We start from the raw sequence: 85643 nt of genomic DNA on the forward strand, positions 1-85643 counted from the left end.
CGCCTTCCACGCCGACGTGCTCGCCGCCAGACCGGCCGAGCCGCTCGCGACCCGGCCGCCGGCCGACTTCGACGGGCCCGACCGCGAGCTCACCCAGGGCGCGGCGCTCCAGCACGTCTACGAGGAGCTGGCCCAGCACCACGGCCAGATGGAGGTGCTGCGCGACCTGATCGTGGCCGAGAGCGCGGGCGAAGGCGTGGCCGAAAGCGCGGTCGGGAGCGCGGCCGCCGGCGCGGCCGGGAGCATTGTGGGAATCGCGGCCGAGGGAGCCGGCTGGGTCCGGCCGGAGCGGCTGCGGGACGGCGTCGGGGCGAAGTGGCGGATGGTCGAGCCGGACGTCCTGCCCGCGTGGGTGGCGGACATGGACCTCGGGGTGGCGCCGCCGATCATCGACCGGGTGCGGGCCATCCTCGACCGGCAGGATCTCGGTTACCCGTACCGGCAGGAGGCGGTGGCCGAGGTGTTCGAGGAGCGGATGCGCGAGCGGTTCGGCTGGGCGCCGCGCTCCGGGCGTACCCGGGTGATGAGCGATCTTATCCAGATCCTGCAGGTCGTCATCGAGATGACCACGGAGCCCGGTGACGGCGTCGCCCTGCACATGCCGGCCTATCCGCCGTTCCCGGCGGCGATCCGGCGCGCGGGCCGGGCGCTGGTGCCGATCCCGATGATCCGCACCCCGACCGGCTGGACCTTCGATCTCGGCGCGATCGCGGAGCGCCGGCCGAAGCTGCTCGTCGTGGTGAACCCGCAGAACCCGACCGGCCGCGTCTTCACCGCCGATGAGCTGAGGTCGCTGCGGGACGTGGCCGAGGAGTACGACCTGACGGTGCTGGCCGACGAGATCCACGCCGACCTTGTCTACGAGCCGCACCGCCATGTCCCGTTCGCGAGCCTGCCGGGGATGGCCGGGCGGACGGTGACCGCCACGTCGGCCACCAAGGCGTTCAACATCGCGGGGCTGCGCTGCGCCCTGGCCCACATCGGGCCGGACGCGCTGGCCGGGAAGCTGGACCGGATGCCGCTGGACTACTTCGGGACGCCGGACGTGCTGGGCCGGGCCGCGACCATGGCGGCGTGGACCGAGTCGGGGGAGTGGCACCGCGACCTGATGACGCTGCTGCGCGCCAACCGGGACCGGGTCACGACCTGGGCGGCCGAGCGCGGGCTGGCCCATCACACGCCCGAGGCGACCTATCTGAGCTGGGTCGACTTCGAGGAGGACGACCCGGCCGGCCGCATCCTGCGGGACGGCCGGGTGCAGCTCACCCCGGGCGCGGACTTCGGCGACCCATGGCGTACCCACGCCCGGATCAACTTCGCCACCACGCCGGACGTGCTCGACGCGATCCTGGGCCGGATCAGCTCTCCTCGGCGGAGCGCTTCCGCAGCTCTTCCTCGCGGCGCTTGAGGTCGGCCTCCCACTTCTTCATCATCGCCTCGTCGTCCTTGAGCGAGCCGGCCAGGTTGCGCAGGAACTCGGGGTCGTCGTCGGGGGCGGTCGGCTGGTTCTTCCGGGGCCGCTCGGCCTCGGGGAAGCCCGAGCCGGGCCGCCAGCTCTCGCCGTTGCTCATCCGGATGGCCCGGGCCGGGCGGCCGGCCACGAACCAGGCGATCGCGCCGACCGGCGAGAACAGCAGGATGATGAAGACCCAGGCGATCCGGGGCAGGGCGCGGATCGCGTGCTCGTCGGCCGACAGGCAGTCGATCAGGGCGATGACCAGCAGCGCCAGGTCGAGGAGCACGAACAATGAATAGAGCCGGAACATGGCCAGAATGCTCCCAGAAAACGTCCAGGTTCGTGGTCCCTATCGCGTGGGCGGGATGGCTGGTTACGTACCGGAATCTCAAGGGTTCCTTAAGTCCCGGCCGGCGCCTGAACTACGCACCGTGAGGGCCGTCGCTGACCACGACAGAGCAGCATCGGCCATCCAAGGAGTTCCTCGTCATGTCGAAACGCCGCAACATCCGCGCCGTCAGCATCATCGGCGCCGCCGCCGTCGCGGTCGCCGGATCGGCCGTCACCCTGTCGGCCTCGGCCGCCACGCCGATCGACCCGCCGGCGGGCTCGACCAAGGTCGGCGAGTGGGCGGTCGCCACCGGGATCCAGACCTACACCTGCGCGAACGGCACGTTCGTCGGCACCGCCTCGGTGCCGGAGGCGCTCCTGGTGGACGCGGCCCAGCAGAGCCCGCTGCACCACTTCGCCGGCCCGAGCTGGCAGTCGAACGTCGACGGGTCGACCGTCACCGCGACCAAGACGGCCGAGTCGCCCAAGGCGGGCACGATCCCCGAGCTGCTGCTGACGGTCAACAGCCACAGCGGCCCGGACGGCATCCTCACCCCGGTCAAGTACATCCAGCGGCTGAACACCTCGGGCGGCGCGGCGCCGACCCGGCCCTGCACCACCGGCGACCGCGAGTCGGTGCCCTACGGCGCGACCTACGTGATGTTCAAGTAGGGCGTAGACAGAGAGCCGCCGCCCGGTGTGGGAAGCCCGGGCGGCGGCCGTTCCTCGCGGGGGTCAGATCGAGATCTTCCCGGCGCCCGCGTTGGCGGTGACGAGCGACTTCACGTTGCCCGCCGCGTCGGCCGTGTACGAGTAGGGGATCGAGGCGACGCCGCCGCCGGTCTGGCCGCTGCCCGAGTTGACCAGCAGGTTGTTGCGGGCCACCAGGGTGCCGGGGCCGGAGTCGCCCTCGCCGAGGTGGAACGGGTCGGAGACGCCCTCGAAGGAGTTGGCCTCGACCAGGACGCCGGCGCCTTCGGTGGAGGCGACGCCGTAGCCGCTGTTGCTGCGGTAGTAGTTGTTGTAGACGTGCACCGGGTTGCCGAAGCGCACGCGCGGGTGGCGCTGGGTGGAGCCGTCGAAGTAGTTGTGGTGGTAGGTCACCCGAAGGTGGCCGCGATCCTGGCCGCCGTTGTCGTCGCTGTGCCCGAGCAACATCGACTTGTCGTGGCTGAACACCCGGTTCCACGACACCGTGATGAAGTCGGAACCGCGCTTGATGTCGACCGCGCCGTCATAACCGTTGCTGAACGAGTTGTGGTCGATCCAGATGTTGGTCGCCGACTCCTGCACATTGATCGCGTCGTCATTCCAATTGCGGAAGTTCAGATTGCGGATGATGACGTTGCGGTCGCCGTTGACGTTCAGCCCGCAGCCGGCGATGGTGGCGCCCGCGTTGCCGATGATCGTCTTGTTCGAGCGCACCCGCAGCATGCCCGAGCAGGAGATGGTGCCGGACACCCGGATCACCGCCGCGCTCGACGAGCCGAGGGCGGTGGTCAGGGCCGAAGCGCTGGTCACGGTCGTGCTGCCGGCGCTGCCGCCGCCCGTGGTGCCGCCGTTCTGGGTGCTCCAGCCGACCTGGTCGAGCACGCCGAGCGTCTGGGCGGGGGCTTGTCCGTGTGCGGCACCGGCCACGCCGGCGGCGATGAGGACGGGCACCGCGGCCACGGAGGCGTACTTGGCGAGCCGTTGAATACGGCCAGACATCACTAACCACTCCTTCGCATTGGGGAAATGTGCGGGAATTCGCGCGCCGCACGGTGGAATGCGGCTGGCGCTGTGCGTGGGAACGCTCCCACGCACAGAAAAGCACAGCCTTTCCGAATTGGGAAGGCATTGACGTTTGCAGATTATTTGCAGGGACTTGCCATCCCCGGATGGTCCCGGCCGCCCGGGTGGGCAAGGATGGGGGCAATGGATGCGCCGATGGAGGCCGTGAGGCGGCTCCTTGATCTGCGGCACCGCGGCCGGGCCGAAGACCTCCCCGCGGTGCTGGCGCAGGCTGCCCCGATGCTGGGGGCGGAGACCGCGGCGGTGCTGCTGATCGACTACGGCCAGCTCGACCTGTGCCCGCTGCGGGGCACCGACGCGGGCGTGGAGTCGTGGCCGGTCGAGGGCACCCCGGCCGGGCGGGCGTTCACCACCGCGAGCGACGCGTGGCTGGCCACCGACGACGGCGGGCGGCTGTGGCTGCCCCTGCTGCACGGCGCCGAGCGGCTGGGCGTGCTCGAGCTGGGCGTCAAGGCGTACCCCTCGGACGAGGCCCGGCACGACATGAACGTGATCGCCGCGCTGGTGGCCGAGCTGATCGCCAGCCGGCGGTTCTACGGCGACGCGGTCGAGCACACCCGGCGGCGGCTGCCCATGCAGCTGGCCGCCGAGATCATCTGGAACCAGCTGCCGCCGCTGACCTTCGCGGTCGACGGGACGCTGGTCACCGCGGTGCTCGAGCCCTGCTACGACGTCGGCGGGGACGCCTTCGACTACGCCGCCAACGGCGACGTGCTGCATGTCGGGCTCTTCGACACGGTGGGCCACGGAATCAGCGCCAGCGCGCTGACCACGCTGACCCTCAACACGTACCGCAACGCCCGTCGCTCCGGGCTCTCCCTGGTCGACACCTGCCGCTCGATCGACAAGTGGATCCGCGCTCAATACCCGGGCAGTTTCGTCACCGCGCTGCTGGCCGAGCTCGACACCGCGACCGGCCGCTACCGCCGGATCAGCGCCGGGCACCCGGCCGAGCTGCTGCTGCGCGGCGGCCGGCGGATCCCCTCGCTGCCCTCGCCCAACACGCTGCCGCTCGGCCTCGAGCACATGGTCACCCGGCCCCCGGCGGTCGTCGAGGAACAGCTCCAGCCCGGCGACACGCTGGTCCTCTACACCGACGGCGTCACCGAGGCCCGCGACGCGAGCGGCACCCTCTTCGGCCCCGACCGGCTCGCCGCCTTCATGCTGGACGCCCAGGCCCGGGGGGTGTCGGCCGCCGAGATGATGCGCCGGCTGATCCACGCGATCATCTCGTACGAGGAAGGCGAGCTGCGCGACGACGCCACCGCCGCGATGCTCCAGTGGCGCCACTGACGGTCGCACCGATTGGCGTCAGGCGCCGTTTTGGGAGCGCTCCCATTGACACGTGTATATGCGATGCCTACGGTATGCAGGCCAGGTAAGCGCTTTCCTGCTGCCGGCTCGCGCCGTTCCACCGCGGTGCGGGCGCGGCCCGAGCCCCCTTGGGACGGTCTCGATGAAACCTGTGAAAGTCCTCGCGGCGGCGAGCGTCCTCCTCGCCACGGCCGGTGGCGTCGTCGTCGCGGCGCAAGCGGACGCGGCCGAGCCGCCCCCGGCGCCGGTCGCCCGGGGCGCGACGGAGAAGCTCGACCGCGGCCTGATCGCGATGCGCACCACGACGGGCACCTTCCTGTCCTGGCGGCAGCTCGGCGACGACCCGGCCGGCGCGACCTACACCGTCTACCGCGACGGCAAGGCGGTCGCCACCAGCACCGTCACCAACTTCACCGACGCGGGCGCCCCGGCCGGCGCCACCTACCGGGTCGGCGCCGGCGTGGAGACGCTGACCGCCGGTGACCCCGTCCGGACCCTCGCCGCCAGCCAGGACGTGCCGATCCAGATCCCGGCCGGCGGCACCACGCCGGACGGGGTGGCGTACACCTACTCGGCCAACGACGCGAGCGTGGGCGACCTGGACGGCGACGGCCAGTGGGAGATCGTCCTCAAGTGGGACCCGTCCAACGCCAAGGACAACTCGCAGTCCGGCTACACCGGCAACGTGTTCATCGACGCGTACAAGCTGAACGGCACCCGGCTGTGGCGGATCGACCTGGGGCGCAACATCCGGGCCGGCGCGCACTACACGCAGTTCCAGGTGTTCGACTACGACGGCGACGGCAAGGCCGAGGTGGCGATGAAGACCGCCGACGGTACGAAGGACGGCGGCGGCACCGTGATCGGCTCGTCGGCCGACTATCGCAACTCGTCCGGCTACATCCTCACCGGGCCCGAGTTCCTGACCGTCTTCAACGGGCCGACCGGCCGGGCGGCGGCCACCACGAACTACGTGCCGGCCCGCGGCACCGTGTCGTCGTGGGGTGACAGCTACGGCAACCGGGTCGACCGGTTCCTGGCCGGCACCGCGTACGTCACCGGGTCGTACCCGAGCATCATCATGGCCCGCGGCTACTACACCCGCAGCGTCGTCGCCGCCTGGGACTTCCGCAACGGGACGCTGACCCGGCGCTGGACCTTCGACAGCAACTCGTCCACCAACGGCTCGGCCTGGGCCGGACAGGGCAACCACCAGCTGTCGATCGCGGACGTGGACGGCGACGGGCGCGACGAGATCATGTACGGCGCGATGGCGATCGACGACAACGGCAACGGGCTGTGGACCAACGGCATGGGCCACGGCGACGCCTACCACGTCGGTGACCTGATCCCGAGCCGCGCCGGGCTGGAGGTCTTCAAGGTCAACGAGTCCACGTCCAAGCCGGCGGCGTGGATGGGCGACGCGCGTACCGGTCAGATCATCTGGCAGAACGCCTCCTGCGGCTGTGACAACGGGCGCGGCGTGTCGGCCGACATCTACGCGGGCAGCCCCGGCGCCGAATCGTGGTCGTCGGCGGTGAACGGTCTGCTCAACACCGGTGGCGGCACCGTCGGCCGCAAGCCCGGCTCGGCCAACTTCGTGATCTGGTGGGACGGCGACGCCCAGCGGGAGCTGCTCGACGCCACCCACATCGACAAGTACGGCACCGGCGGCGACACCCGGCTGCTGACCGCGAGCGGCGTGCACTCGAACAACGGCACCAAGGCCACGCCGTCGCTCCAGGCCGACATCCTCGGCGACTGGCGCGAGGAGGTCATCTGGCCGACCGGCGACAACCGGGCGCTGCGGATCTATTCGACGACCGACCCGACCAGCATCTCGCGGCCGTCGCTGATGCAGGACCGGCAGTACCGCGAGGCCGTGGCCTGGCAGAACACCGCCTACAACCAGCCGCCGCACCCGAGTTTCGCTCTTTCCTAGAGCGGTGACGGCCGCCCGGGTCTTCTGAATCGGCGCAGTGGCCCGGGCGCGCTTCGTCGCAGTGGTAGCCCCTGGCGGTATCCGCCGCCCGGATACCGCCAGGGGCTACCACTAGCCGGTGATGGCGCGGGCCCAGGGGAGGGCGAGGCGCTCGAGCGCGACCACCCCGTAGAACAGGGCGACGCTGAGCAGGGCCAGGAGCAGGACGGCGGCGAAGGCCAGGGGAGTGTCGGCGTTCACGCTGGACAGGGCGATCACCGCGCCCAGGCCGGTCTGCGGGTTGCTGATCTCGGCCACCACGGCGCCGATCACGGCCAGGGTGGCGCCCACCTTGAGGCCGACGAAGATCTGCGGCAGCGCCCACGGAAGGCGGAACCGGGCGTACGCCTGCCAGCGCGACGCCGCCATCGACCGGGACAGCTCGGTCAGCTCGATCGGCAGCGAGGTCAGACCGGCCGACGCGGAGAGCACGATCGGGAAGAACGAGATGAGCACGACCAGCACGATCTTGGGTTGCAGGCCGAAGCCGAGCCAGACCACCAGCAGCGGGGCGATGGCGACCTTGGGTACGGCGTTGACCGCGACCAGGAGCGGCAACGTCGCCCGCCGGACCAGGTCGGACGCGGTCAGCCCGATCGCGATCAGCACCCCGGCCGCGGTGGCCAGGCCGTAGCCGAGCAGCGTCGACGTGACCGTGTGGCCCAGCTCGGCCAGCAGGTAGGCCGGCTGGGCCCGGAACGCGGTCACGATGTCCGGTGGCGACGGCAGGAAGAACGGGCGGACGTCGAACGCGTCGGTCAGCCACCACCACAGCGCGACCGCGCCGGCGGCGGTCACCACGGGCGCCAGGAAGCCGGTGCGGGTCATGCCCGACCGGCCGTCGAATACAGCAGATGCCCGCGTACGACCATGCCGGGGTCGTTCAGCAGCTCCAGGATCCGGTCGAGGTCGGCGTCGGCGAGACCGGCGTCCCGGAGAGCGGCCCGTTGCTGCACGATGTTGGACGCCTGGAGCAGGGCGCCGGCCGAGCCGCCGGGCCACGACCGGGCGTGCACCTCGGTGGTGACGTCGGTCAGCCCGGCGTCGAGCATCGCCGCGTGCACCCGCCCGGCCCAGGTCGGGTCGTTGCCGAAACTCGGCATCACCCGCTCGGCCAGGGCCTCGTGGTACGCGTCGTAGATCGCCGCGTCGGCCGGGGTGGGCGCCCGCAGCACGCCCTTGCGGAACGTCGTCTCGAAGTCTTCGATGAGCAGCACGCCACCCGGGGCCAGCGCCGCGGCCAGTCTGGTCAGGATCTCGGCGCGGGAACCCAGGTGGAGCAGCAGCAGCCGGGCGTGGATCAGGTCCCACGGCCCGGCCGGGACCGGGTCGCGCCGCAGGTCGTGCTGGAGGATGTCGTAGCGGCCGTCGGGCGGCAGGTGGCGGACGTTCAGGTCGGTGGCCAGCACCTTCGCGCCCAGGCCGGCCAGGCGCGCGGCCACGCTGCCGCCGCCCGCGCCGAGTTCCAGGCAACGCCGGCCGGCGGCCAGGCCCAGTTCGGTGATCCGGCGCAGGGTGAAGTCGTCGTACATGGCGGCCAGGTGGCGGTGCCGGTTGGCTGATTCGTTGTGGTCGTTGTCGAAGGCGTACCGGGAACCGGTCATCGCGGGGTCAGCGGGAACTCGACCACCTTGTCGGCGGTCAGCCCCGGCGGAATCAGGCCGGTCTCGACCAGCACGCCGATCGCGGTGGTCACCCGGGCCTGGTCGATCGAGCCGAGCGGTTGGCCGGCGGCCGGTTTCGTGTACGGGGTCATCAGCGCGATCTCGCCCTTCGCGGACTCGGCGGCGCTCGCCGGATTCTTCTGATGCAGCAGCGCGGCCGCCTCGTCGGGATGCTCCAGGGTGTACTGCAGGCCCTTGAGCGCGGCGTCCCGGAAGCGCCGGACCAGATCGGGGTCGTCGGCGATGAGCTTGGTACTGGTGATGATGGCGTTGCCGAACAGCTCGGGCAGGAACTCGCTGTACGGCAGCACGGTCATCGGCTTGCCGGCCGCCTTCTCGACGCCCGGTCGCCCGATCAGGAAGGTGCTGAGCGCGTCGACCCGGCCCGACGCCATCAGCGCCGGGACCTGCTGGGGCGAGGCGTTCACCCACTTCACCGTGCCGGCATCGAGGCCGGCCTTCTTGGCGTACGCGGGAAAGAGCAGTTGATTGACCGACCCGGTGGCCGCGCCGAGCGTCTTCCCGGAGAGATCGGCGGGCTTCCGCACCGGCCCGTCCTTGGGGGCGACGATCGAGACCAGGGTCTCCTGGTGGATCGCGGCGATCGCGCGGAAGTCGGGGTAGGTCCCCTTGCCGGCCAGGATGATGCCGCCGATCAGGTCGTTGTTGGCGAACTGGACCCGACCGGCGGCGAGCGTCTTCAGGTTCTCGCCGGTGGCCGCGCCGAGCTGGATCTCGACGTCGAGGCCGGCCTCGCGGAAGTAGCCCTTCTGCTGGGCGATCCAGGCGAAGGCGTCCCGGCCGGCGGCGCCGAACGCGGTCAGATAGACGATCTTGCGGAGTTCGGGGGCTGTGTCGTCGGGCTCACTCGAACAGCTTCCGACCAGGAGAAGAACGATGACGATCGAGAGAAACGCTCGTAACCGGCCCATCGGGGCCTCCCCGTGAGGCGTCGTTTGACCCATTGAAGGGTATTGATCTGGCGACGTTCCCGCAGTGTCCGGAACTTGACTGTCCACATGAGCCGGAGGCCGTGATGAAGGCCCTGACCTGTCCGTTAGCGGCCAGGCAGCGCCTCCACCGTGGACGGGCCGCCTAACGTCCCGTTCATGGCCCTTTGCTCCGAGCACCCCTATGCATCGCCCTCGGCGTCACGCCGGGGTGCGGTGGTCACCGCGTTCCTGCTGGTCCTGGCGTTGGCGGGCTGTGGCGGGGAGCCGGCGCGGCCGCCCGCTCCGGCGTCGTCGGCCCCGGTCCCGGCGCCGTCGTCGGCCACCCCCTCGGCGTCGATCGCGGCCACGCCGACGAGGGATTACCTTCAGGACGAGATGCGGAAAGCCTTCCGTACCGCCATGAAAGCGCACCCCGGCGCGAACCTGGACCGATGCACCCGCACCACGCCCCTCGGTGACAAGAAGTGCGGTAAGGCCCTCGCCGCCGCCGAGCAGGTCGCCGAGACCACCGGGATCGTGCTCCGGGCGAGCGACCCGAAGAACGCCGACCTGCTCTACGGCGGCGCCTTCGGGTTGATCAACCAGTTCCTCGGCACGTACGGCCAGCTGCGCGACCCGGTCCCGTGCTACGGGCTGAGCAAGAAGCCGCAACCGCCGGCCCAGCTGCGGGCCGAGGCCGAGGCCATCTGCACGGAGGCGGCGGCCATCACCAAGGTCAGCTGGGACATCTTGGTGGGTCAGTTCCAGTGAATCAATGTCTAGGATGGCGCGATGCAGACCGAGAACCCGGGCGGCGAGGCTCCGAAGATCGACACCTCGGTGCCGCACCCGGCCCGGCGCTACGACTACTGGCTCGGCGGCAAGGACAACTTCGCGGCCGACCGGGAGTCCGGTGACGCGATCGCGGCCAAGTTCCCGGGCATCCGCACGGCCGTGGTGGAGAACCGCCGGCTGCTGCGCCGCACGGTCACCCACCTGGCCGGCGAGGCGGGCATCCGGCAGTTCCTCGACATCGGCACCGGGCTGCCCACGGCCAACAACACGCACGAGGTCGCGCAGCTCATCGCCCCCGAGTCCCGAATCGTCTACGTGGACAACGACCCGCTGGTGCTCGCCCACGCGCGGGCGCTGCTGACCAGCTCGGCCGAGGGCCGGACGGCCTACCTGGACGCCGACGTCCGCCGACCCGAGGCCATCCTGAAGAGCCGCGAGGTGGCCGACACGCTCGACCTGAGCCGGCCCGTCGCGCTCCTGCTGCTCGCCGTGCTCCACTTCGTGACCGACGACGAAGACCCCTACGGCGTGGTGAAACGCCTGGTCGCGGCCCTGCCGCCGGGCAGCTGGCTGGTCATGTCGCACGCCACCGCCGACTGGCTGCCGCCGGAGGCCGCGGCCATGATCCAGTCCGGGAAGCACGGCGCCGGGCGGTTGCGCGACCGCGACGAGTTCGCCCGGTTCTTCGACGGCCTCGACCTGGCCGAACCGGGCGTGGTCCCGCTGGCCGAGTGGCGCGCCGAGGGCGAGCCGCCGCCGGCCGCCGAGGTGTCCATGTACGCCGCCGCCGGTCGGATCCGCTAGGCCACATTCGCTTCCGGGGCGCCATCATGCGCGGCAAAGGTGAAACAAGGCTAGACCCGGACGGTGGTGTACTGCTCGATCTCGGCCAGGGGCTTCCAGTCGCCGTCCTTCAGACGCACCTGGAAGCCCTCGCTGCCGCGCCGCACCCCGATCGCCTCGACCCAGGCGTGCTCGCCCCTGACCCGCACGTGGACGCTGTCGAACGCGCCGAACGCCGCGATCAGCTCGAGCCTCAGGTCGGCGGCGGGCTCGCCGGCTCTTTCACCGGCCGCTGTCCCGGTCAGATAGGCGCTGGCCACGTCGGCCCGGGCCGCGGTGCGGGCGGCCGTCGCGTAGGACCGGGCCCGCAGGTCACCGGTCACGAAGTGGGCCAGCGCCAGCACCGTGGCCGCGATGATCAGCGAGCCCGCGCCGACCAGGGCCACCGCGATCGGCTCGCCGAGCGTGTCCCGGAACGGCGTGACCGAGCTGATGATCACCCCGCCGACCGCCGCGAGCAGGCCCGCCGCGCCACCGGCCGCGCCCGCGCGCTTGAGCCACCACCTGGTCACGCTGGTCACGCCGGACTTCAGCACCTGGAGTGAGCCGGGTGTGTCGGCGTCCCATCGGGTCTGCTTCACGCCCTTGTCGCGGTCCTCGTCGGTGGCGAGGAACTGCAGCGCGGTGACCAGCTCGATCAGTGACACACCGTCCGGCTTCGACGGCGGCCAGGTCAATTTATCCAATGTGTCCTTCGATGCCACGCCGGGCATGATGGCGGCTGCCGCGGCCCGCTGTCCACCCTTTCGCCCCCGTGGACGTAACCATGTGTCCATGTCGATGGCCGATTCTGTGGATCATGATCCGTACGCGGCGGTGACGCCCTGATTTTCCGAAACCGTTAAGGAGATCCGTTGTCAGGCAAACTGCCCCTACTCGCGATTCTCTTGCTGCCGGTCGTGCCCGCCGGCCCGGCGGCCGTTGACTACCGGCTTCATCGGCCTGCGCGATCCGGACCGGAAGATCCCGTTCCCGATCGTCAACCAGGACACCGCCGACCGGCTGCTGACCGGCGCCGACTTCGACCTCGAGTCGCTCCAGCGGGACGCGCGCGGCGACCTGTGGTTCGGCGAGGAGTTCGGGCCGTTCCTGCTCCGCACGGACGAGACCGGCAAGGTGCTGCAGGCGCCGATCCCGCTGCCGGACGGCACCAGGTCGCCGCAGTCGCCGTACCTGGCGCCGGGGGAGACCCCGAACCTGTCGGCCAGCAAGGGCTTCGAGGCGATGGCGGTCAGCCGCGACGGCTGGACGCTCTACCCGATCCTCGAGGGCGCCCGGGTCAACGATCCGGACCAGCGCCGCCGCGTGGTCTACGAGTTCGACGTGCGCCGCGCGGCGTACACCGGCCGCACCTGGTCCTTCGCCAACGAGGACGCCTCCCTGGCGGTGGGCGACGCCGCGGTGCTCGACGGCCGGCGCATCCTGCTGATCGAGCGGGACGGCGGCATGGGCCCGGCCTCGAAGATCAAGCGGCTGATCGAGACCGACCTCGACCAGGTCGGCTCGGACGGCTACCTGCCGCGGCGGCCGGTCGTCGACCTGATGCGCATCGCCGACCCTCGTTCGGTGTCGCTCCCCGCGCGTCCCGGCGAGTATGGCGTGGGCCCGCTGTTCTCGTTCCCGCTCCAGTCGGTCGAGACCGTGCTGCCGCTGACCGGCAACCGCGTGCTGGTCGCCAACGACAACAACTTCCCCGGCAACGACGGCCGCATCGCGGGCCGGCCGGACGACACCGAGATCATCACGATCGAGGTGCCCGGCCTGCGAAACTAGTCCAGCGCCGACGGCGATTCGGCGCCCCGCACCAGCAGGCGCGGGGCGCCGTTCCCGTCGGCGGGCACCTGATGGATGTCGGGCCGCCCGTCGTCCTGCCGCAGGGTGTAGGCCAGCGTCCGGTCGTCGAGCCAGGCCGCCTGGTCGTCCACGCCGGCCGTCTCGGCGGTCGCGGTCACCCGCATCGAGGCCAGGTCGAGCACCGACAGCCGCCACCCGCGCGCCGGATCACCGCCGACCGCCTCCTTGAACGCGATCCGCGTCTCGTCCGGCGACAGCGACGGACACTCGACGTTCTCCTTCAGCGTCGTGACCTCGCGTGCTCGCCAGTCCCCGCGGACCAGATACCGTTTCCCGCCCGTCCCCAGCGTCGCGTAGAACGTGTTGTCGTCCCGCGCGAACGTGACACCCCAGTAGTTCACGTCCACGTTGCGGTAGGCCTTGCCGCCTTTGCCTCCCTTGGTTACCGCGAAGTCCTCCAGGGACATGACCTTGTCGCCGGTGCGCGTGTCGAGAATGCCGGTGCGCGTGGAGAAACCACCGGTCGCGTACGAGTCCCCGCCCACGAACGTCGTCCACGCGACCATCCGGCCGGTCGGCGACACCCGGGCCCGGTTCGGCTGGCCCGGGATCGCGAAGGCGCGCTTCGGCTTCAGGTCCGCGTCCAGCACCACGAGCTCGTTCGACCACGGGTCGGTGGGGCGGAGGCAGACCCCGGTCCCGGCCGCCGCGTAGGCCCGCAGGCACTCGACGGGGGAGACGCTCCGCGGCCCGTCCGGGTCGTCCAGCTCGACCGCGGCCAGGTGCCGGTCGGTCACGGTGAGCAGGCGCGGGCCCGGTCTCAGATCCACTTCGCCGGTGTACGCCGGGACGACCGCGTTCTCGCGTGTGCTTGCCGCATATCCCGCCGCCACTGTCGCCAGCACCGCCGCCGCGCCGGCCGCGATCCCGAGCCGTGCCCTGGTCCTCATCCCGCCCCCTTTGCTCTGAGCGCATATAGGCACCACTGGTCGCGTGCTCACTGGTCGGCCTTACCGCTCTGCGCACCCATACGCGTCAGCGCGACCGTCCCGGCCACCGCCACCAGGGCCAGCACCGCCGCGGCGCGGATCGCGACATCGGGCCCCCAAAGCTGCCACGCCGCCCCGAACAGCACCGACGACACCAGGTAGGCCAGCGCCTGCCCGGTCTGCACCAGCGCCAGCCCCGTGGTCCGCACCCGCTCGGGCATGATCGCCCCCGCGAGCGCCATCAACACCCCATCGGTGGCCGCGTAGAACAGCCCGTACCCGGCCAGCACCACCCCGAGCCGCACCCAGCCGCCGCCGGACCCCGCCAGCAGCAGATAAATCACGGCCAGCGCGAGATACCCACCGACCACCACGCGGAGCCGTCCGACCCGGTCCGCGAGCCGGCCCAGCGGCGCCGCCAGCAGCAGATAGGCGAGGCTGGTCCCGACGGCCAGCAGCGGGAACCAGCGCACCGACAGGTCGCTGCCGCGCTGGAGCAGCAGGTAGACGAACCCGTCCCCGATCGTGGCCAGCCCGAGCAGGCCGGCGGCCACCAGCAACCGGCGTACCCGCGGCTCCCGCAGCAACCGCGCGGCCTCGGCGAGCTTGACCGACCGGGCGGGCACGACGGCCTGGTGCTCGCGGACGAACAGCACGAGCACGACCACGCCGAACACCGCCACGCAGAAGCTCGTGACGAACACCGCGTCGTACGACGTTCCGCCCGCCGCGAACAGCACCCCGAGCGCCACCAGCGGTCCGAGGAACGCCCCGGCACTGTCCATCATCCGGTGCACGCCGAAGGCCCGCCCGAGCTGCGAGGGCGGCACCGACAGGCTGATCAACGCGTCGCGGGGCGCCGTACGCAATCCTTTGCCCAGCCGATCGGCCGCGATCACCACGCCCAGCGCGCCCACCGACCGGCCCGCCACCAGCAGACCGAGCTTCATGACGGCCGACAGCCCGTAGCCGAACCCGGCGACCAGTTTGCGCGCCCGCACCCGGTCGGCGACGAACCCGCCGGCCAGCCGCAGCACCGCGGTCGCGCCGGTGTGGACGCCGTCCAGCACCCCGAACGCCAGCGGGCTCAGATGCAGGCCGACCACGAGGTAGACGGGCAGGATCGCGGTGATCATCTCGCTGGAGACGTCGGTGATCAGGCTGACCGTTCCCAGCGCGAGAACGTTGCCGCCGACGACCGCCCCCTTGCCGACGGGCGACCGGGACACGGTGGACAGGTACACAACTGCCATCGTCGGTGGTGGATCCGTTGCCGCACAACGGAACTCACGAATTGTTCACTCAGTGGCCGTGCGACCGTCCATCGACTTGCGTAAATTGCTGAGACATGCGAGCCCGCCGCGCCGTTCTTGCCCTCCTGCTGGCCGCGACCGCGTTCACGGTCACGGCCGCGTCGCCCGCCTCCGCCGCCACCTCGACCTTCAGTGCTGTCGCCGACACGTACGTGCAGAACGACACGGCCGGCGCCAACTACGGCACCTCGGCCCAGGTGGTCGTGGACAACTCGCCGGTCCGGCGCACGTTCCTGCGGTTCACCGTGAGCGGAGTCAGCGGCACGATCACCTCGGCCCGGCTGCGGCTGCACACGATCAGCGGCAACAGCGGCAGCCCGAGCGGCGGCACCTGGTCGGCGACGTCGAACACCGCCTGGTCGGAGACCGGCACCACGTGGGCCAACCAGCCGGCCATCGACGGCGGCGCGCTCGGCTCGATCGGTTCGGTCGGCGCGAGCGGCTGGTACGAGGTCGACGTCACCCCGGCGATCACCGGCAACGGCACGTTCGGCTTCGCCGGTACGTCGTCGAACTCGGACGGCGCCTACTTCGACACCCGGGAGAGCGGCGCCACCGGCCCCCAGCTGGTCGTCACCACCGGCGCCACCGAACCGTCGGCCGACCCGGTCCTGGTCGGCGCGGGCGACATCGCCGACTCGGGCTCCGGCGACAGCGCGACCGCCACCCTCCTCGACGGCATCGACGGCACGGTCTTCACCACCGGCGACAACGTGTACGAGAACGGCACGGCGTCCGAGTTCTCGAGCTACTACGCGCCGACCTGGGGACGGCACCTGTCCCGCACCTACCCGTCGCCGGGCAACCACGACTACAACACCTCCGGCGCGACCGGCTACTACACGTACTTCGGCGCCCGGGCCGGCCCGAGCGGTCGCGGCTACTACTCGTACGACCTGGGCAACTGGCACATCGTCGCGCTGAACTCCAACATCAGCATGACCGCCACCTCGGCACAGACCCAGTGGCTGCGCTCCGACCTGGCCGCCAGCACCAAACCGTGCACCCTGGCGTACTGGCACCACCCGCTCTTCACCAGCGGCGCCAACCACGCCCCATCCACCTCGACGCGCCCGCTCTACCAGGCCCTCTACGACAACAACGCCGACGTCGCCATCTGGGGCCACAACCACCAGTACGAACGCTTCGCCCCCACGAACCCGTCCGGCGCCGTCGACACCACCCGTGGCCTCCGCACCTGGGTAGCCGGCATGGGCGGCGCCGGCCACTACTCCTTCGGCACGATCCAACCCCACAGCGAGGCCCGCAACAGCTCCACCTACGGCGTCCTCCAACTCACCCTGCACAGCACGTCCTACGACTGGCAGTTCATCCCGGTGGCCGGCCAGACCTATACCGACTCCGGCACCGGCGCCTGCCACTGACCTTCAAGATCAAGATCGTGAGGTCGTAGCCGGGTGGGTGGTGCGGACCGCAGCTCCCGCCGAGGGTCGGCTCGCTCCGCTACGCCTCCACGCCCGTGCCCACTCACCCTCCCGCGCGATCCCACCGACTCCCGCCCCACCTAAGCCTCGTGAGGCACCGCGCTTCATCAGCTGTCGCTGACCCGGGTCTCCGCCCGCCCGGTCGCGTCCGGCCCGGTCGACCGTCTCCGCCGCCGGGCTCCCACCAGGTCCGCGAGATCGTGCACATGCGGGGCAACAACGCCCCGGAACGGTCCAGATCGGTGGTCGGTCCGGCCTGCCCGCCTTGACCCCCTGCACGCGGCGCCGGCTGCAGGGCACCCGCCCTTCCGCGCCCCGACCAAAGCTGATCTTGCGAAATCGCACGCGCGCGCCACCGCCACCCCCACCCCTATGGGTGGGCGGAGAATGTAGCGCGCGAATGTGACGTTCTCTGGCGTTGTCCACAGGCGGCCGCCCCGCCGGGCCGGAAGGCGACGGCGCTCCGCCGCTCAGAACGAGCTCGGTCAGACCGCCGGCAGCGGTGTCCCGCCGGGCGCAGTTCGATCGCGAAAGCGCCCCGAACGGCAGTTATGCCGGTCCCAGGCCGCGGATGATGGGTGCTTGCTCACGCTGAGGCGCCGAGGGAACCGGCGTAGGTTGGGTGGTGAGCTGAGCTGACGATGTGAGGGAGTTCGGGGTGAGCACACAGCAGGCCGGTGCCGCGGGCACGACCGATGTCGGCGGTGACCTCACGGTCAACCGTCTCGGTTTCGGGGCGATGCGGATCACCGGTGACGGCATCTGGGGTGAGCCGAAGAACCGGGACGACGCCAAGGCGGTGCTTCGCCGGGTGGTCGAGCTCGGGGTCAACTTCATCGACACCGCCGACTCGTACGGGCCGGATGTGAGCGAAGAGCTGATCGCGGAGGCGCTTTACCCGTACCCGGAAGATCTGGTCATTGCGACCAAGGGCGGGCTGACGCGCACCGGGCCGGGGCAGTGGCCGGTCAACGGGCGGCCGGAGCACCTGCGCCAGGCGGCCGAGGGCAGCCTGCGGAAGCTGCGGCTGGAGCAGATTCCGCTGTACCAGTTCCACCGGCCCGACCCGAGCGTGCCGATCGAGGACTCGCTGGGCGCGATCATCGAGCTGAAGAACGAGGGCAAGATCCGGCACATCGGTGTCTCGAACTTCGACGAGCAGCAGTTGCGGCTCGCGCAGTCGCTGACCCCGATCGTGTCGATCCAGAACCGTTACAACATCGACGACCGGCATTCGGAGTCCTTGGTCGATCTGTGTGAGCAGGAGCGGATCACGTTCCTGCCGTGGGCCCCGATCCAGGACCACCAGGGCAATGCGACCGTGCAGCGGCTGGCGCAGGAACACGGCGCGACCCCGCACCAGATCGTGCTGGCCTGGCTGCTGGCCCGGTCCCCGGCGATCCTGCCGATCCCGGGCACCGGCTCGGTGGGCCACCTGGAGGAGAACGTGGCGGCGGCGAGCATCAAGCTGGCTCAGGCCGACGTCGCGGAGATCACGGGCGCGCTCTGACCTTCCGGTACGGCGCCGACCATCCGTACGGCGCGGGGGCGGTCGGGTACGCGTACTCATCCGAGGGGATGTGGCGTGACCTGACCGGCCTCACGTACGGGCCGAACTACTACTCCGACTATCTGACCCCGGGCTGGAGCGTCCTGCGTTCGGCCGGCCCGCACAAGCCGAACAAGCCGTCGCTGGTCCGGCTGGCCGCCGCCCCGGACGCCCGCTACACGGCCCGGGACAAGAACGGACATCTGCTGGCCGGCGGGAAGTTCGCGTTCCACGAGCACGACGGGCGTGGGGCCGGGGGCGAGCAGACGCAGCGGCCGTTCCACCAGTTCTGGTTCGACGACAACTGGCTGGCCCGGCACATGGCGCGGGCATACGGCTGCCCCGAACCCGATGGCCTGGACGATGACGGCGGCCACGTCCGGTGGCGGGTGTTGTCCGGCGACCTGAACTGGACGCCGCACGACCGGGTCCGCCCGCCGATCCGCTCCGACCAGCCCGACCGGCTGATGCTGGACGGCCTCTACTACCTGGCCGCCGGCCACCACGAGCGGGCGCTCAAGAAGCTCGGCAAGATCCGCGCGACCGTCAATCCGGCCACCCGGCTCTACGACTATCCGGCGCTGCGCGAGAACTACCACGTCGGGCTGGTCAAGATCCTGGTCGAGCAGCTGCTGACCGTGGTGGACCGGCCGGAGCTGATCCTGCACTCGGTGTCCTTGCGCGACCTGATCATCCGCCGGCAGCAGCGCGAGACCGGCACCGGGCGGCTGCTCGGCTGGACGTCGTCGGTGGAGCCGGGCGGGACGCTGATGAACATCGAGTCGCTCGCTGTGAACGCGCTCGCGCTGGGTGCGGGCAGCCTGGCCACGTTCGAACCGGACCAGACCCCCACGCTGCCGCCCGGCGCGTACACGGTCGAGTTCGTGATGCGCTCCGAGGGTGAGGCCGCCGCCCGGGTGGACATCGTCGACCCGCGGTCGGGCGCGGCGCTGGGGGAGCGGGGGGTGTCACTCGACGACCGTTTCCAGCGGGTGGCGGTGCCGATCAGCACGGCCGGCGGGACTGTCGCGTTCCGCTGGAACGCGGGCCGCCGGCCGGTCGAGGTGGCCGAGATCAGGGTCCGCTGATCTTCCGTTCCACCACGGTGTCCGGCGTGACCGACGTCGCGGCCTGGGTGGTCGCCGAGGCCCCGTCCTTGGTGGCCAGCGGCGGGCGTGCCCCCGAACTGCGCAGCGCCACCAGCTTGGACAGCGTGTCGAACCAGAACGGCGCCCCCAGCATCAGCAGCAGCGCGGTGATCAGCCAGCCGCCGATGTGCGGCCACAGCCAGGCGGCGCTGCTCCAGTCGGTGACGTTTGTCCACCCGATCGGCAGCCCGAGCGCCCCCAGCTCCTGAACCGAGCGCACGTTCTCCTCGAGAGAAGTGCCCGTGGACCCGGCGGCGGCCTGCTGCGCCGCGTTCAGGGTCGCCTCGCGCAGCACCGGCGCCTGCCACAGCGCCTGCGTCACGTGGATGGTGGACACGTTGCCCAGCACGGCGATCCCGAGTCCGACCACCAGCAGCACCCCGGTGCTCCACCGCTTGTACGCCTCACCCAGCCGGCTCATCGTCTCGTCGAACCAGCTCTCCAGCCCGGCCTTGACCTCGACCACCCGGGCGCCCGACTCGGCGACGAGCGCCTCGACGCGTTTGTCCAGCCCACGCAGCCCGGTCGGCGCCGACAACGCGCCCAGCTCGGTGATCGCGTCGGCGAACGAGCGCGCCGACAGGTAGGCCGGCCGGGCCCGCTCGGTCAGGAACCAGGCCCCGTGCCCGGCCGCCGCCCGCGCCGAGCTGTAGATCGCCGTGTCCTTGAACAGCTCCAGCGCCCGCTGCTGGTCGGCGATCGCGTTGCGCGGGTCGCCGAGCATCTGCCCGATGGTCGCCTCCAGGTCTTTGGCACGCTTGCCCATCAGCCGCGACAGCCCTTCGACCAGGGCCGACGCCAACGAGGACAGAACGAAGAACAACAGCGCCAGACCGACCGCGGTCTCCAGCGCCTGAGAGCCGAACATCCGGTTCCTCCCCAGGGTCGCGGTACAGGATGCCATCAAAGATTCAAGAGCTTGAGGTCGCACCTGAGTGGGTGGTGCTGACCGTCGCTCCCGCCGAGGGTCGCTGCGCTCCACGTGTGGAAATGGCGACCCTGCGGCGCTGCGCGCCGGAGCGCCGGGTAACAGCGGCATGACGGTTGCTGTGGCGCCCGGGTTAGGGGCGGCTCCGTAGAACCATCGGCATGACAGCCACCATCGAAGTCGACGGACTGCGCAAGCGGTTCGGCCCGGCGATCGCCCTGGACGGGATGACGTTCGCCGTACGGCCCGGTCACGTCACGGGTTTCGTCGGGCCGAACGGCGCCGGCAAGTCGACCACCCTGCGGATGATCGTCGGGCTGGACCGGCCCGACGCCGGGACCGCCACCATCGGCGGGCGTCGCTATGCCCAGCTGACCAGGCCGATGCGGCACGCCGGGGCGCTGCTCGACCCGCACGCGCTGCACCCCGCCCGATCCGGGCGCAACCATCTGAGGTGGCTGGCCGCCTCGCAGGACCTGCCGGTCGGCCGGGTCGACGAGGTGCTGGCCCTGACCGGGCTCGCCGACGTCGGCCGGCGTGCGGCCGGTGGCTACTCGCTGGGGATGCGGCAGCGGCTCGGGGTGGCGGCCGCGCTGCTCGGCGACCCGCCGGTGCTGCTGCTCGACGAGCCGTTCAACGGACTCGACCCGACCGGGATCGTGTGGATGCGCGGGCTGCTGCGCGACCTGGCCGCCGAGGGGCGTGCGGTGCTGGTCTCCAGCCACCTGATGAGCGAGCTGCAGGACGTGGCCGGACACGTGGTGGTGGTCGGCCGGGGCCGTGTGATCGTCTCCGCCGCTACCGACCAACTAGTTGGTAAGTATTCGTCGCTGGAGACGGCCTACCTGTCGCTGACCGACGGCGTGGGCGGTATCCGATGATGCTCCGCGCCGAATGGATCAAGCTTCGGACCGTGCCGGGCTGGCTCGCCGGTCTGGTGGTGGCGGCGCTGCTCGTCGTGGCGCTCGGCTGCCTGTTCGCGAGCGGAACCAGCATGTCCTGCATGGCCGGCAATCGTGAGGTCGCCTGTCCGCCGCCGCCGACCAACGCGGCGGGTCTGGGGGTCGACGACAAGTTCGCGTTCACGAACCAGGCGCTCGACGGCAACGGCTCGATCACCGCGAAGGTGGGCGCCCTGACCAGCACGATCACCTATCCGCCGCCGAACCACAACCAGATCGTGCCGGGGATCCTGCCGTGGTCGAAGGCCGGCCTCATCGTCAAGAACGGGACCGGGCCGGGCGCCGACTACGCCGCCGTCCTGCTCACCGGCGCTCACGGCGTACGCATGCAGTCGGCCTTCACCCACGACCAGGCCGCACCGGGCTTCGCCTCGGCCAAGGAGGCCTGGCTCCGCCTCAGCCGGTCCGGCGACAACATCACCGGCTATGTCTCGGCCGACGGCACGACCTGGCAGAAGATCGACACGGTACGCCTCGACGGGCTGCCCGCCGCGGTGCGGATCGGCTTGTTCGTCACGTCGCCGGGCGGCCTCACGGTCGACGAGAAGCCGCAGGGCGGGCACGCCGTGGCGGTCCGGTTCACCCAGTCGACCGCCGAGTTCTCCCAGGTCAGCCCCGCGTCCGGCTGGAACGACACGCTCGTCGGCTATGGCGACTACCGCACCGGCTGGGAGCAGACCCACCCGCCCGGGCACACCGAGTCCGGCGGGGTGATCACCGTGTCCGGGTCCGGTGACATCGCCCCGCTGACCGACGGCGTGGCGGTGGAACGCATCCTGACCGGCGTGTTCCTCGGCCTGCTGCCGCTCATCGTGGTGGCGGTGCTGTGGGGTACGGCCGAGTTCCGGCACCGGATGATCGCCACCACGCTGGTCGCGATGCCGCACCCTGCGCGGGTGGCCGGGGTGAAGGCCCTGGTGGCCTGGCTGGCGTCGCTGATCGCGGGACTGGTGGCGGTCGGGGTGACCCTGCCCGTGACGACCCGGATCCTGCACGCGAACGGCGTGATCCTCCTGCCCGTGCCGTGGCCGACCACCGTGCGCGTCGCCGTGGGGACGGCGCTGTTGCTGTCGCTGGCCGGCGTCTTCGCGTACGGGATGGGCATTCTGCTCCGGCGGGCCGTGCCCGCGGTCGTGGCGGTGACCGCCCTCCTGGTCGCGCCGCCGATCCTGGCCGTTACCTCGGTCCTGCCGCCTGACCTGGGCGCCTGGTTGCTCCGGTTGACCCCGGCGGCGGCCTTCGCGATCCAGCAGAGCATCCCCGCCTACCCGCAACTGTCCCTTCCCCAGACGACCTTCGACGGCTACTACCCGCTGTCCCCCTGGGCCGGCCTGGCCGTCCTGGCGCTGTACGCGGTGGCCGCGGTGGCCGCCGGAACGCGGCGGCTCCGGCGGGAGGCCTCGTGACGGCCGCGCTGCGCGGCGAGTGGGTGAAGTTGCGCACCGCCCCGGCCGGCCTGGCCGTGACGCTGCTCCTCGCGGCCGGGCTCACCGCGGTCGGCGCGGCGCTCGGCGGCGGCGACGCGATCGACCCGGTTCAGCTCCGGCTCCTGGGCGTCCGGCTCGGGCAGGCGGCGGTGGCGGCCGCAGGCGTGCAGCTGATCGCGGGGGAGTACGGCACCGGCCTGATCCGGATGAGCCTGCTCGCCGTCCCGCGCCGCACACACCTGCTGGCGGCCAAGGCCACCCTGCTCACCGCCGGGGTGCTCCCGGTGGCCGTGCTCGGCGTCGGCATCGCCGTGCTCACCCTCCCGCCGAGCGGCCCGCTGCTCCGGGCGGCCGCCGAGTCGATCCTCTACCTGATCCTGATCGGGCTGCTCGGCCTGGGCGTGGGCGCGGCCGTGCGCAGCTCCGCGGCGGCCGTCGGCATCGTCCTGGCCCTGCTCTACCTGATGCCGATCCTGCTCCAGATGATTCCCGACCCGGACTGGCAGCGCGCCCTCTACCGGCTGACCCCGGCGACCGCCGTCCAGGTCATCGCCACCACGGTCGACGCCGCCGCCCTGCCGATCGGGCCATGGCCGGCGCTCGGCGTGGTGGCCGCCTGGACCGTGTTCGCGCTGGCTATCGGCGTTTTCACCCTCCACCGCCGGTCCGCGATCCGGTAGAAAGAATTTCTTGCCGGAGCTGTCGATAACGCCGAACCCGTTCGTCGACACGGTGGAAGTGGCCGATCGGCGGCCGTCCGACGTGAGGAGTCATCATGCGTTACCTGTTGCTGATCTACGGCGAGGAATCCACCGCCGCGCCCGACCCGGCCGAGGCCGAGCAGGTGATGAACGAGTACTGGGCGTACAGCAACGCGATCAACCAGGCCGGGGCCAGCCCGGGCGGCGAGGCGCTGCAGGACAGCAAGACGGCCACCACCGTGCGGCTCAAGGACGGCGAGCGGGTGGTCACCGACGGGCCGTTCGCCGAGACCCGGGAGGTGCTCGGCGGCTACTACCTGCTCGACGTGCCCGACCTCGACGCGGCGATCGACTGGGCGGCGAAATGCCCGGGCGCGAAGTACGGGTCGGTCGAAGTTCGGCCGATCATGGAGTTCTCCTGAGGTAGGGAGTCACCGATGGGTACGGCGGCCGACTCGGTCGAGGCGGTCTTCCGCGAGGAGTGGGGGCGCCTGCTGGCCACGCTCGTCCGTACCCTCGGTGACCTGGACCTGGCCGAGGAGGTCGCCGCGGACGCCGTCGCCACGGCGCTGCAGCGGTGGCCCCGCGACGGTGTGCCCGACCGCCCGGCGGCGTGGCTGTTGACCACGGCCCGCCACCGTGCGGTCGACCTGCTGCGGCGGGACAAGGTGCTGGCCGCGAAGCTGGCCCTGTTGCAGGTGGAGGTGGACCGGTACGAGCCGCCGGCGCCGGAGCCCGATCCGGGCTGGGGTGATCCGGAGGACGAGCCGGACGAGCGGCTCCGCCTCTTCTTCGCCTGCTGCCACCCGTCGCTGACGCTCGAGGCGCAGGCCGCGCTGACGCTGAACTGCCTCGGTGGCCTCGCCACGCCGGAGGTCGCCCGCGCGTTCCTCACCCCGAACGCCACGATGGCCCAGCGGCTGGTGCGCGCCAAGCGCAAGATCCGTGAGGCGCGGATCCCGTTCCGTGTGCCCCGGGCCCACGAGCTGCCGATGCGGCTGCCGGCGGTGCTCCGGGTGATCTATCTGATCTTCACCGAGGGGTACGCCGCGACCGGCGGTGCCGCGCTGATGCGCCCCGAGCTGGCCGACGAGGCGGTGCGGCTGGCCCGGATCCTGCATCGCCTGATTCCCCGGCAGCGGGAGACGGCCGGCCTGCTCGCCCTGATGCTGCTCATCGACGCCCGTCGCGAGGCGCGGGTGGACATCCGCGGCGACCTGGTGCTGCTCGACGACCAGGACCGCGCCCGGTGGGACGCCGGCAAGATCGAGGAGGGGCGCCGGCTCGTGGTCGGCGCGCTGACCGGCGGCCGGCCCGGTCCGTACGCGCTGCAGGCCGCCATCGCCGCGGTGCACGACGAGGCGGCGACCGTCGCGACCACCGACTGGCCCCAGATCGTCGCCCTGTACGACGTCCTCCGGACGGTGGCGCCCTCGCCGCTGGTCGAGCTCAACCGGGCGGTGGCGGTCGCCATGGTCGACGGTCCGGCGGCCGGGCTCGCGCTGATGGACGCCTTGGCGGCGGACCGGCGGCTGGCCGGCTATCACCTGCTGCCCGCCGCCCGCGGCGACCTGCTGCGCCGGCTGGGCCGCACGGCGGAGGCGGCCGACGCCTACCGGCAGGCGCTGGAACTCGCCGGCAACGAGCCGGAACGGGCGTTCCTGAGACGCCGCCTGGGCGAGATCAGCTGACCCGGACGTTCTGGAAGGCCGCGCTGCCGGCGTACGTGTTCAGGCCGAAGCGCCCGGTGGCGTACGCGTCGTCGGTCGCGTCGATCACCTGGCGGCCGTTGAGGAGCACGCGGAAGCGGGCGCCGGTCGCGGTGACGGTCAGGTGGTACCAGCGGCCGGGGACGATCGGCGTCGGGTAGACGGCCACGTCGCGGCCGGGGCGCCATAGCTTGACCAGGCCGTTCACGTCGATGTTGGCGGTGTAGCGGTCGCGGAACGTGATGCCGCCGGCCGTGCCGTTGACCGTGCGCAGGTCGGCCTCGTAGGTGAAGTCCGTTCCGGTCCGGGCGCTGTAGTAGAACGAGTCGCCGTCGCCACGGCCCTGCACGTAGGCCGGGCCGGTGGTCCAGGCGCCGCCGGAGGGCTGCCACGGGCCGTCCAGGTTGGTGCGGAAGCCGGGCGCGTTGAGCTGCACGTTGTCGATGACCGCGGCGCCGGCGAAGACGTTCGCGCCGGCTTTGCCCGACGTGTACGCCGTGTCGGTCGCGTCGATGACCGGGGTGGTGCCGTGGTCCAGGTAGACGCGGAAGCGGGCGTCCTCGGCCCGGACCTTCAGGTGGTACGGGCGGTCCCGGGTGATGGTGGCCGGGGCGGTGGCGATCACCCGCCCCGGGCGCCACAGCTTGACCACGCCGCCGGCGTCGATGGTCGCCGTGTAGCGGTCACGGAAGGTCAGGCCGGCGGCGGCCGCCGAACGCAGGGTCAGGTCGGCCTCGTACGTGCCGTCGCCGGACGGCGCCGCGGCCAGGTAGTAGCCGTCGCCGGAGGCGGTGCCCTGCTTGCCGTCGGCCACGTCGGTCCAGGTGCCGCCGTCGGCCGCCCACGGGCCGGGCAGGGTGCTGTCCAGGGTCGGCTCGCCGCGGCCCCACGCGGACGACAGCTTGTCGAAGCGCAGGGACACCAGGCGTACGTCGCCGCCCTCGGCGTAGGCGCTCACCCCGGCCGCCGGGTTGAAGTCGGTGACCACGTCGCTGACCGACACCGGCCCGCCGAACACCTCGAGCTGGCCGCGGTCGACCAGGGCCCGGATCGTGACGCGGCCGCCCGCCGGAACCGGGAGGGGAGCGCCGTAGAGCGTCTGGGCCGCGCGGTCGTAGGCGACGTCCCGGCCACTCAGCCGCAGGCCGAACCGCGTGGCCGTGGCGCCGGTGGTGTCGAAGGTCGCGCTGACCTCGTAGGCGTCCCCACCCGGGGTGGTGTACGGCTGGGCCGGGGTGAGCAGACGGTCGCTCACCGAGGTCGTCCCGTACCGGAGGCCGGCGATCTCCGCGACCGGCGTACGCGTCAAGGTGGTGCCCTGCAGCCGCAGCTCGGCCGGGAACGTCAGGTTGCCGCTCCAGACGCTGCCCCGGGAGGCCGGCTGCCAGACCATCTGGACCGTGCGGCCCTGCGGGTCGCCGGTGAACGTCTGCCCGGCGTAGAACGTGCCGCCGGCGTCGTTGCGGCCGTAGTCCATGCGCTGCACGCCGGTGCGCGGGCGGAACGTGGTGCCGTCGAAGTCGCCGGTGACGTACTCGCCACTGGCGTCGGTCAGGACCCAGGTCGGCCGGGCCGGGTCGCCGTCGATCGGCAGCGGGAACATGTCGGGGCACTCGAAGAACCAGCCGGCCGCGTAGCGGCTGCGCCACGTCCAGGTGAGCAGGTCGGTCGAGGTGAAGAAGTCGGCGCCGTTGCCGCCGCCGTCCGACCACATGACCATCACCCAGCGTCGCGAGGCGGCGTGCCAGAAGACCTTCGGGTCGCGGCTCGTCCCGTTCGGCACGGCGACCTTCCGGCCTCCGGCGTACGTCTGGAAGGTCTTCGCCCCGTCCAGGCTGTAGTGGATGATCGCCCCGTTGGTGCCGGAGAACACCAGGATCGGATCGTCGTCGCCACTCTTGAGCCCGGTGACGTTGGCGTGGTCGACGACGCCGTTGCCCGACCACAGGTCGCCCGGGTGCACCCCCGGCTCCAGGGCGATCGGCTTCTGCGTCCAGTGCACCAGGTCGGGGCTGGTGGCGTGCCCCCAGTGCATGGTGTCCCAGGCCAGCCCGTGCGGGTTGTGCTGGTAGAAGAGGTGGTACTGCCCGCGGTACCAGAACGAGCCGTTGGGGTCGTTCATCCACCCGCCGCGCGAGCTGAAGTGGAACTGCCCGCGCAGTGGTTCGTCATAGGCCGTCTGGGCGTACGGGAACTCCGGATGGTCACCGGGTGTCCCGGCCCGGGCGGGCGTCGGAGCGGCCATCACGACCGCCAGAACGAGCACACCGGACACCAGCAACCGTGACAGCCTACCCATCGCTGGAGTATAGGCGTCCATCGATGGACTTGACCCTCGAGCTCAACCCGAGCTCGACCCTCGACCTCAGGTTGAGGTTGAGCCGGAAAACGCAAGGTCGAAGGCCTGCCCTTCAGGCGTCAAGGGCCTTCGCGATCGTGGTCCGGGTGCCGTCGTCGGCGGGGACCAGGATGCGCAAGCGGAGCCAGGGGGCGTGGGCGGGGCGGGTCTGCGCCGACAACAGGTGCAGCGGGCCCAGGTCGCGGTGGACGATGTGCTTGGCCGACGGCTCCATCGCCTGGACGTCGTGGTCCGCCCACCAGTCGCGGAACCGGGGGCTCTCCGCCGACAGTTCGTCGACCAGGGAGACGTACGCCGGGTCGCCGGGGTGCTGGGCGAACTCCGTACGGAAATCGAGGATGTTCGCCCTGGCCGTGTTCTCCCAGCCGGGGCGGTCCCAGCCGTCGCCGGCGAAGAGCCACCGCAACAGGTGGGGCCGCGGCTGGAGGACCAGGTCGGCCATGATCAGCTCGGCCGCCGCGTTGTGCGCGAGGACGTCGAAACGTGGCCCGAGAACGAACGCGATGTGCGGCAGCAGCCCGTGCACCAGCGCCGCGGTCTCGGCGTCGACCGACGTGTCCTCGGCCGGCCCCGGCTGGGCCACCCCGGCCAGCAGGAACAGGTGGGCGCGTTCGGACGGCGACAGCTCCAGGGCCCGGGCCAGCGCCAGCAGGACCTGCGCGGACGGGCTGACGTCGCGGCCCTGCTCCAGCCAGGTGTACCAGGAAAGGCCGACGCCGGAACGCTGAGCGACCTCTTCCCGGCGCAGTCCGGGGGTACGCCGCCGGCCGCCGCCCGGGGTCAGCCCGACGTCTTCCGGCCGCAGCGCCGCCCGTCGCGTACGCAGGAAGTCGGCCAGCTCGGACCGCCGCGCGGAGGGTGGTGGTGAGAGTCCCACGATCAACCATCCTCTCCCGTACGCCGGGAAAGCGCCTAATCATCGAGACGTGACCACAACTCCTTCCGCCCTCCGCTGGCCCGCCGCCGAGCAGATCGACCTCGGCCGGGCGCCTCTCACCGTGCTCGACCGCGACCGCACCCAGCCGTTCCTGCTGCTGCACGGCGGCGCCGGACCCCACTCGGTGACCGGGTTCGGCGACCTGCTGGCGGCCCGCCTGAACACCCGGGTGCTGATGCCGACCCATCCCGGGTTCGCGGGCACCGACCGGCCGGCCGGCCTGGCCGGGATCCCGGCGCTGGCCGCCCTCTACGCCGACCTGCTCGACCGGCTGGACGTCTGGGACGTCACGGTGGCCGGCAACTCGATCGGCGGCTGGGTCGCGGCCGAGCTGGCACTGCTGGGCAGCCCCCGGGTCAGCGGCGCGGTGCTGATCAACGCGGTCGGGCTGGAAGTGCCCGACCATCCGATCACCGACATCTCGGGGCTGAGCCCGGCTCAGGTCCAGGCGCTGGCCTGGAAGGACCCGGGACGCGTCCCGCCCAACCCGGCCCAGCCGGGGCCGGACTTCGCGGCGCTGGCCGCGTACACCGGAATGACGATGTCGGACCCTGCCCTGGGTGACCGGCTCGCCGATCTTGATCTGCCGGTGAAGGTGATCTGGGGCGCGGCGGACGGGATCGCCGGGCCGGACTACGGCCGCGCCTACGCGGCGGCGATCCCGGGCGCCACGTTCACGCTGATCGAGGACGCCGGGCACCTGCCGCAGCTCGAGGCGCCCGAGGAGCTGCTGGCTGCCGTGCGGGCCGAACGATGACCGGCCTGGCCGTGACCCGCGTCGGGCACAGCTGCCACCTGCTGGAGATCGGCGGGCGCACACTGCTGACCGACCCCTGGTTCACCGTGACGCCGACCTACGACCCGGGTGAGCCGCTCGCGATGTCCGTGGCCGGCCTGCCCGCGCTGGACGCCATCGTGATCACCCACGAGCACTACGACCACTGCGACCTGGACGCGCTCCTGGCTCTTCGCGACGTCCCGGTGATCGGGCCCGGCACGGTCGCCGTGCGCGCCCGCGAACGGGGCTGGACGGACGTGCGTGAGCTGGAGGCCTGGGACTCGACCACGATCGGGAACGTCACGGTGACCGCCACCCCGGGCCGGCACGGCGTGCACGAGGTGACCTACGTGATCCAGGGCGGCGGGCGGACGGTGTTCTTCGGCGGCGACTCGCTGCTCGTTCCCGCCTTCAAGGAGCTGCCGGGGCGGTTCGGCGCGTTCGACCTGGCGCTGCTGCCGACCAACGGGCTGTGCGTCCGGCCGGCCGGCGGCATGCAGGTAGTGATGAACGCGACCGAGGCCGCCGAGCTGACCGCGATCCTGCGCCCGCGCGTGGCGATCCCGCACCACTACGCGTTCACCAGCGGCCGGCTCGGCGACCTGATGATCACCAAGGGGGACCGGGAGCCGCTGGCCTTTGCCTCGGAGGTGGCCCGGCTGGTCCCGGCGACCGAGGTCAGAGTGGTGCTACCGGGTCAGCGGGTGATCCCGGTCAGCGGGTCGTAGGTGTAATCGGTGCGCGAGTGGAAGTCCGTCCCGCGTACGTCCATCCGGGCCTTGCCCTGCCGGACGTTGTCGCGGGTGGCGACCGAGCGCCACGGCCGGCCGCCCTTGAGGATCTTCAGGCGGCCGGTGAAGTCCTGGCCGACGGCCGCGATGATCGAGTAGGCCGGGCCGTTCGGCGGGTCGAGGTCGAGGCCGCCGCCGGCCCGGATGGTGGTCGTGATGACCAGGGCGCCCTCGGCGTCGTAGATCGGCGCCGGCTGGTCCACGCGGTACGGCGTCCGGCCGCCGCCCTGCACGTCCTGCCCGTTGTAGAAGGTGCGGCCGAGGGCGTCGACCCAGTAGTGCGGCACCGTCGCCTTCGCCGCGCCCATGGTCGGGCCGGGGTAGTAGGACATATGCCAGTGCGGCGGGTTGTCCGGGTGCAGCGGGTTGTTCGTCTCGAAGCCCATCAGCGCGAAGAAGTGGCTGCGCCGCTGCGCCTCGGCCACCAGGCCCGAGTCGACCAGGACCTCGCGGGTCGCGGCCATCCACGACTGCACCGCGATGACCTCGCCGGACGGCCAGGCCACGGTCGGCCAGACGCCGGCCGCCCGGTCCGGATCGTTGTGCTCGACGTGCCAGTACAGGCCGCTCGCGGGCTGGCCCAGGTAGCTCCACACCTGCACGGTGGGGGAGTCGGCGGTCGCGGAGGCCCGGTACACCGGCAGCGTGAACGTCACCCGGAACCGGTCGTCCGGGTCGCGCTCGAGCGCGAGGTGCCGTTCGCCCGCGATCACATCCTTGACGGGTACGTCGGGCCAGCGCACCGACACGCGGATGCCGGCCGGGTCGGCCTCGCCCTGGACGAAGCACAGGTACTCGGCGCGGCTGGCCGCCTGGTACTGCGTACCCGTCATCAGGGTGTAGCCGGCCGGGAGCGTGATCTCCGGGACGGACGGGAGCCCGGCCTTCTGGCGAACCACCCGGAAGCCGGCGTACGCGGTCGCGAGCGCCGGGCCGGCGGCCGGCACCGTCACGGCGAGACCGGCCGCGCCGGCCAGCACCGCGCGACGCGAGACATGGTTTTGCACGGGACGTCCTCCCCCGGATCGACGACCGTCTCATCGTTCCCCGGACGTTCACGAGAGTCGATGGCCCGGCGGTGAACGCCGGACATCTGCTAGGAATGAGGAGGTGACCTCTGCCACGGTCCCCGAGCTGCCGAGGGACCGGCTGACCGCCCGCGTGATGGCCCACGCCCTGGTCGAGCAGATGCAGGTCAGCCCGATGCCCGAGGTGCTCGGCCGGCTCGCCGAGCAGGCCCGCTCGGCCGGGTGGCCCGAGGTCCGGGTCATGCTCCTGCACGGCCAGCTGATCGCCCGCTGCCTGCAGAACTCCGGCGCCCGCGCGATCCGGCAGAGCGCCGACGCGATGCTGAACGCGGCCCAGGCCGGCGGCGACGAGATCCTGATCGGCCTGGCCCTGGCCTCCCGGGCGCTGTTCATCGACGACCTCGGCGAGGACGTCGGCGGGCTGCTGGCCCAGGCGGTCGCGATGATCGACGACACCCTGGAGTTCGCGGACGACGCCCTGGGCCTGCGCGCGCTCGAGGTGCCGGTCGTCTACGTCGAGTGCGGCCAGGCCTTCCACCGGCTCGGCCTGTGGGAGATCGAGGAGGAGATGTACGTCCGGGCCGCCGCCGCCCTGACCGCTCCGCTGCCGCCGGTGGCCCGCTCGGTGCCGTCGTTCACCCGCCGGGCGCTCGTGATCAACCGCCTGGAGAGCGCCCTCGCCCTGTCCAGCGCCATGATCGAGGTCGGCCTTCGCGACCCGGCCGCCCGGGTGGCCGCTACGTCAATCCGGCCCACCCCGTCCGAGCGCGCCGACCTGCCGGCCATGTGGGCGGTCGAGGCGCTGGCCCTGGAACGCTTCCTGGACGTGGTGGCCGGCCGCACCGACCTGGCCGGCGGCCCCGGTCACGTGCCCGCCGACCTGTACGACCAGCTCGCCCCGAGCACCTGGCCGGGATACCGCGCCTGCCTCCTGCTGGCCGCCGCGATCGCCTGCCACGACGCCGGCGACGTCCCGTCCGCCGCCCGCCTGGCCGGCCGCGCCGCCGGCTTCCTCGACGACACCAAGCCCAGCCTGACCTCCCTGGCCCTGTGCCTGGCCGCCCAGGACTGCCGCGACCGCACCGCCCTCCGATACGCCCGGCACGTCGCCGACCAGCGCTGGCAGTCCCGCCTGGCCGTCCTCGGCGCGATGCGTTCCCGGCTGGCCGCGGCTCGCGTCCTCCGCCAGGGCGAGCGCCTGACCCGCCAGGCCAACGTGGACGCCCTGACCGGCCTGGCCAACCGCCACGCCGAGACCGCGCTCCTGGCCCGGTTCCGCCGCCGCGCCCCGCAGGAGCGCCTCGGCGTCGTGGTGGTCGACGTCGACCACTTCAAACAGGTCAACGACACCTACGGCCACCTGGTCGGCGACGAGGTCCTCCGGGCCGTCGGCACCCTGCTGCAGGCCGCCACCCGCCCCGGCGACCTGGCCATCCGCCGAGGCGGCGACGAGATGGTGCTGCTCATCGACCTGCCGCCCGGCGACGACGTCCCGGTCCTGGCCGACGGCATCGTGCGGGCCGTGGCCCTGCACCACTGGGAGGATCTCGCCCCCGGCCTGCGGGTCGGCGTCAGCGCGGGCCAGGCGGTCGGCCCCGCCCGCGACGTCGACCGCCTGATCGAGGACGCCGACCGTAACCTCTACCGGGCCAAGGACGCCGGCCGGGGCCGCGCCGTCGCCGCCGCGGGCTAGCCGCGCCGGAACGCGCCCGCCGGCCGGGGACACCGTCAGGCGCTACCCCCGCTCCGAACGGTGGTAGGTCAGCACTGCATCGCGGCCCCAAATACCGTCAGGACCCACCACCACAGCGCCGAGACCGCCCGACTGTGGTCACGGCACGAGCGTTTGCGGATCATGGTCGAGTAGGAGCGCTTCTATGTCGTCGGGGTCAAGCGGTGGAGTCAGCAGGAAGCCTTGAATCTCGTCGACGTTTCCCGCGCGCAGGCGGTCGATCTGGGTCGCGGTTTCCACGCCTTTGGCGAGCGTCTTGAGGCCCAGTTGTCTGCCGAGCTGGATCAGCATGTGCAGGAGCGCGGCGGACTCGGGCAGGAGGGTGACGGCGGCGGTGAACGCACGACCAATCTTGAGTCTGTCGACCGGTAGGCGCTGCAGGTGGGCGAGGCTGGAGTGGCCGACGCCGAAATCGTCGATCGCGATCTGGACGCCGAGGGCCTTGAGCTGGTGCAGACGGCGAATCGAGGCCTCGATGTCGCACATCAGCGAGGTTTCGCTGATGTCCAGGGTCAACGCGGACGGCGCGAGACCGCTGGCGGTCAGGGCTTCGTGGACGTGCTCGACGATCGCGTCGCGGCCGAACTGGCGGTGCGAGATGGTGACCGAGACGATCAGGTCGCGATTGATGCCGCGCCAGATCGCCATCTGATCGCAGGCCTCACGCAGCACCCAGCGACCCACGTCGGCGATCTTTCCGGTGGATTCGAGCAACGGGATCATCTCGGCCGGCTCGATGAGCCCGAGGGAGGGGTGCTCCCAGCGCAGAAGTGCCTCGAATCCAGCGATATCGAGTTCCTTCAACCGATAGATCGGCTGGTAGACCAACTGGAACTGCTCCGCCTGCAGCGCTGAACGCAGATCCTGTTCCAGCAGGTGGCGTCGTTGAACCGCCGTCCGCGTCTCGGGCTGGAAGACGATGTAGCAGTTCTTTCCCGCTGCCTTGGCGTCATAGAGCGCCATGTCGGCGTCGCGCAGTAGTTCGTGGGATGTGGCGGCCGGGCCTGCCGCGATGCCGATACTCGTGGTGACCCGGATCGGCGAGGTCCATCCCTGGATTTCGAACGGTTGCCCGATGACGTCCACGATCCGCTCCGCGATGGACTCCAGAGCGTATGGGTCGGTCACCCCGTCGAGCAGGACGACGAACTCGTCGCCGCCGAGGCGCCCGATCGTTTCTCCGTCACGCAGGCTGCCGCGCAGCCGCCCGGCGACCGACTGGAGCAGCTTGTCGCCGACCTCGTGGCCCAGCGTGTCGTTGACGTCTTTGAAGCCGTCCAGGTCGATGAACATGGCCGCCACCCCGGCAGAGCCGGGCCGGCCGCTGCCGGCCAGCAGGTGCTCCAGCCGGTCCATGATCAGCGCGCGGTTCGGCAGGCCAGTCAGTCCATCATGAAACGCCTGGTGACGCAGTTGAGCGCTCTTGTCCTCAATACTGCGTCGGGCACCGTCCAGCCGCCGGTTGAGCCGCGACATCCGCGCCAACACCGCCACGAACGTCGACACTGCCAGCGCCGCGATCAACACCACGTCGTCAGGCCCGGTTGCAAGCAGGATCGGGAAGGCCATCAGGGCCGCGCCGAGGAACACCAACCGGGGCATGGTCAGCCGGTGCGTGGCGGTGGCAGCGCTCGGAGCGAACGTCCGCGCACTCGGGTGGAACGCGGCGGCGACCATGAACGCACAATTCAACAGATACAAACAGTCAAGGAGAATGCCGAGTTTCGACGTATCAGACGCCAGTTGGAACGCCAGCAGGGTGTCGGCAACCGCCATCAAGCCGGACGCGGCCGCAAGCAGCCGCATCGCCCCAGAGCGCCGGGAACCGATCAGCAGTCGCGCCAGCATCGCGAGCAGCATGAGATCAGCGACTGGATACGACACCGACACTACGTGCGCCAGCAGGGGAAGGTCCCGCGCGTGCACCGCCGGTCCAAGTACGGAGACCCACATCAGTGCGCCGATCCCGGCCACCATGATCAGTACATCGAGGAGGTCACCGCGGTGATCCTCGCCTCGAGAGAGTTTCGCCAGCGCCCACAACGCCACGCCTATGCACGGGTACATCACCAGGACCAGCGCGTCCGCCGGCGATGGGAAAACAAGCGGATGGCCCGTCACCAACGGGTAGACGTACAGGTAACCGGTACCCATCGTCAGGAACGTGAGTGCAGCGGCGTGCCACGCCCACACCATCCGCGTCAGGCCTCGCGTGCGCGCCGCGGCTACGCCCGTGGCCGCTGCGGATGCCGCGCATAGGCCTACCTGGATGGCGGCCTGGGCCGTGCCGCCGGCGGGCAGGGCGAAGTACACCAAAATGACGTTCAGGCCTGCCGCCAGTGCCAGCCAGGACGCTCGGTCGAGCCACCTTCGGGCGCACCACGCATGCAGTGCGGTCCGCGCAACCCGCCGAGGAACTCCCTCAACGCCTGCAACAGTGTCCGTCTCGGGCGCAGGGTCCTGAACGACAACCATGAGCCGCCTCCCGCACCTAACGACGCGCTTAGCGGCCCCATCGGCACGCCCAGGAGATACCTGAGGCGCCGTGACCATCGGGTCTGGGAACTGCTGCTCGTTCAACACCGGCGACAACGACGCGATGCGCGCCAAGGACGCCGCCCGGCGCGGGTGATGCGTATATGTGCTCAGCGCAAGGCGGTTACGGACGGTGGGCGACGACGGCGGTGGCGAAGGGGCTCGGGTGGACGGACGGCGAGACGAAGCCGGCCGTGGTGAGCTCGGTGCACAGCTCGTCGGCGGTCAGGGCCGGGATGTCCCAGCCCTGGGCGAGCAGCACGTTGAGCGAGGTCGCCGGGTCGGACGGGCTGGTGCCGGGGGCGATCAGGGACGGGACGATCAGCAGGCCGCCGGGGCGGAGCCGGTCGTACGCGTTGGCCAGGGTCTTGACCCGGGACGCGGCCGGGAAGAAGAACTGGCTCCAGAACACCGCGTCGAATGGTTCCGGGTCGCTGAAGACGGCGGCGTCCTCGGCCGCGAACCGGACCCGGTCGGCGACCCCGAGCGTGGCCGCCTCGACGCGGGCCCGGTCGAGCAGGTCGGCCGCCTGGTCCACGCCGACCGCGGTGAGCCGGGGGTAGAGCTGGAGCATGGTGAGCATGGCGCCGCTCAGGCCGCAGCCCAGTTCCAGGTAGCGGACGTCGCCGGCCAGCAGGGACTGCCAGGCCGGGATGCCCTCGACGACCCCGGTCATCGCCGCGCGGGCCAGCGGCGTGGACGGGGCCAGGGTGACGCCGGCGGCCAGCGCGGCCCGGTCGGCGTCCGGCAGGTCCTGGTAGCGGGCCGGGCCGTCGGGCGTGAACATCTGCTCGATCAGCCGCTCGCGGACCGCCACGAAGGCCAGCTGGTTGGCGACCTGGGTGTCGGCGCCGCCGTGCAGCAGCGGCGCGTAGGTGGTGCTGATCCGGTAGCGGTCGGGGTTGTCGGACTCCAGCACCCCGGCCGCGCGCAGGGCGACACACAGGTCGCGGACCCGGCCGGGGCTGAGCCGGGTCGCCGGGGCCAGGTCCCGGACGCTCACCTCGCCGGCCAGCCGGGCCAGGAAGCCGGAGGTCAGCGCTCCCCGCAGCAGCGCCGCCGACTGAGCCGCCAGGCCGAGCGCGCCCACTGCCTCGTTCATGTCATCCATGGCCGTTCCGACGAGCGGAACGGCCGTGGGTTCAACGGTCCGGCGGGATTGGCCCGTCCGCACCCGGTTCGGAGACGTGGGCGTGCACGATGCGCCAGCCCTCGGGCCGCCGGGCCCAGGTCTGCGACTGGCGGCCGAGCACGTCCCGGCCCGGGTAGCCGAACAGGGTGGTGACGATCGCGACGTCCGCTCCGTACCCCCGGATGATCGTGTCCTTGAGAAATCGTCCCGGCGGGAGGGCGGGCTGGGCGCGACGCCAGCGCTCCTGCTCGACGGCGCCGGACTGCTGGTCGGCGATCCCGAAGCGGACCGCATCGCCGGCGAAGAAGCCGATGACGCGGTCCACGTCGTTCGCCACCAGCGCCTCCTCGTAGGCCGCGAACGCCGCCGCGACCTCGGTGATGACCTCTGGCGAATCGAGTTCCATGTCAGGCGACCGCCGCCGGCTCCCGCTCACCCGCGGGCTCCTCGGCGGGCTCCTCGTCGGACGCCGGCTCGCGCGGCGCGGGCTTCGAGAGGGCGAAGAGCACGCAGACCACGGTCAGGAAGAGGTAGCCCAGGGTGACCTGGCCGTCCGCGTTCCACTGGACCTTCTCGGCGTGGATCAGCCCGACGAACGTGAGCACCGCTCCGGCGCCGGCGAACACCGCCGCGTGCCAGAAGCGCTTGTCGATGATGAACGCGACGATCCCGCCCAGCACCAGACCGGCCAGGATCGCGCCGGAGCCCAGCGTCTTGAGGCCGTCGTAGACCACGCCCGCCCCGGCCAGCGCCGGTATGCCGACGTCGGCGGCGGTGGTCCCGGCCGCGGCGAGCACGTTGTCCATCTGACCGGTGGCCCACGAGGCGATGTTCGGGATCAGGGCCGCGACCACGGCCGCGGCATGCGCCCGCGGGGTCGCCTGGAACGCCTGCGCGCCGATCAGCAGGCCGATGTAGAGCAGGATCGGCACGATCGCGGCGGTCGGGAAGATGGTGCCGAGCAGCCCGAACATCCCGAAGAAGCAGAGCAGCGCGATCACCACGCCGGTGGCCATCGAGTAGCCGGTCCGGCCGCCCGCGGCCTTCCAGCCGGGGTGCCCGACGTAGACCGCGGGCGGGAAGGGCGAGCCCAGCACCGAGCCGATCACCGCGCCGGCGCCGTCGGCCAGCAGCACGCTGCGCAGGTTGTACCGGTCGCCGGCGGTGGCGGCGCTCTCCACGTTGGTCATCGCCTCGGTGAAGTTGTAGACGCCCAGCGGGATCGCGGTGGCCAGCAGCGGCGCCATGTCGCGCAGCCCGTCGATCAGCAGGTCCACCTTCAGGTGCGGGAACGCGAACGCGATGTCCCGGGCCGCGGCGGTCACGTCCGGCACGGACATGGCTCCGCCGATCCAGCCGATCGCCGTGCCGACGAGCAGGGCGGCCAGCCCGATCGGGATGTTGAACGGCAGCTTCACGTCGGTGAGCAGGCCGATCAGCAGCAGGCCGAGGACCGGCAGGGCGATCCAGGCGGCGCGCCACATGTTCCCGGCCGGGTTCATCGAGATGAAGGTGATCGAGATGCCGGCCAGGGTGCCGAGCAGGGCGGCGCGCGGGGCGTACTTCCGGATGTACGGGCCGACGAACGCGCCGATCAGCACGATGACGCCGATGATGAACGCCCACGCGATGCCGGCCGTCCACGCCCGGATCGCGTTGCCCGTGGTCAGGTAGATCGGCAGCATGATCACGAAGATCACGATGAACATGTGCGGGACGCTCGGGCCGTACGGCATGGCCGTGACGTCGCTGCGGTTCTCCTTGCGGGCCAGGCGCCGGGCCAGGTGGGTGTAGTAGATGTTGCCGGCGACCAGCGCGATGCCCAGGGCCGGCAGGATGACGCCGAAGACGTCGGAGGCCGGCATCTTGATCACGCCGATGCAGAGGCCGGTCAGGGTCAGCACGTTCACCAGCACGTTGACGCCGAAGCCGAAGAACGCGTTCGTGTCACCGCGTACCCAATAAGGCAGTTTCACTTGATCTCTCCCACCGCTTCGATAAGGTCCGACGAGGAGCCGACCCAGCCGAAGATCCCGCCCTGAGCGGCGATCATCTCCAGGCCGACCTGGTGAAACGACGGGAAGTAGGAGCCGACGCAATCGGCCAGGACCAGGCACTCGAAGCCGCGGTCGTTGGCCTCGCGCACGGTGGTGTGGACGCAGACCTCGGTCGTGACACCGGTGACAACGAGGCTGGTCACCTGCATCTTGTCCAAGATGTCGGCTAGCTCGGTCGCGTAGAAGGCGCCCTTGCCCGGCTTGTCGATGACGGGTTCGTCGCCCACCGGCGCCAGCTCGTCGATGATGTCGTGCCCGTATTCGCCACGAATGAGGATGCGCCCGAATCGTCCGGGCCGGCCGATGTCCGGGCCACGCCGCAGCTTGGCCGGTGGGCAGTCCGACAAATCGGGCAGGTGACCCTCGCGGGTGTGGATGACGGGCAGGTCTTTCAAGCGCCACGCGGCCAGGAGGGCGGCCAGGGGCTCGATGGTCCGGCGCAACTGCGAGACGTCGTTGCCCAGGCTCTCGCCGAACCCGCCGGGCAGCAGGAAGTCGCGCTGCATGTCGATGACGAGCAGGGCGGTGGCCGAGGGATCGAAGGTGAAGGGGGTGGGTGTGGCGGGAACTTCCATGTCAGGCCTCCGTGGCCGCGATGACGTCGTCCGAGGTGGACACGCAACCGAAGACGCCGCCCTGCATGGTGACCATGTGCAGCGCGGCGGTGTGGTTGCCGGGATCGGTGGCCCCCGTGCAGTCGGCCAGGATCAGGCACTCGTACCCGCGGTCGTTGGCCTCGCGCATGGTCGTGTGCACACAGACGTCCGTGGTGATCCCGGTCAGGATCAAGTGCGTGATGCCATGGGTACGCAGGACGAGGTCCAGATTCGTGGCGTAGAACGCGCCCTTGCCCGGCTTGTCGACGATCACCTCGCCGGGCGCCGGGGCGACCTCCGGGACGATCTCCCAGCCCGGCTCGCCCTTGATCAGGATCCGGCCGCACGGCCCCGGCCCGCCGATCTCGGCGCCGATCTGGGCCGAGCGCCAGCGCTTGTTGGCCGGCAGGTCGGACAGGTCCGGGTCGTGGCCCTCCCGGGTGTGCACGACCAGCATGCCCAGCTCACGAGCATGCGCCAGGAGGCGGGCGGTGGCCGGCAGCCCGGCCCGGGTGAGCTCGATGTCGTAGCCCATCGCCTCGACGTAGCCGCCCGGGCCGCAGAAGTCGGTCTGCCAGTCGATGCAGAGCAACGCGACGTGGCCGACGTCGACCGAGCCGTCGTACGGCCAGAGGTAGGGGTTGGCCTTGACCGGTCCGATACGTGCGGTCATGCGGGAAGTCCTTCCGGTGCGAGAGGGCTCCAGGCGGCGGCCACCCGGGCCAGGTCGTCGTCGCTGAACGCCGGCCCGAAGAAGGTGATCCCGGCCGGCCGCCCGTCCGCGGTCCGTCCGTTCGGCACCGCCACCGCGGCGAGGTCGAGCAGGTTGGTGAACTGGGTGTACCGGCCGAGGTTGAGGTTGCGCCCGATCGGGTCGGCGGCGATCTCGGCGTGCGTGTAGGTGGTGCCGACGGTCGGCAGCACCAGCACGTCGATGGTCCGGAACAGCCGCTCGGTCCAGGCCTTGAGCTCCTGCAGCCGGTGCATCCCGGCGAACGCGTCGGCCGCGGTGAAGGCCCGCCCGCGGTCCAGCACGGCCCGGGTGACCGGCAGCACCGAGTCCGGGTGCTTGTCCAGGAACCCGCCCAGGTCGGCCAGCCGTTCCGCCACCCACGGGCCGCGATAGAGCAGGTCGCCGGCCTCCAGCAGCGGCCCGATGCCGACCTCCAGAACATCGCCGAGCTTCTGCCGCGCCTGCCCGAAGGCGCGCGCCTGCCCGTCGTCACCGAAGAAATCCAGCTCCTCGGGTACGCCGAAGACGACGCGACCGCGGATCGTCCGTTCGCCCGTCCGGCCCCACGGGTCGTCCGGCGCCGGCCCGCGGGCGATGGTCGCCACCGTCGCCGCCAGCTTCACGTCGCGGGCGAAGACCGACACGCAGTCGAGCGACCGGCAGGCCGGCACCACCCCGGCCGTGCTGAGCAGGCCCCGGGTCGGCTTCAGCCCGACGATGCCGTTGAGCGCGGCGGGCACCCGGCCCGAGCCGGCGGTGTCCGTACCCAGCGAGAAGTCGACCTCGCCGGCTGCGACCGCGACGGCCGAGCCGGAGCTGGACCCGCCGGAGATGAGGCCACCGCCGAAGACGCTCTCCGGGGCGCCGTAGGGGGAGCGGGCGCCGGTGAGGCCGGTGGCGAACTGGTCCAGGTTGGTCTTGCCGACCAGCCGCGCGCCGGCGTCGAGGAGCCGCTGCACGACCGGCGCGGTGCGCTCGGGGACGTAGGCGAAGTCGGGGCAGGCGGCCGTGGTCGGCACGCCGGCCACGTCGATGTTGTCCTTGACCGCGAACCGGAGGCCGTGGAGGGGGCCGGGCGGGCCGTCCCGCTCCGGGATCATGCTGATCCAGACGCCGTTCATTCTGTCGATTGTTGACAGAATTGTGTCGGGCACCCGCGCCGTCGTGTTACCGGCTGATTACCGCGCCAGGAAGGCGCGTCCTCCGTGCCTGCTCAACGCTTCCTTGATCGCGTCCTGGTCGCCGGATTCCACCGCCGCCAGCAACCGTTCGTGCCGCAGCACCCCGTCGGCGGCGTCGGCCGCCTCGGCCTCCCGGGCGAGGTTCACGGCCATGTAGAGCTGGAGGCGGACCAGGATCGACTCGAACAGGGCGGTGAGCTGACGGTTACCACTCAGGGCCACCACCTCGACGTGGAACCGGCGGTGCGCCTCGGCGGTGGCGAACCGGTCACCGGTCTCGGTCGCCTTGCGCATCACCTCGACCGCGCCCCGCAGGCCGGCCAGGTCGAGCACCGGTGGCAGGGCCGACGCCACGTGCCGCTCGAGCAGGTCGCGGATCTCGTACAGCTCGCGGACGTCCTCGTCGGACAGAGTGGCCACGCGCGCGCCCCGGCGCGGGATGTGCTCGACCAGCCCCTGCTGCGCGAGCAGGCGCAACGCCTCCCGCAGCGGCCCGCGGCTGATGCCCAGCTGCCGGGTCAGCTGCTCCTCGACGAGGCGCTCGCCCGGCTCGACGCGGCCGCTGAGGATCTCCCGGCTGAGCCGATCGAGCGCCAGCTCGACCAGGCTGTAACTGGCCAGTTCCCCATCGCTCACGGGACCGAGTGTGTCACGCGGCATCGTCGTTCTCTGCGCCGCGCCGGGCCACGACCATGGAAGCGTTGCCGGCCCGCGACGTGAATCCGGCCGACGCCAGCTCGGCTCGGAGCTCGTCGGCGGTCACCACCGGGACGTCCCACGCGCTCAGCAGGAGGTTGCGCAGGGCGTGCTGCGGGTTCACCGGTCCGGGCGCCGGGCCGGGCAGGGCCGCGACGATCAGCAGACCGCCCGGTCGCAGCAGCCGATAGGCGTTGGCCAGGGTCTTGGCCCGGCTCGCGGCGGGGAAGAAGAGCTGGCTCCAGTACACGATGTCGAAGGGCTCCGGGTCGGTGAAGACCGCGGCGTCCTCCTCGACGTAGCGGATGCGGCCGGCCACCCCGAGGCCTTCGGCGTCGGCCCGCGCGAGCTCCAGCAGGTCGCCGGCCAGGTCGACGCCGACCGCGGTGAGCCTCGGATAGAGATCCAACAGGGTGAGCAGGTGGCCGCTGAGTCCGCAGCCCAGCTCCAAATACCGGACGTCGCCGGCCGACAGCGCGTCGGCGAACCCCGGGATCTGCTCGACGCTGGCCCGCACGGACTGCCGGGCGAGGGCGGTCGAGGGCACCACCGACGAGCCGGCCGCGGTCGCCGCCCGGTCCGCGGCGGAGAGATCGGCGTACCGGTCCGGGCCCTCCGGCGTGAACATCCGCGCGTACAGCCGCTCGCGCACGGCGACGTTGCCCAGCAGGTTCGCGTAGTGCACGTCGGCGCCGTCCCGCAGCAGCGGCGCGTAGGTGCCGCTCAGCCGGTAGCGGTCCGGGTTGTCGCAGTCCAGCACGCCGGCCGCGCGCAGGGCGACGCAGAGGTCACGGACCCGGCCCGGCCCGAGCCCGGTCCGCCCGGCCAGCTCGGCGACCCCGATCTCCCCGCCGAGGTGGGTCAGGAAGCCCGAGGTCAGCGCGCCCCGCAGCAACGCGGCCTGCTGCGCGGCCAGGGCCAGCCCGTTGATCGCCTGGTTCATCTCGTCCATGCGGAGGACGACGACGGTTCGCGGCCGGAGTTCAGCCGGTGTGGCGCGATAGGCTGACCCGCCGCCACGAGCCGGGGAGGGGACCGTGCCCATGCTGAGCACCCATGACGAGGCTGTTGCCGCCGCCGGACAGGTCGCGGCGGCCTGGGCCGGCGGGGTGGTGGAACGGGGACCGGGCCGGCTCCTCGGTGATCCCGGCCGAGGCGCTCGGCGTGCTCGACAACTCCGGGCTGCTCGGCATCACGGTGCCGGCGACCGACGGCGGTCCGGGGCTGGGCCCTGTGACGCTGGCCGAGGTGGTGCGGGTGCTCGCCGCCGTCGACCCCGCGCTGGCCCAGGTGCCGCAGGGACACTGGCTGCTGGTCGACGTTCTCGCCGTTCACGGCTCGGCCGATGCCCGCAAGCGGCTGTTCGGCGAGGTGCTGGCCGGCCGGCGGATCGGCAACGCGCTGGCCGAGCGCGGCGGCAAGCATGCTCAAGACCTCAAGACGCGGTACGCCGCCGGCGTGCTCGACGGGACGAAGTACTACACGACCGGCGCGCTCACCGCGGCCTGGATCGCGGTCAGCGCCCTGGACGCGGAGGGCCGGCTCACGCTGGTCTTCGTCCGGCGGGACGAGGCCGGGGTCACCGTGGACACCGACTGGAACGTGATGGGTCAGCGGGCCACGATCAGCGGCACCGCCCGGTTCGAGGGCGTGCCGGTCGAGCCCGAGCTGGTCGTCGACTACGCCGGCGCGTTCGCCGTGCCCCAGCAGCTCGGCGCCCGGGCCCAGCTCGTGCACGCGGCGATCGAGGCCGGCATCGCCGGTGGGGCGCTCCGGGACACCCGCGCCTACCTGCGCGAACGGGCCCGCCCGTCGACCGAGGCGGTGCGGGCCGGTGCCACCTCGGCGGCCGGCGACCCGCACGTGCTGCACCGGTACGGGCGGGCGGCCGGCCGGGTCCGCGCGGCGGAGGCGCTGCTCGCGGACTCCGCCCGTACCCTCGACGGAATCGGTCTGGTCCCCGCCGACGCCGAAGCCGCCGCACGCGGGTCGCTCGCCGTCGCGGCCGCGAAGGCCTTCGCCGGCGAGGTCGCCGTCGAGACGGCGAGCGAGCTGTTCGCGCTGTGCGGCACGAGCGCCGTGGACGAGCGCTGGGACCTGCACCGGCACTGGCGCAACGCGCGCACGCACAGCGTCCACGACCCGATCGACTGGAAATACCACCACCTCGGCGCGTACGAGCTGGGTGACGTCCTGCCGCCGAACCACGGTCAGCTCTGATTGCGGTCACGATCTGGCCGTAATCGTGGCTAGCGTGGGGATCATGACGACCTACGTTCTTGTCCCGGGGTTCTGGATCGGCGCCTGGTCCTGGCGCGACGTCGCCGCCGACCTGCGCGGACGCGGCCACGACGTGCACGCGCTCAGCCTGACCGGCCTGGGGGAGCGGGCCCATCTCGGCGGCGCCGGCCTCGAGACGCATGTGACCGACGTTCTCAACCTGATCGCGTACGAGGAACTCGACGACGTCGTGCTGGTCGGGCACAGCTACGCCGGGGCGGTGGTGACGCCGAGCGTGGCCGACCGCATCCCGGACCGGATCGCCAAGCTGGTGTTCGTCGACACCGGACCGTTGCCCGAGGGCATGGCGCAGGCCGACTTCGACGCCGGCGCGCCCGCACCCTCCGAAGACGTGCCACCGCCGCCCTGGGAACACGCGGTGAAGGTTCAGCACGAGCGTCTGACCAGGCTCTCCGTGCCGCAGCCGGTCGCCACGGCGACCACGCCGGTGCACTACACCGGAGCGTGGGAGAAGCTGCCCCGGATGTTCGTGATGTCCAGCTTCACCGCGGCCGACGTGCGGTCGATGTCGGGTTCGGTGCCGGCCTTCCAGCACATGGTCGGCGACTTCCGGGAACTGCCCGGCTCGCACTGGCCGATGATCGACCAGCCGGCCGCGCTGGCCGAGATCCTGCACGACGCAGCGTGACCGCGGGTGTTGCCCATACGCGCTCAGAGCAGGCGCCCTGCTCTGAGCGCGTATCGGCAACACCGCGTGATTCGGCCGTAAGGCGACTGCCCGGCGGGGCGCTGACCTGCCATCATCGGCCGTGATGGACCTGCTGGAGAGGGCCGCGCCGCTGGCCGCGCTGGACGATCTGCTGACCGCCAGCGCCACCGGCGGACACGTCGCGGTCATCTCCGGCGAGGCCGGCGCGGGCAAGTCGGCGCTGGCCGGCGCGTTCGCCGAGCGGTCGGGCGGGCGGGCCCGGGTCTACTGGGGCGCCTGCGATCCGCTGCTCACGCCGCGTGCGCTCGGCCCGCTGCACGACATCGCCCGGCAGGCCGGTGGCGCGCTGCGCGAGCTGGTCGCCGACCGGCCACGTGACCGGGTCTTCGACGCGCTGATCGACCTGCTCGACGTGCCACCGCGGGCGGCCCGTCCGGTGCTGATCGTCGAGGACGTGCACTGGGCCGACGAGGCCACGCTGGACATGGTCGCCTTCCTCGGGCGGCGGCTGTCGCGGTTCCGGGCGCTGCTCGTGCTCACCTACCGCGACGACGAGGTCGGCCCGGCCCATCAGTTGCGCGCCGTCCTGGCGGGTCTGCCGCGGCCGGCGCTGCGCCGGCTGTCGCTCAAGCCGTTGTCGGTCGCGGCGGTCGCCGACCTCGCGGAGCGTGCGGGTCGATCGCCCGCCCACGTGTACGAGGTGACGGGCGGGAACGCGCTGCTGGTGACCGAGGTCCTGGCCACCGACCAGCGGGTCCCGGCCACGGTGCGTGATCTGGTGCTGTCCCGGCTGGCGGCGTTGTCGGACGCCGGCCGTGAGGTCGCGGGGCTGGTGGCGGTACTGCCCACCCGGGCCGAGGCGGCGCTGCTCGGCGGCCGGGCCGAGGCGGTCGAGGAATGCCTGGCCGGTGGGGTGCTGACCGTGGCCGGGGATGGGGTCGCGTACCGGCACGAGCTGCTGCGGCGGGCGGTCGAGGAGGCGCTGTCGCCGGTGCGGCGTGCCGCCCTGCACGCCGAGGTGCTGGCCGCGCTGACCGGGCGGTCCGGGGTGGACCCGGCGCGGCTCGTGCACCACGCCCACCACGCCGGGGACGCGGTCGCGGTGCTGCGCTGGGCGCCGGTGGCGGCCGGGCGGGCGGCCGCGTTGGGCGCGTACCGGCAGGCGGCCGCCCACTACGCGACGGCGTTGCCGCTGGCCGGGGAGTTCGCCGTCGCCGGCCGCGCCGGGTTGCTGGAGGCGTACGGGCTGGCCGCGTACCACGGCGGGCTGACGGTGGACGCGCTGGCCGCGTACCGGGAAGCCCTCGCCCTGCGCGAATCCCTGGGTGACCGGCCGCGCATCGGTGACGACCTGCGCTGGGTCTCCCGGCTGACCTGGTGGCTGGGGCGGACCGGCGAGGCGATGACCGCGATCGGGAGCGCCGTCGAGGTGCTGGCCGGACTGCCCGACCGGCCCGGCCTGGCCGCGGCGCAGAGCCAGCGGGCCAGCCTGCTGATGCTCTCCGACCGGGACACCGAGGCGATCGAGCAGGGCACCCTGGCGCTGGAGCTGGCCCGCGAGACCGGGGACGTGACGACGGCGGCACATTCGCTGATCGCGATCGGGACCGCCCGGATGTACCGGAACTACCCCACCGGCCGGGACGAACTCGAGGAGGCCCACGCCTCGGCCCTGGCGATCGGCGCGGACGACCCGGCCGCCCGGGCCCTGGTCAACCTGGCCTGCATGGCGACCGACTGGCTCGATCTGGCGACCGCTTCGGAGACCCTGGACCGGGTGCTGTCCTTCACCCACGCCCGGGACCTCGACGGATACACCCGGCACCTGCTCGGCTATCAGGCCCGGCTGCACATGCTGCGCGGGGATTTCTCGACCGCCTGCGACCTGGCCGACCAGGCGATCGTCGGCACCGAGATGCCCGGCGGGGCGCTGGTGCTGTCGCTGGCCGTCCGCGGCGCCATCCGCAGCCGGCGCGGCCAGGAGGGCGCGCTCGACGACGTGCGGCTGGCGGCGGAACGCGGGCACGGCACCGGCGAGACGCAGTTCGTCGCGCCCGGGGCGATCGCGCTGGCCGAGCACCTGTGGCTGACCGGCGACGTGGACCGGGCGGCGGCCGAGGCCAAGCGCGGGCTCGAGGTGGTCGAGCCGGTCGGGCAGCCGTGGATGACCGGTGAGCTGGCGTTCTGGCTGTGGCGGTGCGGGCGGCTGAGCGAGGCGCCGGCCCTGGTGGCCACCCCGTACCGGCTGCTGATCCGCGGGGACTGGCGTGGCGCGGCCGAGGAGTGGGAGGCCCGCGGGTGCCCGTACGACCGGGCCGAGGCCCTGTCCCACGGTGACGCCGACGCCTGTGCTTTCGCCTTGCGCGTCTTCGACGGGCTCGGTGCGGTCGCGCGGGCCGACCGGTTGCGGCGTGACCTGCGGGACCGTGGTCTGCGCGTACCCCGGGGGCCTCGGGCTTCGACCTCGGCCGACCCCACCGGGCTGACCGCGCGGCAGCGGGAGGTCCTCGGCCTGATCGGCGAGGGTCTGAGCAACGCGCAGATCGCGGCCCGGCTGCACCTCTCGGCGAAGACCGTTGATCACCACGTGTCGGCGATCCTCACCAAGCTCGGCGTGCGGTCGCGGACGGCCGCAGTTCTCAAGATGGGGAGATCCACCCATGACTAGCGGGGGCCGCCCCTCCTAGCGTCGTCGGCATGACATCGACACTGGCCCTTGACGGGATCAAGGCGAAGCAGCAGAAGACCTGGGCGAGCGGCGACTACGGCGCCGTGGCGGCCCTCATCCATCCGATGGCCGAACTGCTCGTGCAGTCGGCCGACCTGTCCTACGGCGCCCGCGTCCTGGACGTGGCCGCCGGCACCGGCAACGCGTCCCTCGCCGCCGCCCGCTGCGGCTGCGACGTGCTGGCCACCGACTACGTGCCGGCGCTGCTCGACCGGGCCACTGATCGGGCGATGGCCGAGCGGCTGCCGCTGTCGATCCAGGAGGCGGATGCCGAGGCGCTGCCGTTCGGCGACGGCGAGTTCGACGCGGTGCTGTCCGTGGTCGGGGTGATGTTCGCGCCGCACCAGGAGGTCGCGGCGGCCGAGCTGGCCCGGGTCTGCCGTCCCGGCGGCACGGTCGCGCTGGCCAACTGGGCGCCCGACGGCTTCATCGGCGGGCTGTTCAAGACCATCGGCCGGCACGTGCCCCCGCCGCCCGGGATCAGCCCGCCGCCGCTGTGGGGTTCCCCCGACCGGCTGCGGGAACTGCTCGGCGGCTCCTTCGAGCTCACGATCACGCCGCGCGACTTCGTGTTCCGGTTCGCCTCGGCGGCCGGGTTCGCCGACTTCTTCAAGGAGCACTACGGCCCGACGCTGAAGGCGTTCGAGGCGCTCGGCGACAACGGCAAGGCGCTGTACGACGACATCGTCGCGCTGGCCGACTCGTCCAACGTGGCCACCGACGGCACGCTCAAGGTGCCCTCCCGCTACGTCGAGGTGGTCGGCATCCGCAGGTAGCGCAGCGGCGTGGGCCCGAGCGGCTCGGTCTGCCAGTCCTCGGCGAACGTGTTCGTCGCCGGGTCGAGGGTGAGCCGGAGCCGGTGCGGGCCCTCCACGAAGATCACGTCGACCCGGATCCGGCCGCCGTCCCACGCGTAGTACGGGATCACCGGGCCACTGGTGTCGCCCCACCCGGCGACCACCGGGCGGCCGTCGTCCAGGGTCAGCTCGGTCGGGGTGATCCGGACGGTGTGCACGCGGCGGGTGGCGCTCGCCCGGTCGTGCTCGAAGGTCGCCGTCGGCGGGGTGGCGAACGGCTCGGTCAGGTCGGGCCACTCGTCCCGTCGGGCGCCCGCGTCGACCGGGCCGGGCAGCTCGGGCCACTCGGCCGGCCAGGGACCGGCCGGGCCGTCGTCCGCCGTCAAAGCGGGCAGCAGATGGATCCAGAGCTGGTCCATCACCGCCTGCATGTCCGGGCTCTGGCCGGTGAGCGCGACCACCGCGTCCGCCTCGGGCAGCACGATCATGAGCTGGCCGAAGGCGCCGTCGCCCCGGTAGCCGTGGCGGCTGCGCCAGAACTGGAAGCCGTACCCCTGTGAGGAGTCGATGTTGCCCTGGTCGGTGAGCACGTGGGCGCGGGTGGCCTCGGCGACCCAGGTGGCCGGGAGCAGGTCACGGCCCTGATCCAGGTAGAGCTGGCCCAGCTCGGCGATCGACTCGGTGGTCACGTGCAGGCCGGAATAGCCCAGCTCACGGCCATTGCGGTCGACCCACCAGCCGTACGTGTCGATGCCCAGCGGTTGAAACAGCCGGGTGGCCAGGAAGTCGGTGAGCGTGCCGTCGGTGACCCGCCGGATGATCGCCGACAACGCGTTCGTACACGGCTGGTTGTAGGCGAAGACGCTGCCCGGCTCGTAGTCCGGCGGCAGCAGCAGCATGCCCAGCACCATGTCGCCGTCACCCTTGGCCAGCGCCTCGTCGATGGTCTCGCCGGCGTGCCCCGACGCCATCGCGGCCACGTCACGCACCCGGATCCGGCGGCTGCGCTCGTCGGTGACCAGGCCGTCCCACTCCGGGAAGTACGACAGCACGGTCGCGTCGACGTCGACCAGCCCCTCGGCCACCGCGAAGCCCAGCGCCGTCGAGGTGAAGCTCTTGGACAGCGAGTAGAGCAGATGGGGCCGGTCCGGCCCGTACGGGCGCCACCAGCGCTCCGCGACCACGTGACCGTTCTTGACCACCATCAGGCTGTGCGTCTCGACCTCGGGCAGCGGCTCCAGCGCGGCCAGGAACGCGTCGATGCCGCGGGCGTCAACACCCTGCTCGGCCGGGGAACTCCGAGGAAGACTCATCCCTGGTTTATATCCCGCGGGCCTTATCGTGGACAGACCATGGACGAGCTGAGGCGGCTCCGCGACGAGGCCGAGACCGAGGTACGCGAACTCGACCAGAGCCTGCGCGCCCTCTTCGAGGCGTCCCAGGACTCGAACGTCGACGACGAGCACGACCCCGAAGGCAGCACGATCGCGTACGAGCGGGCCCAGCTGACCGCCGTCCTCGCCGCGGCCCGCCGCCGCCTGCGCGACCTCGACGACGCGCTGTCCCGGGTCGGCGCCGGCAGCTACGGCGTCTGCGAGACCTGCGGCCAACCGATCCCGCCCGACCGCCTCGAGGCGCGCCCCCACGCCCGCACCTGCGTCGGCTGCGCGGCCTGACATGCTCCAGCAGATCGGCGCCCAGACCTACGCGTGGGTCCAGCCGGACGGGACCTGGTGGCTCAACAACGCCGGCGTCGTCGCCGGCGAGGACGCGGTGCTGGTCATCGACACCTGCGCCACGGCGGCGCGGACCCGGCGGTTCCTCGACGCGATCGCCGGCCTCGGCCCGGTCCGCTACGCGGTCAACACCCATCAACACGGCGATCACACGTACGGGAACAGCCTGCTCCCCGCCACCACGGTGATCATCGGCCACGAGCGGATGCGCGAGGGCCTGCGGACCGACCCGGTGATCGACGGGTGCCCGCCGTTCTGGACGCCGGTGCCAGACTGGGGCCCGGTCGCCCGGCGCCTCCCCGACGTGACCGTGGCCGGCGGCCTCACCCTGCACGCCGGCGGCCGGCGGGTCGAACTGCGCCATCCCGGCGGCCCCGCCCACACCACCGGCGACCTGATCGCCTGGCTCCCCGACGACGGCGTGCTGTTCGCCGGCGACCTGGTCTTCGCCGGCCTCACCCCGCTGGTCTTCATGGGCTCCGTGCCCGGCGCCCTGGCCGCCCTCGACTGGATCGCCGCCTTCGCGCCGTCGGTCCTGGTCCCCGGGCACGGTCCCGTGCTGCGCGGCGCCACGGACATCACCCGGGTCCTGGACGACCATCGGCGCTACTACGAGCTCGCCCTGTCGATCGGCCGCGCCGGCCTGGCCCGGGGCGTCTCCCCGCTGGAGGCGGCCCGCGGCGCCGACCTGGGCCCCTTCGCCTCCTGGCCGGACGCCGAGCGGATCGTCCTCAACCTGCACCGGGTTTACACGGACGAGAGCGACCATGACTTCGACCTGGCCGGCGCCCTGACCGACGCGACCACGTGGCTGGGCGGCCCGATGCACACCGCGGTGAACGAGTGACGTTCCGCCTGGCGGCCTACGCCGTGTGCGTGGAGGGTGAGCGGGTGCTGCTGACCCGCTGCGCAACCCACTGGACGCTGCCCGGTGGCCAGGTCGAGCCGGCCGAAGACCCGTTCGACGCGGTGATCCGCGAACTGGCCGAGGAAACCGGCTGCGACGGCGCGGTCGAACGCCTGCTCGGCGTCGACTCCCGGGTGATACCGGCGATTGAGGCCCTGCGCGGCGTCGAACACCAGAACGTCGGCATTTACTACCAGATCCGCATCACCGGCGGCACCCTGCGCCCGGAGCCCAACGGCGCCACCACCGAGCCGGCCTGGATCTTGCTCACTGAGGTGGCCGGCCTGCGCCGGTCTTCCCTCGTTGACGTCGGCCTCTCCCTGGCCCGGACCCTGCCGCCGACCGGCCACGTTTCGTCGGTTCCGGTCGGTGGCCTGATCCAGCACTGAACCATGCTCCGACGGAGCTGCCGGGCGAACGTCGCTGCCCGCTCTCGCGCCCTTTTCTCGTGCTGGTCGTCGGGCAGGGCTGGGTTGCCAGGCGCCCGGGCTGCCCGCTCACCCTCCCTGCCGCCGCTCACTGTCGCTGCCCGGGCAACGGTGGTGGGGTCCTGACGGCCGCGATTCCGTGCTGGCCCACCGCTGTTCGTGGCGGTGGTAGGTCCGGACGGTGTTTGGGGTCGCGATGCCGTTCTGACCTACCACTGTCCGGGAGACTGTCTGAGTCGGCGAGCTGTTGGCCGTTTCTGCCGACCCGGGTGCTTTTGGCGCGTAGCGCCGGAGGGTGACCGCTTACGCAGAATGAAGGTCGCGCGGCTCTGGTTTGGACGCGCCAGCGGCCAGGAGCCGCGTGACCGGCCCCGGCGGGAGCGACGGTTTGTACGCCCCACCCGGCTACGACATCAAGCTCTTGATCTTGGTCGTCGAAGTGGGGCTATGCATTAGTGTGCCTCACACGGTATAGTGTTCATCATGACAATGGACGCGACGCTGGCGGGGCATCTGCAGGAGCTGCGGCGGGGGACCGTTGTCGTGGCGAGCCTGACCGTGCTGCGGGCGCCCGGTTACGGCTACTCGCTGCTCGAGACGCTGAGCCGGGCGGGGTTCGAGGTCGAGGCCAACACGCTCTACCCGCTGCTGCGGCGGCTCGAGACGCAGGGCCTGCTGACCAGCTCGTGGAACACCGACGAGGCGCGGCCGCGCAAGTTCTACACGACCACCGAGCAGGGTGAGGCGCTGGCGTCGGCGCTGCGTGACGAATGGGCGCGGCTCGACCGTGCCATCAACGACCTGGACAAGCACGCCGGCACGGGGAGGAAGTCATGACCACGCTCATCGACCGCTACGTTTTCACGGTGCTGCGCCGGGTGCCCGAGCGGCAGCGCCCCGACATCGACCGTGAGCTGCGCGCCAGCATCGCCGACGCCGTCGAGGCCCGGGTCGAGGCCGGCGAGACGGCCGACGCCGCCACCGAGGCCACGCTGCGCGAACTGGGCGACCCCGACCGGCTGGCCGACGGGTACGCCGACCGGCCGCAATACCTGATCGGGCCCGAGCTGTTCCCGGTCTGGCGGCGCCTGATCACCCTGTTCTTCGCCACCGTGCTGCCGATCGTCGTCGTGGTCTCGGTCGTCGTGCAGGTGCTCGACGACGCCACCTTCGGCGACGTCATCGGCACAGCCGTCAGCGCCGCGATCACCACCGCCGCCCACCTGGCCTTCTGGACCACCGGCGTGTTCGCCCTCCTCGAGCGCACCGGCGTCGACAAGCTGCCGCTCAAGACCGGGTGGACGCTCGACGACCTGCCCAAGTACGAGCCCGGCTTCCTGACCAGTGGCCAGCTCGCGGCCAACCTGGTCTGGCCGGTGCTGCTGATCGTCGGCCTGGTGCTCCAGCCGTTCGCGTTCACCGAGGTGCCGGTCCTCGACCCGGCCGGCTGGTCGTTCTGGTGGCCGTACCTGATCGTGATCCTGCTCCTGGAATGCGTCTACGCCCTCTGGCTCTTCCGGCGCGGCGCCTGGACGCACACCGTCACAGCGGTCAACGCGCTGCTGGCGCTGCTGTCCGCCGGCCCGCTGATCTGGCTGCTGGCGTCCGAGCGCTTCTTCAACCCGGAGTTCATCACGCGGCTCGACTCATCCAGCCCGAACCCCCTGAACTGGCTGACCTGGACAGTCATCGCGTCGGTCGCGTTCACCGCCATCTTCGACGTGGTCGACACCGCCATCAAGGCCGAGCGGGCGCGCCGAGGCCTGGCCAAGCAGATCCCCGGCACCGCCCCCGTCCACATGTGAGCCGTTTCCCATCCAGATCAAGAGCTTGATGTCGTAGCTGGGTGGGTGGTGCTGACCGCAGCTCCCGCCGAGGCCGGGTGCGCGACTCCAAGGCCGTGACCGGCCAGAACGGAGCCGCGCACCCTTCATTCTGCGTGAGGGGTCACCCTCCGAAACCCCTTGTTCTGAGCGCCGCCCCGAACGTCGTCAGGGCCACCACTGCCACGTGCGGTGGTAGGACAGCACGGCATCGCGGCGCCGGAGACCCTCCGGCCTCCTGGGCCCGCGCTGCCCACTCACCCCCATTGCCGCCACTCACCCCAGCTCTCCCCCTGATCAGCGCGCGGGCGGACACCGAGCCCGAGTGCGGGTGCCGACGGCTGGGGTGGGGCACCGACGCGAAGGCCGGCCGCGACCAGGGCGGGCGCCGGCGTGGTCCGGGCGGCGCGGATGGCCGGGCCTTCACCCTTGGGAGCTGTCTAAAGGTGGGACCAGACCTGTTCGGCGACGCCGGTCTGGGGGCTTCGTTGCCCAGGGCGGCGGGGCGGTCGGTCAGGTGCGGGGCCAGGCCGCCGATCGCGACGAGGGCACGCTTGTCCTGCGGCTGGCCATCCTGATGATCGCGGCCTCGCTCGTGGCGGTCGCCGCGCTGACCCGGAGCAGCACGGGAACGACAATCGCCGTGCTCGTCTGGGGTGCCGCCTTCGGTGCCGTGCCCACGCTCCTGAACACCGCGGCCCTGCGGTCGAGCGCGATCCCCGACGTGGGACCGGCCGTGGTCAACGCGACCGTCAACATCGGCATCGCCTCCGGCGCCTGGGTGGGCGGCTGGACCCTGCAGTCGGGTGCCGCTCCGACCGCGATCGTGGCCGCGACGCTGGTCGCCGTGTCCTTGCTGCTGACCACGATCCGGCGCTGAGCCGGCGTTCGAAAACCGGTGGCGCGACGCCGGTCCGCGCGGTTAGCGTCCGGGCGAACCGAGTCGCCGGGTGAGAGGCCTGCCGTTGTACGTCGTGTGAGAACCCCCGAGCTGTTCTGACGCGCGTCGCGCTCTGAGCGCCGCGTTACTTCCTGCTGCGGACTTTCTCACTGGAATCGGTGTACCTCTGTGCTCAAGATCTGGGCCGTCGTGCCCACCCGTCTGCCTCTCGTCCGGCGCCGCTGCCATGTGTGTGCGGCCGAGCGTTTCCGGGCGAGCGGCAAGTTCCGGGTCAACGCCAACCACAAGCTGCTCGACGCCTGGCTTCTCGTGCTCTGCGAGGGTTGCGGAGTCACGGCGAAGCTGGCCGTGCTGGAGCGGGTGAACGTCCGCTCCATCCCACCTGAAGTGCTGGACAAGCTGCATCACAACGATCGGGGACTGATTGCGGAGCTGCTGCAGGAACGCTTCGCCCTGGACTGGGACGGCGCCTGGCGGCTCGACACCGGCGGACCGGATCATCCGGACGGTGAGGGGATCGAGGTGTCGGTGCGGTTCGAGGCGCGGATCCCGATCCGGCCGGTGCGGTTGATCGCCGCCGGGTGCGGGCTCTCCCGGGCCGAGGTGGAGCGGCTGATCGACGACGGGAAACTCGTCTCGGCGGTACGGCTCAGGAGCCGGCTCTCGGACGACTTCACCTTCACCCTCAAGCGCGAGGCTTCCTGAAAGCGGGAGGCTTCCTGAAAGCGGGAGGCTTCCTGAAAGCGGGAGGCTTCCTGAAAGCGTGAGCTTCCGGAAAGCGCTCCGATAAACCGCGGCCCGTCGAACCCGGGCGGGCCGCGGTTTATCGAGCGACACCCCGGGGTTCGATCGCTTACCGTGATCGGCATGCAGCAGATCAACGAGCGGCTGATGAACTGGGCGAGCCTGCTCGAGGACGAGACCCTCAAGCAGGCCGAGAAGGCCTCGCGCCTGCCGTTCATCCACCCGCACATCGCCCTGATGCCGGATGCTCACCTGGGCAAGGGTGCGACGGTCGGCTCGGTGATCCCGACCCTGGGCGCGATCATCCCGGCGGCCGTCGGCGTCGACATCGGCTGCGGCATGGCGGCGGTGCGGACGCAGTTCGGGCGGGAGGATCTGCGGCCCGATCTGGCCACGCTGCGTAACGCCATCGAGCGGGAGGTTCCGCTGTCGGCGGGCAGCTACAACACCAAGCTGACCGCGTCGGCCAACGAGCGGACCGAGCGGCTCACCGCCGAGGCCGAGAAGGCCGGCTTCGATCCGGCCAGGTACGCGGGCAACTGGAAGCTGCAGCTGGGCACGCTCGGGTCGGGCAACCACTTCATCGAGGTGTCGGTGGACGAGAAGGGCGCCGTCTGGCTGTTCCTGCACTCGGGTTCGCGGGGCGTCGGCAACAAGATCGCCCAGCATCACATCAAGGTCGCGCAGGAGGCGATGAAGCGCTGGTGGATCGACCTGCCCGACCCCGACCTGGCCTACCTGGCCGAGGGCACCGACGAGTTCTGGGCGTACATCCGTCAGCTGCGGTGGGCGCAGAACTTCGCGCTGGCCAACCGCGACGAGATGATGGACCGGGTGATCGGCTGCCTGGCCGACTTCATGGGCGAGCCGGTCCGTGAGCTCGAGCGGGTGCAGTGCCACCACAACTACACCGAGCAGGAGAAGCATTTCGGCAAGACGGTGTGGCTGTCGCGCAAGGGCGCGATCAACGCGGCGAAGGGTACGCCGGGCCTGATCCCGGGCTCGATGGGCGACGCGTCCTACGTGGTGGTCGGCAAGGGCAACCCGGTGTCACTGAACTCGTCGCCGCACGGCGCCGGCCGGTCGTACTCGCGCTCGAAGGCTCGTAAGACCTTCACCCGCGAGCAGCTGCGCGAGGCGATGAAGGGGATCGAGTACCGGGACACGGACGCGTTCCTGGACGAGATCCCGCAGGCCTACAAGCCGATCGACGTCGTCATGCAGGACGCGGACGACCTGGTGGAGGTGCGGCACACCCTCCGCCAGATCGTCAACGTCAAGGGCGACTGAGTCAGGACGCGAGCCGCAGCGTGTCGCGGATGCTGCGATACGCCGGCTTGCGTTCGTAGTCGACGGTGAGCGGAGTGGCCTCTCCCTCGCCGTCGAACACGCCCGGGACCCAGTTGTAACGGTCGGTGAAACCCCACAGGGTGTACGAGACGCAGCGTGACGCGAGCAGGCAGGCCTGCAGGAGCGTGGTGAAGCCCTGCGCCTGGGCCTGGACCTCGGCGCTGTCGGCGGGCAGCGGGATGCGGACGTCGACCTCGGTGAAGGCGGTGTCCAGCCCGAGCCGTTCGAAGCGGCGCAGGTTCTCCAGGGTGGTCTGCGGCACGCCGTACTGGGTCGCCAGGTGGCCCTGCACGCCGTACCCCTGAACCGGAACGCCCTGAGCCTTGAGCTGCTGTACCAGGGCGTAGTAGGCGTCGCTCTTCGGGCTGAGACCCTCGTTGTTGTAGTCGTTCAGGTAGAGCTTGGCGGCCGGGTCGGCGCGGTGCGCCCAGCGGAAGGCGTCGGCCACGAAGGACGGCCCGAGGGTGCGGTACCAGATGGTGTCGCGCCAGGTGCCGTCGTCGTTGAAGATTTCGTTGACCACGTCCCAGTGCCACACCTGACCCTTGAAGTGGGTCACGGTCTCGGTGATGTGCTCGCGCAGGATCTGGCGCAGCTCGGCGGCGGAGAAGTCGCCCTCGGTCAGCCACGCCGGGTTCTGGCTGTGCCACACCAGCACGTGGCCGCGCAGCTTCTGATTGTGCTGGCGGGCGAACCGGACCAGCCGGTCGGCCGGCTCGTAGTTGTGCGTCCCGCGGGTGGGTTCGAGCGCCTCCCACTTCATCACGTTCTCGGCGGTCACCGTGGAGAACTCGGCCGCCACCAGGTCGCGGTACCGGGGGTCGGAGTCGAGGGCGGACATGTCCACCGCGGTGCCGATCTTGATTCCGGCGCCGTGGGCCGCGGCCCGCAGCGTGTCCGGGGCGGCGGCCTGGGCCGCGGTGGTGGGCAGGAGCAACAGCAACAGGGTCGCGACAGCGAGCGTACGTCTCATGGGGATCCTCCTGAAACTTCCGCGAGAATGCCGGAAACATAGGCCGCCTGCTCAGTACGGTCAAGAGGGTGATGTTGATCAATACACGCTCCTTGACTGGGCTACGGGCCCGCCTTACGTTACGAGGATCTGTCCGAACGATTGCCGAAAGTTTCGCTGATGGCTACGCGTCGCGCACTGCTGGCCGGAACCGCCGCCACGGGGTTCGTCCCGCTGGCGAATCCCTCGAGGACCGAGAAGACCGAAAAGACCGCGAACAGCGCCAATACCTGGGTCGCCACCTGGGCCGCTCCACCCACCACCATCCCGCCGGGCGAGCCGCGCGTGCTCCAGGATCAGACCGTGCGGCACGTCGCGCACGCCAGCATCGGCGGCGACCAGGTGCGTGTGCGCGTCACCAACGAGTTCGGGGAGACGCCGCTGCGGATCGGCGAGGTCCGCGTGGGGTTGCGCTCCGGCGACGGCGCGAGTACGGACGTAGCCCGCGGAACCGGCCGCCGGGTGACGTTCTCCGGCCGGGGAGCCGTCACGCTGCCGGCCGGCACGCCCGCGGTCAGCGACCCGGTCGACCTGGTCGTCCCGGCCGGCGCCGACCTGGTGGTCAGCCTCTACCTGCCCGAGCGGACCCCGGTCACCACGCTGTTCGCGTTCTCCTACCAGGACAACGTGATCGCCGCCGGCGACGTCACCGGCGCCGCGTCGGTGACGCCGGCCGAGACGATCGGGCAGGTGCTCTTCCTCAGCGGGGTCGCCGTGCGTACCCGGGGATCGTCGATCGTGACCCTCGGCGACTCGATCACCAACGGCGCGATCACGCGGACCAACGCCAACCACCGGTGGCCCGACCTGTTCGCCGCCCGGCTGCGCGCCGCCGGGCGACCGTACGGCGTGGCCAACGTCGGCATCGCCGGCAACCGGCTGCTGCACGACCCCAATCCGCCGGCCGGCGGTCCGGCCGAGGCGTACGCGGCGTACTTCGGGCAGTCGGCCCTGCGCCGCTTCGACCGCGACGTGCTCGCCCAGCCCGGCGCCGCGCATCTGATCGCCCTGCTCGGCGTGAACGATCTCGGCCACCCGGGCACCTCGGCGCCACCGTCCGAAGTGGTCAGCGCCGACGATCTGATCGGCGGGCACCGGCAGCTGATCGCGCGCGCCCACAGCGCGGGCATCCGGGCCTACGGCGCGACGATCCTGCCGTTCCGCGGTGACGGGCTGGGCTTCTGGTCGGCCGCGAACGAGCGTAAGCGGGCCGCGGTGAACCGGTGGATCCGCACCTCGGGGGAGTACGACGGGGTGATCGACTTCGACGCGGCGGTGCGTGATCCGGCCGATCCGCTGCGGCTGCGGCCGGTGTACAACAGCGGTGACGGCCTTCATCCGAACGACGCCGGCATGGCCGCGATGGCCGCGGCGATCCCGCTCGGCCCGTACCGGTAGCCCCCAGAAGTTGTCATGATGCAAACGTGACCGTTCGGTTTTCGCGGCTGGCCGAAAGGTTGAGTTCGGGCAGGTCAGTGGGGGTGATTGGTGGGCGATTTGTGACTGAATGACGTCTCTTCCCTACCGTCCGCAGGCGTGGCGGACTTGCGATGTGCAAATTGCAGATCCATGTTGGCTGAGTCAGTGGTGACTATTGGGGGGCCGGCATGCGAGTCGCTTTGGGTACGAGACTGCGTACCGGCGACGTGTGCACTCAGAGCGGCGTGTGGCGCGTCATCAAGGTCACGACGTCGAGCACGCCGATGCAGAAGGGTCAGGCGATGCCCGCGCACGCCGGCCGCAGCGTGGTCTGGGAACTCGTTCAGGCGTACTGACGTTTCACGCCGCTCCCGCCGGGAATGCGGCGAAGATGTCTACTGACCAGTCGAACGAGCCGCAGCAGCAACCGCCGGGCACTCTCGGGGCGATGAACCGCAAGCCGGACCACGGCGAGGACAGCTACCGCGGGTCGGGCCGGCTGGCGGGCAAGCGGACCGTGATCACCGGCGCGGACAGCGGCATCGGGCGCGCGGCGGCGATCGCGTTCGCCCGGGAAGGCGCCGACGTGGTCATCGCGTACCTGAACGAGGACGACGACGCCCGCGAGACCGCCAAGCTGGTCGAGGCCGCCGGGCGCAAGGCCGTGCTGGCCGGCGGCGACCTGGCCGATCCGGAACAGTGCCGGTCGCTGGTCGAGACGGCGGTGACCGAACTCGGCGGGATCGACGTGCTGGTCAACAACGCCGCCTACCAGATGACCCGGGAAAGCGTCGAAGAGATCACCGAGGACGAGTGGGAGCACACCTTCGACGTCAACATCCACGCGATGTTCCGGCTGGTCAAGGCGGCCATGCCCCATCTCGGCGAGGGCGCGTCGATCATCAACACCAGCTCGGTCAACTTCGATCAACCCAAACCCACGCTGCTGCCGTACGCCACCACGAAGGGCGCGATCGCCAACTTCACCGCCGGGCTCGCGCAGCTGCTGGGCGACCGTGGCATCCGGGTGAACGCGGTCGCGCCCGGCCCGATCTGGACGCCGCTGATCCCGTCGACGATGCCGCCGGAGCAGGTCGCCGAGTTCGGTAAGAACACGCCGCTCGGGCGGGCCGGCGAGCCGAAGGAGTGCGCGCCGGTCTACGTGCTGCTCGCCTCGGACGAGGCCAGTTACATCTCCGGCGCCGTCGTCCCGGTCACCGGGGGCAAGCCGATCCTCTAGATTCTCGGCATGCGTACGGTGACCCGACGGCTCGCGTTGTGGCGGGCGGACCTCTCCGACGGCGTGTGCGCCGTGCCCGAGGAACTGCGCGACCGCTCCGAGATGACCGTGGTCCTCGAGCACCGGTGGCGAGGCGTCAGCCCGATCCGGGCCTCGTTCCCCGCCGAGCTCCGGGAGGACGTCGAGTGGCAGCTCACCGGGCTCGAGTGGCCGGACGACATGCGGCCGGGCGTGCTGGTGACGGTCACCTGGCCGGTGGGGAAGGACCAGGTGGCGGTGCGGACCACGCCGCTGGACGAGCCGGTGCGGGTGGATGGTCTCGACTACTTCCATGAGTACGACGCCAAGGTGGTCACCCGGGAGTTCGATTCCGGCACCTCCAACCGGGGCAAGGTGCTGCACGCCGTCCGTCGTTCCGGCCGGGTCTTCGAGGACGGCAGCGCCGCCCTGCCCGTCTCCGCCGTGGCCAAGGAGGCCGGGCTGGGCCGGGGCCGGCGCGGCACGTTCCTGCTGGACAACGCGCTCGAGCAGCTGACCCGGGAGGGCTACCTGACCCGGGTCACCGGAAGTGTCGACTCGTCCGGCTATCCCTCGTACCCGGCGGTGGCCGGGCAGAAGACCGCGGAGATGCTGTTCTACGCGCCGATGGTCGAGCCGGTGCCGGCCGAGGGCGACGACCGGGCCGAGCACTGGGTGAACGGTTTCGTACGCAAGCTGCCGCCGGGGGCGCACGCGTCGGAGAAGCAGGCGACGCTGCACGGCGAGCCGCTGGAGCCCGGCTACACCTACGTGAAGCGGCACCACCGGTCCTAGTCGTGACGCAGCTCACATCTTCCCGAGAACCATCGCGCGCTCTCGATCGTCTTGCCTGATGTGAGAGGAAGCCTGGACGAAGCCGAGCTGGTCCGCCGCACCGCGGCGGGCGACCGGCAGGCGTTCGACGAGTTCTACCGGCGCACGTCGCCGTGGCTCGCCGTGCGTCTTCGCCGGCGGTGCGCCGACGAAGACGTGGTCGCCGACGTGCTCCAGGAGACCTACCTGGCGGTGTGGCGGGCGGCCGGCAGTTTCGCCGGGCAGGCGGCCGAGGGCAGCGCCGTGGGGTGGCTGTGGTCCATCGCGGCCAACCGGCTGATCGACGCGTTCCGCCGGCGCGCCCGGCAGGCGCAGGTCCCGCCGGTGCCGATGACCGAGACGACCGCGCCCGCCGCCGAGGACGAGGTGCTGGCCGGCCGGGTCGGTCACGAGATGGAGCGGGCGCTGCTCGAGCTGCCGCCCGAGCTGCGTGAGGTGCTGCGGGCCATGGTCCTCGACGGGCTGTCGGTGCGTGACACCGCGCTGCTGCTCAACGTCCCGGAAGGCACGGTCAAGACCCGCGCCCGCCGGGCCCGGATCGCGATGCGGGAGGCGCTGTCATGACCCAGCACCCCGAGCCGGCGGTGATCGCCCGCTACGCCGAGGGCGACACCGCGATCGACGAGGCCACGCTCTGGTCGGTCGAGGTCCACCTGGAGAGTTGCCCGGAGTGCCGGGCACGGGTGGCGGGCGGTGCGCCCGCCGGCACCCAGACCCTGCTCGACCGGGTGGCCGCCGGGGTCGACCGTGAGATCGCGACCGGCCCGCCGCCGGTCCGTCGGCCCCACAGCTGGTCGGCCGTGCGCCGGCGCTGGGTGGTGTGGTCGCTGCTGCCCTGGCTGTCGATGACGGCCGGGCTGCTGCTCACCGCGCTGACTCTCGAGTCGGCTCTGCCCGCCCTTCCGTCGCTGGTGCTCCTGGTCGCGCCGGTGGCGCCGCTGCCCGCGGTGGCGGCGTCCTGGAGCCGGCGGCGCGACCCGGCGTGGGAACTGGTCGCCGGAACCCCGGCCGCGGGGCTGTCCATGCTGTTGCGGCGGACGCTCGGCGTGCTGGCTCTGGTCGTTCCGCTGCTCGCCCTGGTGGGTCTCCGGGCCGGGACGTCGCTGGCGCTCACGCTGGTGCCGTGCCTGGCCTTCACCGCCGCCACGATGGCGCTGGGCGCCCTCGTCGGTGTCCGCCGGGCCGCGATCGGGCTGGCCGGGGCCTGGGTGCTCGCCGTGCTCACCCCCAGCCTGATCACCGAAGACCTGCCGGTCCTGCTGCGCCCGTCCAGCCTCGGCGTCTGGGTGCTCGTCACCGTCGCCACGGCGGGTTTCGCCCTCACTCGCGCCGACAGTTTCCGGCGCCTGTCCAGCACCGACTGAATCACTGGAGGATCGATGATGCGCGCGGTGAGTGCGGCCGAGACGGCCCCGACCGGGTACGCCTGGGCTGTCCACGCCGAGGAGCTCCGGGTACGCGCCGGGCGGCACCTCGCCGTCGACGGGCTCGACCTGGCCCTGGGCACGGGCGTGCACGGGCTCCTCGGCCCGAACGGCGCCGGCAAGACCACGCTGATGCGGGCGCTGGCCACCGTGGTGAAACCGGCCGGCGGGCGGCTGACGCTGCTCGGCCAGGCCGCCGACGGCCACACCGACCTGCGCCGGGTGCGCCGGGGGATCGGCTACCTGCCCCAGCAGTTCGGGTTCTACCCGCGCTTCACGGTGCGTGAGTTCATCGAATACATGGCCTGGCTCAAAGAGATGCCGAAAGCCGCGATACCCGGGGCGGTGCAACGAGCCATCGACCGGGTCGGGCTGTCGGGCAAGGCGAACGCGCGGATGAAGACATTGTCCGGTGGCATGCAGCGCCGGGCCGGCATCGCCCAGGCGATCGTGAACGACCCCGAGGTCCTGCTGCTCGACGAGCCGACCGTCGGCCTCGACCCGGAACAGCGGCTCGACTTCCGTGAGCTGATCCGCGACCTGGGGGTGAACAGCTGCGTGCTGGTCTCCACCCATCTGGTCGAAGACGTGGCGGTGGCGTGCAGCGACGTGGTCCTGATCAACGAGGGGCGGCTGGTCTTCCAGGGCACGCCCGACGAACTGGTGGCCTACGGCGACCACGGCGGGGCCGGGGACAGCCCGGCCGAGCGTGGCTACTCGTCCCTGCTGCGCCGGCACCGTGGGGAGGTCGCCCGATGAGCCGCATCCTGCGTATCGAACTGCGCCGCTCGTTCGGGATCGCCACCATCGTCATGGTGGTGGTGGTCGGCGCGATCATGCTGTACGCGGCGCCCCAGCGCTGGTCGTCGAGCTGGATGGAACTGATGATGGTCCAGCGCGAATATCTCGTGCTGCTGTGGCCGCTCGCGATCAGCGCCGGGGCCTACCAGGCCCGCCGCGAGCACCGGTCCAAGGTCGACGAGCTGTTCGCCAGCACGGCCCGGCCGCGCTTCCAGCGGGTCGTGCCGACGCTCGGCGCCGTGGGCATCTCGGTCGTGGCCGGCTACCTGCTGATGATCGCGGTCGCCGCGCCGTGGATCTGGGACACCGCCCGCTACCTGCCGGCGGCCGCCTTCGCGGTGGCCGCGGTCGGCGTGCTGTCGGTCATCGCGGCCGCCTGGCTCGGCATGGCGGTCGGCCGGCTGCTGCCGTCGCCGGTGACCGCGCCGCTGCTCGGCGTCGGCGCGCTGGCCTACCTGGCCTTCCTGCCGTTCGCGCTGGAGGAGTGGCTCGGCGCGCTGATCTCGCCGATGGCCGACATGGGTTCGTTCCACGACTTCCAGACGATCTCCGGCCGGGTCAGCGCCGGACAGGCCGTCTTCCTGGCCGGGCTCGCGGTGGCCGCGGTCGTGCTGCTGGCGGCCGGGAGCCCGCGGGCCCGCCTGACCGCGCTGCTGCCCGCGTTGCTCGGGCTCGGTCTGGGCGTGGTGGTCATGCCGCACGGCGACGACTACGTCTATCCCGCCACCGACCGGGTCGCCCAGGAGCTGGTGTGCGCCCCGGACCTGCCGCGGGTGTGCGTGAGCCGGGTGCACGAGGGGCTGCTGCCCGAGGTCGTGCCGAAGGCTCGTCAGGCGCTCGCGCTGCTGGCCAAGGTCCCCGGCGCGCCGACCGCGGCCGAGGAGAAGACGGTCACGTACTTCGAGAAGGACGCCCCGCGACCGACGCACGGGCCCGAGATCGTGACGATCCCGATCACCGTCGACCGCGAGGGTCATCTCGCCTGGCCCGGCCTGGTGGTGCCCCGGATGCTCGACGCGGCCGGCGCCGACGGGCTCGGCTGCGAGCACGGCGGCGCCCCGGACGAGGTCGCGCGGGCGGCCGGGTCGTGGCTGTCCGGGGTCGAGCCGGTGGCCGAGCCCGAGGAGTCGCCGGAGACCAACCAGGAAGCCATCGCGCTCTGGAACGACCTGCGGAAGCTGCCGGAACGGGAGGCCCTGGCCCGGGTGACGGCCCTGCGCGAGGCCGTGGTCACCTGCAAGCAGACGATCACGCTCGGCCCGGTGAAGGCGCCGTGAGGTTCCTGACGCTGTACCTGCGGTCGCGGCGAGTGCCTCTGGCGCTGGTCGTGGCCGCGGGCGGCACCGCCCTGATGTGGGGGATCTGGCAGCTCGCCTCCGACGACCGCGACGCCAACTCGACGGTCGTCATCCTGACCGTGCTGATCGCGGCCGCCTGCTTCGCCCACACGCTGAACGGGCCCGACGACGAACTCGAGCGCACCGCCGCCGTCCGGTGGCCCCGGCGCCGGGCCACCCATCTGATCCTCGCGCTGGGCGTGACCGTGGCCCTCGTGCTGGCCACGCTGGCCACGGGCGCCCGGTTCGGCCCGCCGCTCTTCGTGCTCCGCGACGCGGCCGGTGTGCTCGGGCTGATCGCCCTGGGCGCGGCGCTCGTCGGCCCGGCCCGATCGTGGTTCCTGCCGCTGATCTGGACCCTGGGCGTGGCCATCTTCCCGCAGCCGTCCCCGCTGCCGGCCGTCGTGGCCACCTGGCAGCACCAGCCGCCCGGCAGCCGCCCGGCCGCCATCACCGCGGCGGTGCTCGCCCTGGCCGGCCTGATCGCCTTCACGGCCTACGGCCCGGCCCGCCGCGCCGCCGCCACCCAGGCCTGAACGCCATGGCTGGGTAAGCCCGGGCCGCCGCCCGGCGGTTCAGGATGGCGGCGGCCAGGCCCACGAGGGCGACGAACACGTAGAGCACGCGCTCCATGGGGTCAGCGGAGCGCCGGGAGGACCTTGGCGCCGAAGGTCTCGATGAACGGGCGCAGGTCCTGGCCCACGTGGTGCAGGTAGAGGCGGTCGAAGCCCAGGTCGATGTAGTTGCGCAGCCAGGCCGTGTGCTGTTCCAGGTCGGCCGAGATGTTGACGACCTTCGCGACCTGGTCGACGGTGACCTGGTCGGCGACGATGTCGAACTCCTCGGCGGTGGCCAGGTCCCAGCAGATGGGCGGCGGGAAGATGTTGCCGCGCCACTGGTCGTGGGCGATCGACTCGGCCTCCTGCTGGGTCGGCGCCCAGCTCAGGTGCACCTGCAGGCAGACCGGGCCCCGGCCGCCGGCGTCGCGGTAGGCGGCGATCATCTCGCGCAGGTGGTCGTCGGGGGCGTTGACCGTGACCAGGCCGTCGGCCCACTCGGCGCACCAGCGGGCGGTGGCCGTGCTGACCGCGGCGCCGATCAACGGCGGCGCCTCGGCCGGTCTGGTCCAGAGGCGGGCCCGGTCGACCTTGACCAGGCCGTCGCGGGACACCTCCTCGCCGTTCAGCAGGTCACGGATCACGTCGACGCTCTCGCGCAGGCGGGCGTTGCGGACCTCCTTGCGCGGCCACGCCTCGCCGGTGATGTGCTCGTTGCTGTACTCGCCGGTGCCCAGGGCGGCCCAGAAGCGGCCCGGATACATGCTGGCCAGGGTGCCGATGGCCTGGGCGATGATCGCGGGGTGGTAGCGCTGGCCGGGTGCGTTCACCACGCCGAAGGACAGGTTGGTGGCCTGGAGCGCGGCGCCCAGCCACGACCAGGCGAACGCCGACTCGCCCTGGCGTTCACTCCAGGGCGAGAAGTGGTCGGAGCACATGGCCGCGTCGAAACCGGCGCGTTCCGCGGCTATCACCGCCTCGAGCAGGTCGCCGGGTGGAATCTGTTCATGGGAGCAGTGCAGGCCGAACTCGGTCATGCCCCCTCATACCCCGGTCGAGGGGCAGGCCTAACCTGGGCGCCAGATCGAGTGCCCGGGCCCGGGGGCGGCGGGCCCGGGCCCAGGAGGCGGCGGGCCCAGGAGGCGGCGGGCCAGAGGCGGCGGGGCCGGGCCCAAGGGGGCGGCGGGCCCGGGGGCGGGCCCGGAGCGGTCAGATCGGGTGCTGGTTCTCGAGGCGGTTGCGCAGTTCCCGGCCGTACGGGCGCAGCTCGAGGTTGATCTGTTCGGTCTCGGCCTCGTCCAGGGTGACGCGCGGGTACTCCCGGGGCTGGCGGGAGAGCCAGTCGTGGCGGCGGCCGGGCGCCGGGTGGCTGGCCAGCAGGGACGCCTCCGTGCGGTGGGAGAGCTGGCGGAGTTTCGCGGCGGTGGGCAGCTCCCGTGCGCGGACGGTGGCGAGCATGCGCCGCCAGTGCGAGCCGGGGTCGTCGGCCGGGACGTGATGTTGCACGTACGTGGTCAGCCCGGGCAGCAGGGCCAGGGTGTCGGTCAGGTCGAGAGCCGCGGTGGTGCCGGCGGCCCGCACGGCCATGCCGTCGGCGCGCAGCTCGGCGCGGCGGGAGTCGCGGGCGTCCACGGCGGTGACCGCGAGATGGGTCGCGTACCGGAGCAGCGAGATCGAACCGGCAACCAGCTGCCAGCCAGCAACACGGCCGAGATCGCCACCAGCACCCGGAACCCGTGCGGCCGCCCGGCCTCGAGGTCGCCCGACCGCACCAGGGCGCGGTCGGCCCGGAAGCCGGCCTCGCCGTCCCAGCGCAGCATGCGGCGCAGTACCCAGCCGACGTTCTCGGCGACGGGCATCCGGGCGAGGTTCCACTCGCACCCGCCACACCACGGTTCCGCGAATTCCGCTGTGGACAGTGGTGTGGCGCAGTGCGGGCAGTGGTGAGGCTGGTCGATCACGGGCGGGACTGCAGCGGCTCTCCACAGTCGCCGATGCCCGCACCCAGCACCTGGTTGGCGGCCCCGAAGTCGGCCACCGCCGCGTTGCTCCCGGTGCAGGTCAGTGTGCCGGTGACGCGGGAGCCGGCCAGGATCGGCCCGTAGGCGCCGGCCAGCCGGGAGTAGCGCTCATTGGCCGTCACCTGGGTGTTGTCGCGCAGGGTCAGCGCGCCCTTGAAGGTGCTGCCGGCGATCGTCACGTCCCGGGTGGTGCCGGTGAGCCGGGTCGCGCCGACCACCGTGGCGCCGAAGATCTGCACGGCCCGCGCCCCGGCGGCGTTGACCGCGCCGGTGATGCGGCTGTCCCGGACGACCAGGGAGGCGCCGGGCTTGACGGTCACCGCGCCGCGGACCGTGGCGCCGGTGAGGCAGGTGACGCCGGTGGCCACCACGACCGTCGGCTGCCGGCCGGTCAGCGTGGTGGTGCAGGCGGGGGAGGCGCCGGGGAGCACGGTCGCCCGGTACGAGCCGGCCGGGCCGACGTTGCCGGCCGGGTCGATCGCCCGGTGCTCGACGGTGTGCGTGCCGAAGCCGGGAACGAACCCGCCCGACGGGTGGTCGTCCGGCAGCTCCTGCTCGAACGCCGCCTTGGACAGGCCGCCGGTGCCGAGGTTGCCGTAGGTCAGCGCCTTGACCACGGTGCCGGAGTGGCTGAAGTGGAACGGTGACGCGGGCATCGGCCGCTCGGGGAAGCCGAAGTAGTTGAACCAGCCGTCGCCGTCCAGCCGGAACTGGCTCACCACGTACCGTCCGGCCTGGTCGTCGGCCGGCTCGAGCCACATGTCCCAGCCGTCGAAATACACCGGATGCTCGACCGCGCCGCGGAGCGTGGTCAGCGGCGCCGACAGCCGGCGCGGGGCGGTCGGCATGGTGTTGTCGATCGTCCAGGACACGCTGTCGGTGACGCCCCGGTCGGTGACGGTCGCGGTGAGCGTGTGGTTGCCCGTCGAGAGGCGCTTCCCGCCCAGGTCGAGGGTACGGCGGTTGGCCGGGTTGGCCACCGGACGGCCGTCGAGCGCCCACGACACCCGGACGATCCGGTCGGCCGGGTGGTTGGTCTCCACGAACACGACCTCGTCCCGGGCCACCGGCTGGGCCGTCTGGGTCGACGCGGTGATCTCGGCGGCCGGTTGGGAACGGGTCGCGCTCTCCGCGCTGAGGACGAAGGAGCGCTTCTGCACGAACCGAGGCCCGTTGAAGCCCGAGTCGGCGGCGGCGTTGTTGGTCGACGGGTTACGGACCCAGTCCGTCCCGTCCGGGCCGACCGGGTCGCGTACCTCCACCTCGACGGCCGTGCCGACCGGCAGGTCGAGGGCCGCGAGGTCGAGGTTCTGGTCGGCGCCGATCACCCGGTCGCCGGCCCGCCAGGTGAAGGACAGCCCATGGTCGCGCGGCCGGCCCGCCTCGGCCCAGAGCACACCGTCGCGGGGTACTGATTCAGCCGGGGTGCTGCGGACCACCATCTGCCCGGCGTTCCGCAGGCCGGTGATCCGGGCGACCATGTTCTCCCGCCCGATCTGGTCCCAGTCGAAGCCGAGCCAGCGCATCATCGAGTGCTCGCTGGGGCGGCGTTGCCCGCACGGGTAGGTCCCGCCGCCCTCGTGCAGCCCGATCCGCCCGCCGGACAGGCTCTCCTCGCCCAGCCAGCGGAACCACTTGTGCCGGTCGGCGATCATCTTCTGCTGGTCGGTGTAGACGGTGTGGTGGAAGCTGCTCGGCTCGGCGCCGGTGTAGCAGGGCCGCACGACGTCCCGGGAGCTGTACGGGTACTCGTCGGCCAGGGTGCCCAGCGAGTGCCCGATCTCGTGCAGGGAGATCAGCGGGCCCTGCGGCGAGCCGCCCGAGGTGGTCGCGCTGGTGCCGCCGATCCCGCCGTACGTGAAGGAGTTGAAGATCGCGAGGCTCTGCAGGTTCTGCGCGCCGCGGGGGATGCCCAGGGCCGGCGTGACGTAGGTGTCCAGGATCCGGTTGAGGGCCTGGTTGCCGGTCTCGCACGGGGCCGGGCCGGGGTGGGTCTGACAGCCGACCGGCGCGTCGCCGTAGACCACGCCGCGGGCGAGCGGGTCGGCGCACCCGTTCTGGAAGATCATCCGAAGCGCGGTGTCCTTGGCGTCGATCGGGCCCTCGCGCTCGCCGGTGTCCCGGATCGTGCCGTCCGGGCTGCGCACCCGGCCGTCCGGGTCGCAGCGCACGCCGTAGTCGATCGAGGCGAGCTCCACCGCGTACACGTTGATGTAGTCCCGATAGCTGCGGAACGGCTCGGTCGCCCACATGACGGCCAGGTTCCGGTCGACGTCGGCCCGGAACAGGGACTGCTGGTCGGCCTGGTAGCCGTCGCCGAGGATGACCAGGTTGAGGCGCTCGGCGGCCGGGCCGGTCACCTGGATCGGCGTGACCTTGGGGTCGGGGAGGGGGTCGGCCGCGGCGTACGCGATCGACGGCGTGGCCAGCAGGCCCAGGGTGACGAACGCGGCGAGCAGGAGTCTTCTCACGACCGCAGACGCTTCCACAGTGCCCGGACCGCGGTCTTCCGGCGAATGTCGGAAATCGGGGTGCCCGCGCACTTCACCGGTAGGTCATCGGGCCGGATCCCGCGCCGCGCTCACGACCTGATCGCCTTGATCACCTCGTCCGGCGCCTCCTCGGCCATGAAGTGGCCACAGGTCACCAGCCGGTGGTCCAGCCGCGGGGCCCACGGACGCCAGACGGCCGTCGCGTCGTAGCCGAGCTGCGCGCCCCAGTCCTGCTGGAGCACGGTGACCGGCATGGTCAGGGTGCGCCCGGCGGCCCGGTCGGCGGCGTCGTCCTCGATGTCGGTGGTCGCCGAGGCCCGGTAGTCGGCCACGATCGACGGCACCGCCGCCGAGGAGGCGGCCAGGTACTCGGCCCGGACGTCGGCCGGGAACGGGCTCTTGGCCCAGACGTCCAGGAAGTGACCGAAGAAGGCGTCCGGGGCCGCGCCGATCATCGTCTCGGGCAGGCCGGGCGGCTGGGCCATGAGGAAGAGATGAAAACCGATCGCCGCGCGTACGCCGTGCAGGACGTCCCACATGTCCAGGGTCGGGACGATGTCGAGCAGGGTCAGGCGGGTGATCGCCGCCGGGTGGTCCAGGCCGGCCCGGAAGGCGACCAGGGCGCCGCGGTCGTGGCCGGCCAGCTCGAACCGATCGTGACCCAGGGCCCGTGCCAGGGTGATGATGTCGGCCGCCATGCGCCGCTTCGAATACCCCTCGGCCGGCTTGTCGCTGGCGCCGTATCCGCGCAGGTCAGGGCAGATCACGGTGTGATCGGCGGCCAGGTCGGCGGCCACCTTCCGCCACATCAGGTGGGTCTGCGGGAAGCCGTGCAGCAGCACGATCGGCGGGCCGTCGCCGCCGACCGCCACATTGAGGGCCACGTCGCCGTCGACGGGAACGCGCTGGTAGTCGAAGCCGGGAATCTGCATGCGGCCCAGCCTGCCGCGGCCCGATCAGCAGATGATCAGCGCTACCGTGGGCGGGTGCGGTTCGGGGTGCTCGGTCCGTTGCTGGCGATCGACGAGGATGGGCCGGTCGACCTCAAGGGGCCGCGCCATCGGGCGGTGCTGGCCCGGCTGCTGATCGCCCGCGGCCGGGTGGTGCCGGCCACCACCCTGATCGCCGACCTGTGGCCCGACCCGCCGGAGCGCGCGGCGGGCGCGGTGCAGACCTTCGTCGGCGCGTTGCGCAAGGCGATCGAGCCGGGCCGTCCGCCGCGTACGCCACCCCGCCTGCTGATCACCGAAGGTCCCGGCTACGCCCTGCGCCTCCCGGCCGACGCGGTCGACGCCTGGCGCTTCGAGGCCGCCGTGCTCGCCCCTCCGGATCCGGGCGCCCCGCCGGGTCCGGGCGCCCTTCCGGAGCCAGACACCACGGAGGCGGCGCTGGCCCTGTGGCGCGGTCCGGCCTACGCCGACGTCGCCGACCAGCCGTGGGCCCGCGCCGAGATCGACCGGCTGGACGAGCTGTGGCTGCTGGCCCAGCACCGCCGCGCGTCCGCGCTGCTGGCCCGGGGCCGGGCCGCCGAGGCCGTCCCGCCGCTGGAGGCGCTGGTCAAGCAGCACCCGCTGGGCGAGGAGTCGCGCCGGTTGCTGGCGCTGGCGCTCTACCGCAGCGGCCGCCAGGCCGACGCGTTGGCCGCCCTCCGATCGGCCCGCACGATGCTCGCGGAGTCGCTCGGCGTCGACCCCGGCCCCGCGCTGCGCGAGCTGGAGGTCGACATCCTCCGCCAGGCCCCCGGCCTGTCCGTCGCTCCCGGGTCTCCGGCCCTGATCGGCCGCTCCGCGGAACTCGCCGCCCTCTCCTCCGCCGCCGCCACCGGCAACCGCCTGAACCTGGCCCTGGTCAGCGGCGAGCCCGGCATCGGCAAGACGGCGCTGGTGGCCGCCTTCGCCCACGGCCGTCGCACCCTCTGGTACCGCAACCCGTCCGAACTGGGTGTCCCCGCCCCGTCCGGCGACCCGGCAACCGCCCAGGTCCGCTGGCGCCGAGCCGTGTCCGGGCACCTGGCCGGCCTGGCCCGGGTGGCGCCCCTGCTGGTCGTGGTCGAAGACCTGCACGCCGCCGACCCCGGGACGACCGCCCTGATCGAGCACCTGGTCGACCCGCCGCTGGCCGCGCCGATCCTGCTGGTGGCGACCTACCGCTCGACCGACCCGCCGGACGCCCTGCTGAGCCGCCTGGCCCAGGCCTCCCCGCTGAGGCTGACGCTGACCGGCCTGTCCCGGCCCGACACCCGCGCCCTGCTCCGGTCGACGCCGGCCCGCGACCTGCCCGCCGCCACGGCCCGTCTGATCCACGAGCGTTCCGGCGGAAACCCTTTCTACGTACGTGAACTGGCCCGCCTGGCCGACACCGATCCGGACGCCGTCCCGCCCAACGTCCGCGACGTGATCCGCCACCGACTCGCCCAGCTGCCCGCCCCCACCCGCGACGTGATCCGCTTCGCGTCCGTCCTCGGCATCGACATCGCTCTCGATCTTCTGCCCGCCGCGTCCCTCGACCAGGTCGAGGACGCCGTCGCGCGGGGGTTCGTCGCCGAGGTCGGGCCGGGGCGGTTCCGGTTCGCGCACGCGCTGGTCCGGGACGCGGTCTATGGCGGACTGTCCCGGACACGCCGGGCGGCGTGGCACGCGGAGGTGGCCGCGGCGATCCGGCGGGTGCGGCCCGATGATGTGGTCGCGCTGGCCCATCATCTGGACCTGGCCGGCGGCGCCGGCGCCACCGAGGCGGCACGGGTCGCGGCGGAACGGGCCGAGGTGCGCTTCGAGCCGCATGAGGCCGTGCGGTGGTGGCGGATCGCGCTGCGGCACGGTGATGGTGCTTCCGTGCGTACCCGAGCGGAATTGATCATGGGGTTGGCCCGGGCGCTCGCGGTGACCGGGGAACTGGCGGAGGCCCGGCGGCAGCGCGGCGCGGCGATCGGGCTGGCGGCCGGCGACGCGGCGCTGACGACCCGGGTGATCTGCGCGTTCGACGTGCCGGCGAACTGGGCCGCGAACGACGATCCCGGGCTGGCCGAGCGGGTCGCGTCGGCCGCGACCGCCGCACTGGGATCGCCGCGATCCGACCGTGACCGGAGCCGGCTGCTGGCCACGATCGCGATGGAGCTGCGCAACACCGGCGGCCCGCGCGCGCGGGAGGCGGCGCTCTCGGCGGTGGCGCTCGCGCGGGGGTTGACCGATCCGGCGCTGCTGGCCTACGGGTTGAACGCCCTCTACCTGCAGACCTACCACCGGGCCGGGCTGGCGTCCGAGCGGGCCGCGATCGCCGCCGAGCTGCTGGAGCTGGCCGACCGGCACGGGCTGGTGACCTATCGCGTGCTCGGCCACCTGCTGCTGATGCAGGCGCGGTCGGCGCTGGGCGACTTCGCGTCGGCGGACGCGCACGCCGAGGCCGCCGCCGCGCTGGCCGGGGAGTACCGCATCCCGCTGGTCGACGTGTTCACCGCGGGCTACGGCAAGATGCGCGCGGGCGGGGCCGGGGCCATGCACGTCGAGATGCCCGGGGTGGACACCCGGCTCGACCGGCCGGCGACCGCCGACGCGATGCTGGAGGCGCGGCTCTGCTTCCAGGCGCGGGAGGCCATCGCCCGGGGTGATCGGGCGGCGATGGCGTCGCTGGCCGCGCGACTGGCCCCCGCGGCCGGGGAACGGGCCGCCGGCAGCGCGCTGGTCGACCTGGGCCCGATCGCCGACGTGCTGAACGCCCTGGCGACCTGACGTCGGCGAACCGAGGTCAGCGGTCGAGGGTGCCGAGGAACTGCCGGAACGCCTGATCGGTGCGGGCCGTGTCGCCGGTGGCGTCGAGGTCCAGGAGCAGGCCGCGGATGACGGCGAGCACCAGGGTCGCCAGTTCCGGCCGGCCGATGCCGCGCAGCCCGTCGGCCAGCGGCCCGAGCCAGTCGGTGGTCGCGGCCCGGCGGAACTCGGGCCACAGGGGGTCGACCGAGCTCTCCCGCAGCCGGCCGAACATCCGCAGGAAGGGCTGCCCGTCCGGCCCGGTCATCGAGGCCCAGGCGTTGCTCAGCGTGGTCGTGTACCGCTCGCCGGGCCGTGCGCGCAGGAGCGCGCCGAAGGCGTCGAGCTGCCGTTGCCGCGCGTGCCCGAGCACCGCCCGCAGCAGGGCGTCGCGGGTGCCGAAGTGATAGATCAGCATGCGGGCCGAGGTCCCGGTGGAGCGGGCCAGAGGTTCGAGCCGGTCGGGCAGGCCGTGCGCCAGCGCGTGGTCGGTGCACGCGTCGAGCAGCCGCTCCTTGATCTCCGGCCGTGGCCGCCGTCCCATCGCCGTACTTTTTCACGTAACGATCACTACGTCTACCGTTGATCAGAACGTGGTCGGAGGCAGGCGTGGAGGCAGCGATGAGGGTCGTGTTCGTTCATGGGGCGTGTGTGAGGAACGGGTCGTGGTGGTGGCACCGCACCGCGGCGCTGCTGTCGGAGCGGGGGATCGTCAGCGTGTCCCCGGCCCTGCCGAGCTGCGACCGGGCCACCATCCCTTCCTGTCCCGGCCCGCCGCCGTCCGTGACCTGCTCCTGACCCTGGGCTGACGATCAGATCAAGATCGCGGCGAGGGTACGGAACGCGTCCGCCGGGAACGCGCCGGCATTGCCGCCGTTGAGCACCTGGATCGCCACCTCGTCGGCGCCCGCCTCGAAGTGCTTCTCGACGCCGGCCGCGACCTGCTCGGGCGTGCCCCACGGGATGAGCGCGTCGACCAGGCGATCGCTGCCGCCACCGGCGAGATCGTCGTCGGTCCAGCCGAACCGGCGCAGATTGTTGGTGTAGTTCGGCAGCGCGAGGTAGCCGGCCGTGTACTGCCGGGCGGTGGCCCGGGCCGAGCCGGCGTCCGGGTCGACGACCACCGCGACCTCGGGCGCGAGCAGCCGATCGGCGCCGAGGGCGGCGCGGGCCTCGGCGGTGTGCTCGACCGGCGTGAAGTAGGGGTGCGCGCCGGCCGACCGGTCGCGGGACAGCTCCAGCATGCGGGGGCCGAGGGCGGCCAGAACGCGCTGCGAGCGGGGGAGCCCGGCGTCATCGAGGGCGTCGAGGTACGACACCATCTTCGAGTACGGCTTGCGGTAGTCGATGCCCTTCTCCTCGACCAGCGGAGCGTGGCTGGCGCCGAGCCCGAGCAGGAACCGGCCCGGGTGATCGCGTTCCGCGTCCGCGGTGAACGCCGCCACCTCGGCCGGCGACGAGTGCCAGATCGACACGATCCCCGGGGCCACGCCGATGCGCTTGGTCCCGTCGAGGAGGTCCCGGAACCGTCGCGGAACATTCTCCCCGAACCCGGCCGAGAACCACAGCCGGGCGTAGCCGAGCTCTTCCAGCTCGAGCGCGGCGTCGAGGGCCGCGGCGGAGTTCTCCCCGGAGTTGAGGAACGGTTGCCAGACGCTGACGAGTCGTTGTGCCATACCTCGAACTTTACGACCGGCCCGGCGTGCATCCACCTTAATGGAAACGGTTACCATCTCCGGAAGCGAACGAAGGGGTTCCGGAAGATGGCGCATGTGTTGCTCGTGGAGAGCTGGGTCGGTGCGATGAGCCGCCTGCTGCCCGGTGCGATTCTCGAGGCGGGGCACGGGTTCTCGTTCCTCACCCGGGACCTGCACCACTACCTGCGGGACGCGCCGGCCGGCGGCGGGCACCCGCTGCTCGCGGCCCGCAACCTGCTCACCGCCGAGACCAACGACGTCCCGGCGCTGCTGGCGCACGTGGAGCGGCTGCACGAGGCGATCCCGTTCGACGGGGTGCTCACGTCGTGCGACTACTACCTCGAGACGGTCGCGCTGCTGGCCGGCCGGCTGGGGCTGCCGGGTCCGGATCCGGGGGCGATGCGTACGGCGTACCGGAAGGATCTGTCCCGCGCCGCGCTCGACCGGGCCGGCCTGCCGCAGCCCGGGTTCGCCCTGGCCGAGGGCTGGACCGAGGTGCTCCGGGCGGCCGAGCGGATCGGCTTCCCGCTGGTCCTCAAGCCGGTCGACCTGTGCGCCGGGCTGTACGTCCGGCAGGTGGCCGACCGGGCCGGGCTGCGGGCCGCCTTCGACGCGGTGGCGTCCTTCCCGGTGAACGCGCGGCGGCAGCCCCGGGTGCCCACGCTGCTGATCGAGGAGCTGATGACCGGCCCCGAGGTCAGCGTCGAGACGGTCACGGTGGACGGCACGACCCACGTCATCGGTGTCACCGACAAGAGCCTCGGCGGTACGACCGGCTTCGTCGAGACCGGACACATGTTCCCGGCCGCGCTGGACGCCGCGGACGCCGAGAAGACCGCGATCGCCGCCCTGGAGGCGGTCGGCCTGGACCGCGGCGTCGCCCACACCGAGCTGCGGCTGACCCCGGCCGGCCCGAAGGTGGTCGAGGTGAACCCGCGCCCGGCCGGCAACCAGATCACCGAGCTGGTCCGCCGGGTCACCGGCATCGACCTGCCGATGGTGTACGCCCAGCTGGCCATCGGCGAGACCCCCGACCTGACCCGCACGGACACCGGCGTCGGCAGCGCCGCCATCGCGTTCGTGCTGCCGCCCCGGGCCGGGACGGTCGAGGCGATCACGCCGTGGCCGGACGACGAGCGGATCGTCGACTCCACCCTCCGCGGGCCTGGTCACCGCGCCGGCGACGCGAGCAGCAACAACGACTACCTGGGGTACGTCATGACGGTCGACGAGCGGCCCGGAGCCGCACGGGCGACCGCCGACGCCCTCGCCGCGCGGGCCGAGGTGACCTACGCGTGACCACCCTCGACTCACTCATCGACGAGGTACGGGACTCCCCGGTGGACCAGCGGGTCAGCGTCGCCTTCGTCACCCGGCAGGGCGCGCGGCACGCCGGACGCGGCCGCGCCTACCGGAACCACGTGCTCAGCCTGCGCGTCGGCGCCGCGGTCGGCTCCTGCGCGATCGAGCCGGGCGAGCTCGACGACGACATCGCCTACGACTGCGTCGGCGTACCCGTGAAGAAGCTCCTGTCACACGAGAACCGGGCGGTCCGGGTGGCGGCCCTCGACGCCGCGCTGATGGACACCCGGCCGCACGCCGAAGGCGCGATGACCATCGAACGGGGCACCTCGCTGGAGAAGTCCCGGCGACGCGCCGCGGCCGTCGTCGACCTGCTTCCGCGTACCCGCACGGTCCTGGTCGTGGGGGTGGTCAACTCGCTCCTGGAGCAGCTTCGGCAGCGCGGCCAGGACTACCTGCCCTGTGACCACGCCGGCGGGGAGACCGAGTGGGGCGAGCCGTTCCTCCCCGACGCCACCGCGCTGCTCGGCCGCTGCGACGCGATCCTGGCCTCGGGGATGACGCTCGGCAACGGCACCTTCGAACCGCTGCTCGCGCATGCCGCCACCACCGGCAAACCGTTCGTGGCGTTCGCCCAGACCGGCAGCGCCGTCCTGCCCCGCTTCCTCGGCGCCGGCCTGTCCGCGGTCAGCGCCGAGCCCTACCCGTTCTTCTGGCTCGACGGCGGACCCACCACGATCTTCCGGTACGGGCTGAGCACGTGACCGCCCCGCAGCTGCTGAACCTGGTCGGCAACACCCCGATCGTGTTCGTCGACGCCCCGCTGCCGCACCCGCACCCGGGCTTCTGGGCCAAGGTGGAATGCGCCGCGCCCGGCGGCATGAAGGCGCGGGCGGCGGTGGCCATGCTGACCGGCGCGCGCTCACGTCGCTCATTGGTCGCCGGGGCCCCGGTCGTCGAGTCGACCAGTGGCACGCTCGGTGTCGGGCTGGCCTTCGCCGGGCAGGCCCTCGGCCACCCGGTGGTGCTGGTCGTCGACCGCGAGCTGGAGCCGTCGATGCGGGCGCTGCTGCGGGCCTACGGCGCCCGGCTCGAGATCGTCGACCGGCCACACCCGACCGGCGGCTGGCAGCAGGCGCGGCGCGACCGGCTGGCCGACGTGCTGGCCACCCTGCCCGGCGCCTACTGGCCCGATCAATACCACAACCCCGACAACCTGATCGGGTACGCCGGGCTCGCCGACGAGGTGGCCGCCCAGCTGGACGAGGTGGACGTGCTGGTGTGCAGCGTCGGCACCGGCGGCCACAGCGGCGGCCTGGCCCGGGCGCTGCGCCGGCACTGGCCGCGGTTGCGGCTGGTCGGCGTGGACACGGTCGGCTCGACGATCTTCGGACAGCCGGCCCGCTCCCGGCTGATGCGCGGGCTGGGCAGCAGCGTCTACCCGTCGAACGTCGACTATCCGGCGTTCGACGAGGTGCACTGGGTCGGCCCGGCCGAGGCGGTGGACGGGTGCCGGCGGCTGGCCCGGTCGGCCTTCGTCACCGGCGGCTGGAGCACCGGCGCGGTGGCCCTGGTCTCGGCGTGGATCGCCCGTACCCGGCCCGGCGCCCGGGTGGTGACCGTCTTCCCGGACGGGCCGCACCGCTACCTCGACACGATCTTCGACGACGACTGGTGCACGGCCAACGGGCTGCTCGGACCGGCCCGCGGGCATCCGGTGGAGATCCCGCACCCGCGGGCGGTCGAGGTGACCCGGTGGAGCCGTTGCCGGACGATCATCAACCCGGCGCCGGCCCGGCGCATCTCGGCCTGAGGTCGGGCTCGAAGTGCGTACGCCCTCCCTACTTCTTCTTTCTGGCGGGCGCGGCCGGTGGCTGCCCGAGCCCCTTGGCACGGTCAATGGTCGGGTCGGTCTCGGCCCGCAGGGCGTCGGCGAGCGCGCCGTCCTTCTGCGCGGCGGCGTCCTCGTTCTGGCCCTTGCTGATCACGAACTCGTGGGTGACGCCGGCGACCTCGATGAACCGGAACAGGTCGGCCACCACCACGTCGGGCGACGGGAACCAGCCCCACGGCGCCGGAACCCTGTTGATCGCCTTGGTCAGGGCCTTGTCAGCGGCCCGGTAGGCGCTGTCGTAACTCTGGCCCTTCGCGAAGTAGGCCCGGAACTTCGGGGTGGCCGCGATCGCCGCCTTCACCACCTGCCGCTGAGCCTCGGCCGCCTCCGCCTCCGCCTTCAGCGCGTCGGCCGCCTTCTGAGCGTCGCCGGGCTGCTGCGCGTCCCCGGCCTTCGGCTTGTCGGCCGGCTTCGGTGTCGTGTCCACGATCAACTTGGCCAGGGTGTTCACGTGACCGATGGCCCACTCGGTGACCTTTCCGATCGCCTCGGCGTCGAACATGACCACCATGTCGGCCGGCGTCGGCGTCGCCTTGGGGTCCGCCGTCTTCGCCTCACCCCGGCCGAGATTGCCGGCGACGTCGTACCCGCCGCCGCTGTGGCCGGTCTGGATGAGCGAGTAGTTCGTCACCCCGCTCAGCTCCGGCACCTTGCTGAACACGTCCTTGAGGTAGTCGAAGGTCGGCAGGTCGCCGAAGTCGGACGTGCCCCGGCCCTGCGCCAGCACGGCCACGACCACCGGTTCCTTGGGCGTCCGGGCCGCGCGTTCCTTGCCGACCGCGCCCATCTGCTGTTCCCAGTGCTCCTGGTCGACGTCCCGGACGCTTCCCTTCCTGGCGACCGACGAACGTCCCGTGGCGACCAGATACCCGGCGTACGGGTCGGTGCCGCCCCGGAACCCCCACCCGTGGAAATGCAGCACCACCTGCACCGGCGTGCCCTCGGCGAGCTTCGCCGACGGCATGATGACGACCGCCATGCGATCGGGGCTCTCCTTGGTCATCGACTTCTCGGAGCTGTCCTCACCCTCGGGATGGTTCTTCGTCGGGTACGAGCCCGCGAAGCCACCCTTCACGCCGTACTTGAGACCGTGCACCTCCCGCCGGATCAGCCCCTCGGCGTCGAAGGTGTGGCCGGCGTCGGAGGTGTATCTCCCCGGGTCATCCTTCTCGTCCAGCGGCTTGCGCTGCACCATGCGCGTGACGGCCGCGTTCCCGCCGAGCCGCTGGAGCCGCATCAGCGGATGCTCGTGGTCACGGCGCTCAACCGGGCGGTCGGCCCCGGCCTGTGGGAGGAGCGGCTCGAACCAGGGCCGGCGCTCCACTACTGGCTCGCCTTGTGAGCGGTCCGAGCGTCGTGGATCTTGGCGCCCTCGCCCGTGCGGAGGTCGAAGTGCATCAGGTCCTTGGTGCCGGCGTACTCGCCGCCCCAGTACAGCCCGGCGCCGGCCAGAGCCATCACCACCGACTCCTGGAAGTCCATGAAGCCCTTCTCCGGCGAGGTGTGGCCCTTGAAATCGGCGCTCTTCGTGATCGCCGTGTGATCCTTCTCGATCTGCTTCACCCAGCCGGCCTCGTCGGTCGGCTCGCCCTTGGCCGCGGTGTGCCCCGCGATCGCCGCGCGGAGCGCCTCCCGGTTCTCGTCCTTCCGGAAGGAGAGGTACGTGACCAGCGCGCTCGAGGCGGCGGTCAGCTTGTCGAACGACTGCTTGGCGCTCCCGAGGCTGGTGAGGATGTCCACCGGCGCGTTGCCGACCAGGCCGCTCGCCCGCTTGATGACGGCCCGGCCGACCTTCTTGTCGGCGTTGCCCAGGTACGGGTTGCCGGCGTAGTTCAGGTCGACCGCCAGGCCGAAGGTGTGCATGCTGATGCTCGTACCGCCGACCGCCGCCTTCGGCACGCGCATGTCGCTGGCGTGGTCGGCCATGCCCAGCTTCTTGCCCAGGGCGACCGGGTCGAGCTTGTCCGGGTTCGCCGTGGTGTCGGCCACCAGGGTGTCCTCGGCGCGCTGCAGGGCCTCGGCCATGTGCTTGTGGACGCGCACCTTGACGTTGAGGAACTTGCCCGACCGGACGTCGCCGTACCAGCCGTCGACGGTGTGGCCGGCCGCCTTGAGGATCAGCTCGACGTCCTGGTGCCTCAGCGCCCGCTGGGCCGGCTTCATCCGGGCGCCGACCTTCGGCAGCGACTCCTTCAGATCGGCCATCTCCTTGGCGTCCGCCTCGGAGAGCTCACCCTTCTTCCGCTTGGCCGCCTTCTCGGCCTTGACCAGCTCGGCCAGCCGCTTCTGGCCCTCGTCCCAGGTCTTGACGTCCGCCTTCCGCTCCTCCGGGGTCTGCGCGGCGATGGTGTCCAGGTGGGCCTGTGTGACCTTGTAGTCACCGGCGGCCCCGGCCGCCTTCCACCCCTTGGGGGTCGCCGCGGTCGCCGTCTTCCCCTTCTCCACCGTGGCCGGCGCGCCGGCCGCCGTCGGAGCGGGCGCCGGTGCTTTCGTCGCCGGAGCGGGTGCCGGGGCCGGTCCCTTCGTCGCCGGAGCCGGGGTGGTGGTCGGAATCGCCGGCTGCGCCTTACTCCCGGTGGCCGCGGGCGCGGCGGGCCGGTCGATCCTCGGGTCGAGCGAGGCGCGCAAGGCGTCGGCGATCGCGCCGTCCTCCTCCTTGCCCTTGGTGCCCTTGCTGATCAGGGACTCGTGGACGGTGCCGGCCACCGGCACGATCCGGAACAGGTCCGACACGGTCACCTCGGCCGACTGCGTGGCGTACGGCTCGGGAATCTCGGCGATGGCCTTGCTGATCAACCCGGCCGCCGTGGTGTGCGCCGCGGCGTACGAGCCGCGGTCGCTCTTGGGCACGTAGTACGCCCGCAGCTTCGGGGTGGCCAGGATGGCCGCCTGCGCGTCGGCCGGCCGGCCCGCCTTCAGGGCCGCCCGGATCTCGGTGTTCAACCGGGCGATGTGGGCCAGCGCCCATGACGCGATGCCGAGAATCTTGTAGCTCTTGTCGTCCTTGCCCTTCTTCGTGACGTCGAGCATCGCGATCGCGTCGAGCATCACGATCATGTCGGCCGGCTGGGGCGCCGCCTGGCCCGCCTTCGCCGCCGGCAGCTTGCCCCGGTCGGCCGTCGCGGCCTGACCGCCGTGCACGGCCTTGCGCAGTGCGCCGCCACCGCCACTGTGGCCGGTCTGGATCAGCGAGTACTGCTTGACGCCGCTGAGCTCCGGCACCTTGCTGAGCACGTCGGCGATGTAGTCGAAGGTCGGCACCTCACCGAAGTCGGACTTGCCGCGGCCCTGCGCGAGGATCGTGACGATCGACGGCTGAGCCTTGTCGGCCGCGACGCCGGTGTTGGCCGCGGCCCGTTCCTTGCCGACCTGCCCGGTCTGCTGCTCCCAGTGCTCCTGGTGGTAGTCGCGGGTCTTGCCGGCCTTGGAGGTGGCGAAGCCGGCGTACGGATCGCCGTTCCGGAAGCCGTAGCCGTGGAAGTGCAGGATCACCTGGACCGGTCCGCCGCCGAGCTTCTCCGGGAAGATCACGACCGCCGAGTGCTCGGGCTTCTGTGCCGTCTTCTCCGCCTCGAAGCTCTTGTCGTCCTTCCCGTCGCCGTACTTGCCCTGCCAGCCGCCCTTCAGCCCGTACTTGAGGCCGGTCACGCGGCGGCGGACGACACCCTCGTCCTTGAGGTGGACGTCGTCCTGTTTGAAGTTGGGCTTGTCACCGGGCGCGCGCTGGACCAGCCCGGCGACCGCCTGGTTGCCGGCCGCACGCTGGAGCCGCAGCAGCTGATGGGCCGGCCCGTTCCTCGCGGGCGCCGATGGGCGTGACGTGGCGCCGCCGGATCGGCTTGGTAAACCCGAGACCTTCACTCGTCGCATCCTTCCGGCCGCCGGCGTTCCGGGGAACCGTCCCCACGGGCACCCCATGGTGCACGGCGACCTGCACGATCGGGTGTCGGCTACCTGACGGTCCATGGTCACCTTCCGGCACCGGCCGGCCGGGCGGGTGACGGAACTGGTCACCGCGGCGACCGCTCGTCCGCCGTGTCGTTCCCGGCGCCGGCCACCCTCCTCGGGGTCCGGCCTCGTCACGCGGCGGGCCGCCGGCTAGGGCGCGTCAGGGGCGGAGATGACCACCGAGCAGACGGGAAGTCGGTGGGTGGTCTGGGTGTTGGCCAGCCACAGCTCGATGCCGGTGTGGTCGATCCCCAGGGCCAGTTCCCGGTCGGTGATCGGGTGGCCGGCCTCGATCAGGGCCTGGCGGGTCTCGTCGAACTGGCCCGGCATCAGCGTGACGCCGGCGAAGGTGACCTGGTCGGCGCGCACGATGACGATGCGCTCGGCCCGATCGTCCGGTGAGTAGCGCACGACGAGGCCGTCGTCCCAGAAGAGGTCCTCCCGCGATGCGGTCGAGGCCGCCGGGGGCGCGGTGGTCATGCCGGAGTGCAGGCGCCGGCGGACGTCGGAGCGGTGGTCGCCCAGGGTGACCAGGCCGATGCCTCGGCCGGGGGTGACCGCATGGGATGTCACCGGGTCGGTGGTCGCGCCGCCGTCGGTCCAGATGATCTCGTCGCCGGACCGGCCGGGCGCGACGACGGTGACGATCTCGATCACCTGGTCGTCGTCCTCGTCCCAGGTCGTGGTCATGGCGACGGTGTCGTCGGCGAAGGACCAGCTGCCCTCCTCGAACTGGGCCGGTTCGACGCCGATGGCTCGCAGGGCCTCGACCACCTCGGTCACCGGGCCCGCCAGGCGCACGCCGCGGAAGGTCGCCAGCGACGGGAGGTTGATCTCGATCAGGTAGAGGCCGTCGGCCGGGTCACAGGTGAGCATGACCGGGCCGTAGGTGTCGGTCAGGTCGGCCGAGTAGTTCGCCCGGCGGAACGGCTGGGACGGGCCGAACCGGTCGTGCAGGGCCGAGCGGGCGGTGCCGAAGCGGAGCGGACCGGCGCCTTCGCCCGGCACGATCTCCCAGGGGTCGTTGAACACGGCGGTGAGCGTACGGCCATCGTGATCACCCCGGCCGTGCTGGGCCATCACCTCACGCGAACGTCGCGTTCACGGCCTGTAGGCCCGCCTACGTCGCGGTGTGTCACGGGTCGGCGGTGTCTGCGGTTGGGACCTCGTCGGGCGTACCCATCTGGGGTTGAGAAGAGGGACTAGCCTGGACCGATGATTGGCGTGCTGGCTCGGATCGCTGCCGCGGCCGCGGGTGCCCTCGCGGGGGCGGCTGTCGCGAAGGAACTGGACAAGCCCGATGAGACGCGGGACTGGCACGGCGACATCGCCGGGGTTCCGTACGACTTCCGGACGCCCAGCGTGGACAAGCTGCGCCGGGCGGCCTGGGATCCGGAGAACCCGAACGTGGTCGGGCCGCCGGCGTTCGGCCTGGGGTGGAGCATCAACCTGGCGCGGATCGCGGCGATGGTGCAGCCGGTCGTCAGCGGGCCGGTGGCGGACGGCCCGCACGAGCTGCCGGCCGGTCCGAAACCGCAGCTGCCGGCCGCCCCGGAACCGGAACTGCCGGCCGCACCGAGATCGGACCCGCCGCCGGCCCCGTGATCAGGCCCGGTGCCACTTCTGGTTGGCGAAGCCGTTGCAGGTCCAGATCTGCAGCGGCGCGCCGTTGGACGCGTTCCAGCCGCCGATGTCGACGCACTTGTTCGACTGCGGATTGACCAGGTCGCCGGCCCCGGACAGGACCCACCGCTGCGCGCCGCTGTTGTTGCACGTGTAGATCTGCACGGCGGTCATGTCGGCGCTGGAGCCGCCGGCCACGTCGACACACTTGCCGCCGATGTGGATGGTGCCGTCGGCCGCGAAGGTGAACCGCTGCATGGGGCCGTTCCAGCAGTCCCAGACGATCAGGCGGACCCGGTCGGAGTAGTCGCCGTTGGGGACGTCGACGCACTTGCCGTGCCAGTCGCTGACGATCATCGTGGTCGGCTCGGCCGGCGGGGGAGTGGTGCCGCCGGCGTTGCTGTGGAACGTGACCGTGAAGCCGGTGCACTCCTTGCAGTTGTACATCACCTGGTTGCCGGGCTCGGTGTCGTGTTTCGACCAGCTGTACGCGCGCGGGCACGCCGCCTTGATCGCCTGGCTGTAGTCGGTGACGGCGTCCCGGTTCGGGTTCGTGCACACCATCGGACGGCCTTGCGAATCCCTGGTCAGGTACGCCGGCGGGCACGCGTCGAGCATCGGTTTGGCGCATCCGGCGGTGGCGCAGTACTGCGAGCCGGGCTGGGGCGGCGGCGCCCCGGTCGGCGTGATCGTGATCGGTAGCGAGACCGCGTTCACGTAGCTGACGTCGTACCAGGGCGCGCCCCACGGGTCGGCCGGGTCGAAGTTGAACTCGGCCAGGCTGGCCGGCTGCTCCCCGTGCACGCAGTGGTCCTCGGCGGTGCCGCAGTCGCCGACCGCGCAGTGGAACGTGCTGCCGGGGGTGCCCGTGCAGCCGGTCCGGGCGAAGAACTTGCCGCGCCAGTGGTTGGGGTTGCTGTTCTCCGGGATGGTGATCGTCCCGGTCTGGCCGGGCTCGAGGATCGGGAGGTGGGCGTAGTTGACCGACTCGTCGGAGTTGACCGTGCTGCCGACCCAGATCTTCTGGTCGCTGGCGTTGACGAAGGTGACCGTGTGTTCCGGCGCGAGGCTGAAGCCCATGATCGAGGCGGCCCCGAGGACGAGTGCTGCGAGCAATCCGACACGCATGGTGACAGCGTATCGATGAACGCCGATATGTGAAGCGTCACCTTGACTTTGATCGGCACGCGACGTGCAATATATTGCATGTCACTGGACGATTTCCCGCGCTACCCGCTACTGTTCGGCCCCAGCCCGATCCACCCGCTGGACCGGCTCAGCGGCCACCTCGGCGGCGCCCGCGTCTGGGCCAAGCGTGAAGACGTCAACAGCGGCCTGGCCTTCGGCGGCAACAAGACGCGCAAGCTCGAATACCTGCTGCCCGACGCGCTCGCCCAGGGCGCCGACACGCTGGTCAGCATCGGGGGCGTGCAGTCCAACCACACCCGGCAGGTCGCGGCGGTCGCGGCGAAGGCCGGCATCAAGGCGGTGCTGGTGCAGGAGAGCTGGGTCGACTGGCCCGACCCGGTCAACGACAAGGTCGGCAACATCCTGCTCTCCAGGATCATGGGCGCCGACGTACGCCTGGTCCGCGACGGCTTCGGCATCGGCTTCAAGGACAGCTGGCGCCAGGCGCTCGACGACGTGACCGCGGCGGGCGGTGTCCCGTACGCCATCCCGGCCGGCGCCTCGGACCACCGGCTCGGCGGGCTCGGCTTCGCCAACTGGGCCTACGAGGTCGAGCAGCAGGAGCGTGAGCTGGGCATCTTCTTCGACACGATCGTGGTCTGCAGCGTCACCGGGAGCACCCACGCCGGCATGATCGCCGGGTTCGCGGGCCAGGACCGGCCCCGTCGCGTCCTCGGCATCGACGCCTCGGCCAAGCTCGCCGAGACCACCGACCAGGTGGCGCGCATCGCCCGCAACACCGCCGAGCTGATCGGCCTCGGGCGCGACCTGCGCGACGACGAGATCACCGTGCTGCCCGGCTGGGCCGGCGACCGCTACGGCATCCCGGTCGACTCCACGATCGAGGCCATCCGGCTGACCGGCCGGCTCGAGGGCATGATCATCGACCCGGTGTACGAGGGCAAGTCGATGGCCGGCCTGATCTCCCTGATCCAGCAGGGCGAGATCCCCAAGTCCTCCACCGTCCTCTACGCCCACCTGGGCGGCCAGCCGGCCCTGAACGCGTACAGCGGTGTCTTCTCCTGACCCACCTGTGTTGCGTATAGGCGCTGGTTGATCAACGAGAAGGGCATGACGGGCCTGCCGGAGATCCTGGGCGA

80 protein-coding genes (1 of these 80 running past the window's edge) are annotated in these 85643 nt (G+C 71.9%); 46 read left to right on the top strand and 34 right to left on the bottom strand.

Annotated features, from left to right (window positions below; translation table 11 throughout):
* Positions 1 to 1408, top strand: partial view of an aminotransferase class I/II-fold pyridoxal phosphate-dependent enzyme gene (locus tag AB0M54_RS36240; RefSeq protein WP_364476346.1) — the 3' portion only. Its footprint begins 275 nt before the window's first position; 1408 of the gene's 1683 nt are visible here — the last part of the coding sequence; its start codon lies beyond the left edge, outside the window; it ends in the stop codon at positions 1406 to 1408.
* Here AB0M54_RS36240 and AB0M54_RS36245 read toward each other — a convergent pair.
* A complete protein-coding gene (locus tag AB0M54_RS36245; protein ID WP_364321449.1) occupies positions 1359 to 1766 on the bottom strand; it encodes a PLD nuclease N-terminal domain-containing protein in 408 nt (135 codons plus the stop codon). The two genes, AB0M54_RS36240 and AB0M54_RS36245, sit on opposite strands and share 50 nt — an antisense overlap.
* Positions 1767 to 1945: 179 nt before the next feature.
* Here AB0M54_RS36245 and AB0M54_RS36250 point away from each other — a divergent pair, with 179 nt between their 5' ends.
* Complete coding sequence (locus tag AB0M54_RS36250) at positions 1946 to 2458, top strand: DUF3455 domain-containing protein (protein ID WP_364476348.1); 513 nt, start codon at positions 1946 to 1948, stop codon at positions 2456 to 2458.
* A 63-nt stretch (positions 2459 to 2521) separates the two neighbouring features.
* Here AB0M54_RS36250 and AB0M54_RS36255 read toward each other — a convergent pair whose 3' ends face one another.
* Positions 2522 to 3496 (bottom strand): right-handed parallel beta-helix repeat-containing protein, encoded by a 975-nt coding sequence (locus AB0M54_RS36255; protein WP_364321443.1) that lies wholly within the window; start codon positions 3494 to 3496, stop codon positions 2522 to 2524.
* Positions 3497 to 3715: 219 nt separating this feature from the next.
* Here AB0M54_RS36255 and AB0M54_RS36260 point away from each other — a divergent pair, with 219 nt between their 5' ends.
* Entirely contained in the window at positions 3716 to 4873 is a 1158-nt protein-coding gene (locus tag AB0M54_RS36260; protein WP_364476350.1) for a PP2C family protein-serine/threonine phosphatase, read from the top strand.
* A gap of 163 nt (positions 4874 to 5036) precedes the next feature.
* Positions 5037 to 6836, top strand: a complete 1800-nt coding sequence (locus AB0M54_RS36265; protein WP_364476352.1) for a rhamnogalacturonan lyase — start codon at positions 5037 to 5039, stop codon at positions 6834 to 6836.
* A 111-nt stretch (positions 6837 to 6947) separates the two neighbouring features.
* Here AB0M54_RS36265 and AB0M54_RS36270 read toward each other — a convergent pair whose 3' ends face one another.
* Genes AB0M54_RS36270 through AB0M54_RS36280 form a run of 3 tightly spaced genes read right to left on the bottom strand, consistent with a single transcriptional unit; the run spans position 6948 to position 9471 of the window.
* Positions 6948 to 7703 carry an ABC transporter permease gene (locus AB0M54_RS36270; RefSeq protein WP_364321434.1) on the bottom strand — a complete coding sequence of 252 codons (756 nt, stop codon included), beginning with the start codon at positions 7701 to 7703 and terminating at the stop codon, positions 6948 to 6950.
* Positions 7700 to 8479: a class I SAM-dependent methyltransferase gene (locus AB0M54_RS36275; RefSeq protein WP_364476354.1), complete on the bottom strand. Its 780-nt coding sequence runs from the start codon at positions 8477 to 8479 to the stop codon at positions 7700 to 7702. The genes AB0M54_RS36270 and AB0M54_RS36275 overlap by 4 nt, the downstream gene beginning before the upstream one ends.
* The gene (locus AB0M54_RS36280) at positions 8476 to 9471 is read right to left on the bottom strand and encodes an ABC transporter substrate-binding protein (protein ID WP_364321428.1); all 996 of its coding nucleotides are present in this window, start codon (positions 9469 to 9471) and stop codon (positions 8476 to 8478) included. Before AB0M54_RS36280 ends, AB0M54_RS36275 begins: the two co-directional genes overlap by 4 nt.
* Positions 9472 to 9648: 177 nt before the next feature.
* Between AB0M54_RS36280 and AB0M54_RS36285 the strand changes: the two genes are divergently transcribed.
* Both AB0M54_RS36285 and AB0M54_RS36290 read left to right on the top strand, forming a co-directional pair.
* On the top strand, positions 9649 to 10242 hold the full coding sequence (locus tag AB0M54_RS36285; RefSeq protein WP_364476356.1) for a hypothetical protein: 594 nt from the start codon (positions 9649 to 9651) through the stop codon (positions 10240 to 10242).
* Positions 10243 to 10263: 21 nt separating this feature from the next.
* Positions 10264 to 11070, top strand: a complete 807-nt coding sequence (locus AB0M54_RS36290) for an SAM-dependent methyltransferase (protein WP_364476358.1) — start codon at positions 10264 to 10266, stop codon at positions 11068 to 11070.
* Positions 11071 to 11120: 50 nt separating this feature from the next.
* Here AB0M54_RS36290 and AB0M54_RS36295 read toward each other — a convergent pair whose 3' ends face one another.
* Entirely contained in the window at positions 11121 to 11813 is a 693-nt protein-coding gene (locus AB0M54_RS36295; protein ID WP_364321419.1) for a hypothetical protein, read from the bottom strand.
* 217 nt (positions 11814 to 12030) lie between these two features.
* Between AB0M54_RS36295 and AB0M54_RS36300 the strand changes: the two genes are divergently transcribed.
* Positions 12031 to 12882, top strand: a complete 852-nt coding sequence (locus AB0M54_RS36300) for an esterase-like activity of phytase family protein (protein ID WP_364476360.1) — start codon at positions 12031 to 12033, stop codon at positions 12880 to 12882.
* Here the strand turns inward: AB0M54_RS36300 and AB0M54_RS36305 are convergent.
* Both AB0M54_RS36305 and AB0M54_RS36310 read right to left on the bottom strand, forming a co-directional pair.
* The gene (locus tag AB0M54_RS36305) at positions 12879 to 13853 is read right to left on the bottom strand and encodes a hypothetical protein (protein WP_364476362.1); all 975 of its coding nucleotides are present in this window, start codon (positions 13851 to 13853) and stop codon (positions 12879 to 12881) included. The two genes, AB0M54_RS36300 and AB0M54_RS36305, sit on opposite strands and share 4 nt — an antisense overlap.
* 47 nt (positions 13854 to 13900) lie before the next feature.
* A complete protein-coding gene (locus tag AB0M54_RS36310) occupies positions 13901 to 15145 on the bottom strand; it encodes an MFS transporter (protein ID WP_364476364.1) in 1245 nt (414 codons plus the stop codon).
* Between the two features lie 95 nt (positions 15146 to 15240).
* On the opposite strand from AB0M54_RS36310, the gene AB0M54_RS36315 reads away from it, so the two are divergent.
* From AB0M54_RS36315 to AB0M54_RS36325, 3 genes are all read left to right on the top strand, one after another.
* The gene (locus AB0M54_RS36315) at positions 15241 to 16590 is read left to right on the top strand and encodes a DNRLRE domain-containing protein (protein ID WP_364476366.1); all 1350 of its coding nucleotides are present in this window, start codon (positions 15241 to 15243) and stop codon (positions 16588 to 16590) included.
* Between the two features lie 718 nt (positions 16591 to 17308).
* Complete coding sequence (locus tag AB0M54_RS36320) at positions 17309 to 18160, top strand: aldo/keto reductase (RefSeq protein WP_364476368.1); 852 nt, start codon at positions 17309 to 17311, stop codon at positions 18158 to 18160.
* A 68-nt stretch (positions 18161 to 18228) separates the two neighbouring features.
* Complete coding sequence (locus tag AB0M54_RS36325) at positions 18229 to 19287, top strand: hypothetical protein (protein WP_364476370.1); 1059 nt, start codon at positions 18229 to 18231, stop codon at positions 19285 to 19287.
* On the opposite strand, the gene AB0M54_RS36330 is transcribed toward AB0M54_RS36325, so the two are convergent.
* Positions 19274 to 20215 carry a hypothetical protein gene (locus AB0M54_RS36330; RefSeq protein ID WP_364476372.1) on the bottom strand — a complete coding sequence of 314 codons (942 nt, stop codon included), beginning with the start codon at positions 20213 to 20215 and terminating at the stop codon, positions 19274 to 19276. The genes AB0M54_RS36325 and AB0M54_RS36330 overlap by 14 nt on opposite strands.
* Positions 20216 to 20436: 221 nt before the next feature.
* Between AB0M54_RS36330 and AB0M54_RS36335 the strand changes: the two genes are divergently transcribed.
* From AB0M54_RS36335 to AB0M54_RS36355, 5 genes are all read left to right on the top strand, one after another.
* Entirely contained in the window at positions 20437 to 21156 is a 720-nt protein-coding gene (locus tag AB0M54_RS36335; RefSeq protein WP_364321392.1) for an ATP-binding cassette domain-containing protein, read from the top strand.
* Positions 21157 to 21188: 32 nt separating this feature from the next.
* On the top strand, positions 21189 to 22643 hold the full coding sequence (locus tag AB0M54_RS36340; protein ID WP_364476374.1) for a hypothetical protein: 1455 nt from the start codon (positions 21189 to 21191) through the stop codon (positions 22641 to 22643).
* The gene (locus tag AB0M54_RS36345) at positions 22640 to 23344 is read left to right on the top strand and encodes an ABC transporter permease (RefSeq protein ID WP_364476376.1); all 705 of its coding nucleotides are present in this window, start codon (positions 22640 to 22642) and stop codon (positions 23342 to 23344) included. Before AB0M54_RS36340 ends, AB0M54_RS36345 begins: the two co-directional genes overlap by 4 nt.
* A gap of 95 nt (positions 23345 to 23439) precedes the next feature.
* Positions 23440 to 23787, top strand: a complete 348-nt coding sequence (locus tag AB0M54_RS36350) for a YciI family protein (RefSeq protein ID WP_364321384.1) — start codon at positions 23440 to 23442, stop codon at positions 23785 to 23787.
* 15 nt (positions 23788 to 23802) lie between these two features.
* Positions 23803 to 25056, top strand: a complete 1254-nt coding sequence (locus AB0M54_RS36355) for an RNA polymerase sigma factor (protein ID WP_364321381.1) — start codon at positions 23803 to 23805, stop codon at positions 25054 to 25056.
* Here AB0M54_RS36355 and AB0M54_RS36360 read toward each other — a convergent pair.
* Together AB0M54_RS36360 and AB0M54_RS36365 are read right to left on the bottom strand one after the other, a co-directional pair.
* A complete protein-coding gene (locus AB0M54_RS36360; protein WP_364476378.1) occupies positions 25049 to 27373 on the bottom strand; it encodes a family 16 glycoside hydrolase in 2325 nt (774 codons plus the stop codon). The genes AB0M54_RS36355 and AB0M54_RS36360 overlap by 8 nt on opposite strands.
* A 112-nt stretch (positions 27374 to 27485) precedes the next feature.
* Positions 27486 to 28310, bottom strand: coding sequence for a helix-turn-helix transcriptional regulator (locus AB0M54_RS36365; protein WP_364321375.1), 825 nt, complete (start codon positions 28308 to 28310; stop codon positions 27486 to 27488).
* Positions 28311 to 28359: 49 nt separating this feature from the next.
* Here AB0M54_RS36365 and AB0M54_RS36370 point away from each other — a divergent pair, with 49 nt between their 5' ends.
* Positions 28360 to 29127, top strand: a complete 768-nt coding sequence (locus tag AB0M54_RS36370) for an alpha/beta hydrolase (RefSeq protein ID WP_364476379.1) — start codon at positions 28360 to 28362, stop codon at positions 29125 to 29127.
* The gene (locus AB0M54_RS36375; RefSeq protein ID WP_364476381.1) at positions 29124 to 29876 is read left to right on the top strand and encodes an MBL fold metallo-hydrolase; all 753 of its coding nucleotides are present in this window, start codon (positions 29124 to 29126) and stop codon (positions 29874 to 29876) included. The genes AB0M54_RS36370 and AB0M54_RS36375 overlap by 4 nt, the downstream gene beginning before the upstream one ends.
* On the opposite strand, the gene AB0M54_RS36380 is transcribed toward AB0M54_RS36375, so the two are convergent.
* A complete protein-coding gene (locus tag AB0M54_RS36380; protein WP_364476383.1) occupies positions 29846 to 30946 on the bottom strand; it encodes a hypothetical protein in 1101 nt (366 codons plus the stop codon). The two genes, AB0M54_RS36375 and AB0M54_RS36380, sit on opposite strands and share 31 nt — an antisense overlap.
* A gap of 103 nt (positions 30947 to 31049) precedes the next feature.
* On the opposite strand from AB0M54_RS36380, the gene AB0M54_RS36385 reads away from it, so the two are divergent.
* A complete protein-coding gene (locus AB0M54_RS36385; RefSeq protein WP_364476385.1) occupies positions 31050 to 32660 on the top strand; it encodes a GGDEF domain-containing protein in 1611 nt (536 codons plus the stop codon).
* Positions 32661 to 32798: 138 nt separating this feature from the next.
* On the opposite strand, the gene AB0M54_RS36390 is transcribed toward AB0M54_RS36385, so the two are convergent.
* The 9 genes from AB0M54_RS36390 to AB0M54_RS36430 all read right to left on the bottom strand — a co-directional run bounded on the left by AB0M54_RS36390 (position 32799) and on the right by AB0M54_RS36430 (position 42581).
* Positions 32799 to 35012: an EAL domain-containing protein gene (locus AB0M54_RS36390; protein ID WP_364476387.1), complete on the bottom strand. Its 2214-nt coding sequence runs from the start codon at positions 35010 to 35012 to the stop codon at positions 32799 to 32801.
* A gap of 346 nt (positions 35013 to 35358) precedes the next feature.
* Positions 35359 to 36336, bottom strand: coding sequence for a class I SAM-dependent methyltransferase (locus AB0M54_RS36395; RefSeq protein ID WP_364476389.1), 978 nt, complete (start codon positions 36334 to 36336; stop codon positions 35359 to 35361).
* Positions 36337 to 36376: 40 nt separating this feature from the next.
* Positions 36377 to 36772, bottom strand: a complete 396-nt coding sequence (locus AB0M54_RS36400) for an AtzH-like domain-containing protein (protein ID WP_364476391.1) — start codon at positions 36770 to 36772, stop codon at positions 36377 to 36379.
* 1 nt (position 36773) lies between these two features.
* A complete protein-coding gene (locus AB0M54_RS36405; RefSeq protein ID WP_364476393.1) occupies positions 36774 to 38342 on the bottom strand; it encodes a regulator in 1569 nt (522 codons plus the stop codon).
* Positions 38339 to 38998 carry an isochorismatase family cysteine hydrolase gene (locus tag AB0M54_RS36410; RefSeq protein ID WP_364321345.1) on the bottom strand — a complete coding sequence of 220 codons (660 nt, stop codon included), beginning with the start codon at positions 38996 to 38998 and terminating at the stop codon, positions 38339 to 38341. Before AB0M54_RS36410 ends, AB0M54_RS36405 begins: the two co-directional genes overlap by 4 nt.
* 1 nt (position 38999) lies before the next feature.
* Positions 39000 to 39692, bottom strand: coding sequence for an isochorismatase family cysteine hydrolase (locus tag AB0M54_RS36415; RefSeq protein ID WP_364321342.1), 693 nt, complete (start codon positions 39690 to 39692; stop codon positions 39000 to 39002).
* A complete protein-coding gene (locus tag AB0M54_RS36420) occupies positions 39689 to 40873 on the bottom strand; it encodes an allophanate hydrolase (RefSeq protein ID WP_364321339.1) in 1185 nt (394 codons plus the stop codon). Before AB0M54_RS36420 ends, AB0M54_RS36415 begins: the two co-directional genes overlap by 4 nt.
* 57 nt (positions 40874 to 40930) lie before the next feature.
* Positions 40931 to 41569: a GntR family transcriptional regulator gene (locus AB0M54_RS36425; RefSeq protein ID WP_364321336.1), complete on the bottom strand. Its 639-nt coding sequence runs from the start codon at positions 41567 to 41569 to the stop codon at positions 40931 to 40933.
* Between the two features lie 13 nt (positions 41570 to 41582).
* Entirely contained in the window at positions 41583 to 42581 is a 999-nt protein-coding gene (locus AB0M54_RS36430; RefSeq protein ID WP_364321334.1) for a class I SAM-dependent methyltransferase, read from the bottom strand.
* Positions 42582 to 42685: 104 nt separating this feature from the next.
* Between AB0M54_RS36430 and AB0M54_RS36435 the strand changes: the two genes are divergently transcribed.
* The 4 genes from AB0M54_RS36435 (at position 42686) to AB0M54_RS36450 (ending at position 48083) form a co-directional block, all read left to right on the top strand.
* The gene (locus tag AB0M54_RS36435) at positions 42686 to 43849 is read left to right on the top strand and encodes an acyl-CoA dehydrogenase family protein (protein ID WP_364476395.1); all 1164 of its coding nucleotides are present in this window, start codon (positions 42686 to 42688) and stop codon (positions 43847 to 43849) included.
* Positions 43850 to 43892: 43 nt separating this feature from the next.
* A complete protein-coding gene (locus AB0M54_RS36440; protein WP_364321331.1) occupies positions 43893 to 44558 on the top strand; it encodes an alpha/beta hydrolase in 666 nt (221 codons plus the stop codon).
* A gap of 124 nt (positions 44559 to 44682) precedes the next feature.
* Complete coding sequence (locus AB0M54_RS36445) at positions 44683 to 47247, top strand: AAA family ATPase (protein WP_364476397.1); 2565 nt, start codon at positions 44683 to 44685, stop codon at positions 47245 to 47247.
* Between the two features lie 29 nt (positions 47248 to 47276).
* Positions 47277 to 48083 (top strand): class I SAM-dependent methyltransferase, encoded by an 807-nt coding sequence (locus tag AB0M54_RS36450; RefSeq protein ID WP_364476399.1) that lies wholly within the window; start codon positions 47277 to 47279, stop codon positions 48081 to 48083.
* Here the strand turns inward: AB0M54_RS36450 and AB0M54_RS36455 are convergent.
* Positions 48053 to 49417, bottom strand: a complete 1365-nt coding sequence (locus tag AB0M54_RS36455; protein WP_364476401.1) for a serine hydrolase — start codon at positions 49415 to 49417, stop codon at positions 48053 to 48055. The two genes, AB0M54_RS36450 and AB0M54_RS36455, sit on opposite strands and share 31 nt — an antisense overlap.
* Before the next feature lie 39 nt (positions 49418 to 49456).
* Between AB0M54_RS36455 and AB0M54_RS36460 the strand changes: the two genes are divergently transcribed.
* From AB0M54_RS36460 to AB0M54_RS36495, 8 genes are all read left to right on the top strand, one after another.
* The gene (locus tag AB0M54_RS36460; RefSeq protein ID WP_364332830.1) at positions 49457 to 49780 is read left to right on the top strand and encodes a TraR/DksA C4-type zinc finger protein; all 324 of its coding nucleotides are present in this window, start codon (positions 49457 to 49459) and stop codon (positions 49778 to 49780) included.
* 1 nt (position 49781) lies between these two features.
* Entirely contained in the window at positions 49782 to 50687 is a 906-nt protein-coding gene (locus AB0M54_RS36465) for an MBL fold metallo-hydrolase (RefSeq protein ID WP_364476402.1), read from the top strand.
* Positions 50684 to 51136, top strand: coding sequence for an NUDIX domain-containing protein (locus AB0M54_RS36470; protein WP_364476404.1), 453 nt, complete (start codon positions 50684 to 50686; stop codon positions 51134 to 51136). Before AB0M54_RS36465 ends, AB0M54_RS36470 begins: the two co-directional genes overlap by 4 nt.
* 522 nt (positions 51137 to 51658) lie before the next feature.
* Complete coding sequence (locus tag AB0M54_RS36475) at positions 51659 to 52012, top strand: PadR family transcriptional regulator (RefSeq protein ID WP_364476406.1); 354 nt, start codon at positions 51659 to 51661, stop codon at positions 52010 to 52012.
* A complete protein-coding gene (locus tag AB0M54_RS36480) occupies positions 52009 to 52980 on the top strand; it encodes a permease prefix domain 1-containing protein (RefSeq protein WP_364476408.1) in 972 nt (323 codons plus the stop codon). The genes AB0M54_RS36475 and AB0M54_RS36480 overlap by 4 nt, the downstream gene beginning before the upstream one ends.
* A gap of 535 nt (positions 52981 to 53515) precedes the next feature.
* On the top strand, positions 53516 to 53878 hold the full coding sequence (locus tag AB0M54_RS36485; protein ID WP_364476410.1) for a hypothetical protein: 363 nt from the start codon (positions 53516 to 53518) through the stop codon (positions 53876 to 53878).
* A gap of 189 nt (positions 53879 to 54067) precedes the next feature.
* Complete coding sequence (locus AB0M54_RS36490; protein ID WP_364332812.1) at positions 54068 to 54604, top strand: DUF1062 domain-containing protein; 537 nt, start codon at positions 54068 to 54070, stop codon at positions 54602 to 54604.
* 162 nt (positions 54605 to 54766) lie between these two features.
* Complete coding sequence (locus tag AB0M54_RS36495) at positions 54767 to 55933, top strand: RtcB family protein (protein ID WP_364476412.1); 1167 nt, start codon at positions 54767 to 54769, stop codon at positions 55931 to 55933.
* 1 nt (position 55934) lies between these two features.
* Here the strand turns inward: AB0M54_RS36495 and AB0M54_RS36500 are convergent, their stop codons facing one another.
* Entirely contained in the window at positions 55935 to 56966 is a 1032-nt protein-coding gene (locus AB0M54_RS36500) for an endo-1,4-beta-xylanase (RefSeq protein WP_364332806.1), read from the bottom strand.
* 159 nt (positions 56967 to 57125) lie between these two features.
* Between AB0M54_RS36500 and AB0M54_RS36505 the strand changes: the two genes are divergently transcribed.
* The 9 genes from AB0M54_RS36505 to AB0M54_RS36545 all read left to right on the top strand — a co-directional run bounded on the left by AB0M54_RS36505 (position 57126) and on the right by AB0M54_RS36545 (position 64614).
* Positions 57126 to 58403, top strand: a complete 1278-nt coding sequence (locus AB0M54_RS36505) for an SGNH/GDSL hydrolase family protein (protein WP_364476414.1) — start codon at positions 57126 to 57128, stop codon at positions 58401 to 58403.
* A gap of 209 nt (positions 58404 to 58612) precedes the next feature.
* Positions 58613 to 58780 carry a hypothetical protein gene (locus AB0M54_RS36510; RefSeq protein WP_364332802.1) on the top strand — a complete coding sequence of 56 codons (168 nt, stop codon included), beginning with the start codon at positions 58613 to 58615 and terminating at the stop codon, positions 58778 to 58780.
* Positions 58781 to 58815: 35 nt separating this feature from the next.
* A complete protein-coding gene (locus AB0M54_RS36515; protein WP_364476416.1) occupies positions 58816 to 59664 on the top strand; it encodes a glucose 1-dehydrogenase in 849 nt (282 codons plus the stop codon).
* A 9-nt stretch (positions 59665 to 59673) separates the two neighbouring features.
* Positions 59674 to 60477: a hypothetical protein gene (locus AB0M54_RS36520; protein WP_364332797.1), complete on the top strand. Its 804-nt coding sequence runs from the start codon at positions 59674 to 59676 to the stop codon at positions 60475 to 60477.
* Positions 60478 to 60537: 60 nt separating this feature from the next.
* Positions 60538 to 61080, top strand: a complete 543-nt coding sequence (locus tag AB0M54_RS36525; RefSeq protein WP_364332794.1) for an RNA polymerase sigma factor — start codon at positions 60538 to 60540, stop codon at positions 61078 to 61080.
* Entirely contained in the window at positions 61077 to 61880 is an 804-nt protein-coding gene (locus tag AB0M54_RS36530; protein ID WP_364332792.1) for a hypothetical protein, read from the top strand. Before AB0M54_RS36525 ends, AB0M54_RS36530 begins: the two co-directional genes overlap by 4 nt.
* 18 nt (positions 61881 to 61898) lie before the next feature.
* Positions 61899 to 62699, top strand: a complete 801-nt coding sequence (locus AB0M54_RS36535; protein ID WP_364332789.1) for an ATP-binding cassette domain-containing protein — start codon at positions 61899 to 61901, stop codon at positions 62697 to 62699.
* Positions 62696 to 64018, top strand: coding sequence for a hypothetical protein (locus AB0M54_RS36540; protein WP_364476418.1), 1323 nt, complete (start codon positions 62696 to 62698; stop codon positions 64016 to 64018). Before AB0M54_RS36535 ends, AB0M54_RS36540 begins: the two co-directional genes overlap by 4 nt.
* On the top strand, positions 64015 to 64614 hold the full coding sequence (locus tag AB0M54_RS36545; protein ID WP_364476420.1) for a hypothetical protein: 600 nt from the start codon (positions 64015 to 64017) through the stop codon (positions 64612 to 64614). The genes AB0M54_RS36540 and AB0M54_RS36545 overlap by 4 nt, the downstream gene beginning before the upstream one ends.
* 101 nt (positions 64615 to 64715) lie before the next feature.
* Here AB0M54_RS36545 and AB0M54_RS36550 read toward each other — a convergent pair whose 3' ends face one another.
* From AB0M54_RS36550 to AB0M54_RS36570, 5 genes are all read right to left on the bottom strand, one after another.
* Positions 64716 to 65672 (bottom strand): TIGR03885 family FMN-dependent LLM class oxidoreductase, encoded by a 957-nt coding sequence (locus AB0M54_RS36550; RefSeq protein ID WP_364476422.1) that lies wholly within the window; start codon positions 65670 to 65672, stop codon positions 64716 to 64718.
* Between the two features lie 172 nt (positions 65673 to 65844).
* Entirely contained in the window at positions 65845 to 66267 is a 423-nt protein-coding gene (locus AB0M54_RS36555; RefSeq protein WP_364476424.1) for a hypothetical protein, read from the bottom strand.
* Positions 66180 to 66596 carry a hypothetical protein gene (locus AB0M54_RS36560; RefSeq protein WP_364476426.1) on the bottom strand — a complete coding sequence of 139 codons (417 nt, stop codon included), beginning with the start codon at positions 66594 to 66596 and terminating at the stop codon, positions 66180 to 66182. Before AB0M54_RS36560 ends, AB0M54_RS36555 begins: the two co-directional genes overlap by 88 nt.
* Positions 66593 to 69127: a M64 family metallopeptidase gene (locus AB0M54_RS36565; protein WP_364476428.1), complete on the bottom strand. Its 2535-nt coding sequence runs from the start codon at positions 69125 to 69127 to the stop codon at positions 66593 to 66595. Before AB0M54_RS36565 ends, AB0M54_RS36560 begins: the two co-directional genes overlap by 4 nt.
* 110 nt (positions 69128 to 69237) lie before the next feature.
* Positions 69238 to 70080, bottom strand: a complete 843-nt coding sequence (locus AB0M54_RS36570; protein WP_364476430.1) for an alpha/beta hydrolase — start codon at positions 70078 to 70080, stop codon at positions 69238 to 69240.
* Between the two features lie 54 nt (positions 70081 to 70134).
* On the opposite strand from AB0M54_RS36570, the gene AB0M54_RS36575 reads away from it, so the two are divergent.
* On the top strand, positions 70135 to 72873 hold the full coding sequence (locus AB0M54_RS36575; protein ID WP_364476432.1) for a BTAD domain-containing putative transcriptional regulator: 2739 nt from the start codon (positions 70135 to 70137) through the stop codon (positions 72871 to 72873).
* Between the two features lie 16 nt (positions 72874 to 72889).
* On the opposite strand, the gene AB0M54_RS36580 is transcribed toward AB0M54_RS36575, so the two are convergent.
* Complete coding sequence (locus AB0M54_RS36580; RefSeq protein ID WP_364476434.1) at positions 72890 to 73435, bottom strand: TetR/AcrR family transcriptional regulator; 546 nt, start codon at positions 73433 to 73435, stop codon at positions 72890 to 72892.
* A 107-nt stretch (positions 73436 to 73542) separates the two neighbouring features.
* Here AB0M54_RS36580 and AB0M54_RS36585 point away from each other — a divergent pair, with 107 nt between their 5' ends.
* A complete protein-coding gene (locus AB0M54_RS36585) occupies positions 73543 to 73689 on the top strand; it encodes a hypothetical protein (protein WP_364476436.1) in 147 nt (48 codons plus the stop codon).
* 14 nt (positions 73690 to 73703) lie between these two features.
* On the opposite strand, the gene AB0M54_RS36590 is transcribed toward AB0M54_RS36585, so the two are convergent.
* On the bottom strand, positions 73704 to 74567 hold the full coding sequence (locus AB0M54_RS36590) for a TIGR03620 family F420-dependent LLM class oxidoreductase (RefSeq protein WP_364476438.1): 864 nt from the start codon (positions 74565 to 74567) through the stop codon (positions 73704 to 73706).
* A gap of 87 nt (positions 74568 to 74654) precedes the next feature.
* On the opposite strand from AB0M54_RS36590, the gene AB0M54_RS36595 reads away from it, so the two are divergent.
* Genes AB0M54_RS36595 through AB0M54_RS36605 form a run of 3 tightly spaced genes read left to right on the top strand, consistent with a single transcriptional unit; the run spans position 74655 to position 77703 of the window.
* The gene (locus tag AB0M54_RS36595) at positions 74655 to 75887 is read left to right on the top strand and encodes an ATP-grasp domain-containing protein (RefSeq protein WP_364476440.1); all 1233 of its coding nucleotides are present in this window, start codon (positions 74655 to 74657) and stop codon (positions 75885 to 75887) included.
* Entirely contained in the window at positions 75884 to 76654 is a 771-nt protein-coding gene (locus AB0M54_RS36600) for a DUF364 domain-containing protein (protein WP_364476442.1), read from the top strand. The genes AB0M54_RS36595 and AB0M54_RS36600 overlap by 4 nt, the downstream gene beginning before the upstream one ends.
* The gene (locus AB0M54_RS36605) at positions 76651 to 77703 is read left to right on the top strand and encodes a PLP-dependent cysteine synthase family protein (protein ID WP_364332747.1); all 1053 of its coding nucleotides are present in this window, start codon (positions 76651 to 76653) and stop codon (positions 77701 to 77703) included. Before AB0M54_RS36600 ends, AB0M54_RS36605 begins: the two co-directional genes overlap by 4 nt.
* A gap of 28 nt (positions 77704 to 77731) precedes the next feature.
* Here AB0M54_RS36605 and AB0M54_RS36610 read toward each other — a convergent pair whose 3' ends face one another.
* The 3 genes from AB0M54_RS36610 to AB0M54_RS36620 form a co-directional block, all read right to left on the bottom strand.
* A complete protein-coding gene (locus AB0M54_RS36610; RefSeq protein WP_364476443.1) occupies positions 77732 to 79021 on the bottom strand; it encodes a hypothetical protein in 1290 nt (429 codons plus the stop codon).
* 86 nt (positions 79022 to 79107) lie between these two features.
* Positions 79108 to 81645 carry a hypothetical protein gene (locus tag AB0M54_RS36615; protein ID WP_364476445.1) on the bottom strand — a complete coding sequence of 846 codons (2538 nt, stop codon included), beginning with the start codon at positions 81643 to 81645 and terminating at the stop codon, positions 79108 to 79110.
* 237 nt (positions 81646 to 81882) lie between these two features.
* Positions 81883 to 82764, bottom strand: coding sequence for a hypothetical protein (locus tag AB0M54_RS36620; protein ID WP_364476446.1), 882 nt, complete (start codon positions 82762 to 82764; stop codon positions 81883 to 81885).
* A 183-nt stretch (positions 82765 to 82947) separates the two neighbouring features.
* On the opposite strand from AB0M54_RS36620, the gene AB0M54_RS36625 reads away from it, so the two are divergent.
* A complete protein-coding gene (locus tag AB0M54_RS36625) occupies positions 82948 to 83337 on the top strand; it encodes a hypothetical protein (RefSeq protein WP_364332736.1) in 390 nt (129 codons plus the stop codon).
* Here AB0M54_RS36625 and AB0M54_RS36630 read toward each other — a convergent pair whose 3' ends face one another.
* Complete coding sequence (locus AB0M54_RS36630) at positions 83338 to 84483, bottom strand: thaumatin family protein (RefSeq protein WP_364476448.1); 1146 nt, start codon at positions 84481 to 84483, stop codon at positions 83338 to 83340.
* A gap of 78 nt (positions 84484 to 84561) precedes the next feature.
* Here AB0M54_RS36630 and AB0M54_RS36635 point away from each other — a divergent pair, with 78 nt between their 5' ends.
* Complete coding sequence (locus AB0M54_RS36635) at positions 84562 to 85569, top strand: 1-aminocyclopropane-1-carboxylate deaminase (RefSeq protein ID WP_364476450.1); 1008 nt, start codon at positions 84562 to 84564, stop codon at positions 85567 to 85569.
* Positions 85570 to 85643 lie beyond the last annotated feature (74 nt).

It is taken from the genome of Actinoplanes sp. NPDC051470, from assembly GCF_040682035.1.
Classification (GTDB): domain Bacteria; phylum Actinomycetota; class Actinomycetes; order Mycobacteriales; family Micromonosporaceae; genus Actinoplanes.

What these genes read in the sequence shown, in the direction of transcription:
- AB0M54_RS36475 (WP_364476406.1), top strand. Translation starts at nt 51,659, where the DNA reads ATGACAATGGACGCGACGCTGGCGGGGCATCTGCAGGAGCTGCGGCGG.
- AB0M54_RS36610 (WP_364476443.1), bottom strand. Translation starts at nt 79,021, where the DNA reads ATGCGGCTCCAGCGGCTCGGCGGGAACGCGGCCGTCACGCGCATGGTG.
- AB0M54_RS36250 (WP_364476348.1), top strand. Translation starts at nt 1,946, where the DNA reads ATGTCGAAACGCCGCAACATCCGCGCCGTCAGCATCATCGGCGCCGCC.
- AB0M54_RS36445 (WP_364476397.1), top strand. Translation starts at nt 44,683, where the DNA reads ATGGACCTGCTGGAGAGGGCCGCGCCGCTGGCCGCGCTGGACGATCTG.
- AB0M54_RS36460 (WP_364332830.1), top strand. Translation starts at nt 49,457, where the DNA reads ATGGACGAGCTGAGGCGGCTCCGCGACGAGGCCGAGACCGAGGTACGC.
- AB0M54_RS36285 (WP_364476356.1), top strand. Translation starts at nt 9,649, where the DNA reads ATGGCCCTTTGCTCCGAGCACCCCTATGCATCGCCCTCGGCGTCACGC.
- AB0M54_RS36315 (WP_364476366.1), top strand. Translation starts at nt 15,241, where the DNA reads ATGCGAGCCCGCCGCGCCGTTCTTGCCCTCCTGCTGGCCGCGACCGCG.
- AB0M54_RS36245 (WP_364321449.1), bottom strand. Translation starts at nt 1,766, where the DNA reads ATGTTCCGGCTCTATTCATTGTTCGTGCTCCTCGACCTGGCGCTGCTG.
- AB0M54_RS36430 (WP_364321334.1), bottom strand. Translation starts at nt 42,581, where the DNA reads ATGGACGAGATGAACCAGGCGATCAACGGGCTGGCCCTGGCCGCGCAG.
- AB0M54_RS36625 (WP_364332736.1), top strand. Translation starts at nt 82,948, where the DNA reads ATGATTGGCGTGCTGGCTCGGATCGCTGCCGCGGCCGCGGGTGCCCTC.
- AB0M54_RS36530 (WP_364332792.1), top strand. Translation starts at nt 61,077, where the DNA reads ATGACCCAGCACCCCGAGCCGGCGGTGATCGCCCGCTACGCCGAGGGC.
- AB0M54_RS36520 (WP_364332797.1), top strand. Translation starts at nt 59,674, where the DNA reads ATGCGTACGGTGACCCGACGGCTCGCGTTGTGGCGGGCGGACCTCTCC.
- AB0M54_RS36550 (WP_364476422.1), bottom strand. Translation starts at nt 65,672, where the DNA reads ATGACCGAGTTCGGCCTGCACTGCTCCCATGAACAGATTCCACCCGGC.
- AB0M54_RS36260 (WP_364476350.1), top strand. Translation starts at nt 3,716, where the DNA reads ATGGAGGCCGTGAGGCGGCTCCTTGATCTGCGGCACCGCGGCCGGGCC.
- AB0M54_RS36305 (WP_364476362.1), bottom strand. Translation starts at nt 13,853, where the DNA reads ATGAGGACCAGGGCACGGCTCGGGATCGCGGCCGGCGCGGCGGCGGTG.
- AB0M54_RS36400 (WP_364476391.1), bottom strand. Translation starts at nt 36,772, where the DNA reads ATGGAACTCGATTCGCCAGAGGTCATCACCGAGGTCGCGGCGGCGTTC.
- AB0M54_RS36595 (WP_364476440.1), top strand. Translation starts at nt 74,655, where the DNA reads ATGGCGCATGTGTTGCTCGTGGAGAGCTGGGTCGGTGCGATGAGCCGC.
- AB0M54_RS36570 (WP_364476430.1), bottom strand. Translation starts at nt 70,080, where the DNA reads ATGCAGATTCCCGGCTTCGACTACCAGCGCGTTCCCGTCGACGGCGAC.
- AB0M54_RS36335 (WP_364321392.1), top strand. Translation starts at nt 20,437, where the DNA reads ATGACAGCCACCATCGAAGTCGACGGACTGCGCAAGCGGTTCGGCCCG.
- AB0M54_RS36465 (WP_364476402.1), top strand. Translation starts at nt 49,782, where the DNA reads ATGCTCCAGCAGATCGGCGCCCAGACCTACGCGTGGGTCCAGCCGGAC.
- AB0M54_RS36480 (WP_364476408.1), top strand. Translation starts at nt 52,009, where the DNA reads ATGACCACGCTCATCGACCGCTACGTTTTCACGGTGCTGCGCCGGGTG.
- AB0M54_RS36535 (WP_364332789.1), top strand. Translation starts at nt 61,899, where the DNA reads ATGCGCGCGGTGAGTGCGGCCGAGACGGCCCCGACCGGGTACGCCTGG.
- AB0M54_RS36450 (WP_364476399.1), top strand. Translation starts at nt 47,277, where the DNA reads ATGACATCGACACTGGCCCTTGACGGGATCAAGGCGAAGCAGCAGAAG.
- AB0M54_RS36505 (WP_364476414.1), top strand. Translation starts at nt 57,126, where the DNA reads ATGGCTACGCGTCGCGCACTGCTGGCCGGAACCGCCGCCACGGGGTTC.
- AB0M54_RS36515 (WP_364476416.1), top strand. Translation starts at nt 58,816, where the DNA reads ATGTCTACTGACCAGTCGAACGAGCCGCAGCAGCAACCGCCGGGCACT.
- AB0M54_RS36540 (WP_364476418.1), top strand. Translation starts at nt 62,696, where the DNA reads ATGAGCCGCATCCTGCGTATCGAACTGCGCCGCTCGTTCGGGATCGCC.
- AB0M54_RS36350 (WP_364321384.1), top strand. Translation starts at nt 23,440, where the DNA reads ATGCGTTACCTGTTGCTGATCTACGGCGAGGAATCCACCGCCGCGCCC.
- AB0M54_RS36455 (WP_364476401.1), bottom strand. Translation starts at nt 49,417, where the DNA reads ATGAGTCTTCCTCGGAGTTCCCCGGCCGAGCAGGGTGTTGACGCCCGC.
- AB0M54_RS36395 (WP_364476389.1), bottom strand. Translation starts at nt 36,336, where the DNA reads ATGAACGAGGCAGTGGGCGCGCTCGGCCTGGCGGCTCAGTCGGCGGCG.
- AB0M54_RS36255 (WP_364321443.1), bottom strand. Translation starts at nt 3,496, where the DNA reads ATGTCTGGCCGTATTCAACGGCTCGCCAAGTACGCCTCCGTGGCCGCG.
- AB0M54_RS36330 (WP_364476372.1), bottom strand. Translation starts at nt 20,215, where the DNA reads ATGTTCGGCTCTCAGGCGCTGGAGACCGCGGTCGGTCTGGCGCTGTTG.
- AB0M54_RS36290 (WP_364476358.1), top strand. Translation starts at nt 10,264, where the DNA reads ATGCAGACCGAGAACCCGGGCGGCGAGGCTCCGAAGATCGACACCTCG.
- AB0M54_RS36325 (WP_364476370.1), top strand. Translation starts at nt 18,229, where the DNA reads ATGTGGCGTGACCTGACCGGCCTCACGTACGGGCCGAACTACTACTCC.
- AB0M54_RS36280 (WP_364321428.1), bottom strand. Translation starts at nt 9,471, where the DNA reads ATGGGCCGGTTACGAGCGTTTCTCTCGATCGTCATCGTTCTTCTCCTG.
- AB0M54_RS36420 (WP_364321339.1), bottom strand. Translation starts at nt 40,873, where the DNA reads ATGAACGGCGTCTGGATCAGCATGATCCCGGAGCGGGACGGCCCGCCC.
- AB0M54_RS36510 (WP_364332802.1), top strand. Translation starts at nt 58,613, where the DNA reads ATGCGAGTCGCTTTGGGTACGAGACTGCGTACCGGCGACGTGTGCACT.
- AB0M54_RS36360 (WP_364476378.1), bottom strand. Translation starts at nt 27,373, where the DNA reads ATGGGTAGGCTGTCACGGTTGCTGGTGTCCGGTGTGCTCGTTCTGGCG.
- AB0M54_RS36630 (WP_364476448.1), bottom strand. Translation starts at nt 84,483, where the DNA reads ATGCGTGTCGGATTGCTCGCAGCACTCGTCCTCGGGGCCGCCTCGATC.
- AB0M54_RS36635 (WP_364476450.1), top strand. Translation starts at nt 84,562, where the DNA reads ATGTCACTGGACGATTTCCCGCGCTACCCGCTACTGTTCGGCCCCAGC.
- AB0M54_RS36495 (WP_364476412.1), top strand. Translation starts at nt 54,767, where the DNA reads ATGCAGCAGATCAACGAGCGGCTGATGAACTGGGCGAGCCTGCTCGAG.
- AB0M54_RS36440 (WP_364321331.1), top strand. Translation starts at nt 43,893, where the DNA reads ATGACGACCTACGTTCTTGTCCCGGGGTTCTGGATCGGCGCCTGGTCC.
- AB0M54_RS36270 (WP_364321434.1), bottom strand. Translation starts at nt 7,703, where the DNA reads ATGACCCGCACCGGCTTCCTGGCGCCCGTGGTGACCGCCGCCGGCGCG.
- AB0M54_RS36590 (WP_364476438.1), bottom strand. Translation starts at nt 74,567, where the DNA reads ATGGCACAACGACTCGTCAGCGTCTGGCAACCGTTCCTCAACTCCGGG.
- AB0M54_RS36415 (WP_364321342.1), bottom strand. Translation starts at nt 39,692, where the DNA reads ATGACCGCACGTATCGGACCGGTCAAGGCCAACCCCTACCTCTGGCCG.
- AB0M54_RS36500 (WP_364332806.1), bottom strand. Translation starts at nt 56,966, where the DNA reads ATGAGACGTACGCTCGCTGTCGCGACCCTGTTGCTGTTGCTCCTGCCC.
- AB0M54_RS36355 (WP_364321381.1), top strand. Translation starts at nt 23,803, where the DNA reads ATGGGTACGGCGGCCGACTCGGTCGAGGCGGTCTTCCGCGAGGAGTGG.
- AB0M54_RS36580 (WP_364476434.1), bottom strand. Translation starts at nt 73,435, where the DNA reads ATGGGACGGCGGCCACGGCCGGAGATCAAGGAGCGGCTGCTCGACGCG.
- AB0M54_RS36275 (WP_364476354.1), bottom strand. Translation starts at nt 8,479, where the DNA reads ATGACCGGTTCCCGGTACGCCTTCGACAACGACCACAACGAATCAGCC.
- AB0M54_RS36410 (WP_364321345.1), bottom strand. Translation starts at nt 38,998, where the DNA reads ATGGAAGTTCCCGCCACACCCACCCCCTTCACCTTCGATCCCTCGGCC.
- AB0M54_RS36310 (WP_364476364.1), bottom strand. Translation starts at nt 15,145, where the DNA reads ATGGCAGTTGTGTACCTGTCCACCGTGTCCCGGTCGCCCGTCGGCAAG.
- AB0M54_RS36375 (WP_364476381.1), top strand. Translation starts at nt 29,124, where the DNA reads ATGACCGGCCTGGCCGTGACCCGCGTCGGGCACAGCTGCCACCTGCTG.
- AB0M54_RS36435 (WP_364476395.1), top strand. Translation starts at nt 42,686, where the DNA reads ATGACGAGGCTGTTGCCGCCGCCGGACAGGTCGCGGCGGCCTGGGCCG.
- AB0M54_RS36265 (WP_364476352.1), top strand. Translation starts at nt 5,037, where the DNA reads ATGAAACCTGTGAAAGTCCTCGCGGCGGCGAGCGTCCTCCTCGCCACG.